This window comes from Kribbella jiaozuonensis, from assembly GCF_005233875.1.
Classification (GTDB): Bacteria; Actinomycetota; Actinomycetes; order Propionibacteriales; family Kribbellaceae; genus Kribbella; species Kribbella jiaozuonensis.
In genome coordinates, this window is record NZ_SZPZ01000002.1 from 339,167 (window position 1) to 453,698 (window position 114,532).

The following is a 114,532-nucleotide window of genomic DNA, read 5'->3' on the forward strand; positions in this document are numbered from 1 at the left end:
AGTACGGCACCGCCGCCGACGTACTGGCCAACCCGCGGATGCCCTACACCTGGGGTCTGCTCGAGTCGATCCCGACCGTCTCCGCCGCGAGCGAGCGGCTGCGCCCGATCAAGGGCCTGCCGCCGAGCCTGCTGAATCTGCCGGACGGCTGCTCGTTCAGCGCCCGGTGCCCGTACGTCGAGCGGGTCAAGGGTGAGCTCTGCACCACCCAACTGCCGGACCTGCTGCCGGTGGACGGTGCCGGTGCCCATACCTCCCGTTGTCACCTGCACGACAAGGCCTCGATCTACGAGGCCGAGGTCGCGCCGAGACTGGGCTGACGAGGGGACTGAGGAGATATGAGCGAAACATTGCTGCAGGTCCGCGACCTGAAGATGCACTTCCCGATCAAGGAAGCTGCCGGTCTCGCCCGGACCAAGAAGGTCGTGCAGGCCGTCGACGGCGTCAGCTTCGATCTGAAGCAGAGCGGCAGCCTGGGCCTGGTCGGAGAGTCCGGGTGCGGCAAGTCGACCACCGGCCGGATGATCACCCGGTTGCTGACCCCGACGGCCGGCCAGATCCTGTTCAAGGGCACCGACATCGCGCAGCTGAAGGAGCGGGACCTGCGCCCGTTCCGCCGGCAGTTGCAGATCGTGTTCCAGGACCCGTACAGCTCGCTGAACCCGCGCCAGACGGTCAGCAACATCATCAGTACGCCGCTGCGCGTGCACAACCTGGTCAAGAAGGGCAAGGAACTCGCCCGGGTCCAGGAGCTGCTGGAGCGGGTCGGTCTGAACCCGGAGCACCACAACCGGTACCCGAACGAGTTCTCCGGCGGCCAGCGGCAGCGCATCGGCATCGCCCGGGCGCTCGCGGTGGAGCCCGAGGTGATCATCGCCGACGAGCCGGTGTCCGCACTGGACGTGTCGATCCAGGCCCAGGTGATGAACCTGCTCGAGGACCTGCGGCGCGATCTCGGCATCGCGTTCGTGTTCATCGCGCACGACCTCGGCGTGGTCCGGCACTTCTGTGACGAGGTCGCGGTGATGTACCTCGGCAAGATCGTCGAGCAGGGCTCGCGGGACCAGATCTACAACGCCCCGCAGCACCCGTACACGCAGGCCCTGCTGTCGGCGGCGCCGGACCTCGGCACGATCCGCGGGGTCCCGCCGAAGGAGCGGATCCGGCTGGTCGGCGACGTACCCTCGCCGATTGACCCGCCGAGCGGCTGCCGGTTCCGGACCCGCTGCTGGAAGGCGGAGGACATCTGCGCCACCCAGGAGCCCCTGCTGGAGATCAAGCCGCAGTCCAGCCCGGGCCACACGGCGGCCTGCCACTTCGCGGAGCCCAAGGTCGACCTGACCGCCGCCACCGCGTAACCAACGGAGAAAGCCCCCGTCAACGACGACGGGGGCTTTCTCATGCGCTCGGCGTCAGTGCAGTTTGGTGAGGAGGCTGCCGACGGCGGTCCAGCAGGCGCCCCAGAGGGTGATGGCGATGAAGTGGGGTACGTCGCCGAGGGCGAGGCCGATCGGGATGGTCAGGGGCCAGAGGCCGGTGATCAGGGGGATGGCGCGGGCTGCGCCGGACCAGAGGCGGGCTCGGAGGATGGCGATGCCGGCGATGGTCAGGCCGAGGGCGGACAGCATCATGAAGGCGCTGAAGAATGGGATGGCCTTGTCCTGGTCGGCGACCGCGTAGAAGTGGGCCAGCGCGAAGAGGGTCATCGTAACGGCGACGGCGCTCAGGGCCTTGTGGGCAAGCGGTACGGCGGTGGTCGCGCGGCGCAGGCCGAGGACGCCGGCGGTGGAGAGCAGGGCGCTCGCGCCGGCGAAGGCGAACCAGGTGCTGTCGGCGATGTTCGCGTCGATCGCGGCGACGCTTCCGGCGGCGACGATGCCTAGCCCGCCGACGATGGTTGTCCAGGCGAGCGGGCGGAGCGCGGTGTCCGTGGTGGTGATGGTGGTCATGGAATGTCCCCCTTGGAGCGGTTGTCTGATGTCTCCAGGCTCGGCGTGGGCTGACCTGGATCGACAGGGCAGGTAACCCGGGCCGGCCGGGACATTTGCCTAGAGACAGCGGGTAGTCCGGCACCGCACCATGGGCACGTGAGCATCGATCGCCGGACCTGGGTGGGGCTGCTGCTCGGGCTTGTCCTGGTCGAGGCGGTGGTTGCGGTCGTGGGTGCGGTGACGATCGGGCTCAGCTACTCGCAGGCCCGCGACAGCTTCATGATCCCCAACGCGGTCGTCGGCATCAGTTGCGCTGTGTCGGGTGGCCTGATCGCGTGGCACCGGCCGCGGAACTGGCTGGGCTGGTTGCTCCTGGGCGTGGGCATCGCGCAGACCGGGACGCCGGCGGTGACGCCGTGGTTGATCCATGCGCTGGAAGGCACCGGTTCGGCACAGTTGCCGGCGACCCTGTATTCGCTGTTGTGGCCGTGGTCGGTGAGCTTGTTCATACCGTTGGCCTTGCTGGTCTTCCCGGATGGCAAGTTGCTGTGGCGGGCAGTACTGGTTGTTGCCTTGGTCAACGCTCCCTTGCAGGTCCTGTTGTTCAGTGCCGACCGGAACCCGCTGGCTGCGGTCGATGGACTCGCGGCACAGGATCGAGCCGTGTCCTGGCTGCGGATTCCGGCGCTGGACGGGTTGGTGCCGTTGCAGACCGTCTCCGACCTGCTGCTGGCCGGGACGTTCCTGGCGGCGATCGCCGGGCTCGTGGTCCGCTACCGGCGCGGCGACGAACGGGTGCGCCGGCAACTGCTCTGGTTGTTGCTAGCAGCAACGGTCGCCGCTGTGCTGGTCGTGTCGTTGCGCTTCGCCGGGCCGATCGGCAGCACCGGCTTCCCGATCATCGTCCTGACGCTGGTCGCGTTGATCCCGGCGTCGATGACGGTCGCCGTACTGCGGTACCAGCTGCTCGACATCCGGCTGGTGTGGTCCCGGACGGTGACCTATCTGCTGTTGACGGCCGCGGTCGCGGCGGCGTACCTCGGCCTGGTCGAGCTGACCGATCGGCTGCTCCGCCCGCGGATCAACGCCAGTGGTGCTGTGCTGGCCACCTTGGTGGTCGCGATCGGGTTCAATCCGGTCCGCGTTCGGCTGCAGCGGCTCGTGGATCGCTTGTTTTACGGGGATCGCGGCAACCCGGTACGCGCGGCGTCCTCGGTTGCGGCGCAGCTGACCGGGGCGTCGCAGCCGGCCGACGTACTGCCGGCTGTGTGTCAGGCGTTGCGCCTTCCGTACGCCGCTCTGGCGGACGAGGCCGGGGTGATTCGCGGGGAGCATGGGGTCCGGCCGTCGTTGCTGGTGGCAATTCCGCTGCTGCAAGCGGGTGCACCGGTTGGCGAGCTCCAGGTTGGTGTGCGGCCGGGCGAGAAGCGGTTGTCCGCGGCGGATCGGGTGGTGCTCGAGTTGATGGCGGCCCCGCTGGGTGTCGCCTTGCGGGCGCAGGCGCTGTCGGACGCCGTACAGCAGTCGCGGCGGGAGTTGGTCGCGGCGCGTGAGGAGGAGCGGCGGCGGTTGCGGCGGGATCTGCATGACGGGTTGGGTCCGGCGTTGACCGGGATCGGGTTCCGCGCCGATGCCGTGATGAACCTCGCGGACGATCCGGTGCAGCCGCTGGCCGCCGAGATCCGCGCGATCGTCGACAGTGCGATCGCCGACGTACGGCGGCTGATCAACCAGCTGCATCCGTCCGCGCTGGACGAGGTCGGGTTGGTGGAAGCGGTACGACGGCATGCGGCGCTCGTCGATCGCCGGGGCGACGGATCGCCTTTGCAGGTGACGGTCCGGGCCGATGAGGTGCCTGACGGGTTGCCGGCGGTCGTGGAGGTCACGGCGTACCGGATCGTCACCGAGGCGTTGACGAATGTCGCGCGGCACTCGCGGGCCGGGGAGGCCGAGGTGCGGATCAGTGGTGACGGGCGTGCGCTGCGACTGTCGATCGTCGACGACGGGCCTGCGGTCAACGGGCAATGGGTTCCGGGGGTGGGGTTGACGTCGATGCGCGAGCGGGTGGCTGAGTTGGGCGGCACGCTGGTGGCGGAAGGTACTGCGACCGGTGGCCGGGTTCAGACCTGTTTGCCGTTGGAGGTTTCGCGATGACGGTCCGGGTGGTGCTGGCCGACGACCATCCCGTCGTACGGGACGGGTTGCAGGTACTGCTCGCCTCGGTGGACGGGATCTCGGTGGTGGGCGTCGCCGCGAACGGGCCGGAGGCGGTCCGCGCCGCGGTGACACTGCAGCCCGACGTACTTGTGATGGACATTCACATGCCCGGCGGGGACGGCGTCGCGGCGACGCAGGAGGTCGCTCGGGTGGCGCCGGCGGTCGGCGTACTGATGCTGACGATGCTGGACGACGACGAGACCGTGCGGGCAGCGGTGCGCGCGGGTGCGGCGGGGTATGTGCTGAAAGGGTCGTCGCAGCAACAAATCGTCCGGGCGATCCAGGCGGTTGCCGCGGGTGACTCGATCCTCGGCTCGGGCGTCGCTCGGCACGTACTCGACGCGGCCGCGGGCCGGGTCAGCGCACCGCCGGATCCCTTGCAGGCGTTGACGCCGCGGGAACGTCAGATCCTCGAACTGCTGGCCGGCGGACTGTCGACGACCGCGATGGCGAGCCGGCTCGCCCTCACGCCGAAGACCGTCAACAACAATCTGTCGACGATCTTCGGCAAACTCGGCGTCGCCAACCGGACCGAAGCGGCCCTGCTGGCCCGGGGCGCGATCAGGCCCGACCGTGCGCCTGGCGGCTCCGGCGGCTGAGGGAGTCGATGGTGACGGCGATCAACAGCACGCCGGCAGTCACCATGTAGCGGACGCTCGAGTCCAGGCTCAGCAGGGCGAGGCCGTTGGAGATCGACATGATCACCAGCGCGCCGAGCAATGCGGAGTACGCCGACCCGCGGCCGCCGAACAGGCTGGTGCCGCCGATGACGGCCGCCGCGATCGCGTTCAGGTTGGTGTCGCCGCCGCCGCTGCTCTGGTTGACCGCGACCAGCCGGGCCGCGGCGAGGATTCCACCGACCGCGGCGAACGTCGAGCAGGCCGCGAACACGGACAGGTAGATCATCCGCACGTTGATACCGGCCCGCCGGGCGGCCTCCACATTGCCGCCGACCGCGACGACCGAGCGGCCCCAGCGCGTACGCCGTACCGCGAGATCCGTCGCGACCACCAGCGCGAGGAACAGCAGGAACATCGACGAGACACCGCGGTCGCCGTTCAGGATCAGCACTGCCACCAGCAGCACGACAGCCATCGCAGCGGCCTTGATCACGATCATCGACGTCGGCGCCGTCGAGAGACCCGCCGCGGCCCGGGCGCCCCGGGTGCGGAGACGGGTCAACACGTACGCCGCGACCACGACTGCGACCAGGGCGTAGGCGATCGCGGGGGAGAGGAAGCTCCGGGTCGCGAAGCCGACCAGCGCCGAGTCGTACGGGAGGTTCAGCGAACCTTCCTTCCCGAGCACCAGCAACTGCAGGCCGAGAAAGCCGAGCAGACCGGCCAGCGTGATCACGAAGCTCGGTACGCCGAAGCGTGTGTAGAGCGCGCCGTAGAACAAGCCGATGACCAGGCCGAGGGCGATGCCGACCACCAGCGAGAGCACCAGTGGCCAGCCCTTGTTGACGAACGTGACGCCGAGAACCGCCCCGGACAGACCGCTGACCGAACCGACGGACAGGTCGATCTCACCCAGCAGCAGGACCAGGACGATGCCGAGGGCAATCACGCCGACCGAGGTGGTCTGCAGCGTCAGGTTCACCAGGTTGCGGCTGGACAGGAAGGACCCGTTGGCGATCTGGAAGACCGCCCAGATGATGATCAGGCCGATGACGACCGGGACCGAGCCCAGGTCGCCGGAGCGCAGCCGGGCGGTGAACGCGGAGACGGCGCCGCTGACGCCGCTGCTCGCGATCAGCCGCTCGTCCTGGAGGTCGGCCGGCAGTTGGTCGACCCCGTTCGGCTCGGGCGTAGCCGGCGTACTGCTGGTGTCGTCCTGGGGACGGGTGCCCGATCCGTGCAGGCTCATGATGCGGGACCCTCCTCCCGGCTTCGGCGCGCTGCACGCTCCGAGACCGCGTTGTCGGTGGCGCCGGTGATGGCGGCGATGATGTCTTGCGTCCTGGTCTCGCTGACCACGAAGACGCCGTTGTTGCGGCCGAGACGCAGTACTGCGACCCGGTCGGCGACCGCCATCACGTCGGCCATGTTGTGGCTGATCAGGATCACGGCGAGCCCGCGTTCGCGCAGCCGCTCGACCAGGTTCAGCACCTCGGCGGTCTGAGCCACGCCGAGGGCCGCCGTCGGTTCGTCCAGCATCACGACCTTGGGTTTGCCGAGCAGGCTGCGGGCGATCGCGACGGTCTGCCGCTGGCCGCCGGACAGGCTGGCGACCGGGATCCGGACCGACGGGATCTTCGCGGACAGCTGCCGGAGCAGCTCCCACGACTGGCGTTCCATCTCGACCTCGTCCAGGACGCCGCCGTGGCGGAGCTCGCGACCGAGGTACAGGTTCGCGACGACGTCGAGGTTGTCGCACAGCGCCAGGTCCTGGAAGACGGTGGCGATGCCGAGCTGCTGCGCCTCGGCCGGGCTGCCGACCCGTACTTCGCGGCCGTCGAACACCATCGTCCCGTCGTCGGCGGTGTAGACGCCGGCGATGGTCTTGACCAGCGTGGACTTGCCGGCGCCGTTGTCGCCGACCAGCGCCAGTACTTCGCCGGCGCGCACGTCCAGCTCGATGTTCTTCAGGGCCTGCACGGCGCCGAACCGCTTGGAGATCCCCTGCAGCGTCAGCACCGTACCGGCGCCGACGTCGGGAGGAGCCGGGGTAACAGTCACGAGTGAGCCTCCTGGACTTATTTCACGCCATGATCCTCGCCGGGGGCGCGGTTGGGGAGAGGTCCGGCGTAGCCCCCCGCACCTCACTGCGGGGGGCTACGCCGAGGGCGGATCGAAATGCGGGTCAGTTGGCGGTCAGACCGGCCGCGGTGCAGGCGGCGGCGAACGCCGCGGTGCAGATGTCGCTGACCTTGTAGATGTTGTCCTTGACAACGGTGTCCTTGATGTTGGCCTTGGTCACCGCGACCGGGTCGAGGATCGTCGACGGTACGCCGCTCTTCTCGGTGGTCGACTCGGGCTTGCCGCCGTTCGCCAGCGCGACCGCGCCCTTCGCGGCGGCCTCGGCCTGCGGCTTGACCGCCTTGTAGATCGTCATCGCCTGGTCACCGGCGACGATCCGCTGGATCGCGGCCAGCTCGGAGTCCTGACCGGTGACCGGCGGCAGCGGCGTCACGCCACCGCCCTTGAGGGCTGCGATCGCGCCACCCGCCGTACCGTCGTTGGCGGCGTACACGCCGACCAGGCCGTTCTTGATCGCGCTCAGCTGGCCTTCCATCCAGGCCTGGGCCTTGTCCGGGCTCCAGTCCGGGGTGTCGAACTCGGCGGCGATCTTGAACCCGCTCGAGTCGAGCACGCTGTGCGCGCCCTTCTTGAAGTCGGCCGCGTTCGGGTCGGTCGGCGCGCCGTTGATCATCGCGAGGTTGCCGGACGTCTTGCCGGCCGCCTTCAGGTCGTCGACCAGGGTCTGCGCCTGCAGCTTGCCGACCGCCTCGTTCTCGAACGAGACGTAGTAATTGGCGTTCTCGATGAACCGGTCGTACGCGACCACCGGGACGTTCTGCGCCTTCGCGGAGCTCACGACGGCCGCGGCGGCCTTGCCGTCGACCGGGTCCAGGACCAGCACGTTCGCTCCCTGGGTGAGCGCGGCCTCGGCCTGCGTCTGCTGCTTGGCCGCGTCCTGGTCGGCGTTGCTGTAGATCAGCTGGCAGTCGGCGCAGGCGGCCTTCAGGGCCTCGGTGAACAGCGGCCGGTCGAGTGCCTCGTACCGGGTGGTCTTCGACTCGGGCAGCAACAGCGCGATCTTCTTCGCGCCGCCTGAGCCGCTGCCGGAGTCGCCTCCGTTGTCACTGCCACAGGCCACCAGGGAGACGGCGAGGGCCGAGACGGCGATGCCGAGGCCGACGAGACGGGTTGCTGAGACGGACATATGGCGGCTCCTTGACGAGACGGCCCGATTGGCCTGCCCGAAGTCAAGCCCTCCGAGGTCTTGGCGTCAAGACTTGAATTCAAGAAATGGAGATATTGGTATGACTCAGCACCGAAGCGCGGTGGATGGCGCCGACGATGTCAGCCTCGTCGCCGAGCTCGGCGGGCCGCAGTTCGACGGTCGCAGCAGCACTGGGGATTGCGCAACGGTCCAGGGCTTCGCGGAGCGGGGCGAGGATGAGCTCGCCGGCTTCGGCCATCAGACCGCCGACGACGACAACCTCCGGATTGAGCAGGTTCACCACGCCCGCGATCGCGACGCCGACGCGGCGGCCGGCGTCCTCGATCACGCGGCGGCAGCCGACGTCGCCGCCGAGCGCGCGGATCACGATGTCCTTCAACCGCAGCGGTCCGTGCGAGGCGGCCAGGCTGTTGATCAGCGCCCGTGATCCGACGAACGTGTCCAGGCAGCCGCGGTTGCCGCACCGGCAGATCGGGCCGTTCTCGTCGATCGTGACGTGGCCGATCTCGCCTGCCGTACCGGCCGAGCCTCGGAAGACCTCGCCGTCGATGACGATCCCCGCGCCGACGCCGTACGAGAACTTCAGGTAGCAGCCGTTCCGTACGCCGCGCAGCGCGCCGGCCCGCAATTCCCCCAGTGCGGCAAGGTTTGCCGTGTTGTCGAGCGCGACCGGAGCGCGGAGGTGGGCGGCCATCGCCTCGGTCACGTTGACGCCGCGCCAGCCCGGCAGTACGGCGTCGGAGCCGGCCTCGCCGCTGACCGAGTCGACCGGCATCGGCAGCCCGAACCCGATCGCGGAGATGTTCTCGACGCCGGAGCTGACCGTCTCGGCCAGGTCGGCGAGCAGCCGGGCGGCGCGCTCCATGCCGTCGTCGGCGACGTGGTCGGCCTGCAGCGGCATCAGTTGGTGGGCGAGGATCTCGCGGGACTCGTCGGCGATCGCGACCCGGACGTCACGCTCGCCGAACGCGACGCCGGCGAGCAGGCCGCCGCCGGACGCGAGCGAGACGAGGACGGCGCGGCGGCCGTTGCGGATGCTGCGGGACAGGCCGACCATACCGGCCTGGTCCAGCTCGCGGACCATGTTCGACACGGTGGCCGCGGACAGGCCGGACGCGGCGGCGATCTCGACCTGGGTGAGCGGGCCGTGCTGCCGGACGACTCCGAGAACGCGCGCACGGTTGGCTTCGCGCAGCGAAGCCTGCGAGCCCGGCGCCGGACGGGTTGCGTTCATTACATAAAGATAACGGATCGCGGGGCGAGCGCGGCCGCTCCGCACTCGTGAACCAGAAACATCGTCTGCAACCTCGCTGTCACTACCCCACTAGAACGTTCAACGGCGACAGTAGACCACTTCGGTTTGAGCGTGGTGGAGGCAGGCTTCAGACGGTCAGCGCGAGGGTCAGGAGGGCGAGCGGGAGGGCGAGTTCGATGGTCGCGCCAAGGACGTCGCCGGTGGTGCCGCCGAGGGCTGTCTTTGCGCGGTGGGTGGTGGCGAAGCTGGTCGCGACGGCGAGGAGGACGGCGGCTGCGGATCCTGCCGGGTGGGCCGGAGAGGGCCAGGTCAGGGCGAGGGCGACGGCGAGTACTACGGCTGTCGGGATCGCGGCTGTGAGCGGGCGGACGGTGCCGGCGACGAACGTTCCCAGGCCGTCGGGGCGGGCCGCGGGGACCGACGTACGGCAGGACCAGGGGAGGGTGAGGCGGCTCGCGGTGGTGGCGATCAGGATCGCTTGCCAGCCGTGGCCGGACTGGATGCAGGCGGTGAGGGCGGCGACGTCGAGGAGCAGTACGCCGACGATCGCGGCGACGCCGAACGGACCGATGTCGCTCTGCTTCATGATCCGCAACATGGTCTCCCGATCCCGGCGGGACCCGAGCGCATCGGCAAAGTCAGCCAGCCCATCCAGGTGCAAACCGCCCGACAAAGCGGTAACCACCAACACCCCCAGCACAGCCGCCAGCAGCCCCGCCTCCGGCTTCACCAGTTGAACCAGCGCCACCACGCCAGCCGCAACCCCACCAATCACCACCCCAACCAACGGCGCGAGCGTCATAGCCCGCCCTCCAACCACCCGATCCACCCGCGACGGAACCCCCGCCGGCAACACGGTCAGGGTTCCGAAGGACAACCGCAGCGCATCCACCCAACCTTTGGAGGGGGAAGGGTCGGTCATGTGAGCGGGATGGTTCGGCCGGCGATGGTCCAGAGGGCCTGGTCGGAGGATAGGGAGATGGTGGTGTTGAGGCGGCCCATCAGGTCGCGGAAGAGGCGGGTGCCGGGGTCGGCGGGGACGATGCCGGAGCCTACGTCGTTGCTGACGGCAACTACGCGGCGAGGGGTGGCGGACCAGGCTTCGACGAGGGCGGCGATCTGTTGTTCTACCTCGTCGGCTCGATGCAGGTCGGACCAGACGTCGACGGCGTCCATCGTGCGGGACAGCCACAACGTCAGGCAGTCGATCAGGAGCGGAGGTCCGGACGCCTCGAGCAGCGGGACGAGGTCGATGGTCTCCGCGAGACCCCAGGACGCCGGGCGGCGGGCCCGGTGTTTGGCGACCCGGGCGGCCCATTCGGCGTTGCCCGAGTCGTCTCCGCCGGTGGCGACGTACAGGACGTCCGGCTCGGCGGCGAGCAGGCGTTCGGCGGCGATGGATTTGCCGGAGCGGGCTCCGCCGAGGATCAGGGTTCGGTCAGGCATCGGTCCTCCGCTCGAAAACCACCGGCGCCTCGAAGGCCGCCTTCCGCGCCGTACGGCGGAACGCGTTCAGGATCGGCCGCCCCAGCACCAGCACGAGTACGGCGGACAGGATGCCGCGCGGGATGTCCCAGCCCAGCGACGTCGCCACCACGAACAGGAAGTACCGGTGCAGGTTCGCCGTCAGCGCGTCGCCGGGGATGAACGAGAACGCGCTGCCGAACGTCGCGTACGGCCAGAACCACAGGTTCATGACCACGCCGTAGAACACCCCCGACACCAGCGAGTACGCCGCCAGCAGCAGCAACTCCAACCGGCCGCCGACCCGCGGCAGCAGCCCCGCCATGCACCCCACCCACGCGCACGCGAACATCTGGAACGGCATCCACGGCCCGACCCCGCCGCTGATCAACGCGCCGCCCAGCAACGACACCGCCCCGAGCACGAACCCGAACCCGGCGCCGAACGCCCGCCCCGCCAGTACCAGCAGGAAGAACCCGGGCTCGAGCCCCGCCGTACCCGGACCCAACGCCCGCAACGCCGCCCCGACCGCCGCGAGCATGCCGACCAGCGAGATCACCTTCGCGTCGATCCCGGACTCGGACAGCTCCGCGAGTACGACGGCCACCAGCAACGGCAGCAGCAACACGAACAACCACGGCGCGTCCGTCGTATGCCCGATCGCGGACGCACCCGCCTGCGACGTCCGGAAGAACAACGGCCACGCGAACGCGAGTACGCCGACCAAAGACGCAATAACCAACGCCACCGTGCTCCGTGGCTTGAGCCGGATGAGTCTCATGATGCTCGATCCAAGGCGTCAGCGACTTCTCCCACGGTCAGGAACGGCAACGGGGCAAGGATCTTCGCCACCTGCGGCGCGAACGCCGGCGAGCCGGCAATCACCTCGGCCGTCTCTCCGTCACTCACCAACTCGCCTTCGGCAAGCACCATCACCCGAGTCGCGACCTCAGCCACCATCTCGACATCATGCGTCGACAACACGACCGCATGCCCGGCCGCGGCCAGCTCGCGCAGGATCGCCACCAGCCGCCGCTTGGCGCCGTAGTCCAGCCCGCGCGTCGGCTCGTCCAGCAACAGCAGCGGCGGAGCGCCACACAGTACGACGGCCAGCGCGAGGCAGAGCCGCTGTCCCTCGGACAGGTCGCGCGGATGCAGGTCCACAGCCACGTCCGGCGCCAGCCGCTCGAGGATCGCCCGGCAACTACCTGCGGGCACCTTGAAGTCCGAATCGGCGGCGGCACACTCTTCGGCGACTGTAGCGGCGTAGAGGATGTCGGCAGGCTCCTGCGGGACCAGACCGACAGCTTTCACCAACTGCGCCGGCTTCGTCCGAAGGGGGTCTGTTCCGGCCGTTGACGCAGTTCCGGACCGAGGCGGCAGAATGCCGACGAGGGTGTTCAGCAGGGTGGACTTGCCGGCGCCGTTACGCCCCATGAGCGCAACGACCTCACCGGCCCTGATACTCAACGACACCCCACGCAGTGCCGTCACTGCGCCGTAGCCAACAACCAGATCAGAGCACCGAGCCAGCTCATCGCCCAGCTCAGCAACCGGTCGCACCGGCGCGGCACTGTCCAGCTGACGACGCAGCGCGACCGCAGCCCGGCGAGCGTCCCGCACGGACAGGGGGAGTGGCGACCAACCAGCCAGCCGCCCCAGCTCCACCACAGGCGGTGCAACCGGTGCGGTGACCATGCGCTCCGCAGGCAGCCCTGTCGACACAGCAGCAGCCCCACCGGGTACTTCGATGACGCGGTCGGCGTACTGGATCACGCGTTCCAGCCGGTGCTCAGCCAGCACCACAGTGACGCCCAGGTCGTGTACCAACCGCTGCAGCGCAGCCAGCACCTCTTCGGCCGCCTGTGGGTCCAGTGCAGACGTCGGCTCATCCAGCACGAGTACGGCGGGATGCGACGTCAGCGCCGCCCCGATAGCAGTCCGCTGCCGCTGACCACCCGACAACGACGTCAGCGCACGGTCTCGTACGTCGGCCAGCCCCAGTAGGTCGAGCGTCTCCTCGACGCGCCGCCGCATCACGTCCGGCGCCACGCCCAGCGACTCCATGCTGTACGCCAACTCGTCCTCGACCGTGTCCGTGACGAACCCGGCCATCGGGTCCTGGCCGACCATCCCGACCACGTCCGCGAGGTCCCGCGGCCGGTACTTCCGGGTATCCCGGCCGTCCACGAGCACCCGGCCGGACAGCGTGCCGCCGGTGAAGTGCGGCACGAGTCCGTTGATTGCCCGCAGCAACGTCGACTTGCCGGACCCGGTCCGCCCGATCACCAGCGCCAGCTCACCCTCCGGCACGATGAAGCTCACGTCCCGCAACGCCGGCTCGGACGCGCCGTCGTACGTCACCGTGACGCGGTCGAACTCGATCATCCGACCGCCTCCTTCAACGGCGGCGCGACCACCGCAGGCGCCAGTCCGATCAGTACGCCGACAACCGGCAGCAATGGAACCGGTGGGACCACCAACGGCCCGTCCAGCAGCAGACCGTGCACGCCACGTACTGCGGCGGCCACCATCGCACCCGCAGCCACGGCACCCGACGCCACCACCAGCCACTCCGGCAGAGCCCACGGATCAGGCCGGTACCGCGTCCGTGCCACTCGCTGGCGCCCAACCGCCATAGCGCCGACCGCAAGCAGTACGCCGACCGCCAGCGCGCTCGCGGCGAGCGGGAACGACATGGAGTCGGTCAGCAACGCGTAGACGCCGAGCAGGATGCCCAGCAGCCCCAGCAGCACGCAGAGCGCCGTGAGTCGACGCTGTGCGCGGGGCGCGTGCGCCGTCCGGCCGTAGCCGCGGGAGTCCATTGCGGCTGCGAGCTCGACCGACCGGTCCAGGGCGCCTTCGAGGACGGGCATGGCCGTCGTACGGAAGGAGGCGTGGGTGCGGCCGCGCAAACGGCGTGCGGCGCGGATCCGGCGGCCGTCCGTCACCAGCTGGGGTGCGAAGGTCAGTGCGACCACGCAGGCCACGCCCATCTCGTAGAGGGCCCCGGGCAACGACTTCAGCAGGCGGCGTGGACTGGCCAGTGCGTTGGCAGCACCTACGCAGCAGAGCATAACGGCCAGCTGGAGACCGTTGTACAGAGCGGTCAGCAGAGCCTCGGCTGTCACCTCTCCGCCGAGTTTGACGCCCGCAGCCCAGTCAGGCAACGGAATCTGCGGCAGCGTGAACAGCACCGTGTTTCCCTGCGAGCGGGTCGACAGCAGCGCCTGCAGGACCACCCGGATGCCGATGACCAGCAGACCGAGCTTGAGGAACGCGGTGAAGCTGTGCGCCCACGGTGCATTGCTCCGGCGCGCCGCCACGACGAATCCGGTCACCGCGAGGATCAGGATCAGCAGGACCGGGTTGCGGGTCCGGCTGGCCGCCACAGCCATGCAGAGCGCCCACAACCACCAGGCCCCCGGGTGGAGTGCCCGGGGGAGCGTGAGGTGGTTGACGGCGCGCACTGCTACTTGGTCGCAGTACGACGGCGGTTGAGGAGGAACCCGCCTCCGCCCAGGAGGACAACGACGACCGCCGCGATGATGATGCCGGTCCACGGCGTACCGCTGTCTTCCTTCGACGCTGTGGCCGGTGTCGGCTGGACCGCCGTGGAGCCCACCGCCGGTCCGACCTGCAGCGTGACGGGGGCGTCGGTGGCCGGGACGTTGATGCTCTTCACCTGGTCGCCGCAGCCCTTGGACGGGTAGCCGGCGATTCCGCAGGTGAGGCCCTTCTCGATCCGGACCGGCGCGACCGCGGCCAGGACCTGCGCGCCGTTCGACTTCAGGTCCGTCACCACACAGGTGCCGGTGGGCTGAGCGGGCGTGTCACCGGTGACGGCGTCTTCCGGCGTACCGGGGTCGACGACCAGGGCCACCCGCTTCTTGCCGGCCTCGGCCGGGGTCTTGCCGCAGATCGCGTCGAAGTCGCCGGCGGCCCGCGGCACCCGCGGTTTGGCGCCGCCGACGGCGAACCGCCAGCCCTCGACGCCGCCGTCGGCCGGGACGAAGGCGTCCGCGCCCTTCTGCGAGAAGGCCCAGGCGCCGTTGGTCCACTGGTAGTAGCCCCAGAAGCGGTAGCCGTCCTCGGCCTGGGCTGTAGTCGCGACCGTCCCAGCCAGCAGGAGACCCGCCAGCAGGCTGAGGACCAGTCGTACGGTCCGGTGTGCAGTCATTCTCGTGTCCTCGTTCGGGCCGCAGCCCGGTGGAGGAGGTCCCGCCTGCACCGGCAGGGTAGGGGCTCTCCCCGCGGACCACGGCGGGTAGGTGAGCCTGTCTGCCTGCGCCACAGTGGTCCGGCTCGCCGCCCTCAGCCAGGCTGAGGGCGGCCTACGGTTGCGGGTCAGCGCCGGACTCGGACCGGCTTCCCTGTGACGCAGGCGTGTGGTTCGACCGGAACTCTACTCTGCCGACGAGAGACTCATCGGCCCGTAGACCTCGCGGTTGTCCTCGAGCAGGTAGACCTGGCTGACGCCGCGGTCGGCCAGATCACGCCAGACCTCGCCCAGCCAGCTCTCCGCGTCGCCCTGGGCCGAGAACTCGGCCCCGCCGACCTCACCGGGGTCGACCAGGGCGCCGGACGCGGTCTCGAACCGCCAGCTCCAGCTCATCACGCCACCCGAGCCTGCGGCGAGTTCTGCGCGGTCTTGGCCGGGTCACGCTCGACGATGCCGCCGAGGACCTCGTCGATCCGCTTCAGCAGGCCGTCGTCCAGCTTCACCCCGGAGGCCTTCACGTTCTCCGTGACCTGCTCGGGCCGGGAGGCGCCGACGATCGCGGAGGAGACGTTCGGGTTCTGCAGCACCCAGGCGACCGCCAGCTGCGACAGCGACAGGTCGACCTCGTCGGCGATCGGCTTCAGCTCCTGGACCCGGGTCAGCACGTCGTCGGTCAGGAAGCGCTTGATGAAGGTCGCGCCGCCCTTCTCGTCGGTGGCCCGGGAGCCCTCCGGCGGCTGCTGACCGGGCAGGTACTTGCCGGTGAGCACACCCTGCGCGATCGGCGAGAACACCACCTGGCCGATACCGAGCTCCTCGGAGGCCGGCACCACCTCGGCCTCGATCACCCGCCAGAGCATGCTGTACTGCGGCTGGTTCGAGACGAACGGGATGCGCAGCTCGCGGGCCAGCCGGTGGCCCTCCTGCAGCTGCTCCGCGGTCCACTCCGACACGCCGATGTACAGCGCCTTGCCCTGCCGGACGATGTCGGCGAACGCCTCCATCGTCTCCTCCAGCGGCGTCTCGGTGTCGTACCGGTGCGCCTGGTAGAGGTCGACGTAATCGGTCCCGAGCCGCTTCAGCGAGCCGTTGATCGACTCGTGGATGTGCTTGCGGGACAGGCCGGTGTCGTTCGGTCCCTTCGGGCCGGTCGGCCAGTAGACCTTGGTGAAGATCTCCAGCGACTCGCGTCGCTGACCGGCCAGCGCCTCGCCGAGCACCGACTCGGCCGCCGTGTTGGCGTAGGTGTCGGCGGTGTCGAACGTCGTGATGCCGGCGTCCAGCGCCGCCCGCACGCAGGCCTTCGCCTGCTCGTTCTCCACCTGCGACCCGTGCGTGAGCCAGTTCCCGTACGAGATCTCGCTGACCTTCAAACCGCTGTTGCCGAGAAAGCGAAAGTCCATACCGCCGACCCTACCGTCCGATCAGGATGGCTTCTCGCCGCGTTTCACCATCGGCTTCGGCAGCCGCCAGCGGCGCATCTGCATGGTCCGCCGGACCGCGTAGAACCCGAGGCCCTTGGTCGACCCCTTCGGGAACTTCACCCCGACCTGCTTGCGCAGACCGGCCGTCAGCAGGAACCAGTCCGCCGCGATCAGCAGGATCATCGCCAGGAACAGCAGGTTGACCATCCCGGCCAGCCACGGGAACTGCGGCGAGAACACCACGCCGACCAGCGACACCACCAGCAGGATCGGCAGCGCGAACTCCATCACCGAGTACCGCGCGTCGACGTAGTCCCGGGCGAACCGCCGGACCGGGCCCTTGTCGGCGGCCGGCAGGTACCGGTCGTCGCCGGTCTGCATGGCCGTCTGCATCTTGGACCGCTCGGTCCGGACCTTCTCCCGGCGGATCGCCGACGCCTCCTTGCGGTTGCGCGGCTTCTTGAACGCGGCCTTGCGCGCCGCCTCGGCCTCGCGGCGGCTCGGGGTCGGGCGACCCTTGCCTCCCGGCTTGGCCTGGGGCTCGGCAGGTACGGTGGTAGCTGATTCAGACTTGGTACGACGGAACACGGGGTCAGAACCTCATTCGCAGGGCAGGTCGCGACTCGGGGTGGTCCCCGGACCTCACCACTACTTTATCCGGGCCGGTCCTGATGGTGTGGTGAACCTTGGGGACATAGGGTGGATGACACGCACGCTGGGTCTCACACCCGGCACAGAAGGGGTACGGATATCGATGAGCATCTTCAAGCGGATGTCGACGATCTTCAAGGCCAAGGCGAACTCCGCCCTGGACAAGGCCGAGGATCCTCGCGAAACCCTTGACTACTCGTATCAGAAGCAGCTCGAGCTGCTCCAGAAGGTACGGCGGGGCGTGGCCGACGTGGCCACCAGTCGCAAGCGGGTGGAGTTGCAGGCCTCCCAGCTGCAGTCCCAGTCGGCGAAGCTGCAGGAGCAGGCCCAGAAGGCGCTCTCGATGGGCCGTGAGGACCTGGCCCGGGAGGCTCTGACCCGCAAGTCCGGGCTGCAGGGCCAGATCGACGACCTGACCACCCAGCACGCCCAGTTGCAGGGTGAGGAGGAGAAGCTGACGCTCGCCTCCCAGCGGCTGCAGGCCAAGGTCGAGTCGTTCCGGACCCGCAAGGAGACCATCAAGGCCACCTACACCGCGGCCGAGGCGCAGACCCGGATCAACGAGGCCTTCTCCGGTATCTCCGAGGAGATGAGCGACGTCGGTCTGGCGGTCCAGCGGGCCGAGGACAAGACCCAGCAGATGCAGGCCCGGGCCGGTGCGATCGACGAGCTGCTCGCCTCCGGCGCGCTCGACGACGCCAGCGGCACGGTCAAGGACAACATCACCCTGGAGCTGGACCGGATGTCGTCCGGCTCCGACGTGGAGAACGAGCTGGCCGCGATGAAGGCCCAGCTCGCCGGCGGCAGTGCGCCGAAGGAGATCTCCGGTGAGGCACCGGGCGCGGCTCAGCAGCCGGCGCCCCAGACCGCCCAGCAGCCAGTGCAGCCGGCCGCCGAGCCGGTGAGACCTCAGGACGGAGATGTTCGGTGATCGTTCGCATCATGGGTGAGGGTCAGTGGCGACTGGCCGACGAGAAGCTCGACGCGCTCAACACCGTCGACGGCGACCTGGAGAAGGCCGTGTCGTCCGGTGACGAGACGGCGTACCTGTCCGCCTTCGCCGCGCTGCTGGACTTCGTCCGGTCCGGTGAGAAGGTGCCGGACGACGAGCTGCACGACTCCGACGCCATCCTGCCCCCGTCGGACAGCTCGCTCGCCGAGATGCGTGAACTGATCAGCGGCGACGGCTTGATCGCCGGCTGATCACTTCAAGTAATCATTTGAGACCCCTGAGGCCCCGAAACGGGCCTCAGGGGTCTTTTGCTGGGAGTCTGGTGGCACACGGGTAAACACTCGTGATCAGTGCTTTTGTCCGCCGCGTTCCCGGTGTACTGTCTGGACCACGCCGTTGTGGGGGCGGTGTTGGACGAAGTCCGTGACGGGGAGTGGGTTGGTCACGGGTTTCGGGGATCACCTGTGGGGGGTGACTGTGCGTGACTGAGTTTGTCATGTCCGAAGGGCTCGCTGAACCGGCTGATCTACGGCCGGCGCCGTCAGGGGAGCGTCGTCGGCCGGTCTGGGTCGTTCCGGACGAGGTGCCGGCAGTGCTGCCGCGCTCGGCCCGGTTCACCGAGGCACGCTGGGTGGCCAAGTACCGTCGGGCATCGTTGGCGGCTGATCTCGGCGCCGGGGTGATCGGCGCCGCGCTGGCGCTGGTGGCCCGGTTCGGGGCCTCGATCAACCTTGGCTACTTCGTGCTCGGCGCATTGCTGCCGATCACCTGGGTCGCGTGTGTGGCCTTGCAGCGCGGCTACGAGACCAGGTACTTCGGCACCGGACCGGAGGAATTCCGCTCGATCATCCGGGCCGCGGTCGCGTTGACCGCGGTGGTCGCGATCACGTCGTACGCGACCAAGAGTGAGGTTGCCCGAGGATTCGTGATCCTCGCGGTACCGACGACCTGTATCGCGGCCATGGTCGGCCGCTGGTTCCTGCACCGGCAGATCTCCTGGCGGAGGTTCGCCGGGCGCTGCATGCGCCGGGTACTCGTTGTCGGACGCAACGACCAGGTGATGACGCTGACGCGGCACCTGGAGGAGCGGCCGGCCGACGGGTACGTCGTGGTGGCGAGCTGTCTGCCACGCGGCGACGTGTTCGAGGACGCCGAGTTCGAACGGCTGGGCCGGACCGAGATGGACATCCTGGCCGGTGTCGACCAGTTCGACGTCGAAGTGGTCGCGGTGGCTGCCGATCCGGAGCTGGCCGGGCACTCGCTGCGCAAGCTGTCCTGGGCGCTCGAGCAGCGCGGGGTCGAGCTGATCGTCTCGCCGGGCATCGTCGAGGTCGCCGGTCCGCGGATCTCGATCCGGCCGGTCGCCGGCCTGTCGTTGCTGCACCTGGAGCGGCCGTCGGTCAGCGGCGGACCGCACATGCTGAAGAGCATCTTCGACCGTGTGGTCGGATGCCTGCTGCTGCTCGGGGTCTCGCCGATCCTGCTGGTCACCGCACTGCTGGTGAAGCTCACCAGTCGCGGGCCGGTGCTGTTCCGGCAGACCCGGGTGGGCCGTGGCGGCGTGGAGTTCAAGATGCTGAAGTTCCGCACGATGGTGGCCGACGCCGAGGCACGCAAGGCCGAGCTGCACGCGCTGAACGAGGGCAACGGAATCCTGTTCAAGATGCGTGACGACCCGCGGATCACCAGGGTCGGCAAGTACCTGCGGCGGTTCTCGATCGACGAGCTGCCACAGCTGATGAACGTGCTCCGGGGGGAGATGTCACTGGTCGGACCGCGGCCGCCGCTGCCGGCCGAGGTCGCGCAGTACGCGATCGACGACGCGCGCCGGATGCTCGTGAAGCCGGGCCTGACCGGCCTGTGGCAGGTCAGCGGCCGCAGCGACCTGACCTGGGAAGAGTCGATGCGACTCGACCTGCGGTACGCCGACAACTGGTCGATCGCGCTGGACCTGCTCATTTTGTGGAAAACCGCTCGCGCCGTGCTGGGGAGCGACGGCGCGTACTGAAGCGACGCACCAACTTTGTTCTTGCATTCCCGAGGGGGGAATTCGTGACTGCAGTACTGGAAGGATCAGGCGTGGCCCGATCCGAAGCCGCGACCTTTGTGATCGAGGCCGCGGCGGGGGACCAAGGGGCCTGGAGCCGGCTGGTCGACCACTATGCGCGGCTCGTCTGGGCCGTGACCCGCAGCTTCCGGCTGAGCGACAGCGACGCCGCTGACGTCTCGCAGATGGTCTGGCTGCGGTTGCTCGAACACATCAACCGGGTCGACCCCGAGCGGGTCGGCGCCTGGCTGGTCGTCACCACCCGCCGCGAATGCCTGCGGGTGCTGGCGTTCCGCAAGCGGGTGCTGCTGACCTACGAGGCGACCGCGTTCGAGGACGTCGCCGGTGACCAGCCCGAGCTGGACTACGACCTGCTGGCCGGCGAGCGTGCGGACGACGTACGGCGTGCCCTGGAGAGCCTGCCGGACCGCTGGCAGCAGCTGCTCGGCATGCTGATGGCCGACCCGCCCGCGCCGTACGCCGAAATCTCCGCGACGATCGGGATCCCGATCGGCAGCATCGGCCCGATCCGCGGCCGCTGCCTGGAGAAACTCAGACTGCTGCTTGCCTCCTGAGGCAGCAGAGCCCGGTCCGGGCCGCACGCTCCGGTCGTCCGATCAGAGCATGATCCACGCGGTCCGGACCGGGCGTTGTGCTGTGCCCGGCCAGCGGAGCAGGAAGCTGACCAGGCGGGCCCCGTTCGGTCCCTCGGCGTCGCCGCCGCGCGACTCGACCACGAGCGGCCCGGACGGCGAGACCCGCAGCTCGATGGTCAGGCCGGTCCGGCCGCTCTCGTGGATGTCGACGTCGAGTGTGATGCCGTGGCCGGAGAACCGCAGCCGGCGTACGTCGCCGGAGCCGGGCGCGTCGATGATGCTGTCGAAGATCAGGTCGAGTACGTCGAGATCCCGCTCGTGCCGCCCGAACGCGGCGTAGCCGACCGAGCGGAGCAGGGCGATCTGCTCACCGACGGCACGCTCCGGCGGCCCGATCATCACCGCTCACCGCTGACTTTGATCACGCTGTCGGAGTCCTGCCCGTACGGCGCACCCTGCCAGCTGGCCCAGTTCACCCCGTTGCCCTGCTCGTGCACGATGAAGTTCCACGGGCCGGAGTACGTGTTGTTGAAGAACCGGTTGCCCTGGTGGAACGTGATCGCGTCCTGGATCGTGGCGTTCTTGTACGGCGACCACTTCGGGAACGTGCCCCAGTTGGAGAACAGCCCGTTGTAGCCGCAGCCGGTGCGGACCGCGCAGGTCTTCCCGATGTTGTCCGGGTCGAGCGAGAACACGTTGTCGTGCACCCGGACGTTCTGCGTCTTCCACCGGCAGTCGCTGAGGTACGGCTGGGTCTTGATCGTGGTCGCGTTGCAGGTCTTGGCGTTGACGACCGACGGGTTGACCAGGGTGCCCGATCCTGTGCTGGTGTTGGCGGCCGACCCGGCGAACCGGTCGGCGTTCTCCCACAGCACCACGCCGGCCCAGTTGTCGGTGAAGGCGTTCCCGCTGATCTCGAAGGTCTGGTTGAACACGCCGGGCGCGCGCGGGTCGCTGCCGGACTCGGAGATGTACAGCGCGGGCGTCGGGAAGCCGGCGTTCTCCGGACCCTTGCCGAGGCCGTTGCGGACGAAGGCGTTGCCGCGGATCCCGGCGTTGTAGCTGGTCTCGTAGATCAGGCCCTCGGCGGAGTTGCCGGAGATGTAGTTGCCTTCGATCACGAAGCCGGTGTTGTTGGTGTCGGCCCACAACCCGGCGCTGTGGTTGTCGTGCACCCAGTTCGCGCGCACGATCGCCCCGGTGACCTCCCAGAACTTGCCGCCGCCGGTGCAGCCGCAGCCGCCCTTCAGCCGCTCCCAGTCGTCGGTGTTGTTACCGGCGATCTCGTTGTGGTCGATGGTGATACCGGACACCTTGCCCGGGTTGTAGGCATTGAAGCCGTACTGGCCGTTCTCGGCCAGACAGTTGCTGCGGACAACGTTGTGGTCGCCGATCATCAGCCCGGCGCCGGCGTTGTGCTGGATCGTGTTGGCTTGCACCGTCCAGCGCGCGCCGGCGTCGTGGTTCACCACGCCCTCGTCGTTGTTGGTCCGCGGCGCCCCGAAGTTCTGGATGGTCAGGTTCTTGATCGTGACGCCGTTGGCGTACCCGGTGAACGCGTACCGGTTCTTCTTGCCGCCGTCGAGGATCGCGCCCGGCGCCCCGACGTACACGTTGCCGTCCTTCGGGATCACCTGGGCGAACTGCGCGGTCCCGAGCCGGTGCGTGCCCGGTGACAGCCAGAAGGTGGTGCCGGCCGGGTTCGCCGTGGTGAGGTCGTTCAGGTTCTGGGTGGTGCTGACCACGACCGCACCGGGCGGCGCGGTGGCCGGGCCGGACAGTGCGCCCGCGTTGTTGCAGATCCTCGCGGGTGGTGCCGTCGGCGCGGGCGGGGCGGGCGTCGTCGTGCCGCCTGGCGGGGGCGACACGACGGCGTCGGCCTTGTCGGACGAGCCGTTGTTGAAAACCGTCAGTCCGGCAGCGACCAGGGCGGCGGCCACGACGAGGCCGCCGGTGGCCAGCACGGGCGGACGGCGGTACCACGCGCGTGCGGTAGGCGGTTGGCGGCGCTCGGCATTTCGTTCGGGGGGCATGGGTGTCCTCGACCTAGCGGTGGGCGGTGACAGGATGTTCGATCGCGTACCGGTAGATCTCGAGCAGCTGCTCGATGCTCTGTTCCGGCCGGTGTTTCGTCTCGTACGTCGTGCGCGCCTGCCGGCCGAGCTCGTCGTACTTCGCGGGGGACGCGTCGACGTCGAGCAGCAGCTTGGCCAGTGCATCCGGACGGCCCGGTTCGAACAGTGCGCCGTCGACTCCGTCGGTGATCAGTTCCGGGAACGACCCGTGGCCCGAGGCCAGCGGCGGTACGCCGACCGCCATCGCCTCGATCACCACCAGGCCGAACGTCTCCTCCCACTCCGAGGGCAGCACGACCCCGCGGGACTGCCCGATCAGCTCGAACACCTGCTCCTTGCTCATCAGCCCGCGGAGGTCGACGGACGGCCGGGTGGCCGCCCAGGCGGTGACCTCGTCGAGCATCGGGCCGCCGCCGGCGATCACCAGCCGGAGCGCGTCGTCGCCGGCGACGGCGCGGTACGCGTCCCAGCCCTTCATCAGCAGCGGAGCGCCCTTGGCCGCGTCGAGGCGGCCGACATACGTCACCTGCCGTTGCCGCGGTCCGCCGACGGGACCGTCGTACGGAACCGCGTTGGGTTTGACGAACGACCGCTCCGGATCGAAGGTCATTGCCCCCAGCAACCGACGCTGCGACTCGGAGATGAAGATGTACGCCGACACCAGGCGCCGCCAGCTGCGACGGTGACCGCGCGCGTTGAGCACTGTGGTCGACGTTGCGAGCGCTGATCCCCGGTAGCAGCGGTGGACGACCGCGGCGGTCGGGTTGCCGCCGGCGCAGTCGTGGCACACCTCGCCGTCGCGGAAGAAGTCCCCGCTGGCGCACAGCAGTTTGTAGTTGTGCAGCGTGATGACCACGGGTACGCCGGCCGAGTGGCACGCGTACAGCACGGACGGGCTGAGCAACGGGAACGTGTTGTGGACATGGACGACATCGGGCCGGTCCTCGGCCAGCGCCGCCGCGAGGTCGCGCCGGCTCGCCGGGTTCCAGACGACCCGGCCGGGCAGCGTCGCCTTCTGCCACGCGGGCCAGTTCTCGATATCGTCGCTGTGCCGTTCGAAGTGCCGGACGTCGTGGCCGAGTGCGGTCAGCGCCGCGCTCTCCTGATCGACGACCCGGTTCTCGCCGCTCGGCGCGGTCGACCGGTATCTGTTGTGTACCAGCAGGATCTTCATCGCGGTCCCTCGCGGGTCGACGTGTTGTAGACAAGTGATGCGGCCAGCGTCAGGTCGAGCAGGTACGACGACGCCTCGCTCAGCCCGCTCTCGGTGAACGACGCGATCACGCAGTACGCGACCAGGAAGAGTGCGAGCGCCCGATGCGGCCCTTGCGGGCGGAACCAGGCGGCGATCAGCACGAACAGCACGAGCATGATCGTGATCGCGACGCCGACCAGCCCGACGTCGTAGTACGTGCCGAGCCAGTTGCTGTCGATCGGCAGGCCGTTGAACGACTTGTTGGACAGCCCGAAGCCGAACAACGTCTCGAAGGTCGATCGCGGCTGGGCCAGGATCGCGTCCCAGACCGCCTTGCGTCCGGTCAGCGCGCCGAGCTCCTGGGCGTCCTGCCCGCGGGCGAGCCAGGTCGTCACCACCGTGCTCAGGGTGAGTGCCCCGACCGAGAAGACGACGATGCCGATCGTGAACGCCTTGCGCACCCGCGAGCGTCCGGTGAACAGGCTCAGCCCGGCGATCAGTACGCCGACCACCAGCGCGAGCAACGCGGTCCGGGTGTGGGTCAGCAGCAGAACCGGAATGCAGACCAGCACGCTGGTGAGGGCGATCCAGCGGCGCAGATGGCCGGACATCCAGAGCACGATCGTGAGGCCGGCGGCCCCTGCGGTGTAGTGACCGACCTGGGTCGGCGGGATCGGCCAGAGGATGCCGGCGAGCCGGTTCTCGGTCATCGCCAGGCCGGGCGCGACCATCAGGCCGACGACCACCGAGCCGACGATCGCCCACAGCACCATCAGATGCGTCCGCAGCAGCAGCAGGTCGCGGCGAGGCCACCACGGCGTCAGCAGCCACAGCACCACAGCGAATCCGCACAGCCGTCCGGCCCGGAACAGCGCACCGAACAGGAACTCGGCCCGGATGCTGGCCAGCAACGCTTCCGCGGCCAGCAGCATCACCAGGAACACGAACACGCTCGGCCGGATCCGCACCGGCCGGTTCACCGACAGCGCCACCATCAACGCCCCGACCAGCGCCCCCTGCGCGATCAGCTTTCCGACCGATCCCGGGATCGGCAGGATGTGCGGCGCGCCCGGGAAGAACGTCATCACGTTCAGCACCATCAGCGCCCACGCCAGCTGCACGCGATGCCGCCGCCGTACCTCCGGCGCGACGGCCCGCCGGGTGGGGCGGATCCGCGTGGTCAGCTGGGTACCGAGGCGGGTGGTGATCGTCGTCATCGGCGGAACATCTCGACATCCACGCTCAGCGGTCGTCCGGACTCGGTCTCGGTCACGCCGATGCCCTCATCGGTGCGGTCGGGCCGCAGTACGACGGCGCTGTTGATCTCCAGCCCGGCCAGCCGCAGCATCTCGCCGGTGGCCTGGATCTTGGTGGTGGTCGACTGGCCCGCGGTCACCACGACGGTGGCGTTGGACGCCCACGTGGCCAGGTGATCGGCGCCGAGCTCCGGCGTCAACGTGCTGAGACTCAGAACGACGTCGGCGACCTCCCAGGCCGAGTCGAGCGCGATGTCACCGGAGCCGGACGGCCGGTTGCTGTCGCTCAGGTGCAGGTAACAACCCTGCGCCGGGCCACGGGTCTGGTCGGGACGGTAGACGTCGACACGCTGGCCGGGTGCGCTGAAACGCGACTCGTGCGTACCCGGCGTCTTCGCCCCGAGCATGCCTGCGAGCCGGCCGGACTCGGTCAGGTCGGCGACCAGTACGTGCTTGCCGTCCTCGGCCAGCGCCACTGCGAGCGAAGCCACGACGAGCGCGCAGGTGGTGACGTCATCGACGCTGACCACGGTCATCGCCGGCGTCGGGTGCTCACCCCAGAAGATGCGCTGATCGAGATGCTGCATCATCAGCTGTACTTCGGGCGCCTTCCGCTGCGAGGGACGCAGGTACCGCGGCCGGGGCAGCAGTTGCAGACGCGACGGTCGCGGACTGCTCAGCCGGATCCGGGCGCCCAGGGCCTGGGAGATGTCCTGGCGCTTCCACAGCCGGTCGGAGATCAGCGCGCGTACGACGACGAACGCCAGGCCGATGAACAGACCGGCGATCAGGCCGGTGCCGGCGTTGATCACGAGCGTCTTCTTGAGCGAGACCGGTACTGGTGCGGCCACGTCGAGCACCCGGCTGCTGTTCATCCGCAACGCCTCGACCTGCGAGTCGAGCAGCTGCTGCCGGACGTACACGTACTGGTCGCGGGCGGCGCCGAGCCGGACCCCCTCCGGGCTGTTCGGGTGCTTCAGCTCGTTCGCGGTCGGGTCGTCGCCGGTTGCGCGGACTGCCTGCTCGGCCACGGCCAGGTCGTTCTTGGCCTGGGTCTCGTCACGCACGAGCGGGGCGTCCTGCAAGGCGATCTGCTCCTTGCGGTAGATCAGGAAGACCTGCGCGATCACGCCGGCCAGCTTGGTCGCGTCGTCGCTGGTCTTCCCCGCCGCGTTGATCTGGAGCACCCGGTCGGTGTTGGCGACCACGGTGTACTCCTTGAGCAGATCGTCCTGGCTGATCGGCAGCTTCAGCAGGTCGATCACGCGCTGCGCCACGGTGTGCGTGGTCGCCAGGCTGACGTCGGTCGCCATCGCCTTGGTCGGGTCCTCACCGTCGCGATGGGTGATCAGCAACCGGGTGGCGGACACGCTCGGAGCGGGCAGCGCGAAGGTGGATCCGAGTCCGACGAGAAAGCCCGCCATCGCGAGCACGATCCAGATCCGCAGATGCCGGCGGATCGCGTCGCGGAGGAACCGCAGCGTGACCAAGGCGTCCGGCGGGTGCGCGTTCGTCGGCTGGTCGTCGAACAGGCCGTCCTGGTCCGCCCAGGCGGGTTCGCTGACCACCGGTTCCGTGTACGGCTGGTTGCTCATTTGGTCCTCCTCGCGGTGCCGGTGAGGAGGGTGGGCAGCCGCGAGCTCGACCGGCGCATCGACTGGGAGACGCGTCCGATGGTGCGGTCCGTCGGGTCCGGATCGGTGACGACGATGCCGTCGATGGAGCGGTCGTCGGCCGCGGCGGCAACCGCGAGCCGGGCGAGTTCCTCGGCGGTGACGGTGCCGGCCGACAGCGCGACGATCGTGTTGGTGGTCGGCTCGGAGCCGACCACGATCGGGTCGTCGCGGTCGACGACGATCAGATGGATGCTCAGCGTCGGGTCGCCCGACGGTTCCTGGTGCGAGTCGACCACGATCGAGGTGGAGATGCCGATCGAGTTGGCGAGCGTGGCCAGCTGCGGGCCGAGCGGCAAGGCCTTGTCGTCACCGGCGAACGAGAGGACGGCCAGCGAGACGTGCGACTGGCCCTTCACGTCCAGGCCGAGGTGGTGCAGCGTCTTGCGCAGCCCCCATGCCTCGACCGCCGTCGGCGAGTAATGCTCGAGTAGATAGGTCCAGTCGGACACGTCGTTCGCCTGGTACGAAGAGACCGAGGCCAGCACCGGAAGCCCGACCGCGTCCGCGATCTCGTCCCGCAGCCGCAGCCGGCGATCGCCGCGCTCCTTGGCCAGTACGCCGATCGATCCGACGATCGCGCCGATCAGCGCGCCGAGCAGACCGTAGATGCCGAGATGAATCGGTACGTTTCCACCACGTGCGGTTGTCGCCTGCTCCAACACCCGTGCCCCCGTTTTCTTCCCCAGATCGCCGGGCAGGTTCTGGTCCGTGGTGACGAAGACCAGATAAACCCCGGCGACAGCGTTCGCCAGTGCCATCGACTGACTGGCCGTCGTTCCCTTGGCGTCGATCTTGATGACGTCGTCGGTGACGGCGGTGACCTTGACCCGGCTGCGGACGACCTCGGTCGACAGCGGCGGGTTCAGGTTCTGTCCGGCGCTCTTCAGCACCGGCTCGCTTTCCGCGATGAACACCTGCGTGTCGGTGCTCTGCGTACCGGCGGCCTTCTCCGCGTCGGTCGTCGGTGCCGGCGGTAGCACCACGAGCGAGGTTGCGGTGTGCAGGGGCGGCACCAGGAACCCGGCAGCGACACCGCCGAGCAGGCCAACGGCCGCCACGGCGGCCACGATCCAGCGATGCCTGCGAATAGCCCGCCAGGACTTCTTGACGTCGAGCTGCTGTGCGCTCACAGCTCCACCTCGCTGCGCTCGGCTCCGCTGTGAGCGCGGGCGCTGCTGTGCTTGATGGTTCGCTCGCTGCGCTCGCTCACGGTTCCCCTCCAGTCGCCGCCACTAACTGTCTTGTTAATAGAGGGCTGCGGACGGAGGGTGATACAGATCAGGACCGGAATCGAAAGGTGCTCACCGCGGGCTGTTCTGCGGCCAGTTTTCCGGTCCCGATCAGGGTCGTGCTGGGCACCTTGCGGCCGAATCGCGGTGAGTACCAGCCCAGCAACGGATCGTTGCCACCCCGGTGTGCCGTCCAGGTCAGTCCGGCCGGCAACTCGACGATCGCCGTGCCGGTCGACCACTCCAGCCGTCCGGTCGACCGGTCCAGCTCGACAGACACCTCTGGCCCCAGATGCCAAGCAATACGTACGTCGGACGCCGCGTCGAGCCGGTCCTCAACCCGCAGTACGCCATGGTCGAGTACTGCGGTCCGCCGATGTGTCACAGGTGAATCGCCGACCCGGTAGCCGTCGTGCTCGGCCTCCCAGCTGTTGGGCGCATACCGGCGTACCTTGCCGGTCGCCCCGCGCAGCCAGAGGAACGCGCCGCCCAGGGTGGACTGTTCGGCGCCCGCGACCTCGACGGTGTTGTGGGCGATCGTGGAGCGGAAGTAGTTCCGCCACTCCTCTTCGCCGTGGTAGCAGTACGTCCCGGGGTCGGCGAGGATGTCGACGCCGTCGACCCGCACCTCGAGCGAGAGCGCGTCGGAGTGGGCGTGGGCTGCAATGGACAGGAAGCCGTGGGGACCGGCGTCCGCGCGGCACCAGATCTCCGGACCGTCGTCGTTGCTCCGCAGAACGGTCAGACCCGCGTCCTCGAAATGATCCGGTCGTACGGCGGGTCGGTCTGGCTGCTGCTCTTTGACCAACGAGCTGATGATGTACGACGTCGCAGTGGGCGGGCTGTCCGGCCACCAGGGCGCTGCACCGACGGCGGCTGCTCCTAGCGACAGGAACGCCGACCAGTGGTGGATGTCCGGCGGATCGAGGACCAGGACCATGCCCTCGTCGTCGTCGCCCTGGCGTGGTGGGCGGAGCGTCGTGTCGACGATTGCCGCGGCCACGTCGATCGTGCGGGTCAGCAGTGCCCACGTCTTCTGACTGAGTGGGTGGCCGGACCAGTCTGCTTCCAGAGCGGCGTACAGGCCGAGTTCGGAGACGAAGCGGTGGTAGTCGGTGGCCAGTTCGCGGTTCACGCCGGAGGGGAAGGTGTTGGCGTCGAGTTCCTTCTCCAGCAGGGCTGCCGCGTCCTGACGCCAGCGGGTGCTCTTGGAGAACCACGGGAACGCGCAGGCAGCGACGAGCCGTCCGGCGGCCTCGGCGATCACGTGGTTGTTCGCCGACGAGCCATGGCTCTGGAACGCGGCCAGGTAGCGCTGGTGCCAATAGATCTGCTGGAGCGCCAGTTCGTTGTGCTCGAACAGGTCGGTGATCTCCGGCCAGTCGTTCAGCAGGCGGCGGATCCACGTCCAGCTGATCAGGCGGATGCCGATCTCGATACCGCTGGCCCAGTGCACGCCGGACAGGAACGGGTTCGTCCGCCACCAGTCGTTGAGGTGGTCGGCGACGCGTTCGGCGTACCGGTCGTCGTGGGTCAGGAACCAGGCCGCGGCCAGCTGGGTCAGGTGGTGGTGGCGGGACAGCTCCCACACCTGCTTGATGTTGCCGACGGCTTCCTCGTTGCGGTGGTTCAGCTTGAAGACGTACTGCGCCGGGTCCGATCGGCGGCCCGTGATCGGGTCGCGGAACCAGTCCGGCTCGGTCAGGTCGGTCCGGTCGACGCCGAGGACCTCGAGGTTGCCGGCCATGATCGCGTCGGCCGTCTGGATGACGGCCTTGCGGGCGTCCTCCGGTACGGCGCAGGCGGTGTGCGCCGGGAGCGTCGTACTGAAGGTCAGCTCTTTGCGGAGGGGGAGGTGGACGGCCGTGTTCTGCCCGGGCCTGACCTGTTGGTAGGCCCAGGCAGTACGGCGTCCGGTGTCGCGAGCGCGCAGGATGAGTTCGGTGGGGGACATCCGGCGCAGGCGGCGGACGTACCAGCCCAGGGGCTGGCGGCTCACACCTTCTCCGGTTTGCCACTCGCCAGACTGCGGTCGACCGCGATCGTGGCCCGGGTGGTGGCGACGAGCTCGTCGAACGAGATCGGCATCGGGCCGCCGGACTTCACCGCGGCGACGAACGCCTCGAGCTCGATCCGCTGGCCCTTGTCGGTACTGCGGGTCTTGCGGGTGGACGGTTTGCGGCCGGTCCACACCGACGCGCTCTGGAAGTTGTCCAGCCGCCCGTTGCGGCCGCCGCCGGTGATGTCGAGCGTCTCCTTCGGGAAGCGCGAGTTGCCGCCGGCGACGTAGTTGATCGTGCCGACCGAGCCGTTGGCGAACCGGAGCGTGACGATGACGTCGCCGGTGTCGGGACCGGGTACGGCGTACACCTCGGTCGGGAGGCTGTTCAGCCACCAGGTCAGGGTGTCGATGAAGTGGCCGCCCTCACCGGCGAACCGGGTGCCTTCCTTGCCGGCGTCGAGGTACCAGCTGGTGGAGTCGAGCTTGCCGGCGTTCACGAGGTAGCGCAGCGAGAAGGCGCCGCCGGGGTCGCCGAAGCGGCCCTTGAGGTCGGTCAGGAGTGGTGCGAACCGGCGGTTGAACCCGACCATCAGGCGGTCGTTGCCGGTGGCATCAACCGTGGCGACGATGCGGTCGAGCTCCTCGTCGGTCAGCGCGAGCGGCTTCTCGACGAAGACAGCCTTCCCGGTCTCCAGCGCCTGGCACGCCAACTCCGCATGCGTACTGTGCCGGGTCACCACGAAGATCGCGTCAAGCCTGTCGTCCGACAGCACTTCCTGCGCATCCGTAGAAATCTGCTCGAACCCGAACCGCCGCTGAGCATTAGCCGCCGACAACGACTTGTTCGTCGCCACCCGAGCCAACACCGCGTCCTCATCCTTCTGCAGATGAGGCAGCAGCATGCTCGACGCGTAGTTCCCAGCACCCACGAACCCGAGACGGACAGATCCAGTGGTCGGGTTCGCAGCTCGGGCGACAGTTGCCGTCGGTGCGGTCTCCTGCTGAGGTACGTCGGGGTACTCGAACAGGAAGCCGACGCCGGGTAGCGCGCCTGAGCTGAGTTGTTGGTAGACGTCGGTGGCGTCGGCGATCGGGAACTGGCCGGCGATGAGGGAGCCTACGTCGATCTGTTCGCGGGCGATGAGGTCGATGAAGCATTCGAGGTTGCGGCGTTCGGTCCAGCGGACGTAGCCGGCGGGGTAGTCGATGCCTTCGAGTTCGTAGCGGTCGTCGTAGCGGCCGGGGCCGTAGGAGCGGGAGAACCGGACGTCCAGTTCCTTGTCGTAGTACGCGTTCCACGGCAGGTCGAGTTTTGTCTTGCCGATGTCGACGACGCGAGCACGGTCACGAGCCAGGCGAGCAGCTGTCTCGACCGGACCGTTGGAGTGACCACCGGCAGCAAGCAGGATCCGGTCGGCGCCAAGTCCGTTCGACGCCTCGAGCAGAGCACGCTCCAGGGACGCGATCCCCGCCTCATCAGCCGACGAGCACGCCAGCGCACCGGCCTTCTCCGCCATCCGGCAGCGATCCGCAACGGTGTCGATCCCGAACACCCGAACCCCGGCCGCAACCAGCAACCGCACCACAAGCTGCCCGACCAGACCGAGCCCGATCACCACAGCCGTCTCACCAAGCTGCACCTCGGCCTGCCGCACACCCTGCATCGCGATCGCACCAACCGTCGAGAACGCGGCCTGCTCAGCTGGCACCCCATCCGGCACCGGCACGCACAAGTTCAGCGGCACCCAGTTGTACTCCGCGTGCAGCGCGAACTCGTTCCCCGCCGCGGCAACCAGCTGCCCGACACTGAACTCCTCCGCACCAGCCCCGACCTCCACAACCACACCGCACAGCGAATACCCGAGCGGCGTGTACGAGTCGAGCTTGTTCATCACCTTCTTGTAGGTGTTCAACGCGCCCTGCTGCGCAACGGAGTCCAGCACCTTCCGCACCTGGTCCGGCCGCGCCTTCGCCTTGCCGACCAGCGACAGCTTCGCCTCGCCGACCTTCATCAGCTCGGTGCCGGTCGAGATCAGCGAGTACAGCGAACGGATCAGCACGCCACCGGGCGCACAGGTGGGCGGAGGCACGTCCAGCACAGCCAGCTCACCGGACTTGTAGTTCTGTGCAACCTGCTTCATGTCCGTCCCTCAGAGAGAAGTGATGGTGACGCCGAGGTCACGCATATGCCTGGTCCAGGTCTCCAGCGTCAGCAACTGCCAGATCTGCTTCGAGTAGTCCTCGCGCCCGGCCCGCTCGTCGTCGACGAGCTTCTGTACGGCGGCCCGCTGCAGGAACCCGCTGCCGACCAGCTCACCGCGCAGCAGCGTGTCGTCGACCAGCTCGCGCAGGTCGTTCCGTACCCAGGCCCGCAGCGGCGCACTGAACGACGCCTTCGGCCGGTAGATGATCTCCTTCGGCAGCCAGGCCTCGGCCGCCTTCTTCAACGCCAGCTTGCTGACCCGGCGGTGGATCTTCTCGCTGCCCGGGATCGAGAACGCGGCCCGCGCCACGATCGGGTCCACGAACGGCGTCCGTACCTCGGTCGACGCCGCCATGCTGGACCGGTCCGTGTACGCCAGGTTCAGCCCCGGCAGGAACATCCGCGAGTCCGCCAGGCACATCCGGTTGACGTGATCGTCGAGCGTGGTGTCGTGGTAGATGTCGGCATGCTCGGACAGCAGCTTCCCGACGTACGGCTCCAGGTCCGGGCTCAACAGTCCGGCCAGCTGATCCCCGTCGTACATCGTGTAGCTGCGCCGGAACGCCGTCTCCTCGGACAGGTTCGCGAACGTCTCGAACCGCTTGGCCCAGCGCGCGTACCGCAGGCCGCGACCGTTCACCGTCACCGGCAGCCGCCGTACGGCGGGCCCGATCACCCCGTTACGCAGTACGCCGGGAAGCCGCTGGTACTGCGCTCCCATCACGCACGCGAGGTGCTTGCGGTAACCGCCGAACAGCTCGTCGGCGCCCATCCCGGACAGCAGGACCTTCACGCCGGCGTCCCGCGCGGTGTCGCACATCAGCAGCGTGTTGATCGCGGCCGGGTCGCCGATCGGCTCGTCGAGAATGTCGACGATCCGCGGGAGCAACTCGACCACATCGGGCGCGATCTCGATCTCGTGCAGGTCGATGCCGAACTGCTGCGCCACCTTGCGCGCGTAGATCGCGTCGTCGGGCATCGCTTCGAGCTTCTGGTCCTGCGCCCGGAACGTGATTGTGTACGAGTCGACGCTCGGATCCATGCGCTTGGCCAGCACGGTCACCAGGCTGGAGTCCAGACCGCCGCTGAGGAACGTGGAGACCGCTACGTCGGCGACCATGTGCGCGGCGACCGACTCCTCGATGATCGTGCGCAGATCCGCGGGCGGACCAGCAGCGGCCTCGGTCGCGACGTCGGTCACCCGCCAGTACATCTCGTGCCGGCTGCTGCCGTCCGGCCGGAACTCGGCCCACGAGCCCGGCGGAAGCTTCTCCACCCCGTCGATCGCGCAGCGCTGCTCGGGCAGCCAGTAGTAGAGCATCGACGCGATCAGCGCCCCGGGCTCGGTCCGCAGCTCGGACCCGACAGCTGTGACGAGCGCTTTCAGCTCGGAGGCGAAGACGACTCCGGCTTCACGGCGGAGGAAGTACAGCGGCTTGATGCCGAGCGGGTCGCGGGCGAGGTACATACTGCCGCTGTCCTCGTCGAGCATCGCGAACGCGAACATGCCGCGGAACCGCTTCAGTGCGTCCGGACCCCAGCGGCGCCAGGCCTCCAGCACCACCTCGGTGTCGCCGTTGGTGCGGAAGCCGACGCCGGCCTTGGACAGCTCGGCGCGCAGTTCCTTGTAGTTGTAGAGCTCGCCGTTGTAGCAGATGGTCAGCCCGCGCTTGCTGAACGGCTGGTCGGCCTCTGACGACAGGTCGATGATCGACAGCCGGCGATGCGCGAGGAACGCCCGTACGTCGCCCTCGTCGAACGCGTAGATCCGGTCGGCGTCCGGACCGCGGTGGGCGATCCGGTCGCTCATCGCCTCGGCGAGTGCGAACCCGTCGTGCTGCTGGTAGCAGCCGGCGATCCCGCACACGTCAGGACCCCGTCGCGCGTGCGACGTCGCCGATGTGGCTGACGTGACCGGTCAACGCGTCGTACACCTGCAGGTAGGCCTTCTGCTGGTGCTTCCACGCCAGCACCTGCTCGACCCGCTCGCGGCCGAACTTGCCCATCCGGCGCCGGCGTACCTCGTCGTCGAGCAGGTCGACGATCGCTTCGCCGTACTGCGCGACGTCGTTCGGCTCGACGTACACCGCGGCGTCCGCGGCGGAGACCTTGGTCTCGATCAGGTCGAAGGCGACGACCGGCAGCTCGAAGGCCATGTACTCCATGGTCTTGTTCATCGTCGACACGTCGTTGAGCGGATTCTTCGGGTCGGGGGACAGGCCGATGTCCGCGGTCGACATCACCGCGCGCACGGTCTCGTCCGGCACCCGGCCGGTGAACTCGATGTACTCGTCGAGGCCGAGGTCGTGCCGCAGTGCGACGACCTCGTCGAACGAGTCGCCGCCGCCCATCAGCGTGAACGCGATGTCCTTGCGGCCGAGGTTGTTGACGATGTGGTCGGCCGCGCGGACGACGATGTCGACACCGTCCTGCGGTCCCATCACGCCGATGTACGTGACCAGGTAGCGGTGACCGCGGCGCAGCGTCTCGTCCACGGCGGCCGGGTCGCGCTGCAGCTTGTCCGGGTCCGGCCCGGTGCGGACCACGGTCACGTCGTGGTTCGCCTTGCCGCTGCGGGTGATCGCGATCCGGCGGTACGAGTCGTTGGTCGACGTCACGTGGTCCGCCGTACGGTGCGTGGTCCGCTCGAGGAAGCGCAGACCCTTGTACGGCAGGCTGGTCGTGCCGCCGAAGCGGGACTGGAACAGCTCCGGGCACAGGTCGTGGTGGTCGAAGACGAACTTCGTTCCGTCGAGCCGGCGCAGCAGCATCGCGATCGGCCAGAAGATGTCCGGCGGGTTGCAGGCCTGCATCACCTTGAACTTGCCGGCCTTGCGGGCCCGGAAGACCAGCCGCAGCGTCAGCAGGAACGAGTACGCGTACTCCCAGACGAAGCTGATCTTGCTGCCGCCCGGCGCGTAGGCCTTGTACTTGTGCACGGTGACGCCGTCGATGACCTGGTACGCCGGGTCGCCCGGCCCCTTCGGGCAGACGACCGTCACGTCGTACCCGCTCGCCACCAGCGCCTGGCACTCCAGCCAGACGCGACGGTCGAACGGCACCCAGAGGTTCTGGATGATGATGAGGACCCGCGGACCGCTCACCAGCCCACTCCTTCGTATCCGGGCAGCGCCTCGACGTCGGCGCCGAGCCGGCCGATCAGGTCGATCGTGCGGGCCGGCGGCGCCTCGAGCAGAGCGTTGATCGCGGCGGTGTCGGTGGCCGAGACGATGGCCAGGTCGGCGCCGGCGAGCGCCGCCGTCGGGTCGTCGGTCAGGACGCGCTGCAGGTGCGGCAGCTTCGACTGCACGTGGCGGAGGTTCGCGCCGACCAGCCGGGTCGGGTTCACGATCGCGTCGTAGATGCGCAGGTTGTAGCCCTTGCCGATCAGCCGCTCGGCCAGCTCGACGTTCGGGCTCTCGCGCAGATCGTCGGTGGCGTGCTTGAAGCTCAGGCCGAGCAGCGCGATCTCGCGACCGGGGCCGGCGATCACGCGGTCGACGACGTCGCGGACGCTCCGCTCGTTGGTGGCCAGCGTGCCCGCCAGCAGCGGGAGCTCGGTGTCGTTCATCCGGGCCAGGTGCAGGACCGAGCGCAGGTCCTTCGGCAGGCAGGAACCGCCGAACGCGAAACCGGGCTTCAGGTAGTACGGCGAGATGTTCAGGCTGGTGTCCTGGACGAAGATCTTCATCACCTCACGCGAGTCCACCCCGAAGTGCCGGAAGATCCGGCCCATCTCGTTCGCGAACGAGACCTTGGTGGCGTGGAACGCGTTGCAGGCGTACTTGAGCGCCTCGGCCGTCCGGACGTCGACGACCTCCACCTCCGTGCCGAGGAAGCTGAACAGGTCGGTCAGAGCGGTACCGACCTTCGGGTTGCGGGTGCCGACGACAACGAACGGCGGCGCGTAGAAGTCGGCCAGGCCGGATCCTTCCCGCAGGAACTCCGGGCACATCGCCGTACCGAAGGTCAGACCCTCCGGCGGCGGTACGTCGGCCAGCACCTTCTCGACGATCTCGTCGACCGTGCCCGGCGGAACCGTCGAGCGGACCACGATGCTGTGGAACCCCGACGCCGGCCGGACCACGGTCTGCGCGGCCTCGGCGATATCGCGGACCGCGCGTTTGATGTACGTCAGATCAGTACTGCCCGCCGGAGTCGACGGCGTACCGACACAGATGAGTGAGACATCGGCCCGCTCGAGTGCGATCCGTGGATCGGTGGTCGCGTGCAGGCGACCCGAGGTCGCTCCCTCCGCCACCAGCTCGTCCAGACCAGGCTCGACCACCGGACTGTGTCCCTGAGTGATCGGATCGACCTTCGCGGTATCGACATCGACTCCCCAGACGTCGTGCCCAGCAGCAGCCAGACAAGCAGCCGTCACCGACCCCACATAGCCCAAGCCGAATACGGCAACCTTCATAACGCCCCCCACAGGCTCATGACGCGGCATCCCCACGTCCGCAGCGCCCATGAGAGCAGCCGCGGCACCGTCCTGATACACGCGATCAGAACAAATTGGCTGTATCAGGCGCTTGTCCCGGGGTTCTTTATGGGCGACAGGGGACTGGGCTGGGGTGAGGGGAAGACGAATGAGGGTTCTGGTCACCGGGGATCGGGGTTATATCGGGGCCGTCATGGTGCCGTTCCTGCGCGCCGCCGGGCATAGCGTCGACGGTCTGGATACGGGCCTGTACGAAGGGTGTGACCTGCTCGGCGGGCCGGACCCGATCGGGGACAGGGCGCCGCGGGACATGCGGGACGTGACCGCGCGGGAGCTCGAGGGGTACGACGCGGTGGTCTGTCTGGCCGCCCTGTCGAACGATCCACTCGGCAACCTGGACAAGGCGGCGACGTACTCGGTCAACCTGGACGGCACGCTGAACGTCGCGCAGGCCGCCAAGGACGCGGGCGTCGAACGGTTCCTGTTCGCGTCGTCGTGCAGCTTGTACGGCGCGGCCGGTTCCGAGGCGGTCGGCGAGGACGCCGAGATGTTCCCGGTCACGGCGTACGGCGAGACGAAGGCGCTGGCCGAGCAGGAGCTGTCGAAGCTTGCCGACGACACCTTCAGCCCGACGTACCTGCGCAACGCGACCGCGTACGGAGCGTCGACCCGGCTGCGGCTGGACATCGTGGTCAACAACCTGACCGCGATCGCGCTGACGTCCGGTCAGGTCCGGCTGGAGAGCGACGGTACGCCGTGGCGCCCGCTGGTCCACATCGAGGACATCAGCCGCGCGTTCCTGACCGTGCTCGAGTCGCCGCGGGACGTGATCCACGACGAGGCGTTCAACGTCGGCCGGTCCGAGGACGTCGTCCAGGTCCGCGACATCGCCGAGATGGTCCGCGAGGCGGTGCCCGGCTCGACGCTGTCGATCGCTGAGGGCGCCGGTCCGGACCTGCGCAACTACAAGGTCGACTTCAGCAAGCTCAACGACACCTTCCCGGAGCTGCAGCTGCAGTGGACCGTCCGCAAGGGCGTCGAGGAGCTGTACGACGCCTACCAGCGGCACGGCCTCACGCTCGACGACTTCAACTCCGCCCAGTTCGTCCGCCTGCGCCGGATCCAGCAGCTGCTCGGCGCCGGACTCGTCGACGGCCAGCTGCGGCGCCAGACCGACGGGCAGTTCCCGGGACCGAAGGAGATGCAGTGATGAACAGCTGCCGGATCTGTGGTGCGGAACTGACGCGCACCTTCGTCGACCTCGGCATGTCGCCGCCCTGTGAGAGCTACCTGCGCGCGGACCAGATCGACAGCGGCGAGACGTTCTACCCGCTGAATGTGCGGATCTGCGACAACTGCCTGCTCGTCCAGCTCCCGGCGTACGTCGCCGCGGACGACGTGTTCAGCGACTACCTGTACTTCTCGTCGTACTCGACCAGCTGGGTGGAGCACGCCCGCCGGTTCGTCGTCGACATGCAGGAGCGACTCGACCTCGGCGCGGAGAGCCTGATCGTCGAGGCCGCCAGCAACGACGGCTACCTGCTGCAGCACGCGACCGCGCTCGGCATCCCGGTGCTCGGCATCGAGCCGGCCGCGAACATCGCCAAGATCGCGAACGAGAACGGCATCCGCACCGAGAGCTACTTCCTCGGCGAGGAGACCGGAAAGGACGCGGCCGCCCGGCACGGGCAGGCGGATCTTGTCGTCGGCAACAACGTGTTCGCGCACGTGCCGGACATCGTCGACTTCGCCAAGGGCCTGCGCGCGCTGGTGAAGGACGACGGCCTGGTGTCGCTGGAGTTCCCGCACCTGCTGCGGCTGATCGAGCGTCGCCAGTACGACACGATCTACCACGAGCACTACCAGTACCTGACGCTGAAGACCGCCGCGCTGGCGCTGGAGAAGGCCGGCCTCAAGGTGGTCGACGTACAGGAGCTCGCCAGCCACGGCGGGTCGCTGCGGCTGTTCAGTACGCCGGTCGAGACCGCCGGCGAGCCGACCGAGCTGGTCGGGAAGGTGCTGCAGGACGAGAAGGACGCCGGCCTGCACACGGTCGAGGGCCACCTGGGGTTCGCCGACGAGGTGTTCGCGATCAAGTCCGACCTGCTGGAGTTCCTGATCCAGGCCCGCCGCGAAGGCAAGACGGTGGCCGGGTACGGCGCTCCCGGCAAGGGGAACACGCTGCTCAACCACTGCGGCATCCGCGAGGACCTGCTGCCGTACACGGTCGACCGCAGCCCGCACAAGCACGGGATGTACCTGCCCGGTACGCACATCCCGATCTTCGCCCCGGAGCGCCTGGCCGAGACGCGCCCCGACTACATCGTGATCCTGCCGTGGAACCTGCGCGCGGAGATCGTCCATCAGCTCGGCTACGCACGGGAATGGGGCGCGAAGTTCGTCGTACCCATCCCACAGCTCGAAGTGATCTGAACGAAAGTCGTGGGGGGAAGGAAAGTCAGATGAAGGTCGTGATCTTCTGCGGGGGCCTCGGGCTGCGGATGCGCAGCGGCGTCGATTCCGCACCGAAACCGATGATGACGATCGGCGACCGGCCGGTCCTGTGGCACATCATGCGGTACTACGCGCACTTCGGCCACACCGAGTTCATCCTGTGCCTGGGCTTCGGGGGAGCCGCGGTCAAGAACTACTTCCTGAACTACGAGGAGACCGTCTCCAACGACTTCGTGATGACGAAGGGCGGCGAGCACATCGAGCTGCTCGACTCCGACATCAGCGAGTGGAAGATCACCTTCGTCGACACCGGCATCGACACCTCGATCGGTGAGCGGCTGCGCCGGGTCCGGCCGTTCCTGGAGGACGACGACGCCTTCCTGGCCAACTACGGTGACGTGCTCACCGACGCGCCGATGGACAAGATCGTCGATCACGTGATGACCAGCGACATCACCGCCAGCCTGCTCGCGGTGCCGCCGCAGGCGTCGTTCCACACGGTCGAGTTCGGCACCGACTCCCGGGTCACCGGGTTGCGGTCGGCGGTCGACCTGAACGTCTGGATCAACGGCGGGTTCTTCGTCATCAAGAAGGAGATCTTCGACGTCCTGCACGAGGGCGAGGACCTGGTCGGCGACGCGTTCCCGCGGCTGGCCGCGATGCGCAAGCTCGAGGCCATCCCGCACCACGGGTTCTGGGCGCCGATGGACACGCTCAAGGAGCGGAGCCAGCTCGAGGAGCTGTACCGGTCCGGCAAGAAGCCGTGGGCGCTGTGGAGCCACCAGGTCCGCCAGCAGCAGGCACAGGTGCTGGACAAGGAACCCGCGGTGTCGGCGGACGCGCCGGTAGTGGTGGCGATCTGATGCTTCCGTTCCAGCTCGGCCTGATCGACGGGCCGGTCCACCTGGTTGCCCTCGGCGCGCATCCGGACGACATCGAGATCGGCTGCGGCGGCACGCTGCTGAAGCTGGCCGAGTCGGTGCCGGAGCTGTCCGCCGAGTTCGTGATCGCGACCGGTACGCCGTTGCGCCTGGAGGAGGCCCGCCGCGCGGCGGAGCTGTTCCTGCCGGACTGTGAGGTGAGCGTCACCTCGGCCGAGCTGCCGGACGGCCGGCTGCCGGCGTACTGGAACCAGACCAAGGAGTTGCTCGAGGCAACGGCTCGGGGGAGCCGTCGCCCCGACCTGGTGTTTGCCCCGAGCAAGCACGACGCGCATCAGGACCACCGGCTGATCGCCGAGCTGGCGCCGACCGTCTGGCGCAACCACCTGGTGCTGCACTACGAGATCCCCAAGTGGGACGGCGACATCAGCCGGCCGTGGCTGTACGTCGAGCTGTCCGAGGAGCAGATGCGCGAGAAGGTCGCGCTGCTGCACAAGGCGTACCCGTCCCAGGTCCCGCACGACTGGTTCGACGAAGAGGTCTTCTCCGGGCTGGCCCGGTTGCGCGGGATGGAGTGCCGGGCGACGTACGCCGAGGCCTTCACCACGGCCAAGGCGACATTGACATGGTGACCGAGGGGGCAGCAGTGAGCTTCAACTGTCGCGGGTGCGCGTCGGAGAACGTCGTACTCGTGGTTAACGTCGGCGACCAGCCGCTCGCCGACCACTTCCCGCCGGCCGAGGACGCCGGTCCCGATCCGCGCTGGCCGCTCTCGCTGTGGCTGTGCCGCGACTGCACGCTGGTGCAGCTCGGTCCGGTCGAGGCACAGCTGGCCGAGGAGCCGCTGGCCGTCGAGTCGGCGACCAGCCGCGCGCATGCGGAGACTTCGGTCAAGGAGATCCTCAGCGATCACCCCGAACTGAGCGGCGGCACCGTCTTCGAGTTCGGGAGTCCCCATGGCGGATCCTGGCTCGATCATCTGTACGTCGCGGGCTGCCGGCTCGCCGGCGACGGTGAGAAGGCCGACCTGGTCGTCGACGTACACGGGATCGTGCACGAGCCGCAGTACGGCGACTCGCTGAAGCTGCGGGCGGATCGGCTCGCGCCCGGCGGCCTGCTGGTGATGGAGTTCCACCACCTGCTGCCGCTGTTCATCGGCAACCAGTTCGACACGATCCGGCACGGCCACTGGGCGTACGTCTCGCTGCGCGCACTCCGGAACATCGCCGCGTTGCACGGTCTGACCGTCGAGTCGGTGACCCAGGCCGAGATGTACGGCGGGAGCCTGATGGTGATGCTGCGGCACACCGAGGACGCCCGGCCGGACGCATCGGTCGACGTGGTGCTGGAGGACGAGGACGCGGCCGGGATCGCCGACGAGGTCCAGCTCGGCAGCCTGCACGAGGCTGCCCGGCACGCGGCCGGCGCCCTGCACGAAGAGCTGACCCGCCACCAGGCGGCGGGCCGCACGGTACTCGGGTACGGCGCGCCGTCGAAGGCGCCGGTGCTGCTGGACCTGAGCAAGGTGACGACGGATCTGCTCCCGTTCACCGTCGATCTGGCGCCGGGTAAACACGGCCGCCGGATCCCTGGTGCCTGCATGGTGCCGATCCGCCCGATCGAGGAGCTGAAGGCCGCGCGGCCGGACGTCGTCCTCGTACTGACCTGGGATATCGCCGACGAGATCGTCGCGCAACTCGAAGCTGATGGCGGCTGGGGCGCCACCTACCTGGTCCCGTTGCCCGAGCCACACGAGATGGGGACTCGTCGTCAAGACGCAAGGTGAATCGGGAAGAAGGAACGGAATGACATCCGTTGTGAGCAGCCTACGCAGTTCCGGGCTGGATATGTTCAAGCGCGTACTCCGCGGGCCGTTGGCCCGCTTGACAGCTGTGCACCGCCTGCGGTGGCGGGTGACCTCGCGAGAGGCGCTGTTCACCCAGGTCTACGAGACGTCCGGCTGGGACAGCACGGAGTCGGGATCCGGTACCGGGTCCGAGCTCCGGGCCACCGTCGACATCCGCGAACGTCTACCCGAGATCCTGACCCGGCTCGGTGTGAAGACGATGCTCGACGCCCCGTGCGGCGACCTGAACTGGATGCGTCACATCGAGCTTCCGGTGGCGAAGTACCACGGCGTCGACATCGTGGCGAGCGTGATCGAGAAGAACCAGCAGGAGTACGGCGACGAGCAGCGCGACTTCGAGGTCCGCGACCTGACCCGGGACACGCTGCCGCAGGTCGACCTGGTCCTGTGCCGGGACTGCCTCGTGCATGTCTCGTTCCAGGACGCGGCCGACATCCTGGAGAACCTCCGCTCCACCGGTGCGGAGTGGCTCGTGATCAACACCTACGACAACGTCGAGCGGAACCACAACCAGTTCACCGGCCGCAACTGGCGGCAGCTGAACATGTCGCTCCCGCCCTTCAACTTCCCGGCACCGCTCGAGTCCTTCCCGGACGGTGGCGAGGTTGACCCGAACCGGCTCGGCCTGTGGCGCCTCCAGGACCTGCCGGCCGTCCAGCGAAGCGCTGTGTGAGCCAACGATGAAATCTGTCCTGCGCCGCCTCACCTGGGGTCTTGCCGACCAGGCTGTGACCAGTCTGGTCAGCTTCCTGGTGGGCGTTGTCGTGGCCCGGCAGCTGGGCGCGCTGGAGTTCGGCGCGTTCAGCCTGGCCTGGGTCACGTACGGCGTGGTCCTGAACATCTCCCGCGGTCTGGCGACCGACCCGCTGGCGGTCCGGTTCAGCGGCCTGGAGCGGCCGGTGTGGCGGACCGCGGTCGCGAAGTCGTCCGGGATGGCGATCGTCGTCGGTCTCGGCGCCGGAGTGATCTGCGCTCTCGTCGGGCTGTTGCTCGGCGGGCACGCGGGGAAGGCATTCATTGCCCTGGGCATCGTGTTGCCGGGCCTGATGCTGCAGGACAGCTGGCGGTTCGCCTTCTTCGCCTCGGGACAGGGCGGTAAGGCCTTCGTCAGCGACATCACCTGGGCGCTCGGTCTGGTGCCGCTGCTGTACCTGGCATCACAGAACGCCAGCGTGATCAGGTTCGTGCTGGCCTGGGGTGGCGCCGGCATCTTCGCCGCGCTCGTGAGCGGGCTGCAGGCGGGCGTCCTGCCGCGGCCGGCCCTGGCGCGCCGCTGGTTGTCCGAGCACAAGGACCTGAGCCTTCGGTACCTGACCGAGAACCTCACGCTGAGCGGCGCCTATCAGCTCCGGATCTACGGACTGGGTGCGTTCGCCGGCGTCGCGGCGGTCGGTACGGTGCGTGGCGCGGAGATGCTGCTCGGACCGTTCTTCATCGTGCTTTCGGGCATCGGGCTGGTCGCTGTACCAGAGGCTGCGCGAGTACTGCGCCGGTCTGTCCGCGCGCTGCCGATCTTCTGTCTGGCGCTCGGTGGTGCGCAGGCGATGGCTGCGCTGGCCTGGGGTCTGCTACTGCTGTTCGCGTTGCCGGACGCGTGGGGACACGCGCTGCTCGGCGAGGTCTGGCTGACCGCGTCGGCATTGGTGCTGCCGGCAACTTTGTCGGTGGCGTGCGCGGGCTTCAACACGGGAGCCGCGGCCGGTCTGCGGGCGCTCGGGATCGCTCGTCGCAGTCTCAAGGCCCAGCTGTGTGCGTCGGCGTTCTACCTCGTCGGCGGCGTACTCGGTGGTGCACTCGACGGTGCGCGCGGTTCGGCCTGGGGCGCTGCGTGCGCGACGTTCGCGGCGGCGTTCGTCTGGTGGTACACGCTGCGGATCGGTGTCCGGGAGCGCAAGCAGCTCGAGTCGGCGGTGGACTCCGACGAGGCTGAGGTTCCTGAGGTTCCTGAAGTGAGAAGCACATGACCGCCGTACCGCGGCTGACCGTCGGCCTCCCGGTCTACAACGGGGAGAAGTACCTGGCCCAGTCGCTGGATGCACTGCTCGGGCAGACGTACGACGAGTTCGAGCTGGTCATCTCCGACAACGCCTCGACCGACGGCACGGAGCGGATCTGCCGAGAGTACCTGGCTCGCGACCCGCGCATCCGCTACATCCGTCAGCCGGTCAACATCGGCGCGACACCGAACCACAACTTCGTCTTCGAGCAGTCGCACACCGAGCTGTTCAAGTGGGCGTCGTACGACGACCTGTACGGGCCGAAACTGCTGGAGCGCTGCATCCAGGCGCTCGACGGCGATCACGAGCTCGTCCTCGCCCACGCCTGGGAAGCGATCATCGACGGGGACGGCGAGGTCCTGCTAACAGTCGACTATCCGTTGGCGACCGATTCTCCCGACCCGGTCGAGCGGTTCAGGAGCATGCTGTTCGCGGTCGGCGGCGACGACTTCTACGGCGTGATGCGCTCGGACACGCTCCGCCGTACGCCGCTGCACGGGAGCTACCACCACGCCGACCGCACGTTGATGGCCGAGCTCGCGCTGGCCGGACGGTTCTACCAGGTGCCCGAGGTGCTGTTCTTCCGGCGTGACCACGCGGACCGCGCCGAGCGGGCGAAGCCGACGATCCGTAGCCGCGCCGCCAACATGGAGCCGCGGCGCGCGCACCGGCTGAGCAACCCGACCGCGCGGTTGCTCGCGGAGTACATCGGCGGCTTCGTCGGCGCGATCCGGCGGGCGCCGCTGTCGTCGGCCGAACGCCGTGGCTGCTACGCGCAGCTGCTGCGCTGGGTGGCGAGCCGGGCAGTTCACCGATCGTCCGCCCGCATCGAAGACACGGTGCCGCGTGGGCATCAGCAGCCTCTTGCAGAGATGAGGAGAAGATGAACGCAGTACCGCGGCTGAGCATCGGCCTGCCCGTCTACAACGGCGAGAAGTACCTCGCCGAGGCCCTCGACGCGCTGCTCGGGCAGACGTACGCCGACTTCGAGCTGGTCATCTCCGACAACGCCTCGACCGACGGCACGGAACGGATCTGCCGCGAGTACATGGCTCGCGACCCGCGCATCCGCTACATCCGCCAGCCGGTCAACGTCGGCGCGTCGCCCAACCACAACGTCGTCTTCACCGAATCCCGCGGCGAGCTCTTCAAGTGGGCGTCGTACGACGACCTGTACGCGCGGGACCTGCTGGAGCGCTGCATCGCGGCGCTCGACGAGACCCCGGACGCGGTGCTGTGCCACTCGTGGAGCGCGATCATCGACGAGGCCGGCGACATCGTCGCGAAGGTCGGCTACCCGTTGACCACCGACTCGCCGGATCCGGTCGAGCGGTTCCGTAGCCTGCTGTTCGACGTCGGCGGCGACGACGACTACGGCGTCGTCCGGGCCGACGTACTGCGGAAGACCGCGCTGAACGAAAGCTTCTACCACGCCGACCGGACGATCGTGGCCGACATCGCGCTGCACGGCCGGTTCATCCACGTGCCGGCGTCGTTGTTCTTCCGCCGGGACCACCCGGACAGCGCGCTGCGGTCGAACCGCACGGTCCGTTCCTGGTGCGGCAACCTCGACCCGCGCCGCCGGAAGCACTCGACTGTCCGGCTGCTCGTGGAGTACCCGCTGGGTTACGTCCGGATGGTGTTCCGCGCGCCGCTGACCGCCGGCCAGCGAGCACGTTGCCTCTGGCAACTGACGCGCTGGATGACGAGCCGGGTGGTGCCGCCGTCGATGCGGCGGCAGGACACGCCGGTCGAGCAGGTCAGCGAAGTGGTATCGGTATCCATGGTGGTAGCAGGCCAGAGCGGACGACTCGGATGAGCGACGACAGTTTCAGCACACCGCCCAAGGGCGGCCCGCGGATCGGGTTCTTCGGCCTGCTCGGCCACGGGAACCTCGGCAACGACGGGTCGCTGGAGGCGTTCCTCGCCTACCTGGCCAAGTCGTACCCGGACGCGGAGATCGACTTCCTCTGCTCCGGTCCCGAGGTGGTCGAGGAGCGCTACGGCCTGCCGGCCACCCGGATGAACTGGAACCGCGACGAGTACAACACCGCGAGCAGTCCGCGGCTGGTCGCGCTCAAGGGGATCGGGAAGCTCGTCGACTTCTTCTGGACCGCCTCCTGGGTACGGCGCCACGACGTGGTGGTCGTGCCGGGTATGGGCGTGCTCGAGGGCGGCCTGCCGCTGCGCTGGTGGGGCTTCCCGTACTCGCTGCTGCTCCTGACCGCCTCCGGTCGCCTGGTCGGTACGAAGGTCGCGCTGGTCAGCGTCGGCGCCAACACCTCCGGACGACGGATGACCCGCCGCGTCTTCACCTTGGCCGCCCGTCTGGCCTACTACCGCTCGTACCGCGACCAGCTGTCGAAGGACGCGATGCGCACGACCGGCCTGGGCAACGTGGACGACCCGGTCTACCCGGACCTCGCCTTCTCGCTGCCGATCCCGGCGGTCCGCTCCGCCACGCCGGCGGGAGAACCGACGACGGTCGGCGTCGGCGTGATGACCTACCGCGGTACGGACGACGACCGCGACCGCGCCGAAGAGGTCTTCGACGAGTACGTCGCGAAGATGACTCGCTTCGTCCATTGGCTCGTGGACCACGGGCACCGAGTCCGGCTGCTGACCGGCGACCACGAGGACGAGCTGGTCTCGGCCGCGATCCTCGCCGACGTACGCGAGAAGCGGCCCGAGCTCGATCCGTCCTGGGTCGTGGAGGACCCGCCGAAGTCGCTGGACGACCTGATGGAGCAGATGGCGGCGCTCGACACCGTCGTCGCGACCCGGTTCCACAACGTCGTGTGCGCACTGATGCTGTCGAAGCCGACCGTCTCGATCGGGTACGCCGCGAAGAACGACGTACTGATGGCCGACATGGGTCTTGCCGAGTTCTGCCAGAACATCCGCTCGCTGGATGTGGACCGGCTGATCAGCCAGTACACCGCGCTCGAGTCCCGCCGCGACGTGGTCGGACCGGCCATGGACGAGCGGAACGCCGTCAACCGCAGCCGGCTCGAGGACCAGTACGACGTCCTGTCGTCGAAGGTCTTCCCGAAGCCTGCGGACACCTTGGAGGGACGCTCATGAAGGTGACTCAGGTACCCGAGATCGCCGGGGTCTATCTGTTCGAGCCCACACCGCACGTCGACGAGCGCGGCTTCTTCAGTCGCACGTTCGACGCCGAGATCGCCCGGTCGGTGGGGATCGACCCGGACGGGTTCGCGCAGGACAGCCTGTCCCGCTCCCGTAAGGGCGTGCTGCGCGGGATGCATCTGCGCTCCGGACAGGGTGAGGCGAAGCTGGTGCGTTGTTCCGCGGGCGAGGTGTTCGACGTCGTCGTCGACCTCCGGCCGGACTCACCGACGTACCTGCAGCAGGCGCATTTCACGCTGTCGGGCGACACCCAGGCCTCGGTGTACATCCCGGCCGGTTGCGGGCACGGCTTCCAGGCGCTCACCGAGCCCGCGGACATCGCGTACCGGATCGACCGGCCGCACGATCCCTCCGAGGACGTCGTGATCGCGTACGACGACCCCGATCTCGCCATCCCGTGGCCGCTGCCGGTCACCGTCATGTCGGCCCGCGACCAGCGCGCCGTTTCTCTTGCCGACCTCACCGCGGGCGCTCCAAGCGCTCGCTGACCGAGCACCACCATCCGGAAGGGGGCCCTCATGGCTCACACCGCATCGATATCGCAGCTCCAGACGCCGCCGTGGGCGCTCGTCAACGGCGAGCTCGTGCCGTACACCGACGTCAAGATCCACATCGGTGCCGAGGCACTGACCCGCGCGTTGAGCGTCTTCGAGGGCGTGAAGGGCTATTGGGACTCCGCCGGCGAGGTCTTCTCGATCCGGACCCCGCGCCGTCACTACGACCGGCTCTGCCGGAGCGCGTCGCTGTTCCACATCCCGGTCCGCTTCAGCTACGAGGAGTTCCTCGCCGGACTGTCGAAGCTGGCGAGTGAGTTGCTCGTGCCGGACAAGGACCTGTGGTTCCGGCCGACCATGTACGTGACCCACGGGCACTGGGGTGAGGCGACCGAGGCCGACCTGGTCGTGACCGCCTTCAGCCAGCGCAAACTCGACCCGGACCCGATGCGGCTCGGTGTGACGAGCTGGCGCCGGGCCTCCGACCTCGTGCTGCCGACGCGGGTGAAGAGCAGCGCGAACTACGTCGGCGCGCGGATGGCCCGGATCGAAGTACGCCGGCTCGGGTACGACGACGCGATCATGCTGAACGACGCCGGCCGGGTCGCGGAGGCGACCGGTGCGTGCGTCCTGATCGCCCAGCGCGGACGGATCGTCACGCCGCCGACCAGCGAGTCCTGCCTGGACAGCATCACGGTCGACATCCTCGAATCGGTCGCGAAGGACCTCGGCCTGACGTTCGAGCGGCGGCCGATCGAGCGGACCGAGCTGCTCGCGGCCGACGAGTGCGGTCTGGCCGGCACCATCTCGGAGCTCACGCTGGTCGCGGAGCTCGACGGTGTCGAGTACGAACAGTCGGGGCTGCTGGCACAGGTCCGGCAACGTTACCTGGAACTCATGCGTGGCGATCTGGTCCTGCCCGACGTCGACCTGGTGCCGTTGGTCGACGCGTCACGTGAAGCACTGGCCGGCTGAGTACGAAACCAGCCGGACCGGGGGATAGCGCAGTACGAACAAGGAGGGGGAACTCCCATGCATTCCATTTACGTCGACGCCGAGTTCACTGACGACGAGCGTAGACAGAAGCTGTACGACGGCGACCTGTTCGTCTACTCACCGCGTCCGTCGACGCTGGCGCTGACCGAGTTCGCGGCGGAGATGGCCCGGGAGGCCTTCCACCCGCTGGACCCGGAGACGGCCCAGTTCGACATGGCCGTCGAGGACTACGCGGCCCTGCTCGCCGAGCTGAAGCCGCGGTTCATCCACCACCCGGAGTCGAAGCGGCTGATCCAGGAGATGCTGGTCGACTTCGGGTGCGACCCCGAGCAGGTGTACTTCGACGTACCGCGGATGCGCAGTTCGACGTCGGACGACTACCTGACCACGGGGATCGCGTTCGCGTTCCACCCGCACCGCGACACCTGGTACTCCGCGCCGTACACGCAGCTCAACTGGTGGCTGCCGATCTTCGCGATCGGCGACGACAACGGGCTGGCGTTCCACCCGCGGTACTGGCAGACCCCGGTGAAGAACAGCTCCCGGGTCTACAACTACGCGGAGTGGAACGCGACCAGCCGGAAGATCGCCGCGACCCAGATCGGCACCGACACCCGCGTGCAGCCGGTGCCGGAGGAAGAGGTCGAGCTGGTGCCGCAGATCCGGCCGATCTGCAAGCCGGGCGGGATCATTCTGTTCTCCGGTGCGCAGCTGCACTCCAGCGTGCCGAACACCTCGGGCCGGACCCGGTTCAGCATCGACCTGCGAACTGTGCACCTCGGCGACGCGGTCGAGGGCCGGATGGCGCCGAACATCGACTCCAAGTGCACGGGTACGACGATGGGCGACTACCTGCGGGTCAGCGACCTCGAGCACATCCCGGCCGAAGTGGTCGCGGAGTACGACACACCGAGTCACGCGACTGTCTGACCAGTCGTCAAGATTCTCCGGCCGGCGTCGCCCGCGACGCCGGCCGGAACTGCCTTGTTTTCTTGATCATTTCGTGATGAAGCAACTGGTTCCCGGCTCACAATGCAAGTTCTCCACAAGGAAGGCGGCCTGGTGGTCGCCGAGGCCCGTGGTGCGTAGTAATCTTCGGTGACTCGTCGCCGACGCGCGGGTGAATTCTGGGGACGGCTAGCTGCGGGAAGCCCTGGGCACGGAGCGTGTCCGAGTGGCCGCAACGTGAGACCGAAGGACTGGTGTGAGCGGAGCTGAGGCGCCCGGCCGTATGGACGGGCACGGACCGCTCTGGGTTGTGCCGCATGAGGTCCCGGCGATCGTCCCGCTGCCCTCGCGTTCGACCGAGCCGCGCTGGGTCGGCGTCTACCGCTGGGCCGCTGTCGGCGGTGACCTGCTGGCCGCGATGCTCGGCGTCTCGATCGCCCTGCTGACCAGATTCGGGTACCACGTCGGTCCCAGCTATCTCGTCGTGAGCAGTCTGCTGCCGCCGGCCTGGGTCGGTGTGGTCGCGTTGTCGAAGGGCTACGACCCGCGGTACTTCGGCGCCGGGCCTGACGAGTTCCGGTCGCTGATGCGTTCCGGTGTCGGACTCACCGCCGCGGTCGCCATGACGTCGTACGTGACGAAGACCGAGATCGCCCGCGGCTTCGTGGTGCTGGCGATTCCGGTGATGGTGGTCTCCGCTCTGCTGCTGCGGTACGCGTTGCGGAAGGACCTGCACCGGCACCGGGTCAGAGGTCGCTGCATGCACAGGGTTCTCGTGGTCGGGCGAAGTGGCCCGGCCGCGACACTTTGTGAGCACCTGGAGAAGCGTCCGACCGACGGCTTCCGCGTGGTGGCGACCTGCCGGCCGCGTGGCGACGGTCACGGACACCTGCAACCCGACGAGCTGGCCGAGCCGGACATCCTGGCCGCCGCCGATCGGCACGCAGTGGATGTGGTTGCCATCTCGACCGATCCCGAGCTCGTCGGCCAGTCGCTACGGCGTCTGTCGTGGGCACTGGAACAGCGCGGCATCGAGCTGATCGTCTCGCCGGGCATCATCGAGGTGGCCGGTCCGCGGATCTCGGTCCGACCGGTCGCTGGTCTGTCGCTGCTGCACCTGGAGCGGCCGTCCGTCAGCGGCGGGCCCCACCTGATGAAGGCCGTCTTCGACCGGACCGTTGCCCTCGGCTTCATCGCCGTACTGTCGCCGTTGCTGATCGGTCTCGCGCTCGCGGTCAAGGTGTCCAGCCCGGGTCCGGTGCTGTTCCGGCAGCAGCGGATCGGCCGCGGGGGCGACGAGTTCACCATGCTGAAGTTCCGCAGCATGTACTCCGACGCCGAGCAGCGGCTCGGTGATCTGTACGCGTTGAGCGACGGCAACGGCGTGATCTTCAAGATGCGCGACGACCCGCGGATGACGCCGCTCGGCCGGTGGATCCGCCGGTTCTCGCTCGACGAGCTGCCGCAGCTGTTCAACGTGCTGCGCGGTGACATGTCGCTGGTCGGTCCGCGGCCGCCGCTGGCCGAAGAGGTCGCCCTGTACGCCGCCGACGACTCGCGGCGGATGCTGGTGAAGCCCGGCATGACAGGTCTGTGGCAGGTCAGCGGCCGCAGCGACCTGTCCTGGGACGAGTCGGTCCGCCTCGACCTGCGGTACGTCGACAACTGGTCGATGACCCTGGATCTGCTGATCCTCTGGAAGACCGTGCGCGCGGTGGCCTACGGCGCGGGAGCGTACTGATGGATTCGGTTTATGTAGCGGGTCATCGCGGGCTGGTAGGTTCCGCGATCTGGCGACGGCTCGAGGCCGCCGGTCACACGAACCTGATCGGCGCGTCGTCCTCGGAGCTGGACCTGCGGGACCGTGACGCCACCTTCGCGTTCCTGCGCGAGCACCGGCCGGCCGTGGTCATCGATGCCGCGGCGCGGGTCGGCGGGATCCTGGCGAACCGGGATCACCCGACCGAGTTCCTCAGCGACAACCTGCGGATCCAGGTCAACCTGATGGACGCGGCGCTCGACGTCCGCACGCCGCGGCTGTTGTTCCTCGGGTCGTCGTGCATCTACCCGAAGTACGCCGAGCAGCCGATCCGCGAGTCGAGCCTGCTGACCGGTGAGCTCGAGCCGACCAACGACGCGTACGCGATCGCGAAGATCGCCGGGATCATGCAGGTCCAGGCGGTCCGCCGGCAGTACGGTCTGCGCTGGATCTCGGCGATGCCGACCAACCTGTACGGTCCTAACGACAACTTCGATCCGGTGTCGTCGCATGTGCTGCCGGCGTTGATCCGCCGCTTCCACGGGGCGCGTGAGACCGATGCTCCCGAGGTCGTGTTGTGGGGGAGCGGTACGCCGCGGCGCGAGTTCCTGCACGTGGACGATCTGGCCGACGCGTGCCTGCACTTGCTCGAGCAGTACGACGCGCCCGAGCCGATCAACGTCGGCGTCGGCACGGACGTGTCGATCCGCGAGCTGGCCGAGCTGGTCGCCCGCGTCGTCGGCTACACCGGTGCCTTGAGCAACGATCTGTCCAAGCCGGACGGCACCCCGCGCAAGCTGCTCGACGTGAGCAAGCTGCTGGCGCTGGGCTGGAAGCCGTCCATCGACCTCGAAGACGGTGTGGCCGCCACCTACCGCTGGTATGTGGAGAACCATTCATGAAGAAGGCCTTCGTTACCGGCATCACCGGCCAGGACGGCTCGTACCTGGCCGAGCTGCTGCTTGCCAAGGGCTACGAGGTGCACGGCCTGATCCGGCGGGCATCGACGTTCAATACCAAGCGGATCGACCACCTGTACGAGGATCCGCACGCGAAGGACAAGCGGCTGTTCCTGCACTACGGCGACCTGACCGACGGCTCGCGACTCGTCACGCTGCTCGCGTCGATCCAGCCGTCGGAGGTCTATCACCTGGCCGCGCAGTCCCATGTGCGGGTGAGCTTCGACGAGCCGGAGTACACGGGTGACACCACCGGGATGGGGACGACGCGGCTGCTCGAGGCGATCCGGATGATCGGGCTGGACTGCCGGTTCTACCAGGCCTCGAGCTCGGAGATGTTCGGCGCGACACCCCCGCCGCAGAACGAGGACACCCCGTTCTACCCGCGCTCGCCGTACGGCGCGGCGAAGCTCTACGGCTACTGGATGACCCGGAACTACCGCGAGGCGTACGACATGTTCGCGGTGAACGGGATCCTGTTCAACCACGAGTCGCCGCGGCGCGGTGAGACGTTCGTGACGCGGAAGATCACCCGGGCGGTCGCCGCGATCAAGCTGGGTCAGCAGGATCGCCTGTACCTGGGCAATCTCGACGCCTGCCGGGACTGGGGCTACGCCCCGGAGTACGTCGAGGGCATGTGGCGGATGCTGCAGCACGACACCCCGGCCGACTACGTGATCGCGACCGGTACGTCGTACTCGGTCAAGGATTTCGTCTCGCGCGCCTTCGACCATGTCGGGCTCGACTGGGAGCAGTATGTCGACTACGACGCGCGGTACGTCCGCCCGACCGAGGTCGACTCGCTGATCGGGGACGCGTCCAAAGCCATGACCGAGCTGGGCTGGAAGGCCCAGGTGCACGTGCCGGAGCTGGTTCAGATCATGGTCGACGCGGATCTCGCCGCAATGACCCCGGAGGACTGACTGATGACCGATATGCAGACCGCGGCAACCACCACAGCCGACCGGGTCGATGTCCTGGGCATCCATGTCAGCATCACCAATCCGGACCACACCGTCGAGACGCTCGCCCGCTGGATCGACCACGACGCGCGCGAGCTGGTCTGCGTCACCGACATGAACGCGCTGCTGCACGCGCGCGCCGACAAGCGGCTCACCGAGGTCTACAACACCGCCGGGCTGACGGTTCCGGACGGCATGCCGCTGGTCTGGGCGGGCCACAAGGCCGGGTTCGAGCAGATGGACCGGGTCGCCGGTCCGGATCTGCTCGAGCGGGTGATGGCGGAGGCAGCCGAGCGCGGCTGGACGCAGTACTTCTACGGCGGCGCCGAGGGTGTGGCCGAGGAGTTGCGGCAGGTCTTCCAGGAGCGTCATCCGGCGTTGAAGGTTGTCGGCACCGAGTGCCCGCCGTACCGGCCGTTGACCGAGGCTGAGGACGCGGCCGCGGTCGCACGGATGAACGAGGCGCGCCCGGACATCATCTGGGTTGGGCTCGGCGCACCGAAGCAGGAGCGCTGGATGGCCGATCACCGCGACCGCCTGAACGCGTCGATCCTGATCGGCGTCGGGGCCGCGTTCGACTTCCACACCGGCCGGCTGGACCGCGCCCCGCTGTGGATGCAGCGCGCCGGGCTGGAGTGGAGCTACCGGCTGTACAAGGAGCCTCGCCGGCTCTGGAAGCGCTACGTACTGGGCATCCCGCGTTTCCTCCTGGGCATCCTCCGTCATCCGCCACGTCCGCTCTAGAGTGAGCCGGTGAAGTTCCGGCGGCCGAAGTTGCGTCGGCTGGCCGGGCCGGCCGGTCGCGCCAGTTGGGGTTTGGCCGATCAGGCGCTGTCGAGCCTCAGCAACCTGGCGGTCGGGGTCGTCGTCGCGCGGTCGAGCACGGTCGCCGACTTCGGTGTCTACGCACTCGCGTTCGGCGGTTACACGATCGCGCTCAACGTGTCCCGGGCGGTCGCCACCGAGCCCCTCGCCGTACGGCACTCCGGTTCGCGAACCCCCGACTGGCAACGAGCGGTCCGGGCCAGCACGGCAACCGCACTGCTCACAGGGTTTCTGGCGATGCTCGTCGCGTTGGCGATCGCGGCATTCCCGGGCGTTCCGTCCAGGGGTGTGCTGATCGCGTTCGCGGTGACGATGCCAGGGCTGCTGCTGCAAGACGCGTGGCGCTGGGCGTTCTTCGTCGTCGGGGAAGGCAGGAAGGCGTTCGTCAACGACCTGATCTGGTTGCTTGCCATGCTCGCGATCTTCGGCGGCCTCTACCTGACCGGTACGACGTCCGCGTTCAGCCTCACGTTCGGCTGGGGGCTCGGTGCCGTCATCGCCGCGATCGCGGGTCGCTTCCAGGCCGGTGTTGCGCCACGCAGACAACTGATTCGCGAATGGGTGAAGCGGAACTGGGACCTGAGCCCGAAGTACGTCGGGGAGATGCTCGCGGTGTCGGGCACGATCCAGGTCTACATGCTCGGCATCACCGCCGCCGCCGGCCTGGTGGCCACTGCGGGCATCCGCGGCGCCCAGGTACTGCTCGGCCCGGTCAACGTACTGAACCAGGGCATCCGGATGATCTCCGTCCCCGAAGCGGCTCGTGCTTTGAAGCACTCGTACCGCCGGCTGTGGCTCGTCGGCCTGGCCATCTCGTTCGGCGTCGGAGCCGGCGCACTCGCCTGGGGCGGTATCTTCCTGTTGCTACCGGCCGTCGTCGGCCGTGAACTGCTCGGTCCGGGCGTGTGGACGCAGGCTCACAGCGTCCTGGTCCCGGTCATCCTGCTGCAGGCACTCGGCGCCTCGAACGCCGGCGCCTTCGCGATCATGCGGGCCCTCACCGCGGCCACTCGCGGCCTGCGCGTCCGCCTGATCTCGTCGGTCATCCTGATCACCTGCGGTATCGGCGGGGCCTTCCTGTGGGGCCCGAAGGGCGCGGCGTGGGGGCTGGCCGGGGCCTCGTTCACCACGTTGCTGCTGTGGTGGAACGAGGCGCACCGGGCCATCGCCGCCCATCGCCGCGCCGCTGCTGCAAGCTAGGGAATCTTCACGCTCGCAGTGGCGCCCTTCATGATGTTGCGCCCGTCGTGCACCTCGATGTGGTACGCGTACGTCGACCCGCGCTTCAGACCGCGATCCACCACCTGGTAGGACTTCCGCGGCTGCCAGAAGTACGACGTGTAGGCGGTCGACCCGACGTTCAGCGACCCGCGGAACACGTTGTAGGTCAGCGTCAGGTTGTCCAGGTCGTAGGTGTCGGAGTACGTCACGTACACCCGCCCGGACGTCGTCGCGCTCAGCGTCGGCGCCTTCGGTACGCCGGGAGCCGCACCGCCGGCCGCGTTCGTGAACCGGGCGATGCCGACCTGGAGTTGGCCGTTCACGTGCAGGAAGTCGCCGCCGATCCACAGGTCGGTGTCGCCGCCGGCCATCGCCAGCGGACCGACCTTCGTGGTGCTCTTCAGGTTCGCGTCGGTGTTCGGGAACCACGGGCCGAGGTTGCCGTTGATCGCGCTCTCGACCAGCAGGTAGTGCGTCCCGCTGCCGTTGGCGAAGCCGTTGGGCGAGGACGAGCAGTCGTGCGCGTGCGAGCCCTTATAGACCCAGTTGCCGATCGCCTTGATCGCCTCGGTCGCGCCCAGGCACTTGTTCTGCCAGAGCAGCTTGCCGGTCGAGACCTGCGCGGCCAGTACGCCGTCGTAGCAGCCGCCGCCGTCACCGCCGTTCGAGACGAACACCTTGTCGCCGAGCGTGTCGATGTCCTTGACCCGCGTGGTGCAGGTCGCGGTCGGCTTCGGGATCGCCGCCGCGGCCGGGAACGCGAAGGCCGCGCCGGTGGTGTTGTTCAGCATCGCCAGCGAGTAGTGGTCCTTGCCGTTGATCGTGCTGAACGGGCCGCCGACGAACACCCGGGTGCCGTTGTCGGCCACGTCGATCGCGTACACGTCGTTGTTGGCGTTCGGGTTCCACGGCAGCAGGTCGCCCTGGATCAGCCGGACCGCGCCGAGCCGGTTGCGCACCGCACCGTCGATCTTGCCGAAAGCGCCGCCGATGAACACGCTGTTGCCGTAGATGGCCAGCGCCTTGACGCGGGCCGCGACGACCGGGTCCCAGGCCGAGACCAGCTTGCCGGTGGCGATCGAGAACATCGCGATCTTGCTGCGGCGGATGCCGTTCACCGTGGTGAAGTCGCCGCCGATCACGACCCACTTGCCGTCCGGGCTGGTGGCGATGGCATAGACCGGGCCGTTCAGGACCGGTGCGAACGCTGTCGGTGCCCCCGTACTGCGGTTGAACGCTGCGACGTAGCTGCGCTGGGTCTCCGGCGCGGCGCCCGAGGCCTTGCCCGGCTGCCGGAGCCTGGTGAACAGACCGCCGGCGAACACAGTGTTCCCGGAGACAGCCAGCGCGTTGACGCTGTTGTTGGTCTGCCACGACGTCTGCTTGATGGCGGATACGGCGGATGCGAAGCCCGGAGTCGCCGCCTCCACCGGCGGTCCCGAGGGAATCAACGCCGCGGCCACGACAGCCGCTGCGGTGACAAGGGCCAGCACTAACTTCTTCATTTATGTCCTTACACAGGCGGGGGCCGTACAGCGCGTGCCTCATCACGCACCAGCGGCGGACATTACCGCTGTGGGAGGCCCACCGGAAGCGGGCCTCCCAACCGCGTTATAGGTTTGTGCCAAACCTTGCAGAAAGCAGGGTTTTCACTTTGCTGCGTAGTGGTTTTGGACCTGTACCGGTGTGAGTGCGTACGGGTAGACCGCCGCCTCGTCGATCCCCATCCCGGTCTGCGTCGCGCCGCCACCGGACCACGAGCTCGTCTGGTCGTAGCCGACCCGCCACCAGCCGTAGTACAGCGACGCCTGGCCCACCAGCGAACTGCCGCTGAGCACGCCGTCGACGTACAGCTTCATCATCCCGTTGTCGAACGTGCCGACCACGTGATGCCACAGGCCGTCGTTCTTGCCGGACGGGCTGGTGAGGGTGCGCTGCGCGCCGTCGTTCACACCGAAGACGATCGAGCCGTTGGTCCGCATGTACAGCATCCGGTCGTTGATCGCGCTGCTCTGGGTCTTCCCGTTGCCGAAGCCGATGATCCGGCCGCCGCGGCCGACACCGCTCTGCTTCACCCAGGCCTCGACCGTGAACTGCTGCGGGAAGCTGTACCCCTTCTCGCCGACCATCCGGCCGGTGGTCGTGCTGGTCGTCATCGCCGTGTTGCCTGCGATCGCACCCGCGCCGCCCAGCGTCACACCGGTGAACGTGCCGTTGTTGCTCTGCCCGGAGGCGTCGACCGAGGTCGTCGTACCGGCTGCTTCACCGAGTCGCCAGTACGCCTGCGGCCCGTCAGCGTTGACGATCTGGTCGTACGCCGTCGATGCGGTCGAGGCGACCGTGATCGGATCCGAGTAGTTGCCGCGGATCGTCGTACTGCCGTCGGTGACCTCGACGCGGTAGTTGGTGGACTCACCCGGCGCCGACGACGTGTCGGTGTAGCTCAGCCACGGCCGGTCCCACGGCGTGGACTTCGCCGTCCAGGTCGCGATCGTGGTGTTGCTGAACCCCTTCAGCAGCCGGTAGGTCAGCGTGCTGTCGTCGTTGTCGACCACGGTCGGGAAGTGGATCTCTACGACGCCCGGCTGTACGGAGTACGGCAGCAGCTTGGCCGGCTTGGCCGGTGCCGCACCCGGGACCGCGTTGGTGAAGTGGGTCAGACCCTGCTGCGCGACCCCGTTGACGTGCAAGAAGTCGCCGCCGGCCCACAGGTCGTTGCCGCCGGTCGCGAACGCCAGCGGACCGACGTTGGTCACGCTGTTCGGGTCCGCGTCGGTGTTCGGGTACCACGGGCCGAGCGACCCGTCGGTCAGCTTCTCGCTGAGCAGGAACCGGTAGTCGAAGCCCTGCGGGAAGCCGCCGGCGCCCTGGTTGGCGCAGTCGTGGGCGTGCGAGCCCTTGTACAGCCAGCCGTTGACGACCTTGACCGCTTCGGTCGCGCCGAGGCACTGGTTCTTCCACTTGAGCGTGTTGGTCGCGATGTCGACGGCCCAGGTCCCGTCGAAGCACCCGCCGCCGTCACCACCGTTCCCGAAGTACACCGTGTCGCCACTCGCGTCGATCGACTTTACCCGGGTCGTGCAGGACCCGTTCGGCGGCGGTACGGCGGAAGAGCCGGGGAACGGCAGCACTGCGCCGCTCACCGGGTCGAGGCTGGTCACGGTGTTCTGGTTCGTACCGTTGACGGTGCTGAACTGGCCGCCGGCGTACACCTTGGAGGCGTCGTCGGCAGCGTCGACGGCGTAAACGTCGCCGTTCACGCTCGGCGCCCACGGCAACAGCGTGCCGGTGTCGGTGGTGACCGCGGCGAGCCGGTTGCGGGTCAGGTTGTTGACCAGGCCGAACGAGCCGCCGAAGTAGACCGTCGTGCCGGAGACGGCGATGGTCTTGACCCGGTAGGACACGGACGGCTTCCAGTTCGCGACCAGTGCGCCGGTGGCGGTGTCGAAGGCGGCGATCCGGTTCCGGGTCTGGCCGTTGACGGTGGTGAAGTCACCCCCGACGAAGATCCGCGAGCCGTCCGCGGAGGCGGCGACGGCGTAGACCTGCCCGTTCAGCACCGGGTTGAACGCGGTGATGAGTGCGCCGGTGGTGGCATCGAACGCGGCCAGGTACGCCTGGCCGACCTCGCCGGTCCCGGCGGCGGCGCCCGGCGGGCGGACGCTGGTGAAACGGCCTCCGGCGTACGCCTTCCCGGCGGCGACGGCGATGCCCTGGACGCTGGCGTTGGTCTGCCAGCTCGAGCTGTTGGTTGCCGAGAGCGAGGCCTCGATGCTCTGCGCGGGCGACGCGAACGCCACCACCAGCGCTCCGGCGAGCAGAGTGCCCACGACCCCCAGCCGCGTGAACAGTCGTCTCTTCGTCATGCTGCGATGTCCCCCCTTGGACATAAAAGTGAAAACCCCAGATTCCCCCGAGAAGAGAGTAGGGCACCGGAGGAGATGCTGTGATCACATTCCGGTGCCTATATCCTGAGGCGCTGGCATCAACGGAGTGTGAGGTAGTCGATGGAACCGGGCACCGTGGTCTGGCGGGAAACCGCTCAGTCTCTGCTACGGCAGAAGTGGCTGATCATGGGCTGCATCGTGCTCGGATTGCTCGGGGCGTCCGTGTTCGCGCTGTCCCAGACGATCCGCTGGACGGCCTCCAGCCAGCTGGTGATCGGCCCGGCCGTGCCGCCGGCCCTGGTCGGGAAGCTGTCCGACGGCGCCGACAAGAGCGGCCCGCTCGGGATGGACCTCCCGGCCGAGACGCAGGCCCGCGTGATGGCCAGCCCGACCCTGCTGGCGGCTGTGGTGAAGCAGCTCGGCATGCCGACCGACGACAAGACGATCCAGGAGCTGGCCTCGGTGACCCGGGTGAAGGCGGTCACCGACAACGCCTACCTGGTCACGACCGACGGGCCGACCGCGCAGAAGGCGGTCGATCGCGCGAATGCGATCGCGAGCATCTACCTGGCGCAGCGCAATACCGAAGCCAAGGCGCTGCTCACCAATCTGGCCGAGCAGGCGCAGGCCCGCTCCAAGACGGCCACCCAGCAGTCCCGCAGCCTGGTCAGCCAGATCGACGAGGCGGTCGGCCGCGGCGACAACCAGACCGCGGCGGCGCTGCGCGACCAGCGGGTCGGCCTCGCGACCGAGGCGCGGCAGGCTGCTGACGATGCGGCCGCGATGCTGAAGGCGCTCACCACGGTCGGCGCCGGCAGCCAATTGGTGACACCGGCAACGACCGACACCGCGAGCTCGTCCCCGATGGTTGCCCGCGACATCCTCGTCGGCGGCATCCTCGGGCTTGTGCTCGGCTTCGGTCTCGCGCTGCTGCGGTCGCACCTGACGCCGTACATCCTGACCCGTGACCAGGCGGCGCGGGCGACGAGTTCGCCGGTGATCGCGGCGTCCGAGGGGCATCGGCGCCGGTTCTGGCAGCGGTCGGCTCCGGAGCTTCCGCAGTACGAGATCACTGCATTGGGGGCCGAGGCGAGTGGTGCGCTGGCGCGCCGGGAGCTGAGCCCGCGCGCGTTCGCGGGCGGCGGTCCGGGTGCGCTGCTGGTGGTCTCGGCGTCACCGACGCCGAACTCGGCCGGCATCGCGCTCGCAATGGCCGAGGCGAACGCTCGCGACGGCCGCGAGACCCTGCTGGTCCTTGCGGACATCGAAGGTACGCCGGTGTTGCCGCACCTCACCGGTCACGAAGGACTCACCGACCTGGTGAACGAGCCGGCCGCCACCCGCGCGATCCGGGCCCGGAAGCTGTTCCGCCCGGGCACGGTCGCGGACCTGTACGTGCTGCCGCCCGGCCTGAACCACGAGGAGACCGCCGAGGCGGTCGGCCCGTCGCTCGTCCCGGGCATCGTCGCCGACCTCCCGCCGGGGTACTCCGTCGTCATCCACGGCCCGGCCTCGGTCGGACGGCACGGCATCACGCCGCTGGCCGCCGCGGTCGACGCGTCCGTGCTGGTGGTCCAGGTCGGTCTCGACAAGGAGATGGACGTCGCGCGGTTGACGGGTGCGCTGCAGTTCGCGGGCGCGCCGGTCCTGGGCGTCGTACTGATCGGCGCCGCGGTCCAGGACGAGACGCTCGGGATCCCGCTGAACTACAAGCCGCTGGACTCGGCTCCGCCGATGCGCTGATGCAGAGCACCTACTCTCGCGACAATCGGTTGGCCCCGGCGGTGCCGGGGACGGTCGCGGGCGAGATCGAGCGGCCGGCCTGGTTCTGGCTGATGCTGTGGTGTCTGTTCGTCCTCGGCGTACAGCCGTGGTCATCGCGGGTCGCGGCGCCGCAGGGCACGACCGGGTCCACGAACAGCATCGCCAAGGGTCTGCTGCTCGGGGCAGTCTTCCTGGTCGCGGTCGCGGCGACCAAGCCCGGGTTCCGGACCCGGGTGAATCCGGCCAGCTGGCTGTACGTGATGTACGTGCTGTTCGCGTGTGCGACGGCGTTCCTGCTGGCCGAGCCGATGGGGCCGTTGACGCGGTTGGCCCGGTTCCTGATCGGGCTGCTGTTCGTGTTCTTGCTGTGGCGGCCGCTGGTCGAGGTGCCGGAGCGGTTGGTGCGGGCGCATCTGTGGGCACATGTGTTGCTGGCGGCAACCGTCGTACTGAGCCTTGTCTACGACCCGGGCCAGGCGTGGCGGCCGCTGAGCTCGCTGGGTACGGGGTCGCGGCTGCAGGGTGTCATCATCCCGATGTTGCCGCCGCGCGTCGGTGAGGTCGGGGCGATCCTGCTCGGGCTCGCGCTGATCGGGCTGGTCTGCCGGAAGCTGTCGGTGGTGCCGGCCGTCGCGCTGATCGGGCTGGGCGGTGTCCTGATCGCGGCGAGTCGCACGCGGACGTCGGCGGCTGCGGTCGCCTTCGGGCTGGTGGTGGCGCTGATCATCACCCGGAAGACCTGGCTCGGCCGGATCGCGTGCCTGGTGGTGCCGGGGTTGCTCGGGCTCGCGTTCCTGACCATCGGGTCGCTGCACACCTGGCTGCTGCGCGGTCAGGGCACGCGGCAGATCACCTCGTTGAGCGGCCGTACGACGAGTTGGCAGGCGGTCGTGGACGAGAAGGTGTCGACGCAGACCGCGATCATCGGCCACGGCCTCGGCAACAAACGGGTCCTGCTGACCCGTGGCGAGGGCGACGTCGACGTGATGGCGATCGACAACAGCTGGCTGGGCCTCTACTGGGAGACCGGTCTGCTGGCGGTCGCGATCGTCGCGGTAGCGCTGATCCTCGCGTGGATCTCGGTGCTCCGCGCGCCCACGCCGTACATCCGGGCGTGCGGGGCGCTTCTGCTGGCCTACGTCACCGCGGCCTCGCTCAACGAGAGCGGCCTGTCCGACCTGTCGTCGATGACCGTGCACCTACTGGTCGCCGCCGCGATCTGCGACGCCGACCGCATCCGACATCGAAGACGCGTTCTAGCTACTCACTGAGTCTTGGTCGAAGCCTGACTGCTGCCATTCGGACCAGCTCATGGTCTTGCCGCGGTACGCGAAGTGGTCGGCGCCCTGGTAGCTGTTGCGGCGGAACGTGATCGCGCCTGGCTGCGTTGGGGAGCGCTTGTTCTCCACGACGCCGAGCGACGACTGCTTGTCGCTCATGACGACCAGGTTGCCCTCGACGAGGACGTTGCGCAGGACGTAGGTGCCGCGTGGACCGTCGCCCCGTGTGCGCGACTGGATCGAGAGGGCGTTGCGGTTGTCCTTGATCAGGTTGCCGCGGACCTGCACGTCGGCGGACGTGTTGACGTTGATGCCGCCGCCGTCCCAGAGCGTCCCGCCCGAACCGCGTCCGGTGCCGAACCCGTTGTGCTCGACGACGTTCTGGTCGATGACGGCCGCGTAGCTGATCTCGTACCGGATGCCGTCCGCCGCGTTGTCCCGGATCCGGTTCCCGGTGATCCGGCGGTCGTACTCCGCGATGTCGCTCCACATACCGATGCCGCGGTTCGCGATGATGTCGTTGCCGCTGACCTCGCCGGACGACCGGGTCGACTTGATCCCGCCGGACTCCCAGTCCGCGATCCAGAAGCCGTCGGTGTTGTTGCGGGTGACCAGGTTCGCGGTGATCTTCACGCCGGCCGACTTGTACTGACCGATGCCGAGCTGCCCGTTGTCGGCGACGGTGTTGCGGCTGACCACGGTGTTGTCGCCCTCGATGACCATGATGCCGACGGCGTGGTTCCAGCGGACCTCGTTCGCGGTCACCTTCCAGCCGGCTCCGGCCTGCAGCGCGCCGGCCTGCGGGCGACTGGCGAACTGCTGGATCGTCAGACCGGTCACGGTGACGTTGTCCGCGGACTTGTCGATCGCGGTCTGCGTCTTCGCCATCTCGATGACGTGGCCTGTGGGGTCGTCGCCCAGATAAAGGGTGTTGGCTTTGTAGTCGCCGAAGAACGTGCCTGGCTTGAGCTGGCTCGGGCTCATGACGCGGGTCAGGTGGTTGCCGTCCTGGAAGACCTGCTCGCCGACCTGGCAGGGCTTGGTCTTGTTGTCCTCACACTGGCCCTTGAGCGGGTACGCCGCAGGCAGTGCGCCTTGGACCGTCCAGCTACTGCCTTCTTGCTTCCAGCCGGTGAGCCGGACGGAGCCGCTGAGTACTGCGCCGGTGTTGCCGGCCAGCGTGTCGTTGGCGCGTGGCTGGATCGGGCGGGTGAGGCGGTGGACGCCCTTGGCGAAGCAGAAGGTGGTGCCTTCGGGTGCGGCGTCGATGATCGGCTGTGGGTCGGTGCCGACCGGGATGTCAGTGCCCTTGCAGGGTTTCGCCGTACTCGGGCCGGTTGGTCCGAGTACGGCGGCCGCTGCGGTCGGGGGAGCGGTGGGGACGGTGACTGTGGTGGTGGCAGTCGGCTTCGGAGGCTCGGTCGAGCCTCCGGTGTCCGAGCAGCCCGACACCAGCAGTAGCGCGACACCAGCGGCCGCGCACACCCCATGCCTCATCCAGGTCCCTTCACCCGCCCCCGGCGAACAGATCTGCGTGAGACTACCTGTTCTAGAGGTACGTGTCCTTCGCCAGGTCGTAGGCGAGTGCCTTCGCGACGGTGAACGCGTCGTCCTCGTCGAGGCGGTGCTGTACGACGAGGTTGGCGAGGTAGCCGGCGTCGATCCGACGGGCCAGGTCGTGGCGGGCCGGGATCGACAGGTACGCGCGGGTGTCGTCGACGAAGCCGGACATGTTGTAGAAGCCGGCCGTCTCGGTGACGAGCTCACGGAAACGCCGCATACCGTCCGGGCTGTCGAGGAACCACCACGGCGCGCCGAGGCGTACGGCCGGGTAGACGCCGGCGAGCGGGGCGAGCTCGCGGGAGTACACGGTCTCGTCGACGGTGAACAGCACGATCCGGAAGCCGTCTGCGTGGCCGAAGCGCTCGAGCAGCGGACGGAGGGATCGGGTGAACTCGGTCGTCACGGGGATGTCGTGGCCCTGGTCCGGGCCGTACGTCGCGAAGATCGCCGGATCGTGATCGCGGAGGACGCCGGGGTGCAGCTGCATGACCAGGCCGTCTTCGGCGGACATGACGGCGGATTGGTAGAGCATGTGTCCTGCGAAGGCGGCTGCGTCCTCGGCGGTGACGTCGCCCTTCAGCGCGCCCGCGTAGATCCGGGCGGCTTCGGCGTCCGACAGCGGGATGGCGGCGGCGCTCAGGTGGCCGTGGTCTGTCGCGCGTGCACCGGCGGCAACGAACGCCTGCCGGCGTTGGCGGATCGCTTCCAGGAATCCGTCGTACGTCGTGGTGTCGACGTCGGCCAGCCTGCCGAGCTGGGCGATCAGGTCGGGCCAGCCGGCGCGGTCGGGGTGGGCGATGGCGTCGGGGCGGAAGGTCGGGACGACTCGGCCGGGGAGATCCTTGGCGAGTTGCGCGTGCTGGGCGAGGTCGTCGGTGGCTGCGTCGGTGGTTGAGATCAGCTCGATGTTGAACCGGTCGAGCAGCGCGCGTGGGCGGAACTCGGGTTCGGCGAGGCGGGCGGTGATCTGGTCGTAGAGTTCGTCGGCGTTCTCGGCCGACGGGTGCTCGGTGATGCCGAGGACCTCGGCGAACTCGTGCTCGAGCCAGTAGCGGCTCGGGGTGCCGAGGAACAGGTGCCAGTTCGCGCAGAACTCGCGCCAGATCTCGCGTGGTTCGGCGGTCTGCTTGCCGTCGCGGCGGGGGAGTCCGAGCTTGTCGGGGGAGACGCCCTGGGAGACCAGCATGCGGGTCACGTAGTGGTCCGGGACCACCAGCAGCTCGGCGGGGTCGCCGAACGGCGCGTCGGTGGCGAACAGCCCGATGTCGACGTGCCCGTGCAGACAGAGCAACGGCAGATCCTTCGTCGAAGCATGAATCCGCCGGGCAACATCACGCGCCTCCCCGGCCGGAAAAGCACGATCCGGATGAGGCTGCAGAGCCTTCGACATAGATCCTCCGATGCGATGGACTGAAACGTGTACTGCAAAGGATTGCAGTAGCTTTCTACAAGCACAAGACGCTGTCCGATGGCCGATCGCTTGACACGATCTGCAACCGATTGCAAACTCAACCCGACGGGAATGGAGGGTGGCGTGGCAGCGACTATCCGGGATGTGGCGCGGCTGGCCGGGGTGTCGGCGTCTACTGTGTCGCGGGCGCTTTCGCTTCCCGGGATGGTTAATGGGGCTACTCGGGCTCGGGTGGCGGCTGCGGTTGAGCAGCTGGGGTACGAGCCGAATCGGGCGGCTCGGGGGTTGATTACCGGGCGGACGGGGACCATCGGGCTGGTGGTGCCGGATCTGGCTAATCCGTTCTTTGCGAGTGTGACCAAGGGCGTGCAGGAGCGCGCCCGCCGGCACGACGTCGCCGTGTTCGTCGCCGACACCGACGAGGACCCGGCAGCCGAGGCCGGGCTGGTGCGGGCGCTGGCGAAGCAGGTCGATGGCGTCGTGCTGTGCTCGCCGCGAGCAAGCGACGAAGAGCTGACCGCGATCGCCCAGGACACCACCGTCGTGCTCGTCAACCGAGCCGCCGCAGGCATCCCAGGCGTCACCTACGACAACGAAGGCGGCATGCGCCAGGCCGTCGCCCATCTTGTTGCCCTCGGCCACCACCGGATCGCCTGGGTCGGCGGACCGTCCACCTCCTGGTCCACCAAGCACCGCGGACTCGGCCTCCGCAACGCGGTCGAGGAACTGCACGCGAAGCTCGCCCCGGTAGGCAACTTCGCCCCGACGTACGAAGGCGGCATGGCAGCCGCCGACCAGGTCATCGCCACCGGCGCCACCGCCGTCGTCGCCTACAACGACCTCGTCGCGATCGGCCTACTGGCTCGACTACATGCCCGCGGCCTCTCGGTCCCCGCCGACCTGAGCGTGGTCGGCGTCGACGACATCGCGATGTCATCAATGGCCCGCCCCGCACTCACCACGGTCCGCCTGCCCAAACAGGAGGCCGGCCGCATCGCCGTCGAACTGCTGCTGGCCATGCTCGACGACCCGGAGAGCCCGGCCGGCACCCACGGAGAACTGCACGGAGAACTGCACGGCGAACTGATCGTCCGGGACAGCACCGGACCCGCACCACACAACCAGAAAGGTGCTCCGGCTTGACCAGGCTGAGTCTCACCAACCTTCCCGTCACCCCCGCCGTAGACCCGCGCGCATTGTCGGTCGGCATCGTCCACCTCGGCCTCGGCGCCTTCCACCGCGCCCACCAGGCCGTCGTCACCGAGCAAGCCATGGTCGCCACCGGCGAGACCCGCTGGGGCATCGCCGGCGTCAGCCAGCGCTCAGCCACAGTCCGCGACCAGCTCGCCCCACAGGACGGTTTGTACTCCGTTCTCGAGCGCGGGCTCGGCGATCCAACGGTCCAGGTCATCGGCAGCATCCGCGACGTACTCACCGCCCCCGAGGACCCGGACGCGGTTGTCGCGCGGATCGCCGACCCGGCGGTCACGGTAGTCACGTTGACCGTCACCGAGAAGGGCTACCGTGCGACCGGCACCGGACTCAACCTGGACGACCCCGAGATCCAGGCCGACCTCACTGGCCGCCCGCCGCGCACGGTCGTCGGCCAGCTCGCCGCCGGGATCGCGCGCCGCGACGAGCCGCTGACGATCGTGTCCTGCGACAATCTGGTTGCCAACGGCCCGTTCCTGCGCAAGCTCGTGACCGACTACTTCGATGCCCTGGGCAAGGTCCCGGAGACATTCGAGGCGACCCGGTTCCCGGCCAGCATGGTAGATCGGATCGTGCCCGCCACGACCGAGGACGACCGCGCTGAAGCGGCCCGGCTGCTCGGCGTACGCGACGAGGCTGTCGTGGTCGCAGAACCCTTCCTGCAATGGGTGATCGAGAACGACTTCGCCGGCGACCGACCGGCCTGGGAGCGCGGTGGCGCCGTCCTCACCGCGGACGTCGCGCCCTGGGAGCAGGCCAAGCTGCGCATGCTCAACGCCACCCACTCGATGCTCGCCTACCTCGGTGCACTCCGCGGCTACGAGACGATCGCCGAAGCCGTCCGCGACGACGAGCTGTCCCGCTTGTCGCAGGCGCTGATGACCGACGACGTCGTCCCGACGTTGACTCCGCCGGACGGTCTCGACCTCGCCGCGTACGGCGCGAGCGTGCTGGAGCGGTTCGCGAACCCGGCGCTCAAGCACCGGACCCGGCAGGTCGCGATGGACGGCTCGGTCAAGCTCCCGGTCCGCATGCTCGGCACCGTCCGCGACCGTCTGGCGGCAGGCGCCGAGCCGCGCACGATCTCGCTCGCCGTCGCCGCCTGGATGGTCTACGTACTGCGGACCCCGGACCTCGACGACCCACAGGCCGACAAACTCAAGGCGGCAGTCGCGGGCGTCTCCGAGCCGGCCAAGCTCGTCGACGCGCTGCTCGCCGTCGACTCGATCTTCACTCCCGACCTGCGCGACTCAACGGTGTTCCGCGAGCTGCTCGTCGAGCACGTCAGCTCACTGCTGGCAGGATCGTGAGTACGCCGGTCGCATCGAGGATCGCCTTGCCGATCGTGAACGCGCTCGTCGTGTCCTGACCGGTCGCGCGCCACTCCCTCGCGGTGTACCACTGCCCGGTCTTCTGGAACCGCTCGGCGGCGAGGCTGTCCAGGATGTAGGTGTTGTCGTCCAGGGTCACCTCGCCGGCCGGGATCGCGGCGCCGGAGTTCTGCACCATGCCGGTCGCCGTGGTCCCGCCGCGCATCGTCACCTGGTTGCCGGAGACAACGATGTCGCGGAGCACGTTGGTGCCCCACGGGCCGGAGCCGCGGGTGCGGGACTGGATCGAGATCCCGTTCACGTTGTTCGCGACCACGTTGTCCCGCACCTGGACGTTCGACGACGTGTTGACGTTGATCCCGCCGCCGTCCCACAACGACGTACCCGAGCCACGGCCGGTGCCGAAGCCGTTGCCGCTGATCGAGTTGCCGACGATCACGCCGTTGCGGCCGATCTCGTAGCGGATCCCGTCGGCCGCGTTGTCGATGATCTGGTTGTTGCTGAACGTGCGGCTGTCGTCGTACGCGTCGCTCCACAGCCCGATGCCGCGGTTGTCCTGGATCAGGTTCCCGGTCACCGAACCGCCGCTCGACCAGGTCGTCTTCACGCCGCCGGACTCCCAGTCCGCGATCCAGAAGCCGTCGGTGTTGTTGCCGCTGATGTCGTTGGCCGCGATCGTGCCCTTCAGCGTGCTGTACTGGCCGACGCCGAGCTGCCCGTTGTCGTGGACCCAGTTCTTCTCGAGTACGGCGTTGTCCGCGTTCTGGAGCATGGCGCCGATCGCGTGGTTCCAGCGGAGCTCGTTCGCGTACACGTGCCAGCCGAGGCCGAGCACGACCGCACCGCCCTGCGGGGGAGTGGCGAAGTGCTCGACGGTCAGCCCGCGCACGGTGACGTTGTTCCCGCCGGGCTCGATCGCCGTCGGCGTGCTCGACATCTCGACCGCGTGGCCGGCCGGGACGTCGCCGAGGTAGATCGCGTTCGCGACGTAGTCGGCGTAGAAGGTGCCGCGGGCAACCTTGTCGCGAGAGGCCACGCGGGTCAGGTGTTTGCCGTCGTAGAACACCTGCTCGCGGAGGTAGCAGATGTTGGTCTTGTTGTCCTCGCACTGCCCGGTCTGCGGGTACGCCGGCGGCAGCACGCCCGTGGTCACCCAGGCGGCGTTCGAAGGCGTCCACTTCGTCAGGCGCACGGACCCGGTGAGTACAGCGCCGTCGTCGCTCGCGAGCACCTGATTGGCCTTGGGGTGGATCGTTTCCGCGATCCGGTGCAGGCCGGCCGCGAAGCAGAACGTCGTACCGGCCGGCCACTCGTCGACGACCTGGGCGGCGTCGTCGGTGGTCCTGATCGTGACGCCGTTGCAGGTTGGTGCGAGTGCTGGACCGCTCCGGAACGTGCCGTCAGCGGGCGGGGTGGCGGCCTCTTCCACGCCGTGGGCGGGCAAGGGGCCAGGGGCAACCAGACAGGTGCCGATTGCAACGACTGCCAGAACTGCTCTCTTCATAGCGGAGCCTCCGGTGGCACAGGTGAGCCCTGAGCGCACCCCCCATGGCGCGGCTTCGCTTTGCAGATTACCCCTACATCACGTAGTCATGGCAATACGTAGCGCACAAACATGTTGCGGTGAGCAAGCGATCAGTTCGCGAGGAAGGTGCCGATGGCATCGAGCCCGGCCGACTGCCAGCCGGCCGCGGTCAGCTTCGTGCCGAACCGGGAGAACCGCTGCGTGCCGAGGTCGTCCAGCACGTACTTGTTGCCGCTGAACACGACTCCACCGGCCGGTACGGCGGCCCCGGCGTTCTGCACCATGCCGGTCGCCTGCGTGCCGGCGGTCATCTCGATCGTGTTCCCGGTGATCTGGACGTCGCGGAGCAGGTACGTGCCCCACGGGCCGCTGCCCCGGGTCCGGGACTGGATCGTGATGCCGTTGACGTTGCCCGAGACCTTGTTGCCCTTGACCGTGATGCCGGACGAGGTGTTGATGTTGATCCCGCCGCCGTCCCACAGCGACGTACCCGAGCCGCGCCCGGTGCCGAAGCCGTTGCCGGTGATCGTGTTGCCCGAGATGGTGCCGTTGCGGCTGATCTCGAAGCGGATACCGTCCGCGGCGTTGCCGACGATCTGGTTGCCGCTGATCACCCGGCCGTCGTCCGCGACGTCGGCCCACATCCCGATGCCCTTGTTGGACTTGATCACGTTGCCGCTGACGGTGCCGGACGACCGGGTCGACTTGATGCCGCCGGACTCCCAGTCCGCGATCCAGAAGCCGTCGGTGTTGTTCGAGCTGATGATGTTGCCGGTGACGGCCGCGTCGGCCGAGCTGTACTGGCCGAGGCCGAGCTGGCCGTTGTTGTGGATCAGGTTCTTGTCGACCTTGGTGCTGTTGGCCTTGACCAGCATCACGCCGACCGCATGGTTCCAGCGGACGTCGTTCGCGAAGACCTTCCAGCCCGGGCCGGAGACGAGCGCTCCGGCCTGCGGGGCGCTGGCGAAGTGCTCGATGGTCAGGCCGCGTACGACGACCCCGGTCGCGCCGGACTCGATCGCGGTCGCCGTCTTGGACATCTCCACCGCGTGGCCGACCGGGTTGCTGCCGAGGTAGATCGCGTCCGCCGCGTAGTCGGCGTAGAACGTGCCTGCCTTGACCGCCGAGACGCTCGCGACCCGGGTCAGGTGCACGTCGTCGAGGAACAGCTGCTCCCGGAGGTAGCAGATGTTGGCCGAGTTGTCCTCGCATTCACCGCTCTTGCCGTACGCCGGCGGCAGCGCGCCGCGCACGACCCAGGCGGAGCCGGATTTCGCCCAGCCGGTCAGCGGGATCGACCCGGTGAGGACGGCGCGCTTCGAGCTCGCGAGCACCTGGTTCGCCTTGGGGCGGATGGTGTCGCTGATCCGGTGCAGCCCGGCCGCGAAGCAGAACGTCGTACCGGCGGGCTTGGAGTTGACGATCGACTGTGCGTCCTGGCCGGGCTCGATCACGGTGCCGGTGCACGGACCCGCAACCGCCGGGCCGGCCTCGTCCGAGTCCACGTTGGGGGTCGTGGGGAGCTTCGGCTCGACCGGCTTCGACGGGGTGGTCGTCGGCTTCTTGGTGGGGGTGCTCGACGCGCCCGGCTTCTTCGAGGGTGCAGTCGTCGTCCGAGTGGCCTTCGGCTGTGGCTTGCCGGGAGTCGTGGTGGTCTTTCCGGGCCGGTGCGACGGAAGCGCCCGGGACGCGGCCTGCTCGGCGGTCACGGACCTGGCGGCAGTGGTCGCCTTGTTCTCGTTCGCGATCACGGGCATTGCGACCGTAACGACTGCCAGCGCCGCAGCGATAAGCGCTGCGAACCACAACTTCTTCAATGCACTCTCCTGGGAGCGGGAAACCAGGTGCAGCCGTCTGCGTGACGAGGGCGGGACTTAAGGTAGTGCCATGCGGGTCGCCATGTTGCACAACCGTTACCGGACCGGTCAACCCAGTGGCGAGAACACCGTTGTCGCGCAAACGGTTGATTTATTGCGTAACTCAGGACATGAGATCGACCTCTACGCCCGAAACAGCGACGACATCGCGGCGTTGAGCCGGAAAGATCGCGCGCTGTTACCGTTTCGCTCCGTTTGGTCATTTTCGGCGGAACGCGATTTAACACATCTATTGCAAGCGCAACGGCCCGATCTGGTGCACGTTCACAACACTTTTCCGTTGTTCAGCGCCTCGGTGCTGCGCGCGGCGTACCGCTTGGACCTTCCGGTGGTCGCGACGCTGCACAACTTCCGGCTGCTGTGTGCGAACGCGGTGCTGCAGCGCGACGGAGCGCCGTGCGAGTCCTGCGTCGGCAAGCTGCCGTTGGCCGCGGTCCGGCACAGCTGCTACCGCGAATCACGCGTGCAGACGCTGCCGCTGGCGGCGAGCATCGGCGTGCACAACACGTTCCACACCTGGCAGCGGTACGTCGACACGTTCGTCGTACCGTCCGGGTTCGTTCGCGATCGGTACGCCGCGGCCGGCTTCGACCCGGAGCGGTTCGAGGTGAAGCCGCACGCCGTACCGCACTCCGGTGACGTGCGGAGCGGGGCTGGGGACGGCGTGGTGTTCCTCGGGCGGCTGAGCGAGGACAAGGGATTCGCGGATCTGCTGCAGGCGTGGGACTCCTCGCTCGGCCGGCTGATCGTGGTCGGCGACGGTCCGCTGCGGGCCGAGGCCGAGGAACGGGCCCGGAACGACCTGTCTGTTCAGGTGCTTGGTCAACGACCGTGGGCGGAGTGCATGGAACTGCTGCGGTCCGCGCGCGTCGCCGTCGTACCGGCACGTTCGTATGAGAGCTTCGGACTCGTGGTTGTCGAGGCTTTCGCGCACGGCGTTCCGGTGGTCGCTTCCCGGCTCGGGGCGCTCGCGGAGCTGGTCGACGACGGAGAAACCGGTGCATTGACCGTGCCCGGCGATCCGGAGGGATTGCGAAAGGCGATCGGGTTGGTGGCTGATCCCGAGACTTCGATAGCCTTCGGCGAACGAGCCCGACAGGTTTACCTGAGCCGCTTCACTCCGGAGCGTGATCTGGTGGCCACGGAGAGGATTTACACCGATGCGATCGCCCGGCACGCCGACAGCGGCCGGACGCGTCGGGGATCCTGGGCACGCCGTGCCGGACAGGTATAAAGTTCCGCGGGACGCAGGGGGCAGCGTCGCGCCAGAGGGATCGCAGGAATTCGTGTTGGGGGATGGCAGTTTGGGCAACGTGGTCAGGGTGCCGCGGGTCGCGTGTGTGGCCGGGGTCTTCGACCTGTTCCACGTCGGGCATGTCGACGTGCTCGAGCGGGCGCGCCGGCACAGCGACCGGTTGGTGGTGGCGGTCCTGTCCGACGAGTGGGCGATGGAGGCCTGGGGTGCGCGGCCGTTCGTGCCGCTGCTCGAGCGGGCGCAGATCATCGAGCACCTGCGGTGCGTCGACGAAGTAGTTGCCGTGGACGACGTGCGGTCCGAGTGGCTGACCGGCGTACTGGGGGTACAGACCGTGTTCGCTGCCACTGGCACCGACGGCGTGCTGGGCGTTGACGAGCTGGACGGGATTCCGCCCGCGCTGATCACCGTCCTGCCGGCCGGCCGGGGCTCCCGCAGCCCGATCCTGCGCGCCGCGATCGACCAGCGGCAATCGCGGCCCAGCGTCGCATGAGTTCATTGCGCGAGACCGTCGCGCAGCTTTCCCAGGCGCAGAAGCCGTCTGCCGGTACGCCGGCGTACTCGCGGTTCGTGAATCGGCGGATCGGGCGGGTGTTCGCGGCGGCGGCGTTCCTCGGTCGGCGTACGCCGAACCAGGTGAGCCTGGCCTCGGGTTTCTGTTCGCTGGTGGGAATCGTGCTGGTGGCAACGGTCCGGCCGTCGTTCCTGCTCGCGCTGGTTGTGACCCTGCTGCTCGTGCTCGGCTACGGGCTGGATTCCGCGGACGGGCAGCTGGCCCGGTTGCGCGGCGGCGGGTCGCCGCTGGGTGAATGGCTCGACCACATGATCGACGCCGTCAAGATCGTCCTGCTGCACAGCGCCGTACTGATCTCGTTCTACCGATTCGATGCCTTTGACAACGAGTTGGTGTTGCTCGTCCCGCTCGCCTACGTGTGCATGTCGTCGGTGCTGTTCTTCGGGCTGATCCTGATCGACCAGCTGCGCCGCCGCCACGGCGGGGCCGCGAAACCCAACCAGCGCGGCGATTCGGTGCTCAAGTCGTTGCTCATCGCACCGACCGACTACGGCGTGCTGTGCCTGGTCTTCCTCACCTTCGGTACGCCGTCGCTGTTCCTCGTGCTGTACGGCGCCCTGCTCGTGCTGAACCTGGTCTTCCTCGCGGGCGCCGTCGCGAAGTGGTACCGGGAGATGGCGGTCCTGGGGGTGCAGGCCTGATGGCGATCGTCGGGTACGCCCCCGGTGTCTACGACATGTTCCACATCGGGCACCTGAACATCCTGCGCCGCGCCCGCGAGCACTGCGATCACCTCATCGCCGGCGTGGTCGAGGACGACGTGGTGACCCGGATCAAGGGCCGTCCGCCGGTCGTTCCGCACCAGGAGCGGATGGACGTCATTCGAGCGCTCGACCTCGTCGACGAGGTGATCAGCGACTGGTCGAGCGACAAGTTCGAGATGTGGAAACAACTGCGGTACGACGTTCTCTTCAAAGGCGACGACTGGAAGGGAACGGAAAAGGGGACGAGACTGGAGAGGCTGCTGGGTGAGGTCGGCGCACAGGTGCACTACTTCCCGTACACCGCCTCCACCTCGAGCACCGATCTGCGCAGGCTTCTGGAGGGGATGAGCTGATGCCTGGCCGGCCGAAGGTACTGCTCAGCGCGTACGCCTGCCGGCCGACGGGCGGGTCCGAGCCGGGCGCGGGGTGGGCGTGGGCGAAGGCGGCGGCGCGGGACCACGACGTCTGGCTGCTGACCCGCGGCAAGTTCCTGCACGAGATCGACGCGGAGCTCGCGGTCCGGCCGGTGCCCGGGCTGACCGTCGTACCGCTGGAGATGCCGCGGTGGATCCTGCGGCTGCGGCGACGGCCGTCGGACGTGTACTGGTACTACCCGTTGTGGCAGGGCCTGGCCCGGCGTACGGCGCAACGCCTGCATGCCGAGCAGTCGTTCGATGTGATCCATCATTTGACCTTCGCGGTGGACTGGATGGGCGCCGGCGTGGTGGAGGAGTCGTCGGCGAAGGTGATCTGGGGCCCGGTCGGCGGATCGACCACCGCCCCGCTCGCGATGTCGCACTGGCTCGGTCCGCGCGGCGTGGTGGGAGAGCTGGTACGCCGTGCGTACACCGGGCTCCGCCGCCGGCTGACCGGGCGGCGGATGGCCCAGACCGCCGACCTGATGGTTGCCCAGAACAACGACGTGGCGGAGGCGTTCCGGCCGTACGCCAAGCAGATCGTGGTCCAGCCGAACGTGGCGATCCGGCGCTTCACCGCCTCCGGTCCGTACGAGCCGTTCGGTGCCCCCGGCATCAAAACCGCGCTCTTCGTCGGCCGGTTGATCCCGTGGAAGGGCGTGCTGCTCGCGGTCAGTGCGCTGGCCCGCGCGGAGGCGGCCAACTGGGAGCTGCGCATCATCGGCGACGGTCCGGACTGGGGACGCGCCGAGGGGCTCGCCTGGCAGCTCGGTGTCCGCGACCGGGTCGAGTTCATGGGCGCGCTCCCGCGTGAGGACGTCCTGGCCGCGATGTTCCGGGCCGATGCACTCATCGCTCCGGCTTTGCGAGAGGCCGCAGGCTGGGCGGTGACCGAGGCGCTGGCGTCAGGGTGTCCCGTGGTGTGCGTGGATCGTGGCGGGCCGGCGGTCATCGTCGGTCCGGACGAGGGCGTGAGTGTCCCGTGGCAAGGTGATGTTGTGGGTGGGCTGGCCAAGGGGCTGGCGTCGCTGCGCGGGCGGATCACGCCGGTCGATCGCTGGGGTCCTGATCGGCTCCCGGAGATCCTCGCCGAGTGGTACGCACCGGCCCGCGTGTCGTACTGAAAAAACTTCTTCGCGCGATGTCGAACGGTGTCGAGCGAGTTCGTAGCCAGGGTGAGAGACCGGCAACGGGCCGGCCCACCACCGGAGGTCAGGATGTCTGACATCACCAAGGCAGCCGTTGCTCGCCGCCTGACGCAGCAGCTGCTCGAACCGCTCCACCTGGTCGCGTACATGGCCGACGAGCCGATGTACGCGCTCCAGGCGCTCGGCTTCGAGGGCTACTGGCCGGGGTACTTCGCCTCGCGGTCCGCGCCGCTCGGCCAGGTGCCCGCCGAGGTAGTGGATGCGCTCTTCTACAACTTCGTCCCCGGCGAGGTCGCCGCCTGCATCCCGGCCGTCTGGGACATCACCGCCCCCGAGGCCGCCCTCGCCGCCAACCGGGAGGGCTGCGTGACCGCGCTGCGCCGCATCCTCGGCGAGCTGGTCGACAGGCCCGAGCTCGCCCGGGCCGCCGACCTCGCCATCCGCGCGGCGCTGAACGCACCGACCGAGGGACGGATCCTGTACGCCGGACTGCGCTCGCTGCCCGTGCCGGACGAGCCGGTGACCCGCCTGTGGCACGCGGCGACCCTGCTGCGCGAACACCGCGGCGACGGCCACAACATCGCACTGGTTGCCGCCGGCATCGACGGGCAGGAGGCACACGTGTTTGCCGCGATCGACAGCGGGATGAAGCCGCGCGCGTACGGCCGGCTGGACCCGCTGACGGACGAGCAGCTGGAGTCGGTCGTCGACGGTCTGCGGATCCGCGGGCTGGTCGACTCGGCGGATCAGTTCACGCCTGCGGGACGTGCGCTCAAGGACCAGATCGAGGCGGTCACGGACACGCTCGCGGCTCCGGCGTACGACTGCTTGGAGCCGCACGAGATCGACGAGCTGATCGCCGACCTCGAGCCGCTGGTCGCACGGCTCGATGCCGTCGGCTACGACTTCGAGTTCGTGGCTCCGAAGTCCTAGTCGCGTTCGGTCTTGCCGGGGAGGGCGAGCATGCGGTCGAGGGCCAGCTTGGCGTACTTCTCGGTGTCGGCGTCGACCTTGATCGGGTTGACCACGTGGCCGGCGACGAGGTTCTCGAGGGCCCAGACGAAGTGCGGCAGGTCGATCCGGTTCATCGTCGCGCAGTAGCAGACCGTCTTGTCGAGGAACACGATGTTCTTGTCGGTGTGCTGCTTCGCCAGCCGCTGCACCAGGTTGAGCTCGGTCCCCACGGCCCACGACGTACCGGGCTCCGCGGTCTCCAGGGCCTGGATGATGTACTCCGTCGAGCCGACCAGATCGGCCTTCGTGACCACCTCGTGGCGGCACTCCGGGTGGACGATCACGTTCACGCCGGGGACCCGCGACCGGACGTCGTCGACGGACTCGGCGGTGAACCGGCCGTGCACCGAGCAGTGCCCGCGCCACAGGATCATCTTCGCCGCGGCCAGCTGCTCCCGCGTCAGCCCGCCGCCCGGCTTGTGCGGGTCGTACACGACGCAGTCGTCGAGGCTCAGGCCCAGCTGCAGTACGGCGGTGTTGCGGCCGAGGTGCTGGTCGGGCAGGAAGAGCACCTTCTCGCCCTTCTCGAACGCCCAGTTGAGCGCGGTCTCGGCGTTGCTCGACGTACAGACGACGCCGCCGTTGCGACCGCAGAACGCCTTGATGTCCGCGGACGAGTTCATGTAGGTGACCGGGACGGTCGCGTCCGCGACGCCGGCGTCGGCCAGCGCGTCCCACGCCGCCTCGACCTGCTGGATGCGCGCCATGTCGGCCATCGAGCACCCGGCCGCCAGGTCCGGCAGGATCACGGTCTGCTGGTCGTTGGTGAGGATGTCGGCGGACTCGGCCATGAAGTGCACACCGCAGAACACGATGTACGGCGCGTCCGGCCGGTTGGCCGCGTCGCGCGCGAGCTTGAACGAGTCACCGGTGACGTCCGCGAACTGGATCACCTCGTCGCGCTGGTAGTGGTGCCCGAGCACGAACACCTGGTCACCCAACGCCGCCTTGGCCTTCAACGCCCGCTCGACCAGATCCGGATCCGACGCCGGCGGAAGCGCCCCCGGGCACTCGACACCGCGCTCCGAGTGCGGGTCGGTGTTCTGCCCCAGAAACAACAACGGAAGAGCCTTAGAACCGCCTACGATCGTCGTCACACCAGACATCGTGCCACGGCTGCCGACTCATGCCGCGTGGCGCATCTCACCGCCCAAACAATGAAATCAGCACGTCCCGGCGTGAAGATCACGCCGACTACCTGCACCGGTTACCGTCCGGGTAGACCACGACGACGTCTTGCATCCCGGAGTCCTTCCCGGCAGGCGTGGTCGGCCAGGTTGCGGTCATTCGAACGTGGGTGGGCCGCTCGGGGGCCACTCGACGAGTTCGAGGCGGTAGCCGTCGGGGTCGAGTAGCCGGGAGGTTTTCGGGCCTTCGGGGCCGCCGGGGAGTTCGGGGTCGGCGGGGTCGAGGCCGGCTGTGGTGAGGCGGGCGAGGGTTTCGGTGAGGGAGTCGACCTCGATTGCGAAGTGCTGGAAGCCGCCGACCTCGACCGGGCCGTCGGCGGGGCGGTGGACGAGTTCGAGGGATACCGACTTCTCGGCAGGCAGCCGGAGCCAGACCAGGCTGGAGCCGTCGTCGAACGGGACCGTGCCGAGGTTCACGTAGCCGACCGTGGTGTAGAAGGCGAGCGAGCGTTCGAGTTCACTCACGCGGAGTGCGAACAGGACTGTCTTCATGGTGAACGATCCAACTGGCGGCACTCGGCGACGTCAACGCCGGCGGGTGGGAGAGGATGGCGGCATGCGGATCCTGATTGCGCCGGACAAGTTCGCGGGCACGTTGACGGCTGTGGAGGCGGCTGCGGCTATCGAGGAAGGGTGGCGGCGGCGGGATCCGGGGGCCGAGGTGCTGGTCGCGCCGATGGCCGACGGTGGGCCGGGCTTCATCGACGTACTGTCCGCGGTTGTCGACGGGACGTTGCTCTCGGTCACGGTCCGTGGCCCGCTGGGTGAGGAGACCCCGGCGACGGTGCTGATGGCAGGCGAGACGGCGTACGTCGAGACCGCGCAGGCGTGCGGGTTGCATCTCGTGGAGCCGAAGGAGCGGCGGCCCGAGGAGGCGACGACGTACGGCGTGGGGCAGCTGATCGCCGCCGCGGTGGACGCCGGGGCCAAGCGGATCATCCTCGGCCTCGGCGGCTCCGGCACGAACGACGCCGGCGCCGGCATGCTCGCCGCACTCGGAGCCACGGGTGAATCAGGTCACCTGGACAACGGCGCCGCAGGGCTCGCGCAGCTGACGGCGGTGGATTTCCAGCCTGCGCGCGATCGGGTGGCGGGGGTCGAGTTTGTCGCCGCCAGTGACGTGGAGAACCCGATGCTCGGGCTCCGGGGCGCGACCAACATCTTCGGGGCGCAGAAGGGGATCGGCGACGACCGGAAGCCTGCCGTCGATGGATTCCTGACTCACTTCGCCGAACTGGCGGATCGCAAGACAGCTGACCAGAAGGGCGCTGGCGCCGCAGGCGGGCTCGGGTACGCCCTCCTGCTCCTCGGCGCCGAGCGCGTCTCGGGCATCGACCTCGTGGCCGAGCTCACCGGGCTGAAGCAGAAGGCCGCGCAGGTGGACCTCGTCCTGAGCGGTGAGGGAGCGTTCGACTTCCAGTCGCGGGACGGGAAGGTGATCGCCGGCGTCGCGAAGGTGGCGAACGACGCGATGCGGCCGTGCGTCGTACTTGCCGGCAAGGTGTTGATCGGGGCGCGGGAGATGCGCACGATGGGGGTGGAGTCGGCGTACGCGCTGGTCGACGTGGTCGGCGAGGAGCAGGCGTTCGCGGACCCGCACGGCTCGCTCGCGACGGTCGCGGAGCGTGTCGCCCGCACCTGGGCGCGCTGACCACTGATCGACCGTGGTAGTTGATCCGTGAAATTGGTGTGCGACCATGGGAATGAGCGCGGACCAGCTGATGTTGGTGCGTGTTGACAAGAGACTTCCGTGCTGGCGAGCTGTAGGTCGGCACTTGAGCAGATGACTGGAGTCAGGGATGACTGAAGCGCAGACCGAGCAGGCCGTCGCCACTGGTGTTCTCCTCACCGACGGGGCCGCCGCCAAGGTGAAGGCGCTGCTCGACCAGGAAGGCCGCGACGACCTCGCGCTGCGGGTCGCCGTGCAGCCGGGCGGTTGCTCCGGGCTGCGGTACCAGCTGTTCTTCGACGAGCGTCAGCTCGACGGTGACGTGGTGGCCGACTTCGGTGGTGTGAGCGTTGTCACCGACCGGATGAGCGCGCCGTACCTCAAGGGTGCGTCGATCGACTTCGTGGACACGATCGAGAAGCAGGGCTTCACGATCGACAACCCGAACGCGACCGGCTCCTGCGCCTGCGGCGACTCGTTCAACTGATCTACCTCTGAAGCCCCTGGCACCTTCGCGGTGACCAGGGGCTTCGGCATGTCCGGACTCCGGTATGACCTGTCCCACCGTGTGAATCCAACGCTTGTTGGGTACCGGCTACCGCGTGTGGGACTACATAACTGAGCGTCATTCACAACTGCTCTACCAGAGCTACCAGCACCTCAGCCTGGTCATCCAATGCGTACTGCTGGCCACCGTGATCGCGGTCGGCCTGGCAGTCGTCGTGCACCGCAATCCGCGGGTCGCGTCGCTGGCCGGCGCGATCAGCGCCGTCGGTCTGACCATCCCGTCGTTCGCGCTGCTCGGCCTGATGATCCCGCTGGCCGGCATCGGCACCGCCACCTCCGTGATCGCGGTCACCTTCTACGCGTGCCTGCCGATCCTGCGGAACGCCGTCGTCGGCCTGTCCGGCGTCGACGCGACGCTGATCGAATCGGCGCGCGGGATGGGCATGGGCGCGATCCGGACGCTGCTCCGGATCGAGCTGCCGCTCGCGTGGCCGGTGATCCTGGCCGGCGTCCGCGTCTCGGCCCAGATGTCGATGGGTATCGCGGCGATCGCGGCGTACGTGCTCGGCCCCGGCCTGGGCAGCTTCATCTTCACCGGCCTGACCCAGATCGGTGGCAAGAACGCTCTGAACTCCGCGCTGGTCGGCACGATCGGCGTTGTCCTGCTCGCTCTGATCCTGGACGCCATGCTGCTGCTCGTCGGCCGCCTGACCACCTCGAGGGGTATCCGTGCCTGAAACCGAACCTGCCATCAGCGGCGTCGACATCGAGCTGACCGACGTCGTGAAGCGGTACCCGGGCCAGCGGAAACCCGCCGTCGAGGGGCTGTCCCTGCACATCCCGGCCGGCGAGATCGTGATGTTCGTCGGCCCGTCCGGCTGCGGCAAGACCACCTCGCTGAAGATGATCAACCGGCTGATCGAGCCGACCTCCGGCAGTATCCGGATCGGCGGCGAAGACATCGGCAAGCAGGACGACGACGACCTCCGCCGCCGGATCGGGTACGTGATCCAGGGCGGCAGCCTGTTCCCGCACATGACCGTCACGCAGAACATCGCGCTGGTCCCGGGCCTGCTCGGCTGGGACAAGGCCCGAACGGCGGAACGCGTCGGCGAACTGCTCGAACTCGTCGGCCTCGACCCGGACCGGTACCGCAACCGCTACCCGCGCGAGCTGTCCGGCGGCCAGCAGCAACGCGTCGGGGTGGCCCGCGGGCTCGCGGCCGACCCGCCGGTGATCCTGATGGACGAGCCGTTCGGCGCGGTCGACCCGATCACCCGGCAGCGGTTGCAGGACGAGCTGCTCAGCATTCAGGAGGAGCTGCGGAAGACGATCGTCTGCGTGACGCACGACTTCGACGAGGCGGTGAAGCTCGGCGACCGGATCCTGATCCTGACCGAGGGCGCGAACATCGCGCAGTACGACACACCTGAAGCGATCCTGGCGAACCCGGCCGACCGGTTCGTCGCGGACTTCGTCGGCGCGGGCGCGGCGCTCAAGCAGCTCACGCTGAGCCGGGTCAGCGAGATCGAGCTCGGCCAGCCGACGGTCGCGGAGATCGGCGACGCGGCGTCCGACGTACTGCGGGCCGCCAACCAGGCCGGTGACGAATCGGTCGTCGTACTCGATCGACGGCGGCGACCGGTGGACTGGATGTGGACGACCGACCTGTCCGACATCGACCGGGTGCCGGCGCCGCACGAGGACACCGACCTGGTCACGATCGACCGGCGGGCGACGCTGAAGACGCGCTCGACACGATGTTGATGTCGAGCCACGGCAGCGCGGTCGTCACCGGCCGCCGGGATGAGTACCTGGGCGTCGTCGACTTCCAGACGGTGCTCGCCAGGATCCAGGACGGCAACGGGTCCGCCGAGCCGGAGGAGGTCGCGCAGTGACGGTGACCCAAGACGCTCCGTCGAAGGAGAACCTGGCCGACGCGAAGGCCGCGGCCGCAGGGCTCGCGGCTACTCGTGCGCGCCGCCCGTCGTGGGGGCTGCTGATCGGGCAGCCGTTGTTCGTCGCGATTGTCGTCGGGGTGTGGGCGATCTGGCGGTCGCAGGCCGAGCTCGACTCGATCGAGCAACGACAGCTCGACTGGAAACTCGTCGGCCAGTTGACGCTCCAGCACCTCGAGCTCACGGTTGTCGCCACGATCATCGTGCTGCTGATCGCCGTACCGCTCGGCATCGCGCTCACCCGGCCGCGGTCCCGCCGTGCCGCCCCGCTGGTCGTCGCGGTGGCGAACGCCGGTCAGGCCGCGCCGGTGATCGGCCTGATCGTGCTGCTCGCGATCTGGCTCGGATTCGGCTTCTGGACCGCGATCCTCGCCCTCTGCCTGTACGCGATCCTGCCGGTACTGCGGAACACGATCGTCGGCCTGCAAGGTGTCGACCCGACGCTGGTCGAGGCCGGTCGCGGGATGGGCATGTCGAGCGTCGCCGTCCTCGGCCGGATCGAGCTGCCTCTCGCCGTACCGGTGATCATGGCCGGCATCCGTACTGCGTTGGTCCTGGTCGTCGGCACCGCGACCCTCGCGACGTTCATCGACGCCGGGGGACTGGGCAGCCTGATCACGACCGGGATCCGCCTGCTCAGGTATCCGGTGCTGATCAGCGGTGCCCTACTCGTTGCCGCCCTCGCGCTACTGATCGACTGGGCGGGCCGAGTCCTCGAAGAGGTCACCCGACCGAGGGGGCTCGGATGAAGCGGCTGATGGCAATGGCCTGCGCGGTCGCGCTGGTGCTGAGCGGATGTGGACTGGGGACCAGTGGTGGTTTCGTACCGACAGGCGCGCTGCAGGGCCAGCTGCGGTCGGTGAAGAGCCTGGACGGGTTGACGATCGCGATCGGGTCGAAGAACTTCCAGGAGCAGCTGATCCTTGGCAAGATCGCCGCGATCCTGCTGCAGTCGGCCGGCGCGCACGTCCAGGACCTGACCAACATGCCCGGCAGTGACACGTCGCGGCAGGCGATGATCGGCGGTCAGATCCAGATGGCGTGGGAGTACACCGGTACGGCGTGGATCTCGTACCTCGGTCACGACACCGGCATCCCCGACAAGCAGAAGCAGTACGACGCGGTGCGACAGGAGGACGCGGAGAAGTACGGGCTGATCTGGCTGAAGCCGGCTCCGATGAACAACAGCTACGGCTTCGCGGTGACCCGCAAGGAGTCCGAGCGGCTGCACCTCACCAAGCTGTCCCAGATCGCGTCGTTGCCGCCGAAGGAGCGCACGTTCTGCGTCGAGTCCGAGTTCGCCAACCGGAACGACGGGTTCGAGCCGATGCTCAAGCATTACGGGGTTCCGCTGGGTTCCGGAGTACCGCGGAACAACATCCGGACCCTAGACACCGGCGCCGTGTACGCCGCGACGAGTCACGGGGACTGCCGGTTCGGGGAGATCTACACGACCGACGGGCGGATCAAGTCGCTCGATCTCGTGGTGTTGCAGGACGACAAGAAGTACTTCCCGGCGTACAACGTCGCGCCGGTGATCAGCAAGAAGGTGCTGGACAAGTACCCGCAGCTGCGGGACCTGCTGCAGCCGGTGTCGGACAAGCTGACCGACCCGGTGCTGATCGACCTGAACGCCCAGGTCGACGTCGACGGACGTGAGCCCGCCGACGTCGCCATGGACTGGTTGGTGAAGGAAGGGTTCGTCAGCCGTGACTGACGCTGTCCTCGCGGGCCCGCTTCGGGAGTAGGAAGGTGACCGCGAGGCTGACGACGAACAGCCCGATCGCGACCAGGACCGACGTCTTGGTGGCGCCGAGGAACGCGTGCGACGGCAGCAGCTGGAAGAACACGGTACCGATCACCGCGACGCCGATCGCCCCGCCGTACTGCTGCATGGCGGTCAGTACGCCGGAAGCCGAACCGGCGGCCTGGTCGTCGATCGAGGCCAGGATGATGTCGAACAGCGGAGCGAACACCAGGCCGGCGCCGATCCCGGTGGCGAGCGTCGCCGGCACCAGGTTCCAGATCGTGGTCGCGTCGCCGTACGTGTGCAGCGTGAACCAGACGCCGGCCATCGCCACGGTCATCACCGCGACGCCGAGCTGCAGTGCCTTGCGGCCGAGCTTCGGGGCCAGCAGGCCGCCGGACAGCGGCGCGCCGATCGCGATACCGAGCGAGAACGGCACCATCGCGAGGCCGGCCTTCAGCGGGCTGTAGTGCAGTCCGAGCTGGGTGAACAGGTTGAACACGAGCATGAAGCCGTTCATCGCGAGGAAGAACGTGGTGATCACGCCGAGGCCGGCGACGTACCCGCGGTTGCGGAACAGCGACGGGTCGATGACCGGGTTGCCGGACCGACGCTCACGCCAGCCGAACAGCGCGAACGCGACGACGGAGCCGACCAGCATGAGGATCGTCCACAGCGGCCAGCCGAGCTCGCGGCCCTGGACGAGCGGGTAGATCAGCAGACCTGAGGCGAGGCTGACCAGCAGCACCCCGGCGGTGTCGAGGCGGGAGGCGCCGGGCGTCTTCACCTCGGGCATGAACTTCAGCGCGCCGACGAGGGCCGCGATACCGATCGGCACGTTGATGAAGAAGATCGTGCGCCAGCCGGCGTCGAACCAGTTCGCATCGATCAGCACGCCGGCCAGGATCGGGCCGGCGACGGCCGACAGTCCCATCACCGGGCCGAACATCGCGAACGCCTTGCCGAGTTCGTCGGACGGGAAGATCGACTTCAGGATCGCGAAGCCCTGCGGGATCATCACCGCGCCGAGCAGGCCCTGCGCGACCCGGCTGCCGATCAGCAGTTCGGGGCTGGTCGCGAGCCCGCAGACCGCGGACGCGAGGGTGAACCCGAGGGCGCCGATGACGAACAGCCGCCGGCGGCCGACCAGGTCGCCGAGCCGGCCGAAGGTGATCAGGCCGATCGCGAAGGCCAGCGTGTAGCCGGCCAGCATCCACTGCATGGCGGACTCGGAGCCGCCGAGGTCGGCGCGGATCGAGGGGGCGGCGATGTTGACGATCGTCGCGTCGACCAGGTCCATGATCTCGGCGATCAGGATCGTCGCGAGCACGATCCAGCGCCAGCGGTACGGCGTACCGCTCGCGGCGGTGGTGATTTCGGGTGGGTTCTCTAGTGCGGTGCTCATGGCGGCCCCCTCATTGATGCGAACGGTGTTCGTTGACGAACACTGTTCTACTACCGAACAGTGTTCGCGTCAAGTACAGTGTTCGTATGACCCAACCCCCGTGGCAGCCGATCACCCCCGCGAAGCCCACCCGCACGCCGAAGGAGCCGCTCAACCGGGAGCGGATCGTCGACGCCGCGATGCGGGTGCTGGTCGAGTCGGGGTACGACGCGGTCTCGATGCGGAAGGTCGCGCAGGCGCTCGGCACCGGGCCGGCGTCGCTCTACGCGCATGTCGCGAACAAGCGCGAGCTGGATCAGCTGCTGGTCGAGCGGGCCGCCGCGCAGATGAGGTACGACGACGCGATAGATCCGGACCGCTGGCAGGAGCAGCTGAAGGCGATGATGCGCGAGATGCTGCGCGCGATGCGGGCCAATCCGGGCGTGGCCCGCGCCGCGATCGGCGCCGTACCGCTGGGGGAGCGGGCCTTGATGAGCACCGAGCGGATCCTGGCGCTGCTGAAGGCTGGCAACATCCCGGACCAGGCGGCCGCGTGGGCGGTCGACCTGATTCCGCTCTACGTGACGGCGGTAGCCTTCGAGGAGACGGTGCAGAGCGCGACGGACTGGACCCCCGAGGATGTCGAGCGATTCGTCAGCGGTCTGCGGTCGTATTTCGAGTCGCTGCCGGCGGATCGTTTCCCGCTGACCGTCGCGCTGTCAGGCCCGCTGACGTCCGGGGCCTCGGGTGACGAGCGGTTCGAATTCGGCATCACGGTGATCGTGGCCGGCCTCGCTGCGCTGGCGGAAAAGCCCTAATCCAAGGGCTCCTGGAGCTCGGTCACCCAGTCGGCCAGATCGTCCGGGGTGTCGAGGTAGAGCTCGCGAGCGGGTTCGGCGGCTCGATGACCGTTGTCGTCGATCCAGCGGGCGAGTGCCTGCCAGGACGGCAGGACCTGGTCGATCGGTCCACGGTGCACCAGCGTCGCGGCGCGCATCGCCGGCAGGTCGATCACTTCGAGTCCGTGGAGGTTGCCCCCGGCATCGACCGCGGCCGGAACCGTTGCCCGTACGACGACCTCGTCCTCGGATTCGTGATTCCGTTCGTACAGGCAGGTGAGTCGGCCGGATGGATGTACGTCGGCATCGGTCAGCCGGCGGCCGAGCTCCGCGCAGAGCGGGCGCACCACCGGCGTGATGTCGTCCGGTGTGAAGCTGGCCGCGGTCGCCGTCAGGCCGATGAGTCGTACGGCGGGCAGCTCTTTGACCACGACATCTGCGGCCGGGCCGTCGCCTTCCAGGCTGCGCAACCGGGACTCGACCTGCGCGAGTCGTGCGTAGCTCTCGGCCACCGTGGATTCGAGTTGCGCTCGCCGCAGTGTGAGCATCGCGCGGAGCTCGTCCGGGCCGAGTTCCTTCATCGCGCCGACCTGTTCGAGCGTGAAGCCGAGATCCTTCAGCGCGACGATCCGGTTCAGGTCGGCGAGCTGCCCGGCGGTGTAACTGCGGTAGCCGGTCGACGGATCGACGTACGCAGGCCGCAGCAGGCCGAGGGCGTCGTAGTGCCGCAGCATCCGGATCGACACCCGCCCGTGTCGTGCGAACTCACCGATCGCGAACATGGGATGAAGTCAACCAGCCAGCAGTTCCGCGAACGTGATCGCGGTGTCGTCCTCGTGCCACGGCCCGATCACCTGGGCACCGACGGGCAGGCCGTCCTTGGTAGGTCCGATCGGCATGCTGAGGGCGGGGTGGCCGATCAGCGACGCGTGGGCGATCCAGAAGACCTGCGCTTCGTACGGCTGCCCGTTGATGGTTGTCTCGCCGTGCGGGAAGGCCGGCGTGAAGCTGGTCGGGCAGAGGAAGACATCGATGTCCTCGAAGTGCCATTTGGCGCGCGCGATCATTCGCGCGCGTTCGGTGGCGAGCAGTTCGTCGACGGTCAGCTCGGTCGGTTCGCCGCCGTGGAGCGCGAAGAACAGGCCGACCTGCTCGCCGAATTGCTCGGCCTGCTCCACCGGATCCACTCCGTCCGGCCAGCCCTCGACGATCTTCGCCCCGCTGCGAGCCAACCGGTCGATCGTCGCGGCCATGGCGTCACCGACCTCGCTAGTGACCGGTGCCATCGGGTGATCGGTGACGACTCCGACGCGGAAGTCCTGCAGTCGGCGGTGCCGTGGTGGGGTCAGCTGCCACGAGTACGGCGCTTCGGGGCCGGCAGTCACTTGCAGGGCGAGCCGTAGATCGGCGGCGGATCGGGCGAGTGGTCCGATGGTCGACAGGTTGGGGAGTTCGCTCGGCAGGTACGGCGTACCCGGGAGCTGGAAGCCGCGTTGTGGGACGAGGCCGTTGGTCGGCTTGAGTCCGTACACGCCGCAGTACGCCGCGGGGAGCCGGATCGAGCCGACGAGGTCGGAGCCGTACTCGAGGTACGTGAGGTCCGCGGCGAGCGCGGCCGCACTGCCGCCGCTGGAACCGCCCGGGGTTCGGCTGAGGTCGGCGGGGTTGTTGGTCCGCCCGTGGATCTCGCTCACCGTCTGGCCGAAGTCGGCGAGCATCGTGTGTACGTTGCTCTTCCCGACGGTGATCGCGCCGGCGCGCTGCAGCCGCTGCACGACGGTCGCGTCCTGGTCGGCGACGTACTCCGCGAACGCCGGGTTGCCCCAGGTCGTATGCAGCCCCGCGACGTTGATCGCATCCTTCACCGTCATCGGCACGCCGTGCAGCGGGCCTGTCGACGGGGTCGCATCGGCTACATCGGCCGCTTTCAGCGCGTACTCGGTCCGAACCTCCACCACCGCGTTCACCTCGGTGTCTGCCGCGATCCTCGCCAGCAACTCCTCCGTCACCTCACGCGACGTGACCTGACCAGTGCGGATCCGCTCAGCAACCTCTCCAGCTGTCATCATGCGCCCGGTCTACGACCTGCCACAGTGTCAGAGTCAAACCCCGGAGCCGTTGTGAATGACCCGTCGGATCCGGTCCTCGAGTTCTGTGCAGTCCAGGTCGGTCCCATCGAGCAGGACGAGATCGGCGCGCTTGCCGACCGCGATCTCGCCGCGGTCATCGGCGAGGTCGAGCAACCGGGCGGCGTCGATCGTTGCCGCCCGCAACGCACCGGCGTCGCCCAGTCCCGCGGCCGCCAGGTGCCTGAGCTCCCACAGCGCTTCGGTGTGCGGCCGTACGGGATTGTCGGTGCCCATCGCGATCCGGACCCCGGCGTCGATCGCCAGCCGCATGGACTTCCGGTGCGCCTCGGCCGCACCTTCGGGAGCGTGTTCGGGGTCGGACTGCGTGACGGACAAGGTCGGCACGTACCAGGTCCCTGCCTCGGCCATCGCTGCTACTGCGTCCTCATCCAGGTAGGTCCCGTGCTCGATGCTCGCCGCCCCGGCCCGCGCCGCCAGCTCGACCGCCCGCGCCCCGTGCGCGTGCACCATCACCTTCCGGCCACCGCGCCGTCGGGCCTCGTCCACGAGCGCGCTCATTTCGTCAGCGGTCAGCTCGATGTCGTGCACGCCCTTCCCGATCGCCATCGACCCGGTCGCGGTCACCTTGATCCAATCCGCTCCGGCCCGCACCATCCGCCGTACGACGGCACGCGCGCCATCGGCCCCGTCGAAGATCGGATCCGGCAGCGACGGATCCTCGAAGAAGTCGACCGCCCCGGTCCGCGGCGCCCACAGGTCCCCGATCCCACCCGTCGTACCCACCTGCCGCAGGCTGATCAACAGCTCCGGCCCGTCGATCCAGCCCTTCTCCACGGCCATCCGCACACCGGCATCCGCACCCCACGCATCCCGCACGGTCGTCACCCCAAGCCGCAGCAACGTCCGCAAGACCGGCACAGCAGACAACGGCCGCACCGACCGCGGCAACCCGAACGGATCAAGCCGCGTCTGCGCAATACACACATGCGTATGACAATCGACAAACCCCGGAACAATCAGCCCGCCGCTGCAGTCGATCGCGTCATCGCCATCCAACCCGATCCCGACGTCGACAATCCGATCACCTTCCACCACGACGTCCGCCGAACGAACCTCCCCGGACACGACGTCGAGAACAGAACCGGAATGCAGAAGCAGGCGACTCGTCATCCGAACATCCTGTCTAACCAAGGAGGCGGAGGGCTGTGAGGGTGTAGGTGCGGGCTGCGGTCACGAGTTCTGTGACGGGGACTGACTCGTCGGCGCGGTGGGCTTGGGTGGTTACTGAGCCGGGGCCTAGGACGATGACGGGTACGCCGAGGTCGCGGGCGATGTAGCCGCCGTCGCAGGCTGCGGTCCAGCCGGCTAGGGGGAGCGGGTGGCCGCCGGCGGCGAGGCGGGCGGACTCGGTGAGGCGAACCAGGTCGGTGTCGGCGGCGGTTTCGAAGGCGGGCATTTCCATCGGCATCGCGAGGTCGACGGTCAGGCCGCGGTCTTCGAGATGGAGGGCGGCTACGCGGCGGCCGAGGTCGGCGAGTACCTCGGTGGGGGACTCGCCGGGGAGGAGGCGGCGGTCGGCGACGACCACGCATTCGGCGGGGACGATCGAGCCACCGGTGCCGCCGTTGATCTGGCCGACGCTCCAGGTCGCGGGGCCGAGCAGGGGATGGGGTGCGGTAGCAAGCTCCGCGTGTAGGCGTTCGATCTCGGCGACGACGGCGGCCGCGCCGTAGATCGCGTTCGCGCCGCCGTCCGGGTTGCCGGCGTGCGAGGCGCGACCGTGTACCTCGACCCGAAGGTACGAGTCGCCCCGGGCGGCGATGATCGTCTGCAGGTCGGTCGGCTCGGCGGTGATGCAGCCGGCGTACTGCCGCTTCGATTTGGCGATGTAGGCGCGGATGCCTTTGCCGGTTTCCTCCTCGTCGACGACTGCGGCCAGTTCGACCGGGCCGGTCAACGCGGTGCCACGGAGGGCAGCGAGTGCGATCAGGGCTGCGGCGAGGCCGCCCTTCATGTCGGACGCGCCGCGGCCGAAGATGCGGCCGTCGCGGAGCAGACCGCCGTACGGGTCGACCGTCCAGCCGTCGCCGACCGGTACGACGTCGGTGTGGCCGAGCAGCAACAGGCCGGGATTGTTGCCGCCGGCAAGCGTGATCGACACGTTGTCGCGGCCCGGCTCCACCGGAGACGTCTGGACGTCGAGTCCGAGGTCACGGGCCGCCGCGGCGAGGACGACCGCGGTCGCGGCCTCCTCGCCGGGCGGGTTCTGCCCGTGCGCCCGGACCAGGTCCTGCGTGACTCGCACCAGCAGGTCCTCGTCGATCCGGTCCAGCACCTTCTGTTCGGTGGGTGTCAGGCTCATGCCCACCAACCTTAGGCTCAGCTCCCGGCCAGGTACGCGCGCCAACCTCCGGCGGACGTGATGTCGCGCGCCGGGTCCGCGGCGTCCGCGGTGCAGAGGAAGCCGAGGACTTGTTGCCCGTCGGACAGCTCCAGCGGCCCGATCGCGAGCGGCGGATCGATGGTCCCGGCGAACCCGCCCAGCTCGTCTGCCGCCATCCTCCACACCTCGACTTCGATCCCCGGCCCGTCCGCACCCGTCAGCGTCCGGGTCAGGCCAGGTCGAGGCCCGTCGACCAGGAACATCCGGTACGACGAAGCAGTCCGGCCGGTGAACGCGAGCCGCGCACCACGCCGTACCAGCTGGTCGTTCAGCGGCTGGCCGGACAGGTGTGCGCCTGCGACCGCCAGCAGAACGTCGGTGTTGGAGGCAGGCACGGGCTCGCCGCACCAGACTGCGGCCAGATCGATGAGCGCGCGATCATGCCCGGCCGGGGCCAGCAGTTGGATGCCGAACGGCAGACCATCAGCACGATCCGGTCCCGGGAACGCGACCGCGCACAGATCCAGCAGGTTGACCATGTTCGTGAACCGCCCGAGTCGGCTGTTCACACCGATCGGATCCGCGGCGACCTCCGCCAGCGTGGGATGCCCCGGCGTCACAGGCAACAGCAGCGCATCGAGCTGCGTCCACAGGTGCTCACTCGCCCGTGCGAGCGTCGCGAGCCGATCGAATCCGGCGAACGCAGCGGATGCCGTCAACGCAGCGCCGCCCCGCACGATCGTCCGCACCGTGGGATCAACTGCCGGATCGTCGTCGAGTTTGTCCCCGAAGGCCAGCCAGCGTTCGGCCAGCCACGGCCCGGAGTACAGCAGCTCGGCCGCCTCGAGCAACGGCCGCACGTCCACCTTCACGACCTCACCCAGCCGATGGGCCTCGGCCAGCGTCTCCTGCCATGCCGCCTCGTGCAGCGGATCCAGGTCCAGCCCGACATCCGGTACGCCGATCACGCCGCCACCTCGCGGCCTCGGCAGGTCGGCCTCACGCCGCGACCAGGCATCATCGGGGTCATAGGCAACCATCACGTCGTACGCCGCCCGCGCCGTCGCCACCGTGCGGGCCATCACGGTCACGCAGTCGAGCGATCGACACGCCGGTACGACGCCGCGCGCGGACACGAGCCCGCGACTCGGCTTGATGCCGACGAGTCGGTTGAACGCGGCCGGCACACGTCCGCTGCCTGCCGTATCCGTACCGAGCGCGAAGTCGACCTGACCGCTCGCCACAGCGACCGCGCTGCCCGAGCTCGACCCGCCCGACACATGCTGCTCCGAGAAGACCGAATGGCAAGCACCGTACGGCGATCGCGTGCCGACCAACCCGGTCGCGTACTGATCGAGGTTCGTCTTCCCCAGCGGTACGGCGCCGGCCGCGATCAGCTGATCGACCACGAACGCATTGCGCTCCGCAGTGCGGCTGTTGCGCGGGTCTCCGGCCGTCGTCGGCACCCCAGCGAGGTCGATGTTGTCCTTGAGCGCCATCGTCAGCCCGCGCAACGGCCCGTCGGCCGGCTCGATCGGGTCGACCCGGGTGATCCACTCGTTGTTCATGCGCCCCACCGAGCCCGCTCGGCCTCGAACGCGGCGCGGCGTCTGGCCCGCACGGTCGCTATGTCCACAGGTGCCTCCTGCTCGATCCGGCGTACGTCGGAGATCGAGAACGTCGCCGGCGCGGTCTTCAGGTCTGCCCGCCCGGCGGCGATCTCGGCCCGCTCGTGGGCGAGTTGCTCCGCCGTCACCGGCGTGAATCTGATCAGGTCGAACTGCCTCAGCAACCAAGGCTGCTCGTCGGCGGGGGACAGCCGCCAGACCGGGACGGTGCGCCCGACCAACTGGTACCCACCAGGACCCTCCATCCCGTAGACACACAGGTAGATCCCACCGATCCCGACAGCGTTCTGCGGTGTCCAGGTCCGCGCCGGGTTGTACTTCGTGGTGACGAGCCGGTGCCGCGGGTCGATCGGCACCGCGACCGGCGCACCGAGATAGACGTCGCCGAGGCCGACCACCAGGTACGTCGCGGCCTGCACGATCTCGAACACTTCGTCGCGTGTGTCGAGATCGTTGACCCGCCGGATGAACTCGACGTTGTCCGGGCACCACGGCGCGTCCGGCCGCACCGAGGTCGCGTACCGGCGCATCGCCTCGTGCGCCTCCGGGTGGTCGAACGCGATCGGCAGCACGACCTCCCGGGCCGGCAGTACGACGGTCTGCGGATCGTCGAGACCGGTGGCCAGGAACGCGAGCCGCTCCGCGAGGTCGGTCAACGCGAGCCGGGACGAGTCGACCGCGACGAGCAGCGACCGCACACCTTCCACGATCTCGACGACGCCGGTCGGCCGGTTGTCCCGCAAGGCCTGGGCCAGCAGGTGGATCCACACGCGGACGGTGAGGTCGAGTTCGGTAGGTCCGGCCTCGACCAGCAGATGCCGCTCGCCGGCATATCTGATGGTGTACGACGGCGCCTGCCCTGCCTCCCGGGAGCCGGCCGGGCCGGCGTCTGCCGATGTCCGATGCAGAACCGTCGGGCGGTCGGGGGTTGCGGGTGACGAGGCAACGATCGCGGGCGGCTGTCGGAGATCGGTCAGCCATTGGCGCCGCACGCGGGCCGCCTCGGCCGCCACCTCCGGTGTCACCGGGATCAGCTGCACTGAATCGCCCGCACGCAGCTGGCCGAGCATCCAGCGGTCGGCCTCGATCACGACAGCGGGTACGACGAAGCCGCCGAGGGACGGCCCGTCCTTGCCGACGATGACCGGGGTGTCGCCGGACAGCATGATGCCGCCGACCGGGTACGCCGAGTCGTGCACGTTCGACGGATGCAGACCTGCCTCGCCGCCGTCGGTCCGGGCCCAGCCGGGAGTCGGACCGATCAGCCGGACGCCGGTCCGGTCCGAGCGATGGTCGACGATCCACTCGGTGGCGAAGAACGCGTCTACCCCTTCGGCGGTGAGATGTTCGGGCGCGCCATGCGGGCCGGGAATCACGCGTAGCTGCCATGAGTCCGACATCGACGGCAGCTCGACCGACAACGGCGACAGCAGATTCTCCTGCCGGCCCAGCGACAGCCGGTCGCCGGCCGCGAGCGGCTTGCCGTCGTGACCGCCGAACCCGCCGAGGATGAACGTCGATCGGCTGCCGAGCACCCGCGGTACGTCGAGCCCGCCCCGGATCGCGACGTACCCGCGCATCCCGGGACCGTCGAGCGGACCGACGTCCAGCACGGATCCAGCCGGCCACCGGATGACCATCCCGGGTTTGATCCGCAGATTGTCGACTGTGGCGTTGCGGACCGCGCCGCCGACGCAGACCAGCCGATCCTCGTTGCAGGTGAGAACCGGTCCAGTGAGCACGCACTCCAGCCCGGCCGCGGTGTCCGGGTTGCCGACCGCGGCGTTGAGCAGTGCGAACGTGAGTTCGTCGGCAGCCCCGGACGGCGGTACGCCGACATCCCACAGGCCCGGCCGGCCGGCGAGATCCTGCACCGTGGTTTGGGTGCCTGGGGCAACAACTGTGATGTGCGCCAACGTCACCACCGGCCCAGTAGCTGGATCGGCGTCGGATTCCAGCCGTTGCAGGGATTGTTGATCTGCGGGCAGTTGCTGATCAGCACGAGCAGGTCGCGGCTCGCGGTGATCTCGACGTACTTGCCCGGGGCTGACAGGCCGTCCTCGAACGTCAGGCCGCCGCTCGACGTCACCGGTACGTTCATGAAGAAGTTGATGTTGTGGGCGAGTTGACGCTGGCCGATACCGGCCTCCGCGCCGTACCGAAGGAAGGTTTGGCGGCAGGCGTGCTGGTGACGGGTGGACTCGCCGTACCGGATGACGTTGCTCTCCTGCGAGCACGCACCGCCGACGGTGTCGTGCCGGCCGCAGCTGTCGTCGGTGATCACGGCGAGCTCGTCGAGTCGGGTCGAGAGCAGGCGTGATCCGGTGGTCAGGAAGACGGCCCGCTGTTCGCGGATCGTGTCGAACGCGGAGTAGCGGTTGTCGATGTCTTGGGCGTCGTAGAACAGCGTGTCGACGGCTTGGTTGCCGTGCAGGTCGACGATCTGGAGTCGGCCACCGGCCGGTACGGTCACGAGTGCGCCGTCGCCGGCTTCGACCACGGTGTCGAGGGCGGTCGTCGTGTCGGTGATGGTCATGCGATCAGCTCCCGGGTCAGGCGCAGCGCGCGGACCGCTTCCTCGCGGAGGTCGGGATCCTCCACGTGGGCAGGCGTTTCGAGCTGTACGGAGATGCTGCCGGCTGGCCCGTCCGAGAGCGCGTGGGGTGCGGTCGAGATGAAGATCAGGAGGTCCTGGTCGGCTCGGAGCGTGACGGTGTCACCTGCGTGCGCGTGATCGGGGATGAAGGCGAGCGAGGCGCGTGGGTCGCTCGCGACGGCGACCTTGCTGAAGAAGTTGATGCAGCCGTGCAGATCCGCTTCGCCGAGACCGTGCTTGGTCAGCTCGAGCAGGAGGAGACGGTCGGGGAGGGCGCCGGTGAGACAGTCGTGCCAGTCGAGCGTCGAGGAGATGACGGTCGCCAACGCGAGACCCCGGTCGGACATCAGCACCATGCCGGGCTTGATACGCGCGGACATCTGCGACTTCAACGTGTCCGGGATGTTGAGGCGATCGAGGCGGTCGGAGCCGACGATCAGCACGGTCGCGTTCGCACCGTCGGCGAGCGCGGTCAGGGTGATGGTCCGTCCTGCCCGCACAGGTGCGGACCAAGCAGCACCACCGGGAATCTCGCGGTTCATGCGCTTGCCCCCTCCGCCTCGACGGCCGGTGCGGCGGCTGGCACCGGGACGCCGATGGACGCGTAGTACGCGGTGCGTTGGGCGCGATAGGCCAGGAGTCCGCCGCCGGCGACGATGGCGAGCGTGATCAGGGGCAGATAGTGGAGGTACCAACCTTCGCCGGCCGGGTCGTACACCTCCGCTCGAGGCCAGCCCAGGTTGATTGCCATCGCGAGGCCATAGGCGACCGCGACCACATTGACGACCACCCCGAAGCGCCCGAGCGAGAACAGCGGCCGCCCGTTCTCGTCCACCCCGGCCGGCAGCCCGCCACCGGTCAGGCGTCGCACCAGCAAAGGCGTCGTGACCATCAGATACGCGACGTACAGCAGCATGATGCAGACGCTCGCAAGGCCCAGGAACAGGCCTGCGTTCCCCACGTTCACGACCAGGCAGACGGCAGCCAGCACCCCAGGTACGACGGTCGCCGCCACCGGCGTGCCGGTCCGCTCGGACACCTTCCGCAGCTGCCGCGAACCCGGCAGCACGTTGTCCCGCGCCATCGAGAAGATCATCCGCGCCGCAGCCGTCTGGATCGCGAGCGTGCACACGCAGACCGCAAGCGCGACGTCGAGCAGCAGCAGCTTGCCCGGCGTCGTACCCAGCCGGCTCGTCAGCACATACGGCAACCCCTGCGTGGCCAGGTTCCCGTCCGTCAGCGACGGCGCCGCCATCAGCGCCGCGACGATCAGGAACGCACCACCGATGCCGGAGGCAACGACCGCGCGGATGATCGTCCGCGGTGTCGTCGCCCGCGGCTTGTGCGTCTCCTCCGACAGCTCGCCCGCGCTGTCGAACCCGACCAGCACGTACGCCGCCATCAGTGCCGAGATGAGCAGCGGTCCGACGTACCCGGTTGTGCTGTCCAGGTTCGTCGTGTGCAGCACGACCGACGGACCGCGCTCGGCGTGGCTGGTCAGCAGGACGACGATCAGAACCACACCGATCAGCTCACACGTCACGCCGACCGAGTTGACGACCGCGGTGATCCGCACACTGGTCGCGTTGAGCAGAGTGGTCGCGACCAGCAGGATGCAGCCGAGGAGTACGGCGTTCGCCGCGCCGTCCTTCGACGCCAGAGCAGGATCGCTGCCAACCAACTGGAATCCGGGCCACACCGCAGGCAGCACGACCTGCAACGCGATCGCCGCGGTCGCCAGAGTGATGATCTGCGCGATCACCATCGTCCACCCCGCGAACCAGCCGACCACAGCACCGCCGAGACGACGGGCCCACTGGTAGATCGCCCCGGACAACGGATACCGCGCGGCGAGCTCCGCGAAGCACAACGCGACCATCAGCTGGCCGGCCAGGACAGCGGGCCAGGTCCAGAAGAACGCCGTGCCGCCGAAGCCGAAGCCCAGCCCGAACAGCTGGAAGACGGTGGTGAGGATCGAGACGAACGAGAAGCCGGCCGCGAACGACGCGTAGCTGCCGACGCGGCGGGAGAGCTGCTGCGCGTAGCCGAAATGGCTGAGGTCTCGCGCGACTGATTGATCCGTGCTCAGTGTTTCTGAGGGTGCTGACATTCCGGCCTCCGCTGGGGATCAGGCCCGGAATGCACGCACAGCAGCCCGGGGCCTTTCAAGGCCTCCCGGGCTTTTGTCCCGCCGTGGAACGGCGCCCTGCTGCGAGCGCCGCCTCCCCTCTCGGACCAGTCCTGCTGTCAGCTCGACCAGCAGCGGAACCCTAGGGGCGCCCCGCCGTCCCGGCGGGTCCTTTCCAGTTCAGGGCCCGCCGGTTTCAGCAGTCGTCCTCACTTGTAACGCCGATGTAAAGAAAACCTCTCACCGTTTCTGGCTTACAGACCTGCGCGGAAACCTTCGCGCCAGGACGCGTACCCGGGCTGCCAACCGAAGGTCTGCTTCGCCAGCGTGTTGTCCGCCCCGCGGATCTCGGTGAACGCGGCGACCCCGACGTCCCCGACCGCGAGCCGACCCAGCCAGGCCGGGATGTGCCGCGGTGCCTTCGCCCCGAGAATGCGAGCGAACTCGGGCAGCCAGACCACCGCCTGCGCCGGGTCGTCGTCGGCGATGTGGAACACCCCGGTCACGTCGCTCTCGACCGCCTTCACCGTCGCCGAGGCCGCATCGTCGTAATGGACGAACGACCAGACGCCGGTACCGTCGCCGATCAGCGGCAGCCGGCGCTTCTGGATCATCTCCACCATCGAGCCGCCCTTGCCGATGTCCCCGGTCGGCCCGTAGAAGCTCGCGTACCGGAGCGCGACGCCTTCGATCCCGTCGGCGTTCAGGACCGCCGACTCGAGGTGCTTGATCCCGGCCATCGTCTGCTGCTGCGCGGGCACCGGGTTCGGGTCGAGCGGGTCCGCCTCGGTCTTGGCGGCGGATCCGCCGTGCTGCAAGTTCCAGCCGGCGTACGACTGGACGACGAACCGTCGTACGCCGGCAGCCTGGGATGCGGCGAGCAGGTTGTCGGTGCCTTCGGTCCGCAGCCGGTTCGTCATCGCGAAGCTGTCGTCGAAGTGCTTGAAGTCGATCCCGCCCTTGAGCGCGGTCATCTGGTGTACGACGACCTCCGGGCGGACCTTCTCCACCGCCGCACGGACGGCGTCGGCGTCGAGCCCGTCCGCGAGTACGGCGTCCGCCCCGAACGACCGCACGCTGCTCGCGCCGGACTCCGACCGGGTCATCCCGGTCACCTGGTGCCCGGCCGCGATCAGCTGCGGTACCAGCGACCGGCCCAATCCACCGGTCGCGCCTGCTACCAAGACCTTCATGTCATCCTCCGTCGTCTGCTGTCACGACCCGGAGGACACGCGGCGGCCTCAGCTTTGTGACATGACCCGGATCACACCTCGGACGTCAGCGTGAACTCGGTCGGCCCGAACGACACGTTCAGTTCGCCGTCGACGGTCATCGAGTCACCGGCGACCCGACAGGTGAACTTGGCAACGAACGGCGTCTCGACCCACCGCAGCGTGGCCACGAACGCGTCGCCGTCGCCGTACGCGCTGGTGAGGATCCGGCCAGCGCCCGGTGTGGTCTGCTCCTGCCAGTCGCCCGGCCCGCAGACGACCTCATGGGATCCACTCCCGTCGAACTCCTCGAAGCTGAACACCCCGGTCCCGTCCGCCTCGAGCCGTACGCCGGTCAGCCCGGCATCGTTCCGCTCGGTGAACCGATAGGTCCGCCCGTCTCCGCCGACCGGAGCCGAGCCAACCGGCGGCAGCAACTCCAACCGGGCCGGACGCGAGACCTCTGGGACCTCTTTGCCCTCCAGCGCCGGCAGCAGATACTCCCAGACGGTGTTCAGGATCGCCTGCATGTTCGTCGTCGCGCTGGTGATGATCAGCGCGGTGTCGTAGTCCGGGAACACCAGGCAGTACTGTCCGAAGGCGCCGTCGCCGCGGAAGGTGTTGTGCCGCCCGCGCCAGAACTGGAAGCCGTAGCCCTGCTTCCAGTCCGGATTCTCCTCGCTGTCGTTGGGGACCTGCTTCGACGTGGCCGCTTCGTACCACTCGGCGGGGACGAGTTGTTTGCCGTCCCACTCGCCGTGCTGCAGCAGGAGCTGCCCGAAGCTGGCCAGCGACTCGGTGTTGATGCTGAGTCCCCAGCCGCCGGTCGTGATGCCCTCCCTGGACACCTGCCAGGTCGCCTCGGTCGCACCGAGCGGCTCGAACAGCCGCGGCCGCAGGTAGTCGAGCAGTCGCTCGCCGGTCAGTCGCTGCACGATCGCGGACAGCATGTACGTCGCGCCGCTGTTGTAGACGAACACCGTGCCGGGCTCGTGCGCCACCTCGAGGCCGAGGAAGATCTTCACCATCCGGCGGTCGCGGCTGAGCGCCTCGACGGTGTCCTGCGAGTGTCCGGTCGTCATCGTCAGCAGATGCCGGATCTTCATCGCGGCCAGGTTGTCGCTGACCGTCTCCGGCAGCTCGTCCGCCTCGAAGAACGAGATCACCTGGTCGTCCAGCGACAGCAGGCCCGCGTCGATCGCCAGCCCGACACCTGTCGAGGTGAAGCTCTTCGACACCGAGAACAGCAGATGCGGATCCTCCAGCCGGTACGGCGCCCAGGCTTCCTCGAGCACGACCTGGCCGTGCCGCAGCAGCATGATGGTCTGGATCTCCGGCTCCCCGGCGTCGAGCGCTCCGACAAAACTGTCGAGCGCCGCGGCGGACAACCCCTGGGCTTCTGGCGTACTCCGTGGAAGTCTGCTCACGCCGAGCACGCTATCTCTACGAACGGACAAAAATAAGGTGAGTCCTGACAGGCGGGCAGCCGTCATCGTGAATCCCGTCAAGGTCGACGTCGACCCGTTCCGTCGTACCGTCGAGACCGCACTGACCGAACGGGGGTACGGCGCCCCGCTGTGGCTGGAGACTACCGAGGACGACGCCGGGGTCGGGATGGCCCGGCAGGCGATCGAGGAGAAGGTCGATCTGGTGCTGGTCGCGGGTGGCGACGGCACGGTCCGGGTGGTGTGCGCGGAGCTGGCCGGGACCACGATCCCGGCCGCTGTACTGCCGGGCGGGACCGGGAACCTGCTCGCCCGCAACCTCGGCATCTCGCTGGAGATGGACGACGCGCTGAACGAGCTCCTCGACGGTTCGGACCAGCGGATCGACAGCGTGCAGATCAAGGGTGACCAGCTGCCCGACGACCGGTTCGTCGTGATGGCCGGCCTCGGTCTCGATGCCGCGATCATCGAGGACGCGCCCGACGACCTCAAGAAGCGGGTCGGCTGGGCGGCGTACGTCGTCTCCACGGTGAAGAATCTGAACCACCCGTTCGTCCACGTCGAGATCACGATCGACGACCAGCCGCCGGTACGCCGTCGCGCGCGGACCGTCGTGATCGGCAACGTCGGCACGCTTCAGGCGAACATCCCGCTGTTCCCGGACGCAACACCCGACGACGGCCGGATCGACCTGGTCGTGCTCGCACCGCGCCGGATCAGCCACTGGCCCCGGCTGGCGCTCGGTCTGGTGATCAAGTCCTGGCGCGAACGCGGTGTCGAACGCTTCACCGGCAAACGGATCCAGGTCCGCGCCGACCGTGCCGCACGCCGCGAGCTCGACGGCGACACGATCTCCGAGGGTACGACGCTGGTCGCGGAGGTGGATGCGTCAGCGCTCGTCGTCCGCGTGCCCTGACGGCTGGACGTGCGTCAGCTTCTCGGGGTTGACGACGCCGTGGATCGCGCTGATCCGGCCCTCGACGACCACGAACGACCAGATCGCGACCGTCCGGTTCGACGGGTCGTGGATGCGGAGCGCGGGCTGATTGCCGACGTGCACCGGTTCCGCGCCGAGTTCGGGGAACTTGCCGAACGCGGTGGCCACCATCCGCCCGACCGGCAGGGCGCCGTGCAGCGGGTGGGGGAGTCCGATGGCCTTGCCGCCGCCGTCGCCGGTGAACGTGACGTCGGGGGCGAGCAGCTCGACGAGGGCATCGATCTCGCCCTCCTGGGCGGCCGCGGTGAAGCGGCGTACGAGCTCGTCCCGTTCGTGCGGTGAGGCGTCGAAGCGGGGGCGGTTGTCGGCGATCCGGCGACGGGCGCGGACGGCGAGCTGGCGGCAGTTGGCCGGGGTCTTGCCGAGGATGTCCGCGAGGTCGTCGTACGAGTAGCCGAAGACGTCGCCGAGCAGGAACACCGCTCGCTGGTCGGGGGAGAGTCGCTCGAGGACGACGAGGAAAGCGGTGGAGAGCGAGTCCGAGAGCGCGGCCCGGTCGGCCAGGTCGACGTACTCGTCGACGGCGGGTTCCGGCAGCCACGGGCCGAAGTACTGCTCTCGTTGCCGACGTGCCGAGCGCAGCTGGTCGATCGCGAGCCTGGTCGTCACGGTCGTGAGGAAGGCTTTGGGAGAGGCGACCTCGGGCTCGCGATGCAGGCGCAGGTACGCCTCCTGGACGACGTCCTCGGCGTCGCCGAAGGTACCCAGCATCCGGTAGGCGATCGACAGCAGCAGCGGTCTGAGTTCCTCCATCACACCTTCACAGACGATCGAGTGTGTCTCTGAGTGACAGTGTCACAGGAGTTGCTAGCCGATCGTCTGCAACCGACATGAACACGATCACCTGGATCTTCACCGGCGCACTCGGCGTCGTCTTCACGATCTCCGGCGTCCTGAAGTCCACGATGTCGCGCGCCCGCCTGATCGCCACCGGTCAGACCGGCGTCGCACCGTTCCCGATGCCGCTGGTCCGCTTCGTCGCCGTCTGCGAACTCCTGGCCGTAGCCGGCCTCTTCGCCCCGTGGCTCACCGACACCGCCCGCATCCTCACACCACTGGCCGCCGTCGGCCTGGTCTTCGTAATGATCGGCGCCGCAACCTCCCACTCGTCGCTCCGCGAACCCCGCTCGACGGCCGCCAACACCATCTTCCTGGCGCTGGCGGCCTTCGTAGCTGCTTCTCGCTTCGCGGGGCTCTAACGCTGAACCAGTACGGCGACGGTCCGCGGTGGGACTGTTGCCGTGCCGGTGGTCGCGTTCCAGGTGGTCTGCTTGACGACCGGGTCCGACCCGCCGGCCTGGACCGGCGAGAGCGACAGGTTGGCGCCGGTGAGGCCTGATACCTGTTGGGTGACGGTGTTGCCGGTGGAGTTGAAGACGACCACGACGCCCTTCAGCGCCGGGTCGACATTCGGTCCCACTGTGTCGTCGATTCGCATGGTGATGACACCGGGGGTGGCGCCGCTGACCGGGAAGCTGAGCTTCTGGTTGATGAGATCGGCGGTGCCGAGGCGGAACAGCGGCGTCGAGAACCGGAGCTTCAACAGATCCGCCGCGGCCGCCGAGGCGGTCGACACATCTGTGGACGACGGCTTCAGCGCTGGGTTGGCGAGGAGCGGCTTCATGTACGGCCACTTGGCCTCGTTGTCGGGCTTCGGGGGGAGGCCGTGGCCGAAGCCGTTGTCGGCGCCGGTCCAATCGAGGGTGTTGAACCAGTCGCCGGAGTCGTACGAGTTGCGGTCCAGCGACTTGCTGCGCAGCAGGTCCGCGCCGGCGTGCCAGAACGACGGGGTCTGCGCCAGCGCGGTCGTTGCCAGCGACAACGTGTTCATCCGGATCCGGGCCGGCATCGGCAGGTCCGTCGGCAGCTTGTACGTCAGCGTGTCCCACAACGTTTCGTTGTCATGGGCATCGACATAGCTGATCACCTCGTCCGGCTGATCGGCGTACCCGGCCGGTGAGCCGTTGTAGTCGACACCGTCGCCGCGCACCGTCGTACCCGACTCGACCGAGCGGAAGGTGAACGAACGTAGGTTGCCGGCCAGGCCGAGCTGGACCAGGTCGGTGTCGTGCGCCAGCCGCTTCGCCCGGTCGTCCGGTGTGCCGTTGATCGGGTCGCCGTTCGGGTCGCTCGCCTCGCCGGAGCCGAAGCCCTGGATCCGCGGGTTGTCGTCGAACGGGCCGCCGCCGCGGACCGCGTCGCGCATCCGGTCGGAGAACGTGCCGATCCCGGTGCCGCCGAGATTGCCCTGCCGGGCCTGGACGAACAGCGCGTCGTTCGCGACCTCGCCGAAGTTCCAGCCCTCGCCGTACAGATAGATCGACTTGCCGTCGACGCCGTCCTTGGCGAGCGTCAGCTTGTCGAGCGCGGCCCGGACCTTCAGCATGTTCGCCTTGCTGTGATGGCCCATCAGGTCGTAGCGGAAGCCGTCCACGTGATAGTTGCGAGCCCAGCTCACGGTGCCGTCGACCATGATCTTCTCGGCCATCGCGTGCTCGGTCGCGATGTTGCTGCAGCAGGTCGAGGTCTCGACCTTCCCGGTTGCGTTCAGCCGCTGGTAGTAGCCGGGCACGATCTGGTCGAGCACCGACGTCGGCGCCTCACCGGCCGCAGGCGTGTGGTTGTAGACTTGGTCGAGTACGACGCGCAGGCCGGACTTGTGCAGCCCGCCGACCATCGTGCGGAACTCCGAGACCCGTGCGAGCCCGTCCTTCTGAGTCGCGTACGAACCCTCCGGCGCGAGCCAGTGGTACGGGTCGTAACCCCAGTTGAACCCGTCCTTAGCGGCGACGGCCGTCACGCACGCCTGCTGCTGGTCGGAGTCCGGCGGCAACGCCTTCAGATCACACGCCGGCGTCTGCTGCCCGGTCTCGGGGATCGACGCGATGTCGAAGGTCGGCAGGAGGTGGACTGTGTTCAGGCCGGCCTTCGCCAACGCTTGCAGATGCTTCGTCCCGTCACCTTGGTCCGCGAACGCCAGATACGTACCGCGATGCCCGGCCGGCACCGTGCTGTCGTTGATGGAGAAGTCGCGGACATGCAGCTCGTAGATCGTCGAGTCGACGCCCCGCGCGAGCTTCGGCGACGGCGTCTTCGTCCACAACGCCGGCTGCCCGGCCGGGTCATTCAGATCGGCTGCAACGGAGTACGTCGAGTCTGTGGTCAACGCGACCGAATACGGATCGGTGACGACATTCGTCTCCACCTTGCCGGTGCTCGGCGCGTAGACCTTGACCTCGAAGCGGTACGACGCGTTCTTCCACGAGCGCGATCCGGTGACCGCCCAGGAACCGTCATCGTTGCGCTTCATCGGAACAGCCGCCGAGCCGACCACGAGCCGCACGCTCTGCGCAGTAGGCGCCCACAGCGTGAAGGTCGGCACCCCGGCCTTCCAGGTGACGCCGTACGAGCGGTTCGCCGCGCTCCCGTACACATCGTCGAGCACACCGGGTATCTGCACACCTGTTGCGTCCAGCAACCGGCCGGCGTCGTCGTACTGCGCCAGTCCGAGCTGCCCGGTGAGGATCTTGCGGGCGTCAGCGTTGTCCAGCCGGAGCGTCGTATAGCCCGGTTTCACGATCTTGGAGTCGTAGCGCAGGCCGGTCGACGATCCACCGATGTCGTCCGCGTCGATCTTCAACGAGGCCGTGTCGGACCAGTGCAGCCGCCAGCGGTATCGCTCAGGGTGGGCGACGGCCGGTACGGCGAGCGTGTTGCGGTCGAGCCAGTACGCCTTTGCCTGGCTCAGGTCCGGCGTCGCACCCGGCTTGGACGTCGTCACTGTGAACTGGTGCGTCGCGAGCACGTACGAGAACGTGACCACGAGCCCGTCACTCGGCACCGAGACCGGCACGTTGTTGGCCGGGTAACTCTCGTCCCAGGACAGGTTGTGCGCGACCTTCGCCTCATAGTTGCCCGCTCCCAACTCGCTGGTGGACCAGGTGTACGTCCCGTCCCCGTCCTCGTCGGTCAACCAGGGTCGCATGCAGGACGGGTCCCAGTCGGCCGGACAGCCCAGCTCGGACTGGAACGACCCGGGCACGGTGATGATCGGCCCCTGCGCGCTGGAGGTGACGTAGTGCCGCCCGTGCTCGTAGTAGAAGGTGACTGGCCCGCTGGGACCGGTGTAGGAGATGTTCGCGCCGTTCGCGACCCCGCCGGCGCCGTAGTTCTCGTCCCAGGTCTTGTTGATGGCCGCCTTGTAGGCGTGCTCACCGGCCAGGTTCGGGTACGTGCCCTTCCACACCTTGTCCTTCGGGTCGAGCGTCAGCTGGGCCTGGTCGCAGTCCGGCGCCCAGTCCGCAGTACAGCCCATCTCGCTGTTGTGGTCACCCGGCACGCTGACATTCGCCGGCTGTACGACGGGACCGGTGCCGCCACCGCCACCACCTGCTGCGGGTGCGTCGCCCACGACGCCGTACGAGCCGGACACCGAGTAGTTGCCGGCGGCATCCCGCAGTACGGCGCGGTACTCGAGCAGAGTGCCCTTCGCCAGCCCGGACACGTCCTGGTAGACCCGGTACGGCGCGTTGTCGTCCGCGCCGAGCCGCTTCCACGCCGCCGTACCCACCGGGCGGTAGCCGAAGGTCACGGTGACCGGAGTGTTCGCCGGCACCGCAGCGGCGATCTCAGCGCGCCCACCGACCGTCGCACCGAGCTCCGGCGAGCTCATGTAGACGGCAGGCGCCTTGGCGGGCTTCGGGACCTTCGTCTGCGCCTGGTAGACCGTGACGGACAGCGGAGCCTGACTGAGGACCACACGACCTTCGCGGTCGGTCTTCACCGACTTGGAGCCGCCGTAGACCGGCTTGAGCCAAGTGTTCGGCCCGTACGTCGGCACCGTCGCGGACGCCGCCGTCTTCGAGTTGTTCGAGACCACCAGGTACTCGACGTTGTCGCTGCCGAGCCGGCTGAACGCGTAGAGCCGGTTGGTGTTGGACGAGTACCGGTGCACCTGCCGACCGTCCGACAGCGCGGGGTACTTCGCCCGCAGCTTCGCCAGCGCCGCGATGTGCTTGTACATCGGCGAGTTGACGTCGTACCGGTCCTTGTTCCCGATCGTCGTCGTACCGCTGCCGTCGACGACCTCGTCGTCCGCGTAGTCTGCGGTCTTGGTCGCGAACATGTCCTGCCGCGCGTCCTTGTCGCCGCCCGGACCGGTGAAGCCCTGCTCGTCGCCGTAGTAGATGACCGGGTTGCCGCGCGTCAGGTACATCAGCGAGTGTGCGAGCTCGTCGCGCTGCAGGAGATCCTGGCCGTTCGCGCCGCCCTGCTTGAGGAACATGCCGACGCGGCCCATGTCGTGGTTGCCGAGGAACGTCGGCAGCTCGTACGCGTTCGAATCCGCGTCCGTGTAGTAGTCGTCGTCGGCGTAGAAGTCCCGCAGCTTGGTACTCGGATCACCCTTCGCGTAGGCGACCGCGTTCTGCTGGAACCCGAAGTCGAGCGTCGCCTGCAGATCGCCCTTGGTGGTGTACGTCGACATGAACTGCGGGTTCGCGTCGAAGACCTCGCCGAACATGAAGAAGTTCTTCGACCCGGCGCTCTTGGCCGCGGCCAGGATCTGCGGGGAGAACTTCTGCCAGAACTCGATGTTGACGTGCTTGACCGTGTCGATCCGGAACCCGTCGATCCCGAACTCGGCCCAGGTCTTGTAGACGTCGATCATCCCGTCGCGGACCTTCGGCTGCTCGGTGAACAGGTCGTCCAGCCCGACGAAGTCGCCGTACTCCGCGCTCTCACCGGCGAAGGTGGAATCGCCGCGGTTGTGGTACAGCGTCGGGTCGTTCAGCCAGGCCGGCACCTTGACGCTCGCGTCGGCCGGGGTCCGGAACACCGGCACGTTCGGGAAGCTCGTCTGCGCGTCCAGCGGCGGGAAGGTGTCGCCGCCGGCGTACTGCTTGTCGTCGAAAACGTTGCCCTGAGCATCCTTGTACGGCGACGTCGACTTCGGGATGTACCCGTAGTTGTGGGACTGGTAGTCGATCACGTCCGCGGTGTGGTTGGTGATGATGTCGAAGAAGACCTTCATCCCCTTCTTGTGCGCGAGCGTGATCAACTGCTTCATGTCTGCGTTGTTGCCGAGGTGCGGATCGATCTGGGTGAAGTCGGTGATCCAGTACCCGTGGTACCCGGCGCTCACGTTCGCGCCCTCGCCTTGCACCGGCCGGTTCTTGAACGACGGCGTCAGCCAGATCGACGTCGTACCCAGGGACTTGATGTAGTCGAGCTTCTGCATCACGCCGGCCAGATCGCCGCCGTGGTAGAAGCCCTTGTCGGTCGGGTCCAGCCCGGTCTGTAGACGATCGCCGGTCAGCCCACCCGCGTCGTTCGACTTGTCGCCGTTGGCGAAGCGGTCCGCCATCAGGAAGTAGAACCGCTCCTTGGTGAGGTCCGGTCGCAGGCTCGGCGAGGCCAGCGTCTTGTCCGCGGCGGTCACCGTCGATCCGGCCAGGTCGACCGGCTTCACCGTCACAATGTGACTGGTGTCGTCGTAACTGAACTGCAGCTTGGCCGGTCCCTGGATGCTCAATGGGATGTTCTGCCCGTTCAGCACACCGCCGGCGCCGTAGTTCTCGTCCCAGCCCTTGTTGATCGTGACCTTGTACTCGTACGTCCCCGCCGGCACGTCGAACACCTTCGTGTACGGCGCACCCGCCCCGAGGCTGGTCGCGTCACATCCCGGATCCCAGTCGGCCGGACATCCCAGCTCGCTCTGCAACGAGCCGGCGAGCGTCACCACGCGGTCCGCGGCGACCTGCGCCGGTGCCGGTGACGCCGTACCCAAACCCAGCACCACGACTGCGGCCGCGGTGACCCCTGCCGTCCAACGCCTGAACCCGCGCATCACGGTTCCCCTCCCGCCGACTCACCCTTGGGCCGGACGCTAACCCGCGGCTTTTACCGTGAGGAGGGCTCGAATGTCACGGTAAGGTCACGAGGTCCGGCAGGGTGGTCTCGATCGGGGTCCGGAGGACGGTCGTGGCCTGTTCGTCGTACGGCGTTGGCCGGGCGTTCACGATGATCAGCGGCTTCCCGGCGTTCAGAGCGAGGTCGCAGAGACCGGCGGCCGGATAGACCTGCAGCGACGTGCCGACGGCCAGGAGCAGGTCGGCGGCCTCGGTGGCGGCGACGGCCCGGTCCAGTACGTCGCGGTCGAGCGACTGGCCGAAGGAGACGGTCGCCGACTTGAGGATGCCGCCGCAGACCTCACAGGCCGGGTCCTCATCACCCGACTCGAGTCGGGGGAGTACGTCGGCCATCGGGATCCGCCGGCCGCACTGGAGGCAGTCGACGTACCAGACCGTCCCGTGCAGCTCGTGGACGAGTGACGGCGACGATCCGGCCTTCTGGTGCAGCCCGTCGACGTTCTGGGTGGCCAGCCCGGTCAGGCGGCCCTGCCGTTCCAGCTCGACCAGTGCGAGGTGGCCCGGGTTCGGCTCGGCGGTCCACGCCGGTACGGCGAGACGGTGCTTCCAGGTCGCCACGCGGACCTCGCGACTACCGACGTACTCGTCGATGTCGAACATCGCCTCCGCGGCGGGGTTCTTCGTCCACACACCCTGTGGCCCGCGGAAGTCGGGGATGCCGGAGGCGGTCGAGATCCCGGCTCCCGTCAGTACGGCGATGCGTTCGGCGTCGATCACACCTTTGACGGTATCCACTCCGACGCCAGTATCGACATCACGATCTCGTCAACCCACTTACCTTCCCAGAGCAGCGCGTCCCGCAGTACGCCCTCGACCTTGAAGCCTGCCTTCTCGTACGCGCGCTGGGCCCGCGGGTTGAACGCGTAGACCCCGAGGCTGATCCGGTGCAGCCCGATCTGACCGATTCCGTAGCCGATGATCAGCCGGGTCGCCTCGGTGCCGAGCCCGCGGCCCTGGCCGGCCGGGCCGATCAGGATCCGGAAGTTGCAGCACTTGTTGTCCCGGTCCCAGTCGTTCAGCACGGCCTCGCCCACGACCTGCCCGGAGGCCCGGTCGACGATGGCCAGGTCGAGCCGGTCGGTCTGGTCCTTCCGGGTGCGCATCCACTCCCGGGCTTGCTCCTCGCTGATCTCCTGATGGCTCCCGGTCAGCCGGGTCACGTCCGGGTCGGCCATCGCGGCAGCCAGCGCTTCGTAGTCACCCTCGTCCAGCGGTCTCAGTACGACGAGATCGCCGGTCAGCGTGGGTTTGTACGCGAAGTCGGTCACCCCACCGAGTCTGTCAGCTGACGCGCCGGACGACGTAACGTTTTTGGGCCGCTTCCACGAGGTCCTGCGAACGCATCCGGCACCAGGCCGGGATGTCGACTGCTGCGGCCGGGTCATCGGCCAGGAGGGTGACCGTTTCGCCGATGGCAACAGTCGGTAGCGCCTTGGCCAGTTTGATCACCGGGAGTGGACAGAGCAGGCCGCGACAGTCCAGCTCGACGTTCACATCCCCACCTCCGCCCGGATCCGCTGCACGATGCCGGGCAGGACCTGGCAGAACCGGTCGACATCGTCGTACCTGGTCTCACGGCTCAACGACACACGGACGTTGCCATGGGTCAGTACGCCCATCGCGGCCAGGACATGCGAGGGCTTGAGGGTGCTCGACGTACAGGCTGAGCCGCTGGAGACTGCGAAGCCTTCTGCGTCCAGGGCGGTGACAAGGGCCTCGCCGTCGACGTACAGACAGGAGAACGTGAGGATGTGGGGCAGCCGGTCGTCAGGATCGCCCACCACCTCCACATCTGGCACGTCGGCCGGCACGCGCCGCCGTACCTCGTCGATCCACGCCCTGTGCTGCTTGTTGAGCTCCTCGGCCTCACCGAGCCGGGCCTGCAGCGCGGCCGCCGCAGCCAGCGTGTTGGGTACGTCGGGGAAGCCGGGGGAGAGCCCGTCCTCGCGCTCGTCCATCGGCCACGCCGGCGCGATCCGCGTCCCCTTCCGCACCGCCAGCAGCCCGACACCAGCCGGTCCACCCCACTTGTGCGCACTGGCCGCCAGCACCGACCAGCCCTCGGGCACGGGGTCATGCCCGACTGACGCGGACGCATCAACAAACAGCGGCACGTCCTCGCAGTCCTCGGCGATCGCGGCGATTGGTTGCCTAGTACCTACTTCGTGGTTGGCCGACTGGACAGCAGCCACGGCGACACCAGGCCGCCGTACTGCGTCCGCGAACGCCTCTTGATCAACCCGGCCGCGGATGTCCACGCCGACTTCCACACCCTCGTCCCCAGCGCTGTGGAGAACGGCGGAGTGCTCGACGGTCGTGTGGACAACCTGTGTGCCGACCCGCCGGCGCGCGGCTCGTACGGCGGACAGCCCGGCCTGGATCGCCGTCGTACCGGAAGTCGTCAGGTAGAGCTCGTCCGGGCGTACGCCGATCGCGTCCGCGAGGACGGCACGGGCGTTGTCCAGCAGGAGCCTGGCGGTCCGTCCTTCGTGGTGCAGACGCACCGGATCGGCCCATCCGGAATCCACTGCCGACAGCAACATTTCCCGTGCTGCCGGGTGCATCGGCTCCGCCGACGCGGCATCCAGATACCCACGCTCGCTCACACGGGAAACGCTAAGCCCTACCTATGCGCAGGGACGCGAAAGGTGTCCAGTAGTGTTTGGTCGTCAGTCTCACTTGGGAAGGGAAAGGCGCCCCGTGGGTTCGAACGGCACGCCCGGAGTGGAGGAGCGACCGGCAGGTTCTGCCGGCGCCACACGACCGGCGAAGCGTCGCCTGCTGGTCGGCAGTGCAGTGGTGCTCGGCACCCTCCTGCTGACCGGTTGCTCGACGGCGACCACTGAGCAGTGGAAACGACTCGGTCTCCCCGAGGGCGCATCCGACCGGACCGAAGCGGTCCGAAGCCTCTGGATCGGCGCGTGGATCGCCGCGCTGATCGTCGGCGTGATGGTCTGGGGCCTGATCCTCTGGGTCTCGGTCCGGTACCGCAAGCGCAACGACGACGCACCCCGGCAGGTGCGGTACAACCTGCCGCTCGAGGTGCTCTACACGCTGGCGCCCTTCGCGATCATCGGCGTGCTGTTCTTCTACACGGTGGAGCACGGCAACAAGATCACCGCGATGTCGGGCGACCCGCAGCACACCGTGAACGTGGTCGGCCAGCAGTGGCAGTGGACCTTCAACTACAAGGACACGGTCGAAGGGCAGCAGGGCGTCTGGGAGACCGGCACGATGGACCGGCCGGCCACCCTGTGGCTGCCGGTGAACGAGTCGGTCCACTTCGACCTGACCTCGCCGGACGTGATCCACTCGTTCTGGGTGCCGTCGTTCTACTTCAAGCTCGACGTGATCCCGGGCCGGACCAACAAGTTCGAGCTGACCCCGACCAAGATCGGCACGTTCGAGGGCAAGTGCGCGGAGCTCTGCGGGCTCTACCACAGCCGGATGGTCTTCAGCGTCAAGGTCGTCAGTCGCGACGACTACGACTCACACCTCCGTGAGCTGGCCGCCAGGGGCCAGACCGGCGCCGCCACCGGAGGCTCCGACGCCACCACCATTCCCGGCACAGGAGAGGGCGAGAAGTGACCGACTTCGCCGAGCGCACCGGCGCCATCGGTACCACCACCGCGATTCCGCGGCAGCGCACCAAGGGTCAGATCCTGGTCAAGTGGATCACCACGACCGACCACAAGCTGATCGGGCACATGTACCTGATCACGTCGTTCGCGTTCTTCCTGATCGGCGGCGTGATGGCGCTGATCATCCGCGCCGAGCTGGCCAAGCCGGGCCTGCAGATCGTGAACGAAGAGGTCTACAACCAGCTCTTCACCATGCACGGCACGATCATGCTGCTGCTGTTCGCGACCCCGCTGTTCGTCGGCTTCGCGAACGAGATCATGCCGATCCAGATCGGCGCACCTGACGTCGCGTTCCCACGACTGAACATGTTCAGCTACTGGCTGTTCCTGTTCGGCGGTCTGATCACGGTCAGCGGCTTCTTCACCCCGGGCGGCGCGGCCGACTTCGGCTGGTTCGCCTACGCCCCGCTGTCCAACGCGGTCCGCTCGCCGGGTATCGGCGGCGACCTGTGGATCATGGGCCTGTGGATGGCCGGTCTGGGCACCATCCTCGGTGCGGTCAACTTCGTGACGACGATCATCACGATGCGGGCGCCCGGCATGACGATGTTCCGGATGCCGATCTTCACCTGGAACATCCTGGTCACGTCGATCCTGGTCCTGATCGCGTTCCCGATCCTGGCCGGCGCGCTGCTCGTGCTCGAGGCGGACAGAGCCTTGGGAGCCCATGTGTTCGATGCCGCGAACGGGGGGCCACTGCTGTGGCAACACCTGTTCTGGTTCTTCGGACATCCAGAGGTGTACATCATCGCGCTGCCGTTCTTCGGCATCATCACCGAGATCCTGCCGGTCTTCAGCCGCAAGCCGGTCTTCGGCTACATCGGCCTGGTCAGCGCGACGCTGGGTATCGCGGTCCTCTCGGTGGCGGTCTGGGCGCACCACATGTTCGTCACCGGCGCGGTGAACCTGCCGTTCTTCTCGTTCATGACGTTCCTGATCGCCGTACCGACCGGCGTGAAGTTCTTCAACTGGATAGGCACAATCTGGGGCGGATCGGTGTCGTTCGACACCCCGATGCTGTGGGCCGTCGGCTTCCTGACGACCTTCCTCTTCGGCGGCCTGACCGGCATCATCCTGGCCTCGCCGGCCCTGGACTACCAGCTGTCCGACTCGTACTTCGTGGTCGCGCACTTCCACTACGTCGTCTTCGGCACCGTGGTGTTCGCGATGTTCGCCGGGTTCTACTACTGGTGGCCGAAGTTCACCGGCCGGATGCTGAACGAGCGACTCGGCAAGCTGCACTTCTGGCTGCTGTTCATCGGCTTCCACACGACGTTCCTGGTGCAGCACTGGCTGGGCGTCGAGGGCATGCCGCGCCGGTACGCCGACTACAAGGCGAGCGAGGGCTTCACCACGCTGAACGAGGTCTCCAGCGTCGGCGCCTTCATCCTGGGCATGTCGATGCTGCCGTTCTTCTACAACGTGTACAAGTCGCGGAAGTCGCCCAAGGTCGGCGTCGACGACCCGTGGGGCTGGGGCCGTTCGCTCGAGTGGGCGACCAGCTCGCCGCCGCCGCGGCACAACTTCGAGAAGCTGCCCCGGATCCGTTCGGAGTCCCCGGCGTTCGACCTGCACCACGCCGAGCTCGCACTGGCGGAGTACCCGGACAACCGGGCCGGCGCCGACAACCTGCTCGACGCGGGTGAGGACCAGGGCCGGGTCGAGCACCTCGAGGAGATCGTCGATAACGAGACCGAGGGGAAGGACAAGGCGTGAAGGTCGAAGCCTGGGTCTTCGGGATCCTGAGCGTTTTCGTCGTGGTCGTCACGCCGATCTACTGGCTGATGTCCAACGACCCCACCGGCACCACCGCGCTGGTGATGACGTTCTTCCTGTCGCTGCTGGTGGCGTTCTACCTGAGCGTCACCGCTCGCCGGATGGACGCCCGGCCGGAGGACCGCAAGGAAGCGGAGATCGCGGAAGGAGCCGGTGAGCTCGGCTTCTTCCCGCCGTACTCCTGGTGGCCGCTGTGGTGCGCGCTGACGCTGGCGGTCGTCGTACTCGGCATCGTCTTCGGCTGGTGGCTGTTCATCGCCGGAGTCGGGATCGGCATCGTCACGCTGAGCGGGTTCATCTTCGAGTACTACCGCGGTGACCACGCTCACTGAGTGTGCTGACGCTGCTCGCTAGTTGAGCATCGTACGAAAAACGCCGTCCGGGAACGAACCGGGCGGCGTCTTCGTGCGTCTTTAGGAATGCCACCGGTACGGACCGTTGTGGTCCGTACCAGTTGAGTGGCGGTGCGGTGCGAAGAAATGTCGCTGCGGCAGGTTACCCTTACCGCGGTTTGACTAAACAGGGGAGAGCTGGGGAATGGTGAGCGGTTCGGTGAGGAAGCACGGGCTTGCCGTGGCGGGGATCTGCGTGCTGCTGCTGGCCGGCACGGCCTGCAGTGACACGAAGGCCGACGGAGGTAACGGCAGCGGCGGTCAGTCGACCCCGTCAACGTCGCAGAGCAACTCGCCCGGTGCATCGACCACCCCGGGCGACTCGACCACGCCGTCGGAGTCGCCCGCGGCCAGCATCGCCGTCGTGCCTGCCAAGGGCGCGTCCTCGGTGCAGCCGGACAAGCCGGTGACCGTCACCACGACGGCCGGCAAGTTGTCCGAGGTCACGCTGAAGGACGACGACGGCGACAAGGTGGCCGGCAGCTTCAACACCGAGAAGACCCAGTGGACCTCCACGGATCACCTCAAGCCGGGCGCGTCGTACACCGTGAGCGGCTCCGCCGAGGGCAGTGACGGCGGCAGCGTGCCGATCAGCTCGACGTTCAAGACGCTGAAGGCGACCAAGAGCCTGAAGGCCTCGGTCGTCCCGCTGAACGGCGAGACCGTCGGCGTCGCGCTGCCGATCCAGATCTACTGGAACAACCCGGTCAAGGACCGCGCCGCGGTCGAGAAGCGGCTGAAGGTGACCACCTCGGTCCCGGTCACCGGCACCTGGCACTGGGTGAACAGCAAGCAGGTGAACTACCGGCCGATGAACTACTGGCCGGCCGGCACCAAGGTGGCGGTGAACATCGACACCCAGGGCGTCAACGCCGGTAACAACACCTGGGGCACCTCGAGCCGCAAGATCGCCTTCAGCATCGGCAAGTCGGTCGTCAGCAACGTCAGCGTCAAGAAGCACACGATGACCGTGACGATCAACGGCAAGCTGGCCCGCACCATCCCGATCACCGCCGGCAAGGACGGGTTCACCACCCGCAGCGGCGTCAAGGTGATCATGGAGAAGTTCACCACCAAGCGGATGGACGCGGCGACGATCGGCATCAAGCCGGGCGACCCGAACTACTACAACATCAGCGACGTGAAGTGGGCCCAGCGCGTCACCAGCTCCGGCGAGTTCATCCACGGCGCCCCGTGGTCGGCCGGCAGCCAGGGCAGCGCCAACGTCAGCCACGGCTGCGTCGGCATGAGCCTCGCCGACGCCCAGTGGTTCTTCAACCAAACCCTCCGCGGCGACCCCGTCACCGTCACCGGCACCACCCGCCACATGGAACCCGGCAACGGCTGGACCGACTGGAACACCACCTGGGCCGCGTACAAGAAGGGCTCCGCCCTCTCCTGAACAACTAGAGCGATCGAAGTCAGTGGTTGAGCTGGGCCGGACACCTCACGGAGTCCGGCCCAGCGTCACGCCTCGGCGCTGAACAGTGCCGGTTTGAGCTCTGTCAGCCTGCGAGCGGGTCTGCTGAGGCAAAGGCAGCTGCTTCCCGAAGGACGACCACGTCGGCCCTCCACCGAGACCGAGGCGCTCGGGCCAGGCCAGTACCCCCGCCGGACTCAGCGACGAGCTCAGCGGCGGGCCCTGAGGCGGGCCCTGAGGCGGGCCCTGCGGCGGATCTAGCGGCGGGCTCAGCGGCCGGTTTATCAGCGGGCTCGGCGGCTGCCTGTCCGGGCGGGTCAGTGATCGGCGGCTCCAGTCCGGCGGGGTGGTCGGCCGGGTGGAGATCAGGTCGCCATCCGCCC

Annotated in this window: 102 protein-coding genes, 1 pseudogene and 2 riboswitches (2 of these 105 cut by a window edge); of the genes and pseudogenes, 51 read left to right on the plus strand and 52 right to left on the minus strand. The window is 68.4% G+C overall.

The window, feature by feature from the left end; translation table 11 throughout:
• Together FDA38_RS13220 and FDA38_RS13225 are read left to right on the plus strand one after the other, a co-directional pair.
• On the plus strand, positions 1–320 hold the 3' end of the coding sequence (locus FDA38_RS13220; RefSeq protein WP_137254333.1) for an ABC transporter ATP-binding protein. It extends 808 nt beyond the left edge of the window; the window shows 320 of its 1,128 coding nt (coding positions 809–1,128); its start codon lies beyond the left edge, outside the window; the stop codon is at positions 318–320.
• A gap of 18 nt (positions 321–338) precedes the next feature.
• A complete protein-coding gene (locus FDA38_RS13225) occupies positions 339–1,358 on the plus strand; it encodes an ABC transporter ATP-binding protein (protein WP_137254334.1) in 1,020 nt (339 codons plus the stop codon).
• Between the two features lie 54 nt (positions 1,359–1,412).
• On the opposite strand, the gene FDA38_RS13230 is transcribed toward FDA38_RS13225, so the two are convergent.
• Positions 1,413–1,949, minus strand: a complete 537-nt coding sequence (locus FDA38_RS13230) for a hypothetical protein (protein ID WP_137254335.1) — start codon at positions 1,947–1,949, stop codon at positions 1,413–1,415.
• A gap of 138 nt (positions 1,950–2,087) precedes the next feature.
• Between FDA38_RS13230 and FDA38_RS13235 the strand changes: the two genes are divergently transcribed.
• Together FDA38_RS13235 and FDA38_RS13240 are read left to right on the plus strand one after the other, a co-directional pair.
• Positions 2,088–4,085, plus strand: a complete 1,998-nt coding sequence (locus FDA38_RS13235) for a sensor histidine kinase (protein ID WP_137254336.1) — start codon at positions 2,088–2,090, stop codon at positions 4,083–4,085.
• The gene (locus FDA38_RS13240) at positions 4,082–4,747 is read left to right on the plus strand and encodes a response regulator (RefSeq protein WP_137254337.1); all 666 of its coding nucleotides are present in this window, start codon (positions 4,082–4,084) and stop codon (positions 4,745–4,747) included. The genes FDA38_RS13235 and FDA38_RS13240 overlap by 4 nt, the downstream gene beginning before the upstream one ends.
• On the opposite strand, the gene FDA38_RS13245 is transcribed toward FDA38_RS13240, so the two are convergent.
• From FDA38_RS13245 to FDA38_RS13305, 13 genes are all read right to left on the minus strand, one after another.
• Positions 4,710–6,017, minus strand: coding sequence for a sugar ABC transporter permease (locus FDA38_RS13245; RefSeq protein ID WP_202877669.1), 1,308 nt, complete (start codon positions 6,015–6,017; stop codon positions 4,710–4,712). The two genes, FDA38_RS13240 and FDA38_RS13245, sit on opposite strands and share 38 nt — an antisense overlap.
• Positions 6,014–6,829, minus strand: coding sequence for an ATP-binding cassette domain-containing protein (locus FDA38_RS13250; RefSeq protein ID WP_137254338.1), 816 nt, complete (start codon positions 6,827–6,829; stop codon positions 6,014–6,016). The genes FDA38_RS13245 and FDA38_RS13250 overlap by 4 nt, the downstream gene beginning before the upstream one ends.
• Positions 6,830–6,953: 124 nt before the next feature.
• On the minus strand, positions 6,954–8,036 hold the full coding sequence (locus tag FDA38_RS13255; protein WP_137254339.1) for a substrate-binding domain-containing protein: 1,083 nt from the start codon (positions 8,034–8,036) through the stop codon (positions 6,954–6,956).
• Between the two features lie 79 nt (positions 8,037–8,115).
• Entirely contained in the window at positions 8,116–9,291 is a 1,176-nt protein-coding gene (locus FDA38_RS13260) for an ROK family transcriptional regulator (RefSeq protein ID WP_137254340.1), read from the minus strand.
• 148 nt (positions 9,292–9,439) lie between these two features.
• The gene (gene cobS, locus FDA38_RS13265) at positions 9,440–10,234 is read right to left on the minus strand and encodes an adenosylcobinamide-GDP ribazoletransferase (protein WP_137254341.1); all 795 of its coding nucleotides are present in this window, start codon (positions 10,232–10,234) and stop codon (positions 9,440–9,442) included.
• Positions 10,231–10,758, minus strand: coding sequence for a bifunctional adenosylcobinamide kinase/adenosylcobinamide-phosphate guanylyltransferase (locus FDA38_RS13270; protein ID WP_137254342.1), 528 nt, complete (start codon positions 10,756–10,758; stop codon positions 10,231–10,233). The genes cobS and FDA38_RS13270 overlap by 4 nt, the downstream gene beginning before the upstream one ends.
• Positions 10,751–11,557: an ECF transporter S component family protein gene (locus FDA38_RS13275; RefSeq protein ID WP_137254343.1), complete on the minus strand. Its 807-nt coding sequence runs from the start codon at positions 11,555–11,557 to the stop codon at positions 10,751–10,753. The genes FDA38_RS13270 and FDA38_RS13275 overlap by 8 nt, the downstream gene beginning before the upstream one ends.
• Complete coding sequence (locus tag FDA38_RS13280; RefSeq protein ID WP_137254344.1) at positions 11,554–13,164, minus strand: ABC transporter ATP-binding protein; 1,611 nt, start codon at positions 13,162–13,164, stop codon at positions 11,554–11,556. The genes FDA38_RS13275 and FDA38_RS13280 overlap by 4 nt, the downstream gene beginning before the upstream one ends.
• Positions 13,161–14,246 carry an energy-coupling factor transporter transmembrane component T gene (locus tag FDA38_RS13285; protein ID WP_137254345.1) on the minus strand — a complete coding sequence of 362 codons (1,086 nt, stop codon included), beginning with the start codon at positions 14,244–14,246 and terminating at the stop codon, positions 13,161–13,163. The genes FDA38_RS13280 and FDA38_RS13285 overlap by 4 nt, the downstream gene beginning before the upstream one ends.
• A 2-nt stretch (positions 14,247–14,248) precedes the next feature.
• Positions 14,249–14,956, minus strand: a complete 708-nt coding sequence (locus FDA38_RS13290; RefSeq protein WP_137254346.1) for an SCO2322 family protein — start codon at positions 14,954–14,956, stop codon at positions 14,249–14,251.
• A 105-nt stretch (positions 14,957–15,061) separates the two neighbouring features.
• Positions 15,062–15,193: riboswitch (cobalamin riboswitch) on the minus strand.
• On the minus strand, positions 15,182–15,391 hold the full coding sequence (locus FDA38_RS13295; protein ID WP_137254347.1) for a hypothetical protein: 210 nt from the start codon (positions 15,389–15,391) through the stop codon (positions 15,182–15,184). Its footprint overlaps the riboswitch before it by 12 nt.
• Positions 15,391–16,401, minus strand: coding sequence for an aldo/keto reductase family protein (locus FDA38_RS13300; protein ID WP_137254348.1), 1,011 nt, complete (start codon positions 16,399–16,401; stop codon positions 15,391–15,393). Before FDA38_RS13300 ends, FDA38_RS13295 begins: the two co-directional genes overlap by 1 nt.
• Before the next feature lie 21 nt (positions 16,402–16,422).
• Complete coding sequence (locus tag FDA38_RS13305) at positions 16,423–17,010, minus strand: DUF3043 domain-containing protein (RefSeq protein WP_137254349.1); 588 nt, start codon at positions 17,008–17,010, stop codon at positions 16,423–16,425.
• Positions 17,011–17,176: 166 nt separating this feature from the next.
• On the opposite strand from FDA38_RS13305, the gene FDA38_RS13310 reads away from it, so the two are divergent.
• From FDA38_RS13310 to FDA38_RS13325, 4 genes are all read left to right on the plus strand, one after another.
• Positions 17,177–18,004 carry a PspA/IM30 family protein gene (locus FDA38_RS13310; RefSeq protein WP_137254350.1) on the plus strand — a complete coding sequence of 276 codons (828 nt, stop codon included), beginning with the start codon at positions 17,177–17,179 and terminating at the stop codon, positions 18,002–18,004.
• Positions 18,001–18,276, plus strand: a complete 276-nt coding sequence (gene pspAA / locus FDA38_RS13315; RefSeq protein ID WP_137254351.1) for a PspA-associated protein PspAA — start codon at positions 18,001–18,003, stop codon at positions 18,274–18,276. Before FDA38_RS13310 ends, pspAA begins: the two co-directional genes overlap by 4 nt.
• A gap of 230 nt (positions 18,277–18,506) precedes the next feature.
• Entirely contained in the window at positions 18,507–20,033 is a 1,527-nt protein-coding gene (locus FDA38_RS13320; RefSeq protein ID WP_233714690.1) for a sugar transferase, read from the plus strand.
• A gap of 71 nt (positions 20,034–20,104) precedes the next feature.
• Entirely contained in the window at positions 20,105–20,647 is a 543-nt protein-coding gene (locus tag FDA38_RS13325) for an RNA polymerase sigma factor (RefSeq protein WP_170989722.1), read from the plus strand.
• 42 nt (positions 20,648–20,689) lie between these two features.
• Here the strand turns inward: FDA38_RS13325 and FDA38_RS13330 are convergent, their stop codons facing one another.
• The 11 genes from FDA38_RS13330 to FDA38_RS13380 form a co-directional block, all read right to left on the minus strand.
• Positions 20,690–21,067, minus strand: coding sequence for a hypothetical protein (locus FDA38_RS13330; protein WP_137254353.1), 378 nt, complete (start codon positions 21,065–21,067; stop codon positions 20,690–20,692).
• Positions 21,067–22,701, minus strand: a complete 1,635-nt coding sequence (locus FDA38_RS13335; RefSeq protein WP_137254354.1) for a right-handed parallel beta-helix repeat-containing protein — start codon at positions 22,699–22,701, stop codon at positions 21,067–21,069. The genes FDA38_RS13330 and FDA38_RS13335 overlap by 1 nt, the downstream gene beginning before the upstream one ends.
• Before the next feature lie 13 nt (positions 22,702–22,714).
• Entirely contained in the window at positions 22,715–23,917 is a 1,203-nt protein-coding gene (locus tag FDA38_RS13340) for a glycosyltransferase (RefSeq protein ID WP_137254355.1), read from the minus strand.
• Complete coding sequence (locus FDA38_RS13345; RefSeq protein ID WP_137254356.1) at positions 23,914–25,155, minus strand: O-antigen ligase family protein; 1,242 nt, start codon at positions 25,153–25,155, stop codon at positions 23,914–23,916. Before FDA38_RS13345 ends, FDA38_RS13340 begins: the two co-directional genes overlap by 4 nt.
• Positions 25,152–26,789, minus strand: a complete 1,638-nt coding sequence (locus FDA38_RS13350; protein ID WP_137254357.1) for a YveK family protein — start codon at positions 26,787–26,789, stop codon at positions 25,152–25,154. The genes FDA38_RS13345 and FDA38_RS13350 overlap by 4 nt, the downstream gene beginning before the upstream one ends.
• The gene (locus tag FDA38_RS13355) at positions 26,786–28,000 is read right to left on the minus strand and encodes a Wzz/FepE/Etk N-terminal domain-containing protein (protein ID WP_170989724.1); all 1,215 of its coding nucleotides are present in this window, start codon (positions 27,998–28,000) and stop codon (positions 26,786–26,788) included. Before FDA38_RS13355 ends, FDA38_RS13350 begins: the two co-directional genes overlap by 4 nt.
• Positions 28,001–28,148: 148 nt before the next feature.
• Complete coding sequence (locus FDA38_RS13360; protein WP_202877670.1) at positions 28,149–30,098, minus strand: heparinase II/III family protein; 1,950 nt, start codon at positions 30,096–30,098, stop codon at positions 28,149–28,151.
• Entirely contained in the window at positions 30,095–32,242 is a 2,148-nt protein-coding gene (locus FDA38_RS13365) for a bi-domain-containing oxidoreductase (RefSeq protein WP_137254359.1), read from the minus strand. Before FDA38_RS13365 ends, FDA38_RS13360 begins: the two co-directional genes overlap by 4 nt.
• Before the next feature lie 9 nt (positions 32,243–32,251).
• Positions 32,252–34,171, minus strand: coding sequence for an asparagine synthase (glutamine-hydrolyzing) (gene asnB / locus FDA38_RS13370; RefSeq protein ID WP_137254360.1), 1,920 nt, complete (start codon positions 34,169–34,171; stop codon positions 32,252–32,254).
• Position 34,172: 1 nt separating this feature from the next.
• Positions 34,173–35,408 carry a glycosyltransferase family 4 protein gene (locus FDA38_RS13375; protein WP_202877671.1) on the minus strand — a complete coding sequence of 412 codons (1,236 nt, stop codon included), beginning with the start codon at positions 35,406–35,408 and terminating at the stop codon, positions 34,173–34,175.
• On the minus strand, positions 35,405–36,727 hold the full coding sequence (locus FDA38_RS13380; RefSeq protein ID WP_137254362.1) for a UDP-glucose dehydrogenase family protein: 1,323 nt from the start codon (positions 36,725–36,727) through the stop codon (positions 35,405–35,407). The genes FDA38_RS13375 and FDA38_RS13380 overlap by 4 nt, the downstream gene beginning before the upstream one ends.
• A 169-nt stretch (positions 36,728–36,896) precedes the next feature.
• Between FDA38_RS13380 and FDA38_RS13385 the strand changes: the two genes are divergently transcribed.
• The 19 genes and pseudogenes from FDA38_RS13385 to FDA38_RS13470 all read left to right on the plus strand — a co-directional run bounded on the left by FDA38_RS13385 (position 36,897) and on the right by FDA38_RS13470 (position 55,240).
• Complete coding sequence (locus tag FDA38_RS13385) at positions 36,897–37,958, plus strand: NAD-dependent epimerase/dehydratase family protein (RefSeq protein ID WP_137254363.1); 1,062 nt, start codon at positions 36,897–36,899, stop codon at positions 37,956–37,958.
• Positions 37,958–38,140, plus strand: a pseudogene (locus FDA38_RS43670) (class I SAM-dependent methyltransferase); the annotation flags it as partial. The gene FDA38_RS13385 and the pseudogene FDA38_RS43670, both read left to right, overlap by 1 nt.
• Positions 38,141–38,290: 150 nt before the next feature.
• Positions 38,291–39,181: a class I SAM-dependent methyltransferase gene (locus tag FDA38_RS13390; RefSeq protein WP_380090511.1), complete on the plus strand. Its 891-nt coding sequence runs from the start codon at positions 38,291–38,293 to the stop codon at positions 39,179–39,181.
• A gap of 29 nt (positions 39,182–39,210) precedes the next feature.
• Positions 39,211–40,065, plus strand: coding sequence for a glycosyltransferase family protein (locus tag FDA38_RS13395; protein WP_202877672.1), 855 nt, complete (start codon positions 39,211–39,213; stop codon positions 40,063–40,065).
• Entirely contained in the window at positions 40,065–40,715 is a 651-nt protein-coding gene (locus FDA38_RS13400) for a PIG-L deacetylase family protein (protein ID WP_137254365.1), read from the plus strand. The genes FDA38_RS13395 and FDA38_RS13400 overlap by 1 nt, the downstream gene beginning before the upstream one ends.
• A 14-nt stretch (positions 40,716–40,729) precedes the next feature.
• On the plus strand, positions 40,730–41,869 hold the full coding sequence (locus FDA38_RS13405; protein WP_170989725.1) for a class I SAM-dependent methyltransferase: 1,140 nt from the start codon (positions 40,730–40,732) through the stop codon (positions 41,867–41,869).
• Between the two features lie 19 nt (positions 41,870–41,888).
• Positions 41,889–42,623: a class I SAM-dependent methyltransferase gene (locus FDA38_RS13410; RefSeq protein ID WP_137254367.1), complete on the plus strand. Its 735-nt coding sequence runs from the start codon at positions 41,889–41,891 to the stop codon at positions 42,621–42,623.
• Between the two features lie 7 nt (positions 42,624–42,630).
• On the plus strand, positions 42,631–43,914 hold the full coding sequence (locus FDA38_RS13415) for an MATE family efflux transporter (protein ID WP_202877673.1): 1,284 nt from the start codon (positions 42,631–42,633) through the stop codon (positions 43,912–43,914).
• The gene (locus FDA38_RS13420) at positions 43,911–44,834 is read left to right on the plus strand and encodes a glycosyltransferase family 2 protein (RefSeq protein ID WP_137254368.1); all 924 of its coding nucleotides are present in this window, start codon (positions 43,911–43,913) and stop codon (positions 44,832–44,834) included. The genes FDA38_RS13415 and FDA38_RS13420 overlap by 4 nt, the downstream gene beginning before the upstream one ends.
• Positions 44,831–45,766 carry a glycosyltransferase family 2 protein gene (locus tag FDA38_RS13425; RefSeq protein WP_137254369.1) on the plus strand — a complete coding sequence of 312 codons (936 nt, stop codon included), beginning with the start codon at positions 44,831–44,833 and terminating at the stop codon, positions 45,764–45,766. Before FDA38_RS13420 ends, FDA38_RS13425 begins: the two co-directional genes overlap by 4 nt.
• Positions 45,763–47,031 carry a polysaccharide pyruvyl transferase family protein gene (locus FDA38_RS13430; protein WP_137254370.1) on the plus strand — a complete coding sequence of 423 codons (1,269 nt, stop codon included), beginning with the start codon at positions 45,763–45,765 and terminating at the stop codon, positions 47,029–47,031. The genes FDA38_RS13425 and FDA38_RS13430 overlap by 4 nt, the downstream gene beginning before the upstream one ends.
• Entirely contained in the window at positions 47,028–47,585 is a 558-nt protein-coding gene (locus FDA38_RS13435) for a dTDP-4-dehydrorhamnose 3,5-epimerase family protein (protein ID WP_137254371.1), read from the plus strand. Before FDA38_RS13430 ends, FDA38_RS13435 begins: the two co-directional genes overlap by 4 nt.
• A 30-nt stretch (positions 47,586–47,615) precedes the next feature.
• Entirely contained in the window at positions 47,616–48,566 is a 951-nt protein-coding gene (locus tag FDA38_RS13440; RefSeq protein WP_137254372.1) for an aminotransferase class IV, read from the plus strand.
• A gap of 57 nt (positions 48,567–48,623) precedes the next feature.
• A complete protein-coding gene (locus FDA38_RS13445; RefSeq protein WP_137254373.1) occupies positions 48,624–49,517 on the plus strand; it encodes a phytanoyl-CoA dioxygenase family protein in 894 nt (297 codons plus the stop codon).
• A gap of 274 nt (positions 49,518–49,791) precedes the next feature.
• Entirely contained in the window at positions 49,792–51,276 is a 1,485-nt protein-coding gene (locus FDA38_RS13450; protein WP_233714691.1) for a sugar transferase, read from the plus strand.
• Entirely contained in the window at positions 51,276–52,196 is a 921-nt protein-coding gene (locus FDA38_RS13455) for a GDP-L-fucose synthase family protein (RefSeq protein ID WP_137254374.1), read from the plus strand. Before FDA38_RS13450 ends, FDA38_RS13455 begins: the two co-directional genes overlap by 1 nt.
• Positions 52,193–53,176 (plus strand): GDP-mannose 4,6-dehydratase, encoded by a 984-nt coding sequence (gmd, locus tag FDA38_RS13460; RefSeq protein WP_137254375.1) that lies wholly within the window; start codon positions 52,193–52,195, stop codon positions 53,174–53,176. The genes FDA38_RS13455 and gmd overlap by 4 nt, the downstream gene beginning before the upstream one ends.
• Before the next feature lie 3 nt (positions 53,177–53,179).
• Positions 53,180–53,959: a WecB/TagA/CpsF family glycosyltransferase gene (locus tag FDA38_RS13465; RefSeq protein WP_233714692.1), complete on the plus strand. Its 780-nt coding sequence runs from the start codon at positions 53,180–53,182 to the stop codon at positions 53,957–53,959.
• A 9-nt stretch (positions 53,960–53,968) separates the two neighbouring features.
• Positions 53,969–55,240 carry an MATE family efflux transporter gene (locus FDA38_RS13470; protein WP_233714693.1) on the plus strand — a complete coding sequence of 424 codons (1,272 nt, stop codon included), beginning with the start codon at positions 53,969–53,971 and terminating at the stop codon, positions 55,238–55,240.
• Here the strand turns inward: FDA38_RS13470 and FDA38_RS13475 are convergent.
• Positions 55,237–56,766, minus strand: coding sequence for a WD40 repeat domain-containing protein (locus FDA38_RS13475; RefSeq protein WP_137254376.1), 1,530 nt, complete (start codon positions 56,764–56,766; stop codon positions 55,237–55,239). The two genes, FDA38_RS13470 and FDA38_RS13475, sit on opposite strands and share 4 nt — an antisense overlap.
• A 144-nt stretch (positions 56,767–56,910) precedes the next feature.
• A complete protein-coding gene (locus tag FDA38_RS13480) occupies positions 56,911–59,127 on the minus strand; it encodes a LamG-like jellyroll fold domain-containing protein (protein WP_137254377.1) in 2,217 nt (738 codons plus the stop codon).
• A gap of 141 nt (positions 59,128–59,268) precedes the next feature.
• Here FDA38_RS13480 and FDA38_RS13485 point away from each other — a divergent pair, with 141 nt between their 5' ends.
• Both FDA38_RS13485 and FDA38_RS13490 read left to right on the plus strand, forming a co-directional pair.
• Entirely contained in the window at positions 59,269–60,891 is a 1,623-nt protein-coding gene (locus FDA38_RS13485; protein ID WP_137254378.1) for a Wzz/FepE/Etk N-terminal domain-containing protein, read from the plus strand.
• The gene (locus FDA38_RS13490; protein WP_137254379.1) at positions 60,891–62,183 is read left to right on the plus strand and encodes an O-antigen ligase family protein; all 1,293 of its coding nucleotides are present in this window, start codon (positions 60,891–60,893) and stop codon (positions 62,181–62,183) included. The genes FDA38_RS13485 and FDA38_RS13490 overlap by 1 nt, the downstream gene beginning before the upstream one ends.
• Here the strand turns inward: FDA38_RS13490 and FDA38_RS13495 are convergent.
• A complete protein-coding gene (locus FDA38_RS13495; protein ID WP_137254380.1) occupies positions 62,169–63,689 on the minus strand; it encodes a right-handed parallel beta-helix repeat-containing protein in 1,521 nt (506 codons plus the stop codon). The two genes, FDA38_RS13490 and FDA38_RS13495, sit on opposite strands and share 15 nt — an antisense overlap.
• 52 nt (positions 63,690–63,741) lie before the next feature.
• Positions 63,742–65,145 carry a glucuronate isomerase gene (gene uxaC / locus FDA38_RS13500; RefSeq protein WP_137254381.1) on the minus strand — a complete coding sequence of 468 codons (1,404 nt, stop codon included), beginning with the start codon at positions 65,143–65,145 and terminating at the stop codon, positions 63,742–63,744.
• Between the two features lie 132 nt (positions 65,146–65,277).
• Here uxaC and FDA38_RS13505 point away from each other — a divergent pair, with 132 nt between their 5' ends.
• Entirely contained in the window at positions 65,278–66,309 is a 1,032-nt protein-coding gene (locus FDA38_RS13505; protein WP_233714694.1) for a LacI family DNA-binding transcriptional regulator, read from the plus strand.
• Entirely contained in the window at positions 66,306–67,688 is a 1,383-nt protein-coding gene (locus FDA38_RS13510) for a mannitol dehydrogenase family protein (RefSeq protein ID WP_137254383.1), read from the plus strand. The genes FDA38_RS13505 and FDA38_RS13510 overlap by 4 nt, the downstream gene beginning before the upstream one ends.
• Here FDA38_RS13510 and FDA38_RS13515 read toward each other — a convergent pair.
• Together FDA38_RS13515 and FDA38_RS13520 are read right to left on the minus strand one after the other, a co-directional pair.
• Positions 67,663–69,213 (minus strand): right-handed parallel beta-helix repeat-containing protein, encoded by a 1,551-nt coding sequence (locus FDA38_RS13515; protein ID WP_137254384.1) that lies wholly within the window; start codon positions 69,211–69,213, stop codon positions 67,663–67,665. The genes FDA38_RS13510 and FDA38_RS13515 overlap by 26 nt on opposite strands.
• Before the next feature lie 131 nt (positions 69,214–69,344).
• Complete coding sequence (locus FDA38_RS13520) at positions 69,345–70,991, minus strand: right-handed parallel beta-helix repeat-containing protein (protein WP_137254385.1); 1,647 nt, start codon at positions 70,989–70,991, stop codon at positions 69,345–69,347.
• Between the two features lie 142 nt (positions 70,992–71,133).
• On the opposite strand from FDA38_RS13520, the gene FDA38_RS13525 reads away from it, so the two are divergent.
• From FDA38_RS13525 to FDA38_RS13550, 6 genes are all read left to right on the plus strand, one after another.
• On the plus strand, positions 71,134–72,345 hold the full coding sequence (locus tag FDA38_RS13525) for a glycosyltransferase family 4 protein (RefSeq protein ID WP_233714797.1): 1,212 nt from the start codon (positions 71,134–71,136) through the stop codon (positions 72,343–72,345).
• A 79-nt stretch (positions 72,346–72,424) separates the two neighbouring features.
• Complete coding sequence (locus tag FDA38_RS13530) at positions 72,425–72,859, plus strand: adenylyltransferase/cytidyltransferase family protein (protein ID WP_233714695.1); 435 nt, start codon at positions 72,425–72,427, stop codon at positions 72,857–72,859.
• Positions 72,856–73,581: a CDP-alcohol phosphatidyltransferase family protein gene (locus FDA38_RS13535; RefSeq protein ID WP_137254388.1), complete on the plus strand. Its 726-nt coding sequence runs from the start codon at positions 72,856–72,858 to the stop codon at positions 73,579–73,581. Before FDA38_RS13530 ends, FDA38_RS13535 begins: the two co-directional genes overlap by 4 nt.
• Positions 73,581–73,997: an adenylyltransferase/cytidyltransferase family protein gene (locus tag FDA38_RS13540; RefSeq protein ID WP_137254389.1), complete on the plus strand. Its 417-nt coding sequence runs from the start codon at positions 73,581–73,583 to the stop codon at positions 73,995–73,997. The genes FDA38_RS13535 and FDA38_RS13540 overlap by 1 nt, the downstream gene beginning before the upstream one ends.
• Positions 73,997–75,184, plus strand: a complete 1,188-nt coding sequence (locus FDA38_RS13545; protein ID WP_137254390.1) for a glycosyltransferase — start codon at positions 73,997–73,999, stop codon at positions 75,182–75,184. Before FDA38_RS13540 ends, FDA38_RS13545 begins: the two co-directional genes overlap by 1 nt.
• A gap of 93 nt (positions 75,185–75,277) precedes the next feature.
• Positions 75,278–76,141: an SCO6745 family protein gene (locus FDA38_RS13550; RefSeq protein ID WP_137254391.1), complete on the plus strand. Its 864-nt coding sequence runs from the start codon at positions 75,278–75,280 to the stop codon at positions 76,139–76,141.
• On the opposite strand, the gene nadA is transcribed toward FDA38_RS13550, so the two are convergent.
• Both nadA and FDA38_RS13560 read right to left on the minus strand, forming a co-directional pair.
• Positions 76,138–77,319 carry a quinolinate synthase NadA gene (gene nadA, locus FDA38_RS13555; RefSeq protein ID WP_137254392.1) on the minus strand — a complete coding sequence of 394 codons (1,182 nt, stop codon included), beginning with the start codon at positions 77,317–77,319 and terminating at the stop codon, positions 76,138–76,140. The two genes, FDA38_RS13550 and nadA, sit on opposite strands and share 4 nt — an antisense overlap.
• A gap of 186 nt (positions 77,320–77,505) precedes the next feature.
• Positions 77,506–77,901: a VOC family protein gene (locus tag FDA38_RS13560; RefSeq protein ID WP_137254393.1), complete on the minus strand. Its 396-nt coding sequence runs from the start codon at positions 77,899–77,901 to the stop codon at positions 77,506–77,508.
• A gap of 64 nt (positions 77,902–77,965) precedes the next feature.
• Between FDA38_RS13560 and FDA38_RS13565 the strand changes: the two genes are divergently transcribed.
• The 7 genes from FDA38_RS13565 to FDA38_RS13590 all read left to right on the plus strand — a co-directional run bounded on the left by FDA38_RS13565 (position 77,966) and on the right by FDA38_RS13590 (position 83,260).
• Positions 77,966–79,060 (plus strand): glycerate kinase family protein, encoded by a 1,095-nt coding sequence (locus FDA38_RS13565; protein ID WP_137254394.1) that lies wholly within the window; start codon positions 77,966–77,968, stop codon positions 79,058–79,060.
• A gap of 148 nt (positions 79,061–79,208) precedes the next feature.
• The gene (locus FDA38_RS13570; protein ID WP_130446795.1) at positions 79,209–79,565 is read left to right on the plus strand and encodes a HesB/IscA family protein; all 357 of its coding nucleotides are present in this window, start codon (positions 79,209–79,211) and stop codon (positions 79,563–79,565) included.
• A 115-nt stretch (positions 79,566–79,680) separates the two neighbouring features.
• Positions 79,681–80,322, plus strand: coding sequence for an ABC transporter permease (locus tag FDA38_RS13575; RefSeq protein WP_137254395.1), 642 nt, complete (start codon positions 79,681–79,683; stop codon positions 80,320–80,322).
• Complete coding sequence (locus FDA38_RS13580) at positions 80,315–81,352, plus strand: ABC transporter ATP-binding protein (RefSeq protein ID WP_325053070.1); 1,038 nt, start codon at positions 80,315–80,317, stop codon at positions 81,350–81,352. The genes FDA38_RS13575 and FDA38_RS13580 overlap by 8 nt, the downstream gene beginning before the upstream one ends.
• A complete protein-coding gene (locus FDA38_RS43405) occupies positions 81,352–81,483 on the plus strand; it encodes a hypothetical protein (protein ID WP_267901747.1) in 132 nt (43 codons plus the stop codon). The genes FDA38_RS13580 and FDA38_RS43405 overlap by 1 nt, the downstream gene beginning before the upstream one ends.
• Positions 81,480–82,292, plus strand: coding sequence for an ABC transporter permease (locus tag FDA38_RS13585; protein WP_233714696.1), 813 nt, complete (start codon positions 81,480–81,482; stop codon positions 82,290–82,292). Before FDA38_RS43405 ends, FDA38_RS13585 begins: the two co-directional genes overlap by 4 nt.
• Entirely contained in the window at positions 82,289–83,260 is a 972-nt protein-coding gene (locus FDA38_RS13590) for a glycine betaine ABC transporter substrate-binding protein (protein ID WP_137254396.1), read from the plus strand. Before FDA38_RS13585 ends, FDA38_RS13590 begins: the two co-directional genes overlap by 4 nt.
• Here FDA38_RS13590 and FDA38_RS13595 read toward each other — a convergent pair.
• Positions 83,247–84,695 (minus strand): DHA2 family efflux MFS transporter permease subunit, encoded by a 1,449-nt coding sequence (locus FDA38_RS13595; protein ID WP_137254397.1) that lies wholly within the window; start codon positions 84,693–84,695, stop codon positions 83,247–83,249. The two genes, FDA38_RS13590 and FDA38_RS13595, sit on opposite strands and share 14 nt — an antisense overlap.
• Before the next feature lie 86 nt (positions 84,696–84,781).
• On the opposite strand from FDA38_RS13595, the gene FDA38_RS13600 reads away from it, so the two are divergent.
• Positions 84,782–85,492 carry a TetR/AcrR family transcriptional regulator gene (locus FDA38_RS13600; protein ID WP_137254398.1) on the plus strand — a complete coding sequence of 237 codons (711 nt, stop codon included), beginning with the start codon at positions 84,782–84,784 and terminating at the stop codon, positions 85,490–85,492.
• Here the strand turns inward: FDA38_RS13600 and FDA38_RS13605 are convergent.
• The 11 genes from FDA38_RS13605 to FDA38_RS13655 form a co-directional block, all read right to left on the minus strand.
• Positions 85,489–86,295, minus strand: a complete 807-nt coding sequence (locus FDA38_RS13605; protein WP_137254399.1) for a MerR family transcriptional regulator — start codon at positions 86,293–86,295, stop codon at positions 85,489–85,491. The two genes, FDA38_RS13600 and FDA38_RS13605, sit on opposite strands and share 4 nt — an antisense overlap.
• Positions 86,296–86,304: 9 nt before the next feature.
• On the minus strand, positions 86,305–87,582 hold the full coding sequence (locus FDA38_RS13610) for an amidase family protein (protein WP_137254400.1): 1,278 nt from the start codon (positions 87,580–87,582) through the stop codon (positions 86,305–86,307).
• 33 nt (positions 87,583–87,615) lie between these two features.
• Positions 87,616–88,773 carry an amidohydrolase family protein gene (locus FDA38_RS13615; RefSeq protein WP_137254401.1) on the minus strand — a complete coding sequence of 386 codons (1,158 nt, stop codon included), beginning with the start codon at positions 88,771–88,773 and terminating at the stop codon, positions 87,616–87,618.
• Positions 88,774–88,786: 13 nt separating this feature from the next.
• Positions 88,787–89,965, minus strand: coding sequence for a M20 family metallopeptidase (locus tag FDA38_RS13620; protein WP_137254402.1), 1,179 nt, complete (start codon positions 89,963–89,965; stop codon positions 88,787–88,789).
• Positions 89,966–89,982: 17 nt separating this feature from the next.
• Positions 89,983–91,554 carry an allophanate hydrolase gene (atzF, locus tag FDA38_RS13625; RefSeq protein WP_137254403.1) on the minus strand — a complete coding sequence of 524 codons (1,572 nt, stop codon included), beginning with the start codon at positions 91,552–91,554 and terminating at the stop codon, positions 89,983–89,985.
• Positions 91,551–93,536 (minus strand): 5-oxoprolinase/urea amidolyase family protein, encoded by a 1,986-nt coding sequence (locus FDA38_RS13630; RefSeq protein WP_233714697.1) that lies wholly within the window; start codon positions 93,534–93,536, stop codon positions 91,551–91,553. The genes atzF and FDA38_RS13630 overlap by 4 nt, the downstream gene beginning before the upstream one ends.
• Positions 93,533–94,150 carry an urea amidolyase associated protein UAAP2 gene (locus FDA38_RS13635; RefSeq protein ID WP_137254404.1) on the minus strand — a complete coding sequence of 206 codons (618 nt, stop codon included), beginning with the start codon at positions 94,148–94,150 and terminating at the stop codon, positions 93,533–93,535. The genes FDA38_RS13630 and FDA38_RS13635 overlap by 4 nt, the downstream gene beginning before the upstream one ends.
• Positions 94,147–94,752, minus strand: coding sequence for a DUF1989 domain-containing protein (locus FDA38_RS13640; protein WP_137254405.1), 606 nt, complete (start codon positions 94,750–94,752; stop codon positions 94,147–94,149). Before FDA38_RS13640 ends, FDA38_RS13635 begins: the two co-directional genes overlap by 4 nt.
• Complete coding sequence (locus FDA38_RS13645) at positions 94,749–96,320, minus strand: amino acid permease (protein ID WP_137254406.1); 1,572 nt, start codon at positions 96,318–96,320, stop codon at positions 94,749–94,751. The genes FDA38_RS13640 and FDA38_RS13645 overlap by 4 nt, the downstream gene beginning before the upstream one ends.
• Before the next feature lie 60 nt (positions 96,321–96,380).
• Positions 96,381–96,495, minus strand: a riboswitch (guanidine-I (ykkC/yxkD leader).
• Positions 96,496–96,592: 97 nt separating this feature from the next.
• Positions 96,593–97,531, minus strand: a complete 939-nt coding sequence (locus FDA38_RS13650) for an NAD-dependent epimerase/dehydratase family protein (protein ID WP_137254407.1) — start codon at positions 97,529–97,531, stop codon at positions 96,593–96,595.
• A gap of 71 nt (positions 97,532–97,602) precedes the next feature.
• Positions 97,603–98,976, minus strand: a complete 1,374-nt coding sequence (locus tag FDA38_RS13655; RefSeq protein ID WP_233714698.1) for a serine hydrolase domain-containing protein — start codon at positions 98,974–98,976, stop codon at positions 97,603–97,605.
• A gap of 37 nt (positions 98,977–99,013) precedes the next feature.
• Between FDA38_RS13655 and FDA38_RS13660 the strand changes: the two genes are divergently transcribed.
• Positions 99,014–99,910: a diacylglycerol/lipid kinase family protein gene (locus FDA38_RS13660; protein ID WP_233714699.1), complete on the plus strand. Its 897-nt coding sequence runs from the start codon at positions 99,014–99,016 to the stop codon at positions 99,908–99,910.
• Here the strand turns inward: FDA38_RS13660 and sigJ are convergent.
• A complete protein-coding gene (gene sigJ / locus FDA38_RS13665; RefSeq protein ID WP_137254410.1) occupies positions 99,884–100,744 on the minus strand; it encodes an RNA polymerase sigma factor SigJ in 861 nt (286 codons plus the stop codon). The two genes, FDA38_RS13660 and sigJ, sit on opposite strands and share 27 nt — an antisense overlap.
• A gap of 77 nt (positions 100,745–100,821) precedes the next feature.
• Between sigJ and FDA38_RS13670 the strand changes: the two genes are divergently transcribed.
• Entirely contained in the window at positions 100,822–101,190 is a 369-nt protein-coding gene (locus FDA38_RS13670) for a DoxX family protein (protein ID WP_137254411.1), read from the plus strand.
• Here the strand turns inward: FDA38_RS13670 and pulA are convergent.
• The 5 genes from pulA to FDA38_RS13695 all read right to left on the minus strand — a co-directional run bounded on the left by pulA (position 101,187) and on the right by FDA38_RS13695 (position 109,526).
• Positions 101,187–106,838: a pullulanase-type alpha-1,6-glucosidase gene (gene pulA, locus FDA38_RS13675; RefSeq protein ID WP_137254412.1), complete on the minus strand. Its 5,652-nt coding sequence runs from the start codon at positions 106,836–106,838 to the stop codon at positions 101,187–101,189. The genes FDA38_RS13670 and pulA overlap by 4 nt on opposite strands.
• Positions 106,839–106,914: 76 nt before the next feature.
• Positions 106,915–107,637, minus strand: coding sequence for an SIR2 family NAD-dependent protein deacylase (locus FDA38_RS13680; RefSeq protein WP_202877675.1), 723 nt, complete (start codon positions 107,635–107,637; stop codon positions 106,915–106,917).
• Positions 107,634–108,188: a GNAT family N-acetyltransferase gene (locus tag FDA38_RS13685; protein WP_137254414.1), complete on the minus strand. Its 555-nt coding sequence runs from the start codon at positions 108,186–108,188 to the stop codon at positions 107,634–107,636. The genes FDA38_RS13680 and FDA38_RS13685 overlap by 4 nt, the downstream gene beginning before the upstream one ends.
• Positions 108,189–108,201: 13 nt before the next feature.
• Positions 108,202–108,414, minus strand: coding sequence for a sulfurtransferase TusA family protein (locus tag FDA38_RS13690; protein ID WP_137254415.1), 213 nt, complete (start codon positions 108,412–108,414; stop codon positions 108,202–108,204).
• Positions 108,411–109,526: a cysteine desulfurase family protein gene (locus FDA38_RS13695; RefSeq protein WP_202877676.1), complete on the minus strand. Its 1,116-nt coding sequence runs from the start codon at positions 109,524–109,526 to the stop codon at positions 108,411–108,413. Before FDA38_RS13695 ends, FDA38_RS13690 begins: the two co-directional genes overlap by 4 nt.
• A 94-nt stretch (positions 109,527–109,620) precedes the next feature.
• On the opposite strand from FDA38_RS13695, the gene ctaC reads away from it, so the two are divergent.
• The 4 genes from ctaC to FDA38_RS13715 all read left to right on the plus strand — a co-directional run bounded on the left by ctaC (position 109,621) and on the right by FDA38_RS13715 (position 114,131).
• Positions 109,621–110,508 carry an aa3-type cytochrome oxidase subunit II gene (ctaC, locus tag FDA38_RS13700; RefSeq protein ID WP_137254416.1) on the plus strand — a complete coding sequence of 296 codons (888 nt, stop codon included), beginning with the start codon at positions 109,621–109,623 and terminating at the stop codon, positions 110,506–110,508.
• Complete coding sequence (gene ctaD / locus FDA38_RS13705) at positions 110,505–112,277, plus strand: aa3-type cytochrome oxidase subunit I (protein ID WP_137254417.1); 1,773 nt, start codon at positions 110,505–110,507, stop codon at positions 112,275–112,277. Before ctaC ends, ctaD begins: the two co-directional genes overlap by 4 nt.
• A complete protein-coding gene (locus tag FDA38_RS13710) occupies positions 112,274–112,669 on the plus strand; it encodes a cytochrome c oxidase subunit 4 (protein WP_130446774.1) in 396 nt (131 codons plus the stop codon). Before ctaD ends, FDA38_RS13710 begins: the two co-directional genes overlap by 4 nt.
• A gap of 220 nt (positions 112,670–112,889) precedes the next feature.
• On the plus strand, positions 112,890–114,131 hold the full coding sequence (locus tag FDA38_RS13715) for a L,D-transpeptidase (RefSeq protein WP_233714700.1): 1,242 nt from the start codon (positions 112,890–112,892) through the stop codon (positions 114,129–114,131).
• Positions 114,132–114,234: 103 nt separating this feature from the next.
• On the opposite strand, the gene FDA38_RS43410 is transcribed toward FDA38_RS13715, so the two are convergent.
• Positions 114,235–114,532: the 3' portion of an HNH endonuclease gene (locus FDA38_RS43410; RefSeq protein WP_137254419.1), read on the minus strand. The gene runs 1,337 nt beyond the window's last position; the window shows 298 of its 1,635 coding nt (coding positions 1,338–1,635); its start codon lies off the right edge, out of view; the stop codon is at positions 114,235–114,237.

What these genes read in the sequence shown, in the direction of transcription:
- FDA38_RS13535 (WP_137254388.1), top strand. Translation starts at nt 72,856, where the DNA reads ATGAGTTCATTGCGCGAGACCGTCGCGCAGCTTTCCCAGGCGCAGAAG.
- FDA38_RS13560 (WP_137254393.1), bottom strand. Translation starts at nt 77,901, where the DNA reads ATGAAGACAGTCCTGTTCGCACTCCGCGTGAGTGAACTCGAACGCTCG.
- FDA38_RS13430 (WP_137254370.1), top strand. Translation starts at nt 45,763, where the DNA reads ATGAGCGACGACAGTTTCAGCACACCGCCCAAGGGCGGCCCGCGGATC.
- FDA38_RS13495 (WP_137254380.1), bottom strand. Translation starts at nt 63,689, where the DNA reads ATGAGGCATGGGGTGTGCGCGGCCGCTGGTGTCGCGCTACTGCTGGTG.
- FDA38_RS13385 (WP_137254363.1), top strand. Translation starts at nt 36,897, where the DNA reads ATGAGGGTTCTGGTCACCGGGGATCGGGGTTATATCGGGGCCGTCATG.
- FDA38_RS13335 (WP_137254354.1), bottom strand. Translation starts at nt 22,701, where the DNA reads ATGCCCCCCGAACGAAATGCCGAGCGCCGCCAACCGCCTACCGCACGC.
- FDA38_RS13525 (WP_233714797.1), top strand. Translation starts at nt 71,134, where the DNA reads ATGTTGCACAACCGTTACCGGACCGGTCAACCCAGTGGCGAGAACACC.
- FDA38_RS13490 (WP_137254379.1), top strand. Translation starts at nt 60,891, where the DNA reads ATGCAGAGCACCTACTCTCGCGACAATCGGTTGGCCCCGGCGGTGCCG.
- FDA38_RS13480 (WP_137254377.1), bottom strand. Translation starts at nt 59,127, where the DNA reads ATGACGAAGAGACGACTGTTCACGCGGCTGGGGGTCGTGGGCACTCTG.
- FDA38_RS13475 (WP_137254376.1), bottom strand. Translation starts at nt 56,766, where the DNA reads ATGAAGAAGTTAGTGCTGGCCCTTGTCACCGCAGCGGCTGTCGTGGCC.
- FDA38_RS13515 (WP_137254384.1), bottom strand. Translation starts at nt 69,213, where the DNA reads ATGAAGAGAGCAGTTCTGGCAGTCGTTGCAATCGGCACCTGTCTGGTT.
- FDA38_RS13440 (WP_137254372.1), top strand. Translation starts at nt 47,616, where the DNA reads ATGGCTCACACCGCATCGATATCGCAGCTCCAGACGCCGCCGTGGGCG.
- FDA38_RS13350 (WP_137254357.1), bottom strand. Translation starts at nt 26,789, where the DNA reads ATGAGCAACCAGCCGTACACGGAACCGGTGGTCAGCGAACCCGCCTGG.
- FDA38_RS13635 (WP_137254404.1), bottom strand. Translation starts at nt 94,150, where the DNA reads ATGACCATCACCGACACGACGACCGCCCTCGACACCGTGGTCGAAGCC.
- FDA38_RS13485 (WP_137254378.1), top strand. Translation starts at nt 59,269, where the DNA reads ATGGAACCGGGCACCGTGGTCTGGCGGGAAACCGCTCAGTCTCTGCTA.
- FDA38_RS13345 (WP_137254356.1), bottom strand. Translation starts at nt 25,155, where the DNA reads ATGACGACGATCACCACCCGCCTCGGTACCCAGCTGACCACGCGGATC.
- FDA38_RS13415 (WP_202877673.1), top strand. Translation starts at nt 42,631, where the DNA reads ATGAAATCTGTCCTGCGCCGCCTCACCTGGGGTCTTGCCGACCAGGCT.
- FDA38_RS13465 (WP_233714692.1), top strand. Translation starts at nt 53,180, where the DNA reads ATGACCGATATGCAGACCGCGGCAACCACCACAGCCGACCGGGTCGAT.
- FDA38_RS13400 (WP_137254365.1), top strand. Translation starts at nt 40,065, where the DNA reads ATGCTTCCGTTCCAGCTCGGCCTGATCGACGGGCCGGTCCACCTGGTT.
- FDA38_RS13275 (WP_137254343.1), bottom strand. Translation starts at nt 11,557, where the DNA reads ATGAGACTCATCCGGCTCAAGCCACGGAGCACGGTGGCGTTGGTTATT.
- FDA38_RS13455 (WP_137254374.1), top strand. Translation starts at nt 51,276, where the DNA reads ATGGATTCGGTTTATGTAGCGGGTCATCGCGGGCTGGTAGGTTCCGCG.
- FDA38_RS13230 (WP_137254335.1), bottom strand. Translation starts at nt 1,949, where the DNA reads ATGACCACCATCACCACCACGGACACCGCGCTCCGCCCGCTCGCCTGG.
- FDA38_RS43405 (WP_267901747.1), top strand. Translation starts at nt 81,352, where the DNA reads ATGTCGAGCCACGGCAGCGCGGTCGTCACCGGCCGCCGGGATGAGTAC.
- FDA38_RS13340 (WP_137254355.1), bottom strand. Translation starts at nt 23,917, where the DNA reads ATGAAGATCCTGCTGGTACACAACAGATACCGGTCGACCGCGCCGAGC.
- FDA38_RS13270 (WP_137254342.1), bottom strand. Translation starts at nt 10,758, where the DNA reads ATGCCTGACCGAACCCTGATCCTCGGCGGAGCCCGCTCCGGCAAATCC.
- FDA38_RS13505 (WP_233714694.1), top strand. Translation starts at nt 65,278, where the DNA reads ATGGAGGGTGGCGTGGCAGCGACTATCCGGGATGTGGCGCGGCTGGCC.
- FDA38_RS13545 (WP_137254390.1), top strand. Translation starts at nt 73,997, where the DNA reads ATGCCTGGCCGGCCGAAGGTACTGCTCAGCGCGTACGCCTGCCGGCCG.
- FDA38_RS13420 (WP_137254368.1), top strand. Translation starts at nt 43,911, where the DNA reads ATGACCGCCGTACCGCGGCTGACCGTCGGCCTCCCGGTCTACAACGGG.
- FDA38_RS13280 (WP_137254344.1), bottom strand. Translation starts at nt 13,164, where the DNA reads ATGATCGAGTTCGACCGCGTCACGGTGACGTACGACGGCGCGTCCGAG.
- cobS (WP_137254341.1), bottom strand. Translation starts at nt 10,234, where the DNA reads ATGACCGACCCTTCCCCCTCCAAAGGTTGGGTGGATGCGCTGCGGTTG.
- FDA38_RS13650 (WP_137254407.1), bottom strand. Translation starts at nt 97,531, where the DNA reads ATGAAGGTCTTGGTAGCAGGCGCGACCGGTGGATTGGGCCGGTCGCTG.
- FDA38_RS13615 (WP_137254401.1), bottom strand. Translation starts at nt 88,773, where the DNA reads ATGACGAGTCGCCTGCTTCTGCATTCCGGTTCTGTTCTCGACGTCGTG.
- FDA38_RS13590 (WP_137254396.1), top strand. Translation starts at nt 82,289, where the DNA reads ATGAAGCGGCTGATGGCAATGGCCTGCGCGGTCGCGCTGGTGCTGAGC.
- FDA38_RS13300 (WP_137254348.1), bottom strand. Translation starts at nt 16,401, where the DNA reads ATGGACTTTCGCTTTCTCGGCAACAGCGGTTTGAAGGTCAGCGAGATC.
- gmd (WP_137254375.1), top strand. Translation starts at nt 52,193, where the DNA reads ATGAAGAAGGCCTTCGTTACCGGCATCACCGGCCAGGACGGCTCGTAC.
- FDA38_RS13365 (WP_137254359.1), bottom strand. Translation starts at nt 32,242, where the DNA reads ATGAAGCAGGTTGCACAGAACTACAAGTCCGGTGAGCTGGCTGTGCTG.
- FDA38_RS13395 (WP_202877672.1), top strand. Translation starts at nt 39,211, where the DNA reads ATGAAGGTCGTGATCTTCTGCGGGGGCCTCGGGCTGCGGATGCGCAGC.
- FDA38_RS13245 (WP_202877669.1), bottom strand. Translation starts at nt 6,017, where the DNA reads ATGAGCCTGCACGGATCGGGCACCCGTCCCCAGGACGACACCAGCAGT.
- FDA38_RS13600 (WP_137254398.1), top strand. Translation starts at nt 84,782, where the DNA reads ATGACCCAACCCCCGTGGCAGCCGATCACCCCCGCGAAGCCCACCCGC.
- FDA38_RS13290 (WP_137254346.1), bottom strand. Translation starts at nt 14,956, where the DNA reads ATGACTGCACACCGGACCGTACGACTGGTCCTCAGCCTGCTGGCGGGT.
- FDA38_RS13295 (WP_137254347.1), bottom strand. Translation starts at nt 15,391, where the DNA reads ATGAGCTGGAGCTGGCGGTTCGAGACCGCGTCCGGCGCCCTGGTCGAC.
- pulA (WP_137254412.1), bottom strand. Translation starts at nt 106,838, where the DNA reads ATGCGCGGGTTCAGGCGTTGGACGGCAGGGGTCACCGCGGCCGCAGTC.
- FDA38_RS13225 (WP_137254334.1), top strand. Translation starts at nt 339, where the DNA reads ATGAGCGAAACATTGCTGCAGGTCCGCGACCTGAAGATGCACTTCCCG.
- FDA38_RS13620 (WP_137254402.1), bottom strand. Translation starts at nt 89,965, where the DNA reads ATGAGCCTGACACCCACCGAACAGAAGGTGCTGGACCGGATCGACGAG.
- FDA38_RS13380 (WP_137254362.1), bottom strand. Translation starts at nt 36,727, where the DNA reads ATGAAGGTTGCCGTATTCGGCTTGGGCTATGTGGGGTCGGTGACGGCT.
- FDA38_RS13565 (WP_137254394.1), top strand. Translation starts at nt 77,966, where the DNA reads ATGCGGATCCTGATTGCGCCGGACAAGTTCGCGGGCACGTTGACGGCT.
- FDA38_RS13330 (WP_137254353.1), bottom strand. Translation starts at nt 21,067, where the DNA reads ATGATCGGGCCGCCGGAGCGTGCCGTCGGTGAGCAGATCGCCCTGCTC.
- FDA38_RS13310 (WP_137254350.1), top strand. Translation starts at nt 17,177, where the DNA reads ATGAGCATCTTCAAGCGGATGTCGACGATCTTCAAGGCCAAGGCGAAC.
- FDA38_RS13570 (WP_130446795.1), top strand. Translation starts at nt 79,209, where the DNA reads ATGACTGAAGCGCAGACCGAGCAGGCCGTCGCCACTGGTGTTCTCCTC.
- FDA38_RS13610 (WP_137254400.1), bottom strand. Translation starts at nt 87,582, where the DNA reads ATGATGACAGCTGGAGAGGTTGCTGAGCGGATCCGCACTGGTCAGGTC.
- FDA38_RS13670 (WP_137254411.1), top strand. Translation starts at nt 100,822, where the DNA reads ATGAACACGATCACCTGGATCTTCACCGGCGCACTCGGCGTCGTCTTC.
- FDA38_RS13550 (WP_137254391.1), top strand. Translation starts at nt 75,278, where the DNA reads ATGTCTGACATCACCAAGGCAGCCGTTGCTCGCCGCCTGACGCAGCAG.
- FDA38_RS13240 (WP_137254337.1), top strand. Translation starts at nt 4,082, where the DNA reads ATGACGGTCCGGGTGGTGCTGGCCGACGACCATCCCGTCGTACGGGAC.
- FDA38_RS13605 (WP_137254399.1), bottom strand. Translation starts at nt 86,295, where the DNA reads ATGTTCGCGATCGGTGAGTTCGCACGACACGGGCGGGTGTCGATCCGG.
- FDA38_RS13640 (WP_137254405.1), bottom strand. Translation starts at nt 94,752, where the DNA reads ATGAACCGCGAGATTCCCGGTGGTGCTGCTTGGTCCGCACCTGTGCGG.
- FDA38_RS13260 (WP_137254340.1), bottom strand. Translation starts at nt 9,291, where the DNA reads ATGAACGCAACCCGTCCGGCGCCGGGCTCGCAGGCTTCGCTGCGCGAA.
- FDA38_RS13255 (WP_137254339.1), bottom strand. Translation starts at nt 8,036, where the DNA reads ATGTCCGTCTCAGCAACCCGTCTCGTCGGCCTCGGCATCGCCGTCTCG.
- FDA38_RS13540 (WP_137254389.1), top strand. Translation starts at nt 73,581, where the DNA reads ATGGCGATCGTCGGGTACGCCCCCGGTGTCTACGACATGTTCCACATC.
- uxaC (WP_137254381.1), bottom strand. Translation starts at nt 65,145, where the DNA reads ATGTCGAAGGCTCTGCAGCCTCATCCGGATCGTGCTTTTCCGGCCGGG.
- FDA38_RS13595 (WP_137254397.1), bottom strand. Translation starts at nt 84,695, where the DNA reads ATGAGCACCGCACTAGAGAACCCACCCGAAATCACCACCGCCGCGAGC.
- FDA38_RS13410 (WP_137254367.1), top strand. Translation starts at nt 41,889, where the DNA reads ATGACATCCGTTGTGAGCAGCCTACGCAGTTCCGGGCTGGATATGTTC.
- sigJ (WP_137254410.1), bottom strand. Translation starts at nt 100,744, where the DNA reads ATGGAGGAACTCAGACCGCTGCTGCTGTCGATCGCCTACCGGATGCTG.
- FDA38_RS13435 (WP_137254371.1), top strand. Translation starts at nt 47,028, where the DNA reads ATGAAGGTGACTCAGGTACCCGAGATCGCCGGGGTCTATCTGTTCGAG.
- atzF (WP_137254403.1), bottom strand. Translation starts at nt 91,554, where the DNA reads ATGAACAACGAGTGGATCACCCGGGTCGACCCGATCGAGCCGGCCGAC.
- FDA38_RS13425 (WP_137254369.1), top strand. Translation starts at nt 44,831, where the DNA reads ATGAACGCAGTACCGCGGCTGAGCATCGGCCTGCCCGTCTACAACGGC.
- FDA38_RS13645 (WP_137254406.1), bottom strand. Translation starts at nt 96,320, where the DNA reads ATGTCAGCACCCTCAGAAACACTGAGCACGGATCAATCAGTCGCGCGA.
- FDA38_RS13445 (WP_137254373.1), top strand. Translation starts at nt 48,624, where the DNA reads ATGCATTCCATTTACGTCGACGCCGAGTTCACTGACGACGAGCGTAGA.
- FDA38_RS13520 (WP_137254385.1), bottom strand. Translation starts at nt 70,991, where the DNA reads ATGCCCGTGATCGCGAACGAGAACAAGGCGACCACTGCCGCCAGGTCC.